Below are 108839 nucleotides of genomic sequence, written 5' to 3'. Positions count from 1 at the left end.
TCAACTTCCAGAGCATCATCTGGTTGTCCGAATACTGCGATACCCAAAAGGCTGGTGATCGCACCGACAGTATGACTTTGACCCAAACCGGGGTATATACCAGCCCAGTATCTGAATTAATCAAGGACCGTGGAATGATTCGTTCGGGGGCACGAGTTGGCAGAAACAATGTGTCTCATTTCAAACCCAACGGGAAAAATTAAGAAAGATGCATAATAGAGGGGCTTGAGGACGGCTTGATTTAATTGCTAAAGCCTCTGCAAAACAACACAAGTAAATACTTGGAAAGTGGTGTCCCCGAGAGGATTCGAACCTCCGGCCCTCAGATTCATACCAGCTACGACTTTCGCCGCCACCGCGAGCTTCGCGGCTTTGTGGTCTGGACTTTCTCTTTGCCATATCCTCAAAGGACTTAGGCACCACCCGTTAAGTCTCTGCACCTTCCCGAAAAGGATTTCGGGCTTGGCTCAGGATTACCAGTTTAAAGGCTTCCCTGAGTTTGAGCGGATTCATTAAGATGTTTCCAACCTTAATGCCCAATTTCTCTTTTAGGAATCTGATGCTCTATCCTGCTGAGCTACGGGGACACTTAGGGCAAAATAGCAAAAAACGATCCAAAAGCAAGTTACAAAAAAAGCAGGCCATACAGATAACTGTAAGCCTGCTGTGAAGTTGTCGGTGGGGGATTGGTGGCCTTTTTTAAATCAGTGACGAGCAAAGGCACTCATATTATTGTCTTCGTCAAAGAGAACGGTAACGTAACGGTCTTTCATGCCGCCTTGTTCCATCCCCGGTGAGCCCATCGGCATACCCGGGGCGGACAGGCCTTTGGCCTTGGGACGTTCTTTAAGCAGACGTTTTACATCATCTGCCGGGACATGGCCTTCAACGACATAACCGTCGATCATGGCGGTGTGGCAGGATTCCATCTGTTCAGGGACGCCCATCTCTTTTTTGATGGTGTCCATATCTTCGCGTTTAATTTCCGTGACAGTAAAACCATTGTCGCGCATATGTTCACTCCAGGCCGTACAACAGCCACAATAAGGCGACTTGTAGACCGTCACGTCGGTGGCGTGTGCGTGGGTGAACGCGGCGCTCATAAGAAAAACGCCGAGGATGGAAAAGAGTCTTAAGTACGTCATATGAATGTCCTTTCGTCGGATTGTCACAAGAAAACATTATAATTAAGACCGAATTGTGACTTTCGCGTTGCTGGAAGGTTGAAAAAATAGGTATAAATCGCCCCATGACAGAGATAACAACCCTACGCCCCGTTATTCTGGCCGGTGGATCGGGCACGCGCCTGCAACCGCTGTCCAGTGAAGAGCGACCAAAACAGTTCCTGCCTTTATTGGATGACGACAGCCCCTTTCAGGAGGCACTGGAACGCATTGATATAGCCGAGTGTTTACTCCCCTTGGTCATTGCAAATGTCCGGCTGAAAGACCTTGTTCTGGAACAAGCCGACGATATCGCCTTTGATCTGGAAGACCTATTATTGGAGGTCGAAGGCAAAAACACCTTGGCGGCCTGTCTAAGTGCCGCCCTTTGGGCACAGGCGCGCGGGGAAAATTATCCCTTATTGATTTGTCCCAGCGACCATTTTATCGGCGACGAAACCGCCTTTTCCCGCGCTGTAATCGATGCGGCAAGTGCGGCGCAAAATGGCTGGATCGTCACGTTTGGGGCCGTTGCGGACCGACCCGTCACACATTATGGCTATATCGAGGTCGGCACACGCCTGCATGCCGGTTATAGCGGACATAAGGTCGAACGTTTTGTTGAAAAACCCGATAAAGAAACAGCCCGTAATTTGCTCGCACAAGGGCGCTTTGTTTGGAATGCCGGTATATTTTGCGTCACACCGGAAACCTTGATCAAACTGGCCCAAACCCATTGCCCGGATGTGTTGCAAGCCTGCGAAGAAGCACTGGCACAAAATCAGGATGGCATTCTGGATTATGGCCCGTGTGCATCGCAATCCCTTGATGTCGCCATTCTGGAAAAAAACGATCAGTGCGCCGTGGTCTCCCTGTTGACATCATGGTCCGATCTGGGCACATGGCCCGGCATTTGGAAAGCCCTTCGCTTAATTGCCGATCAGTCAGAATAAACTTTAAACGCCTGTGTGGCATTGACCAAAGCGTGACGAATGCCGGGTTCCAAGGCACTATGCCCAGCATCAGGAACGATGATCAATTGAGAGTTCGGCCAACTGCGCGATAAGTGCTCAGCGGTAACAGGCGGACAAACCACATCGTATCGCCCCTGCACGATGATGCAGGGCAAATGGAGGATGCGGTGCAGCTTGTTTAAAAGATGATCTTTTTCCATAAAAAAGTCGTGCTGGAAATAGTGTGCTTCCATGCGGGCAAGGCACAAGGTGCTGTGCGGGTCCGGTTGTCCGGGGTTGTTAAACGGCAGGAGTGTCGCACAGGCTTCTTCATAAGACGACCACGAAAAGGCTGCGGGTAAATGAATATCAGGGTCGGAATGGTTTAATCGTCGCACGTAATTATTTAAAATATCCGTGCGTTCCTCTGTTGGTAGAAAATGGATGAATGCACGCGCGGCTTCGGGTTGGAAGGTCCCCATTTTATTGAGGAACCAATCGCCTTCATAATCTTGGCCCATGAAAACACCGCGCAGGATGAAACCTTTGCACCGGGCTGGATGGGCCACACCATAAGCCAGCGCCAAAGTACTGCCCCACGATCCACCAAACACAAACCAACTTTCGATTTTGAGCAAACGACGTAGTTTTTCCAAATCGGCCACCAGATGATCAGTGGTGTTATTTTCAATTGAGGCCGCCGGGACAGAACGACCGCAACCGCGTTGATCCAGTAAAACGATACGATAATGATCAGGGTCGAAAAAACGCCGATGCACCGGCGCGCATCCTGCCCCCGGCCCACCATGTAAAAACAAGATCGGTTGTCCGTCGGGGTTCCCGCATTCTTCCCAGTAAATCGAATGACCATCGCCAACATCCAGCATGCCGCTGTGATTGGGGGAAAGGGTGGGAAACAGGTTTGAACCGTGATGATTAAAAGGCATTATTTTTCTATTACTTCCAATTGGGCAGGATGTTCAGGCGCTATCATAGGACCGTTTTGTTGAAAAACCCAGCCTCGAATACGCACATCACGTTCCTTTAATGTGGGGAGGTCAAACCCGAATGCACGAAATTTTTTTTGCGCCTTTTTAGAAATCTTAATCGTGAAGTCTCTACGCCAGTTATTGCCAAAATTCAAATAGGTTGTGCCCTTAATCTCGGCAACATCTATAACGCGACCCTCTATAATGGCAAATTCATTCAGTGGAATGGTTTCTGACAGGGCCGAATAGGCTTGACGTGTTTCCAGCAAATAAAGATCGCGAACAAAGGCGGTTTCACCGGAATAGGGAAAGGGCGTTGCCTTGCCTTCACGCACCAGTTCACCTTGAACCCAGCGTCCGTCTTTTAAATACAAATGAGCAGGTTTTCGGCCATACCTGTCTGGCTTGTCCGATAGCAGGCGTACCCTGACCCGGTCGCCTTTTTTGACAAGATCGTTCAATCCTGTTGATTGCGAGTCAAAAAGCAGGCCAGCCAGACGGATATTACCGGATTTTTCAAGGGTGACATGAAAGGGTAATTGGATATCTTTAATCGTATCGGTTACGGATTGGGCGAATGCACCCTTGACCCAAAAGCCCGATAGCCCCACAAACAACAGAGTGGAAATAAGGTAAAGATAGCTTGGAATGAACCGCTTCACACTGCTTGCCATTATGATTACGTTGGGACTGCTGCTGGCATTGGGCCAAATGAGCCGTCTGGGATTATTGAATTGAAACAACAAGAAGAACATGACATGAGCCGCGCTTACACACAATTGGAAAAGAAATTTAAACGTGCAGAGGTTTTGGGCGAAGCCTCGGCAATGTTGCATTGGGATATGGCAGCCATGATGCCCAAAGGCGGCGCTGAAGCCCGCGCCGAACAACTGGCTTTACTGGCAACCTTGCGACATTCCATGATGACGGAACCCGCCTTGGCCGATTTGCTGAACGAGGCCGAGGTTGATAACGATTTGAATGATTGGCAAACGGCAAACCTTTATGAAATGCGCCGCACCCATACCCATGCAACAGCATTGGACGAAGATTTGGTCGAGGCCATGTCGCGTGCGACTTCAACTTGTGAAGGTATTTGGCGCGAAGCCCGCCCCGATGGTAATTTTGCCCGTGTCGTTCCGGCCTTGAAAGAAGTCTTAAATCTGTCGCGTCAATCCGCACAGGCCAAAGCGCAAAAGCTGGATTGCGGCCTTTACGATGCCCTGCTTGATCAATACGAACCCGGCGGGAAAGCCGCCGATATCGACCCGATCTTTGCCCGACTTGAAGAATTTTTACCTGACTTTCTTCAATCCGTTCTGGAAAAACAAAAAGGCAAGGCACCCATTCGCCCCACAGGCCCTTTTGCCATCGAAAAACAAGAAGCCCTAGGACGTAAATTTATGTCTGCCTTAGGCTTTGATTTTGATCATGGTCGTCTGGATGTCAGCGCCCATCCATTTTGCGGGGGTGTGCCCGATGATATCCGCCTCACAACCCGTTATGATGAAAATGATTTTACCTCTGCCATGATGGGTGTCCTGCATGAAACCGGGCATGCCCTTTATGAACGGGGATTGCCGAAAGAATGGCGTTATAACCCGGTTGGTGCGGCACGGGGCATGAGTATGCATGAAAGCCAGTCTTTGCTGGTGGAAATGCAGGTCTGCCGGTCCGATGCATTTTTACGTTATGCCGTCCCCCATATGTGCACTGCCTTTCAAGGACAAGGCGAAGCATGGAACCTTGAAAACTTTATCCGCCTGTATCGCGAAGTCAAACCCGGTTTTATTCGCGTCGATGCCGATGAGGTCACCTATCCTGCCCATGTGATTTTACGTTACAAGCTGGAACGCGCCTTAATCGAAGGCGATATGGAAATTGAAGATATCCCGGCCGCGTGGAATGCATCGATGGAAAAAATGCTTGGAATCCGGCCCGAAAGTGATCGTGACGGATGTATGCAGGATATTCACTGGTTTGACGGCGCATGGGGATATTTCCCGACCTATACTCTGGGCGCAATGACAGCCGCACAGATTTTTGACGCCGCCCAAAAAGCCTTGCCCAGTCTGGATGAAGATATTGCGCAAGGGCGTTTTACGCGACTGATGGATTGGCTTGGAAGCAACGTGCATGGACAGGGGTCAAAACTTTCTACACCAGAACTTTTAAAAAATGCGACAGGCAAGACCCTTGATCCTGAGGTGTTTATTACTCATCTTAAAAAGAGATATATGGATTGAGAAGAAAAAGACGGGCGAAGTAACCATGCATAAAAGAATCGTTGAAAAGAATTTAAAAACACTGGATGCGGAACGGGCCAACTATTTCAACGATGTGATTGGTTACCTCGAAGATATTGAAGAAACACAACGTTTTCCCAATCTCGTTTATTTAACGTTGAAGGACATTCTCGATATTGCCCCGACTTATATCGAGAAAAAGGCCTTTGCCTTGTTGTTGTTGAAGTTTGTAACTCATCATCGTCTGGATTTACAAAAAATCATCTACGACAAAGAATATCTCTATGACGAAAATGTTTTGCGCAAAGTAACAGGAAAGCTGATTGAGGCAATCGTAGACCAAACCATTCAGGGATATGAAGAAGGCCAGATTGATACAGGCGAAGCTGTAGTGCAGAAATACACCTATCCTTACCGCGCAATGGACCTTGTTGATATCGACGATGAAGACGAACTGGAACGCGCAAAAGAAGAAGAACGTCGCCGCCAAGCGGCCTATACAGGACCGGAAAGACGACGCCGATAAAGCGACGTTGACCCTTTTGATTTTCTCTATACCAAAGGTTGGTACAAGAGGGATGGAAAAATAAGTTTACCTTGCTCTGTGTTCGGTTCTATATTGAGGGCAAGTTATAGTATTTTCCAAGCCAAGAAAGCTTTTCATGGATATCATGGACACCTTACGATACGACCGCTGGATCGAAGACGCGCTGAAAAGTGTGGTGCGCAAAGCCCTGACCTATTGTCAGGAAAACGGCCTGCCGGGCGACCACCATTTTTATATTACTTTTGCCACCGATCATCCCGATGTGATCATGCCCGACAGCTTGCGTGATCAATATCCGGAAGAAATCACAATTGTGATTGAACACGAATATTGGGACCTGGAAGTGACGCAAGAGTACTTTGACGTGGTTTTGAGCTTCAGCGAAGTAAAAACACCGATCCACGTGCCGTTTGAGGCCGTTACAGGTTTTGCCGATCCGAGCGTGAAATTTGGATTACAGTTCAAGATGGAAATGCTTGATCCTGAAGATCTGGATGACGACGATGTGATGGATGATGATGACGAAGGCATGATGCAATCACAATCGGATGAAGAGAAGACATCCGATACCTCTGAAGAGGGCAAAGACAATGTGATTGCACTGGATGCCTTTCGCAATAAGAAATAGTTTTTTTCGGGCTGGATTCTTCCAGCCCCTTTTTTTGTTTCACAGACCTATTGAATGAGAAGATAGAGATGAGCGATTCCGTTTATTATGACATGTTCCCTGTGGGTGATGACACCACTCAATACCGCAAACTAACTTCGGATTTTGTATCCACGATCGAGGTGGACGGCAAAGAGGTATTGAAAGTTGACCCCGAAGCCATCCGTTTATTGACGAAAGAAGCGTTCAAGGAAATCTCTCATAAACTGCGCCCGGCCCATATGAAACAGGTTGCCAGCATTTTGGATGACCCCGAAGCATCTGATAATGACCGTTTTGTCGCCCTTGAAATGATCAAGAACGCAACCATTGCCGCCGATGGTATTCTGCCGCTTTGTCAAGATACCGGAACGGCGATCGTAATGGGCAAACGTGGGAAATATTGCTGGGTTGATGGGCAAGACGAAGAAGCCATTTCCCAAGGTGTTGCACAAGCCTATACCGACCTGAACCTGCGTTATTCGCAAGTCTCACCTGTCGATATGTATGAAGAAGTCAACACAGGCAATAACCTGCCGGCACAGATTGACCTTTATGCAATCGAAGGCAATGCCTATAAATTTATGTTTATGGCAAAAGGCGGCGGGTCGGCAAACAAGACCTATCTGTATCAACAGACCAAAGCCTTGTTAAACCCCGCCTCCCTGAAAGCATTTTTGGATGAAAAAATCCGCACATTAGGGACAGCGGCCTGCCCGCCCTACCACCTTGCCATCACCATTGGCGGGACATCAGCAGAAACCAACCTGAAAACAACCAAGCTGGCCTCTGCAAAATATCTGGATAACCTGCCGACAAGTGGCGGCGATAAAGGGCAAGCGTTCCGCGATGTGGAATTTGAACAGGAAGTCCTGAAAATGACACAGGACATGGGCATGGGGGCCCAGTTTGGTGGTAAATATTTCTGCCATGATGTTCGTGTCGTCCGCCTGCCACGTCATGGTGCAAGCTGCCCGGTTTCTATTGGTGTGTCTTGTTCCGCAGACCGTCAGTTGTTTGCAAAAATCACCAAAGATGGTGTCTTCATTGAACAGTTGTGCGATAATCCGGCAGATTATTTGCCTGTCGCTGATGCTGAAAGCGCACAGGAAGTGTCCATCGATTTGAATCAGCCTATGGCAAATATCCTGAAAACCCTGTCTGAATATCCGGTGAAAACCCGTGTGAAAATGACAGGCACCATGATTGTGGCGCGCGATATCGCCCATGCCAAGCTGAAAGAACTGCTGGATGCAGGCAAGGAATTGCCGCAGTATTTTAAAGATCACCCAGTTTATTATGCCGGTCCGGCCAAAACACCGGAAGGTTACGCATCAGGTTCCTTCGGCCCGACAACAGCCGGACGTATGGATGCTTATGTTGACCTGTTCCAAGCCAATGGCGGGTCCATGTTAATGGTCGCCAAAGGAAACCGTTCACAAGCTGTAACGGATGCTTGCAACAAGCATGGCGGCTTCTATCTGGGATCTATCGGTGGGGTTGCTGCGGAATTAACGCAAAAATCCATCAAGAAAATGGAATGTCTGGAATATCCTGAACTGGGTATGGAAGCCATTTGGAAAATCGAAGTTGAAGATTTCCCCGCCTTTATCATCGTGGATGACAAAGGCAACGATTTCTTCAAAGAATTCGTATAATTACAAAACAAAATGCCCCTGCGTAAAAACAGGGGCTTTTTTTCAAAGGCTCTCCGGCAATTATGCTGCGGGAGCCTTTATTTTATCTGCGGGTATTTTCCAGAATAAAGACACGAATTGCACTGGACAGGTTGCCTGTGCGTTCTTTGTCAATTTCGGTGATCAGCGCATTCATCGACATGTCGCGTTCATCCGCAAGGTCTTTCAACGCATCCCAAAACGCATTTTCCAACGATACACTGGTCCCGTGTCCCGCGATCGTTACCGATCTTTTTCGTAAAGAGAGTTTTTCAGTCATAAGTGGCACAGCCATTCCGCGATGTTCCCAGTAAATGTTAACCGCTTGTGCAGATTGCGTCATCATATTGTCGAAACTCCCCGTGAGAAAATTTAATTGTTTAGCTCTATTGGCTTTTTGTTTTTCTTATTTCTTTATTCTTATGCCTTTCCATTGCTTCGAACAAACGATAAGATTTCATTGATATGTTGAATTTAATTCATGTGAAACGATGCCCAGATCCCTTCCCCCTCTCCCCCAATTACGGTCTTTTGAAGCAGCCGCCCGACTTTTAAGCTTTAAACAAGCTGCGGAAGACCTGCATGTCACACCGTCTGCGGTCTCTCATGCAGTGCAAGCCTTGGAAGATTATCTTGGGGTGAAACTGTTTCATCGTATTGCAAAAGGCAAACGACACGACAAAGCTTTGCGATTAAGTGATGCGGGCAAGGCGCTTTTACCCAGCCTGACACGATCTTTTGATGAGATTGAAAAGGCGGTTGTCTCGGTTATGGCACAAGGGGCCGCCGATATTTTAACAGTCGCAACCGCGCCGATCTTTGCAAAATCATGGTTGATGCCGCGCTTGCATCGTTTTGTCAGTGCCTACCCCGATGTCAATATTCGGGTCAATTCAACCTTAAATCCGACCGAAAGCCTGTCCGGTCAATTTGATGTCGGATTGATGTACGGGCGCGGGGTGTGGCCCGGATTGGTCAGCGAAATGCTTTTCCCCGAAACAATGGTGCCTGTCTGCTCACCGGCGCTCATGCGCGACAGAAATCCCCTCACCTGCCCCCAAGACCTTGCGGGTCATACATTAATCCATAGTGAAGCACGCCTGACATCATGGTCCATGTGGTTGGACAATGCCGGTGTGGCAGGCATTAACCCGGCAAAAGGATTGCATTTCAACCGCGCGACCCTCGCCATTGCCGCAGCCATTAACGGATTGGGTGTCGCACTGGAAGGCAAAACCGCCGTCTTGGACGAATTACAAAGTGGGGAGTTGATTATCCCGTTCGAAGCCCCGGTCATGCCGGATCAACAAGACGGTTATTATCTCGCCTATCCCGAAGGACGCGGCGATATTGAAAAAGTCGTTCTCTTTCGAAAATGGGTGCAAGAAGAAGCAGCTATGCAAAATTGACGGAGCTATGCCCCAAAACCGTCACTTTACGTGCATTCAAAAGTATGAATATATTTTTAGAACGTATCAAATGAGGGGGCTCATGACTTTTTACAGAAAGCAGGATGGCGATACATCTGCTGCACAAGCTTGTACGTCAACACCAACAGGCGTGCCGGACTATTTGCGCGAAACCTACACTTGGGCCTATTTAAATCCAAAAACGGTGCCGTGGCTGAGTTCCGCACCCGTAGTGGCCGCCATTTTGTGGGGGAATGCATCGCGTTTGATCCGTAAAACGGTAGAAGAGATTGAACCGGGATCACGCGTCTTGCAAGCCGCCGCCGTTTATGGGCGTTTTTCAACCAAACTCGCCCATGCTGTCAGTGAAAACGGGCAACTCGATGTGATCGACATTGCCCCTATTCAAGTAGAAACGGCACGCAAACGGGTTGCAGGCATGAACCAAGCCAAAGTTATGATCGGGGATGCGTCTGTTGTACGATCAACCCCATATGATACGGTGGTTTGTTTCTTCTTGCTCCATGAAGTCCCGGAAGCCATGAAAAGTAAAATTGTTTCGGCTTTGCTCGCATCTACAAAGCCGGGGGGCAAAGTCGTGTTTGTCGATTATCACAAACCTTCCCCCCTTCATCCGTTAAAGCCCGTTATGAGCAAAATTTTTGATTGGCTGGAACCTTTTGCAAAAGGTTTGTGGCACAAGGAAATTGCAGAATATGCACCAGACAACAACGATGTTATCTGGCGCAAGGAAACCTTGTTTGGCGGTATGTATCAAAAAGTGGTTGCCGAACGCCGCAAGACTACTTGATTAAATGTTCCCATAACATCAAACCTGCGAAAAACAGCAGGAAAGCCCCGGTCGTCGCATTAACTGTTTTTTGAACACGCGGACGCGACAGCCATGCCTTAACCGCGTCTGCTGCCCAAGCAAGCGGAGCCTGCCATAAAACATTAATCAGGACCAAGACAAGCGCAAGGATGACCAATTGCAGGGTGACCTGCCCCTTTTCTGGATCAACAAAGTTCGGCAACAAAGCCAAAAACAGAATAATAACCTTCGGATTCAGCAAGTTGCACACCGTGGCGTCGATCATGGCCTTTTTCCACGTGATTTGCGGGCCTTGGCTGTCAAACTTCAGGGTTGTTCCCCGAAAGCCCTGAATGCCGATCCATGCCAGATAGGCCGCCCCAAACGTCGCCACCAGTTTAAACAAAATAGGACTGGAGGCAATGATGACAGAGATACCGAAAATAGCCAGCAAGGTATGACCAACCAACCCAATTTGCACGCCCAAAACCGTTGCAAACCCGACATTGCGCCCTGAATTCAACGCATAACGCAAAATAAGAACCGTGTCAGGACCGGGGGAAAGCACAATGGCCCCAGCCGTAAGCGCAAAGGCCAGCAAAGTTGCAGGATCAATCGGCATCACACATGTTCTTTCAACCAGTTTGCAATCGCATCAATGGCTTCCATCTGGTTTTCGCGCATGGTACGCCCGGATAAAACGCGAGGTTTGAGATCGTGATCCCCATCATCAGCCCAATGAAAATCAATTGTATCAGGCAAGCCATATTCGACAACCTCGTCCCACCAACCAAAACTGTCGCGTGCACCTTGGCAGATCAATGTTGGTGTTTTAAACGTCATCAGATGATCAATGCGCAGATGCTCTTTTTCCGACTTTCCCAAGGGATGAAACGGATAGCCGGTGACGCAGACGCCCTTAACCGGGGTACCTTCATCTTCTAATTCAGCGGCAACCATTGTCGCCATACGTCCCCCCAGTGATTTGCCACCGATGAACAGCTTTTCGCTACCGCCAAGGTCCGTTATGACCTCCCGCCAAGCCTTCAACAATTTGGGTGTGCGGTCCGGCGGGCGTTTCTTACCGGTTTCGCGGCGTTTTTGCATATAGGGAAATTCAAAACGAACAACGCGTATGTCACGTTCGCCCAAACCTTCCGCAACACGTTCCATGAACTTGCTATCCATTTGTGCACCGGCGCCGTGGGCATAAACAAACGTAATATCGGCATTTTCGGGGCCGTTGAACAAATAGTTCATGGTATTTTCCTTTTGAATTGTGTAAGGCCTTCGCCTAGAGTTTAGACAACATTAAGCTAACGCAAATAAAAAAGGATGCAAGCCATGCTCAACGCGATTGATGCAATTCGTATTTTTTCCGGTGATTTTGAAGAAACACGGGACTTTTTTGTCAATGCATTGGGGTTCGTCATTGGATTTGAAGGCGAAGGTGTCGCCGTTTACGATTTGGCAGGGACCAAATTGATTTTAGAAGAACTGGACCTGAGCGAGCCAGAAGCCGCCGGCATGGTTGGACGTTTTACCGGCATTTCTTTTGCTGTTGATGACATTGACACGGCTTATAAAGATTTGAAAGCCAAAGGGGTGCATTTTGAAGGAAAGCCGGAACGCGAAGAATGGGGCGGCGCACTGGCCCATTTCCGTGACCCGGCCAACAATGTCTTTACCCTGGTTCAATATCCCCAACAAAACTAATCACCAAGTCCGAATGTGGCGAGAAAGCCCGCACGACCAACGCTATCCTGCCCTGACATATAAAATTAGGAAGGATAAGAGATGGGACGTATGCGGGCTTTTGATTGGGGACTCCTTCTAACATTGTCCCTTTTGTGGGGCGGTTCATTCTTTTTTACCGAAATCGCCTTGCGTGAAATTACTCCCCTCGTCACCGTATGGGGACGTGTGGCTTTGGCTTGTATTATTCTTTGGATCATTCTTCGTTTTAGAAGCATCAAAGTCGGATGGGATCGGCGTCTCTGGGCCGCTTTTCTTGTTATGGGCTGCTTGAATAATGTCATTCCTTTCAGTCTTATTGTCTGGGGTCAGCAGGAAATCAGTGGTTCCCTTGCCTCTATTTTCAATGCAACAACACCTTTTTTCACCGTAATTCTGGCACAATTTCTAACGCAGGATGAACGTTTAACCCTGCCCAAAGCTATAGGGCTTCTGATCGGATTTTCTGGTGTCGTGATTATGGTCGGGATGGAAGCTCTGCATGGTTTGGCAAGCGCATTTTGGTCCCAAGCGGCTATTTTGTTGGCAGCAATTTCATATGGATGTGCCGCGATTTGGGGGCGACGATTTAAAGGGATTGATCCGATGGTGACCGCCACCGGGCAGGTCACGGCCTCAAGCCTGATTATGACACCTCTGGCCTTATGGTTTGGTTTTCCACAAGGCTATTTTATACCGTCCGGTGATGTTCTGGGGGCAATATTGGGGATTGCCTGTCTGTGTACAGTGGCGGCATATATATTGTACTTCAAAATATTGGAAACAAGCGGGGCCACCAATTTAATGCTGGTGACATTCCTTATCCCGCTGAGCGCAATTACATTGGGCAACGTTTTTTTACAGGAAACATTATCGACGGACCAAATCGCAGGAATGGTGTTAATCCTATTGGGATTGCTGATTATGGACGGACGAATGCTGCGCAGCATTCGTTTGAAAACAATGAGTTAAGTTTTGGCAATCGTGGCAAATTGTGCGCGAGTCAAACTTTGCAAATCTATGGGGCTGAGCTCTATTTCAAGTCCGCGCTTACCGGCACTGACAAAAATGGTGTCTTGTCCTTGTGCACTGTCATCAATGAGCGTTGGTAATGATTTTTTTTGACCCAACGGACTGACCCCACCCAAAACATACCCCGTCGTGGATTGCACTTTGCGCGCATCCGCCATAATCGCCTTTTTAGCTTTCAATGATTTCGCCGCAGCTTTTAAATCCAGCATAGCATTCACAGGAACAATGCAGACGGCCAACTGGTTTTGATCCGTGGCAACAACCAATGTTTTGAAAACCCGGTTCATCGCAATATTCATTTTCTCGGCAGCTTCTTCACCATAGGAAGGGGCACCGGGGTCATGTTCATATTGATGGATTTGAAACGTGATCTTTTTCTTTTTTGCCAAATCAATAGCGGGGGTCATGGAAATAAGCCAAGTTGTTGTCTCTGGTCAGGCCCATAAAATCCTACAGAGGAACGCACATGTCAAATACCATAAAAGATGTTTTGGGCGAATCAGTCTTTTCTAACTTAAATCTCCCCGACAGATCGAGTGCCATATTTAATACTTAGAGAGGAAAAAAAGCCATTTTCTTCGCAATAAAAATGCGCCGAATACTTCTTTTTTATAAAAATAAATCAAAGGAGTTGCGTTCAAATGTGGAACGGATATTCTTTTACCAGACTTAATTAACACTATAAAAAGCTTGGGCAAGAACCTGGGCAGACTTACGGCCTGAGGGGAAACGATGCAGTCGCCTGTGAAAAGATTGCCACAAAAACATAAAACAGTTGCGTTTGCACTCGTCTGTTTCTTGGTGTTTGTATTGTGCGCAAACATCCGCGCCCATGCAGATTTATCGTTTGAGAAATTTTCACAAAACCATAGTGCAATCATTTTGGTGATCGACCCCAAAAGCGGCACGATCATAGACGCCAATCCACCAGCCAGTACATTTTACGGTTACAGTCATGATGAATTTCTAACAATGGGGATTCAGGACATTAACGTCCTGACCAAGGAAGAAGTCACGCAGGAACGCTTGCGTGCCAAGAATGAACGGCGAAATTTCTTTATTTTTCGCCATCGTTTGAAAAACGGTGAGATCAAAACGGTTGAAGTTCTATCTAATCCGTATGAGTTGAACGGAAAAGATGTTCTAATTTCTGTCATACATGACATTTCGCGTCAACGTGAAATACAGGATGATCTGTGGCATTATCAAACCCAACTCGAACAGATGGTCGATCGCCAAACAAATAAGCTGATCGACTCCTTCCAGACACAAGTAACCTTGTTAGTCTGCGGTATTGTGGTCTTGCTGGTTATGATTGTGGCCTTGGGATGGGCTGTGAAACAACAAAATGCCGCTAAAAAGTTGGCCGAAGACAAACGCAAGCAATTGGATGAAATTATTTGGAGCACCAACGTCGGAACCTATGAATGGAACGTCCAAACCGGGGTCGTCCACATTAATGAGCGTTTTGCACAGATGTTGGGGTACTCCGTTGCAGAACTGGAACCTATCACCGTTGAAACGTGGCAAGAAAATACTCATCCCGAAGACCTGAAGGTTGCTCTCAACCTCATTGAAAAGACTTTTGAGCGGCATCTGGATTATTATGAAACCGAATTTCGCATGATCCACAAGAATGGCAGCTATATTTGGATACTCTCAAAAGGAAATGTGGTTGAATGGACACAAGACGGCTTACCGCTCCGTATGTCGGGCACGCACAATGACATTACCCAACGCAAAGAAATGGAAGCGGAACTGCGTGAAGCAACGCAAAGCGCAGAAGAGGCCAATCGTGCAAAAAGCGAATTTTTAGCAACCATGAGCCATGAGCTTCGAACGCCGATGATGGGGATACGCGGCATTCTGGAATTATTGCGAGGCAATGAGTTAATTGTTCGAGAGGAAGGTGAACTCCTAGATGATCTGGAAGAATCTTCCAACAATTTGATGGTGTTGTTGGATGACATTCTTGATTTATCAAAAATCGAAGCCGGAAAACTTCATTTGGATAAAGCGATATGTTCGCCGGCTGAGATTTTAAACAATGTCGCAGGACTGTTTCGTCCGGGCGCCGTCAAGAAAGGGATAGATATTAACAGTCATACTGGCCAGTTTACCGAGTATTGGTGTGAAGTCGATGAAATTCGCTTGCGCCAAATTGTCTCAAATCTGGTGAGTAATGCGGTTAAGTTCACAGAACAGGGCCAGATTGATATTTCAATGAATGTGGACAAAAAAGCAGGTGGAGATGACGATCTTAAAATTACCGTTCGCGATACCGGAATTGGCATAAACGAAGATTATCTCGGCATTATTTTTAATCGTTTTTCACAAGCAGATCAAAGCCTGTCCAAAAAATATGGTGGGACCGGGTTGGGACTCGCCATCTCCCATGAATTAAGCGAGATGATGGGGGGGGAGCTTAGCGTAGAAAGCAAAGTGAATGAAGGAACCACCTTTACTTTATATTTACCTGTGAAAACGGCTGCACAACCTCAAAGTTCCAAGCTTTTGAAAGATGGTGTTTTGCCACCGTTAAATATCTTGATGGCAGAAGACAACTTAATTAATCAAAAAGTGATTAGTTCGATGTTAAGCAAGAGCGGACATGCGGTTACGATTGCCAATAATGGACTGGAGGCGGTTGAATATGCCGCCAAAGAAGCTTTTGATCTGATTTTGATGGATATTCAAATGCCGGAAATGGACGGTATGGAAGCTTCTCGTGAAATTCGGCGCACAAGTGGTCCCAATTCACGTAAACCCATTGTGGCCTTTACAGCCGACGCGATTAAAGAACATCGTGAGGATTTTCTGAAATCCGGGATCGACGCCGTTGTCATCAAGCCTGTAAAATTTGATGTTCTCTGTTGCGAGATCGCAAAAGTTCTATAAAACTTGCGATCCATTACCCAGATAATGCGAGAGAAGTTCAATCGTCTTTTGCCGATGTCCATTACTGTTAAATGCCATATTCCAGACTATCTCGTAATGAATGAGAATCGGCTTAGCGTTATAAAAGAGAGGTTTGGCATGCAGAAACCCTTTTGGAATATGAGAGCGCGGTAAAATGCTTCCCGCCAGCCCGAGGTCAGCCCATTGCGCCACCACATCATAACTTAAGGCCTGGCCGGGATATCGACGAAACGTTATCCCCGCCTCGTCAAAGGCATCCTTGATAACGTCTGATAATCCACATCCGTCTGTTAAAATAATTGTCTGATTTTCCAAGGTCTGTATATCGACCATCTCTTCGCCCGGCGCAGGGATCAGGTCATGTTGCGGGGGCAGATACATCAGGGGTTCATGGAATAAGGACTTCCGATAGATTGAAGGTCTTGCCGACTGACGCGGTTGTAAGACAAGATCAATGGTGTCGTTTTGCAAACGCGCTGCCATATCATCCATAAAACATTGTTTTAAAAAGACATCAGACCAAAGTTCACTGTCTTTCAGGGCATGAATACAAGCGTTAAAATGAGGATGCGTGACAACAGGCGACATACCTATGCGAAGGATTTGCGTTCCCGGGTCAAGAAAACGAACAGCAGATTTTTCCAATTCATCTTTCGCTTCAAGAACCGCCTGAGCTAAGGGCAGAATATGTTGACCAAAGCGCGTCAGTTCAACTGAACGTGTTGTTCGTTTAAACAGCTTTCCCCCAAGCTGGCTTTCCAGTTGAGAAATCCCGTTGGAAAGCGTGGGTTGTGTCACGCAACAATGTTTGGATGCTTCTTTAAAAGAGCAATATTGAGCAAGAGAAACCATATATTTCAACTGATTCAGATTCATGCGCCGACCAACTAATAGCTAATAACTATATATTATATTTTTAATTAAAATTTATTTTAATAAAGGCTAACTCGTACAGTTGTTCCGTTCAATCGTTTATTTTATGGGACAGGAGATCGAGATGGAACTGCTCGGATATATGGCGACAGCCGTTATTTTAGGAGTCGGTGCAATTTTCCTCGTATCGGGAGAATTGTCTTTTATTTCCGGCTTTTCAAAAAGTGGGCGCTACATCCTTGCCTTTTTCTTGAGTTTTGGTGTCTTGGGTTTATCGGTCAAAACCGTCGCGCTTTTTTTACTGCAAAACAATCCTGTGTTGGACAGGGCTGTGATCCTCGGGCGTGAAATTGCAGATAATAAGCCCGCACAAGACGTCGCAGCCCGTGGTTTGGTATATGATAATCGCGGGCGACATTGGCGAACCCTCCCCCCGTTATCAGTTCAGGATAATCCCTTAATGGTCCAATTGGGGCAGCGTTTATTTTTTGATCGTCGTTTATCGCGTAATCAAACTGTATCATGTGCCTCATGTCACGATATTTCAAAGGGCGGCGATGATGCACGTTCCGTTTCTGTTGGTGTTGACGGCTTACACGGCAACCGCAATGCCCCGAGTGTCATCAATGCGGCTTATATGAAAAAACTCTTTTGGGATGGACGGGCAAAATCTTTGGAAGACCAAGCCGGAGGACCTTTAACAAACCCGGTAGAGATGGCCATTGCCAATAAGGAAGAAGTTGTCGAAATTGTTCAGGCAGACGCGAACTATCGCGATCTCTATCAACAGGTTTTCGGCACAAATAATCTTGAATTTGACTCAATCGCACGCGCCATTGCCGCCTTCGAACGCACACTTATATCCAATGATGCACCTTATGACCGCTTTGTGCGCGGGGATAAAAATGCCCTGAATATGCAGCAAATGAAAGGCATGATGCTGTTTGATCAACTTGGTTGTCGTAATTGCCATATGGACCCGCTTTTCAGTGTGGCGGGGATTGACCAGAAAAGCCCCTATCGTCCTTTTCCTCTATTTAAAGGATCACCTTATGTCAGCAAACATAAATTGGAAGAAGATAAAGGTCGCAACAAGAAAGGGGTTTGGCGCGTCCCCTCGTTGCGCAATGTCGAACATACAGCCCCCTATTTTCATAATGGTTCGGTCGATACCTTGGAAGAAGCCGTACGTGTCATGGCCACAGCACAATTGGGGTTAAAGATCGAAGACAAAAAAGAAGATGGACTGACAGTCTTATATGAAAAAGACGGCCCCGTCCTTTTGGCTCGCAGGAAAAGCCTGAATGAGGATGAAATTTCTCAAATTGTTTCTTTCTTGAAAAGTTTAAGCGGTACCCCATTGAATATATCCAATCCGTGGTCCCGAAAAATTGAAGCCGCATCTGCGATGTAAACCGGAGCAACCCTTTATGGATATCGCAAATCAGTTATCAACATCCGGGCGGGCGATTTTTACCAGCCGTCTGGTTCGTAGAAAGTTCGACCCTTCGCAACCTGTCTTAGATAAGGGCTCATCTGTATCAGGGGCCTATTTCGTATTGGAAGGGGCTTTGCGGGTATTTACCTTATCGCCGCAGGGTAAACAAATAACGCTTTATCGGATTCTTCCCGGTCAAACCTGCATACTGGCAATCAACAGCCTGTTTAACAGCTTTCTTTATCCGGCATGGGTGGAAGCCGAAGAAAAAACCGTTCTCGGGGTGTTACCCGGGGACATATACCGTCAATTGTTTCGGGGGGAGGCCATCGTTCAGGATATTACCATTAAAGCCTTATCCTCGACCGTTTTCGGATTGATGAGCGCATTGGAAAAACATCACAGCCAAACCATCAAGCAACGCCTAGCGCATTATTTATTGGTTCGCGTCGCCCCCGATGCAACCGTCTATACCACACAACAGGTTATTGCCGATGATTTGGGGTCAACACGGGAATTTGTTGCACGTATTTTGTCACACCTGACCCAGCAAGGGTTGGTTCAAACAGGGCGTAGAAAAATCCGAATTTTAGACCCTGAGGCCTTAAAAAAATTGTGCCAATATGATGAAGCGTAAAGAAGTTTTGCTTCTTGATCCTTGAACCGATAGTGTGTAGCTCTTGCGTCTCATAGGTGAATGAGACAAATAAGAGAGTCTTGGCAATTCAGAGAGATAAAAATGGCCGACTATACAACCAGACAACTTGAAGAAACGATTCGAATTTTAAACCTGATGAATGACGATCAAATCTTGAAACAAAAGGTTGATCACGCAGCACAGGCTTGCATTCATGCCCTTCAAAATTCTGGTAAAATTTTACTGGCCGGGAATGGCGGCAGTGCGGCGGATGCCCAACATATTGCGGGTGAATTGGTCAGCCGCTTTGCCTTTGACCGACCGGGTCTCGCTGCCATTGCATTAACGACAGACACATCCATTCTGACCGCAATCGGCAATGATTATGGATACGAGCGTTTGTTTGCCCGACAAGTAGAAGCTTTGGGCGTTCAAGGCGATGTCTTTATTGCCTATTCCACATCGGGTTCATCCCCCAATATTATCGCAGCACTTGAAGAAGCCAAGGCCCGTGACTTGACGACAATCGGCCTGACGGGAAATCGCAAAGGTACGATGTGTGATCTATGCGATATTTTACTGGAGGTCCCGTCAGCCGATACACCCAAAATTCAGGAAGGCCATTTATTACTGGGCCATACGATTTGTGGGTTGGTCGAAAATACTATTTTCGAAGCCCCTTGATTAAGAGCCAACACCCGTTTGCGTGAAGCTTTTTAGGATCGGTTGGTGGTATTTCCCCCAGTATGCTCCCCAACAGCAATCATGATCCATGTCAGGTTCCACCCGATAGAGAATTTGGGCACGGATCATTTTCTTCATTTTATTAATTTCATTGATGCTTAAGGCATTGGGGATAATTGTATCTTCCTGCGCCATCACATGAATTTGAGGAATTGTGGTAATCTTGGAATAGATAGTTCTTCCTGTATCCAACGATTGTCCCAAAGGAGTAATCCCATGATGGTTCGTCCAGCTTTTGTGATTGAGCAAACCGGCTAAAGAGACAATCCCCTTCACATCATTGCGTCGTGCAGCAACCAACATGGCAACCGTTGCCCCCCCGGACCCACCGACCAAAATGACATTGCGCCGGGCTTTCTGCTTCAAGGCCTTATCAATGGCCTCGTTCATATCTGCAATGACAACCTCATTAAAACGACCATCGGTCCATAATGCATATTGGCAATTTACGCCTTTTCCCTCGTTGATCACATATTGACAGGGCCGTGCAATATAGACAGCGTCAAATGTGGTATCCTGTAGGGCAACGGACAACATAAAAGGTTCCTGAGGGGTCGGGTCCGGCGCGATACGATTTATATCAATCCAGGCAGACCCATCACCTTCGATATAAACAATCAAAGGGAGATTCGTCGTAGAACGTTGTGGCGATCGATAGCTTTTAAGCGTGAAATGTGCCGTTTCAATATAAGTCGGGACCCACTGGCTTTGGCGGGTTAATTCGTAGGCTTTGTCATAGGCGCGATCGGTGTGGATATTCAAGCAGCCACCTAAAAACAAAACAAGCAAAAGGGCCATGCATTTCTGCATGACCCTTTTTACTTGATGACAAACTGTCATACTGCAAACTTACGCTTAGAATTTGAAGCGAACAGTTGCAGAAGCAGTTGTGCTTTCGAAGTTGTCGCGACCAACTTGGGTTTTAACATTCAAGCTACCGTCAACGGAGCCATCTTTAGAACCCACTCGCAGACCAAGGCCAAGGTCAAACGCATCAGCGTCATCGTTGATCTCGTCTTTGAAGTCACGCAGGTAATCTACGGAAGCAAACGGTGTCAGGTTCAACTTGCCAGAGTTAATGGCATAGCTGGCTTCAGCACCGATACGACCTTGGCTGGTTTTGCTTTGAGAAGCAGCAACAACGTTGCCGTTGCTTTCTACGAAGCCGTCAGTATCGCGGTCAGACCACAAGTAACCAACGCGACCAGTCAAACCGATGTTCTTGATTTGCTTGCTAGCAGACAATGTTGTTGCTGCGAACCAAGTTTTGGCATCGGTAGAAGCCGTTGTTGCACCATTTTGACGATCCTGGTCAACATCACCCCATGTGTGACCGAACATACCTGTCAGGTTCACATTATCAGTGATACGGATAAGAGCGTACGGTGCGAGAGTTGTAGATTTCTCTTCGTAAGTACCAGAGTTGAACGTGGTATCTACGTCAGTAGACGCATAACCGATGGATACACCAGCCATTAGCTTGTCAGTGAACCACTTATCGATACCAACGTTGAGAGCACCAACGTTACCATCGAAGTTTTCGTTCGCTTTATCACTTTCGATCCAAGTATAAGACAGGTTCGCCCAAACAGAAACTTTACGTGTTTCGTTACCAGCGCCATACCCGTGTTGCTTCGCAGAATCGAACAAGCTAACAGTTTGCTTGGTGTTACCACCTTCAAACTTAGTAGTCGGAGTAGGAGTGACACTAACGCCACCGCCACCAACAGCACCAGAGATGACACCAACAATGGCATCCAAGTGAGCCGACACGTTATTTACGTTAGCTACGGCAATTGATTTCGCAACAACCGGAGCAACCACTGATGAACCCGCTGCATTCGGACCGGACGAATACGTCTCGGCGGATGCTTGCGTTGAAACCAACGCAACGGCTGCACCAGCAATTAGAATTTTACATTTTGAGAACATGGTTAGTTCCATTCCCCTTGATTATAGATTTACTTCAATTGCAATTGAAGATTTCAAACTGACCCAGACTGCTTGCACACTGTGCCAGCTCTCAATCAATAGCTAATAGACTTTGATTTGGTGCGGTTTGCAACTAAAAAAAGAGAGAACTGAACCCTACGTGTAACGGTGTGGCATTTTAGCTACACTCACGGGGTTTAATGGCGCTCACCAAGACCTAAAAGCACAATTTTAAAGGTTTTCAGTGTGATTATTATGTCAAGCCAGACGGACCAATTCTGAATATACCAAGAATCGAGCTCTGCTCTTTTGGTAAAAGTCGTGTGGCTGCGTCCGTTGACTTGCCACAACCCCGTAATGCCCGGAATTGTACGTGTATAATTTTCAAAGTTTACACCATAACTTTTAATTTCACGCGCTAACAGAGGACGCGGACCGACCATACTCATATCTCCTTTTACAACGTTTAGGAGCTGAGGGAGTTCGTCGATCGAATATTTCCTTAAAAAATGTGCCCCTTTAATCAAGCGCGGGTCTCTGTCCAATTTGAAGTTATTTTTTTCATATTCTGCCCATGTGTCCGGTGCATTTCTTTTCCAACGCACAAGGGTTTGGTGGGCCCCAACTTCCATGGTACGAAGTTTCAGACAGGGAAAATTTTCTCCATTCAGACCTATCCGTTTTTGTCGAAAAAAAGCAGGTCCCTTGGACACCGAACAGATCCACATAGCCGCCAGAACAAGTATAGGCATCGTAAGTATGAGAAGAATGCTCGCCATTATCAGGTCGAAGATACGTTTTATTTTTTTATAAAACCAATTATCCAGCGCATTCTGCATACGCATCAACAGATAATGTTCGCCAAATATGGGCTCAATGTTGGAATGAAAAATTGGCAACTGGAAATAAGATGGCAAGAGCATAACCTGATGACCGTGACGTAAAGCTTCTACGGCAACTTCTTGCTGTTCGTGCTCTTTTTCTTTGGAAAAACAGATTAAAACTCTCAGGTTATGGCGGATTTTCAGGCGCCCAAAATCACGTAGATTGACCGTTTGATATTCGTTTTTGGGATTTAGATAGCTTTTGCCATTTGTTTTGAGAAACGATTCGGCCAAGTAATAGCCCGAAAATTGTTCATTTCGAATCAGGTTTTTAACGATATCCAGACCATTTAAATCACCAAAAAACAGAACAGGAAGTTTCCAGCATCTCATTCGTTTGAGAATCGCAATGCTGACATAGCGCCCAAAGAGGAGGATAAAAGGGGCCATTCCCCAGGTTAATGCCACCCAAAGCCGTGGAAAGGCTTTCTGTAAAAGATAAGCGGAGGCAAAATCGGCAACACCAACAATTAAGACCATTAAGAAGATCTCATTAAACAGCATAATCGGCATACGCCTACGCGTGTAATGCCCTTTTGCCGTAAAGACCAGCAACAAGATAAAGATAAAGGCGCCGTATAACCACAATCGTTCGACAAAAAGGCTAACATTCCATTCAAACAAAATCTCGGTATTAGGGTAATCAACAAACAGCCAGCGCATATAACGCGCCAGTAAAACAGAAGCGGTCAAAGATAAAAAATCAATACCGAGCGTAATGCAAAAAGCGATTGTCGTTTTTTTCCATACAGGTATCGCATTAATACGATCTTCTATTTTTTTGAGTTTGGCATTCATTGCATTTTGCTATGTTGTACGAGGGCTGTGTGTGCCGTTTTTAATTGTTGAATTAAACTATCCGGGATTTCCAAAAAACGTCTTAAGTCGTGTTTTTCGACAGCATCTACCATATTTTCAATAGCCTTGATACGCTTTTTGTTATCGGTGTTCGCGAGTTCCAGTTGTCCGATAAACCAAAGCGCAACCGGATTTTCATTTTCGTACTGATAGAGATCATTTAGAATAATGCTTGCCCACTCCCGCTCGGATTGTTGAGTTTGAGGCGAAACCGCATAAGTCAGATAGGGAATGAGAAGCTCACTGCGATGCGGTGCCGTTTCCAACAAGACCGATGCCGCATATGACCATTCAGAAAGAATAACGGATTTTAACGCCTGATATTCTTTTTCCGGGCGCTGAATATTCTGGAAATCAGACGCCAACAGGAGATATTCCATAATAAGGGCATTTCCGGGACTGGAGCGTAATTGCTGTTGCGCCCTTTCCACAAGATATTGAACCCAAAGGAAATCATCATATTCCAAACTTTGCCCCTCAACGGGTGCGGTAATATAACGATATCCCTCCCTTAAGGCGCGTTGGAAAGAAATATTCCCCCGTAAATGATCATCCGCAATTGTGTTGAAAGCTTTATCCTGACGCGCCAGAAAAACTTGTTTATCCAGATGCATGTTTTGCTGATACACCCAGATTGAGGCCCATATAAGGTTTACCGCAAAGATAATGCCTGCGGTTGCCTTTAGAATTTTAAGTTTCGCACCTGCTTTTTTGAAAGAAGCAGGCCCCAGCGTTGTCGCCATAATAAAAGCCAGCAACGGAATAACAGTTGCAAATTCAAACCAAAGCGAAGCAATCGCGATATAACTGGCAGCCGTGGCGACAACGATCGCTTTGTGTTGAACCGCTGCCTCTTTTATCCAGAAGATAAAGATAGCAAGATACAAAATGAGAGCGATCGGCCCACTGGAAAAAAGGATTTCATAAGGAATGGAATGGGTATGAACATAATCCCGCGAGAATGTATCCCATGTCGGATTGAGAAAGTCTTGCCCGGAAAAAACCAGATATTTCTGGATGGCAAAGAGGGAATGTCCAAAACCGTTACCAAAAATATATGTGAGCCATCCCCCATCATCAAAGGCATGAGTTGTAATGTTAAACATTAAACTGCGCGACCACAAAGAATAGAACAAGGTAAACTCGCCCAATTGATTTGCCTGATAGTCACGCCCAACCCACAGGATGAGGGCAAAAATTGATACCGGGATCACAACAATGGCAAGACTTGCCAGAAAAAGGACTGCTTTATTGATTTTTAGAGAGGCAAAACGCTGAACCAGAACCGTTATCAACCACCCGCCAAGCCCACAGACCAGCACAATGACAATTGCACCACGGTTGTCGCCTAGATATGCAACGACTATTCCCGCGATAAAACCCAAAAGAGTCGCAGCATTGCGAAGATTGGCTTTAGCCGTAATATTATAGGCCAAAAGATACATCAGGGCCGGAACCAGAACGGCAAAAACACCCAGATAATCCGGGAAAAAGAAAAGCTTATAAGGGGACCCAACCGGAAGCGGGTTAACAATTGCCCCGTAGCCAATCAGGACCAGCGCACCGACACTGGCAGCAATGGTTATGAAACGTTTTCCTTGAGCAAAATAACCGGCAATCAGAAAACCGGACAAAACAAAAAAAAGAGCCGCCCCTTCTGCGAGTTGCGGGCCACCCAACAGGCTTAATAAGGGATAAGGCGCAAAGATAGAAGAAAGCGTCGACCATAGTGCCAATGCAATAGATATCTGGATGGTGCGGGGTAACTGCATTTTGGGATATGAATATAAAAACCACGCATTCCACAACCAAGCCAGTCCCCCGAGAGCAAAAACACTCACAACCGTTGGCTCGGCATCTCGCCAGACACCGAAGCGAAAAACGGGCAATGCGGCAAAAGTTGAGATTGCGCCCAAGCACAATATCAGGCTAACTGATAGGTATCTAAATTTATCGGCAGTCATTTTCATTACATTTGATAAGATATTGATGCGCGGCAACAAGTTATTACATATTTTGGACCGTTACGTCCTCCCTTTATGTTTGTACATACTTTCCCTTGTATGGCGGAAGAAAAAATTTACCAAAAGTCCAAGAAAAATTGGAATATTGAAATTGGTTGCGATCGGGGACCTGACGCTGGCAACATCTTTGTTGCTGGATATGCGCAAAACATACCCGGATGCAGAACTTCACCTTTACTTGGGGGAAGACAATTCAGCGCTTGCCGATATGCTCCCCGTACATGATTTACATGTACGCGTTTTAAGCATTGGAAATCTGTTGGGAAATATTTTCAAGTTGCGCAAAGAACACTTTGACCTTTTTATCGATTTAGGGGACTGGACTCGTTATGAAGCCTTGCTCAGCGGCTTATCCGGAGCAAAACGGATTTTAGGGTTTGAGACACCGGGGCAAAACCGTCATTACCTTTATAGCGATTGCGTGATCCATGATGCCGCACTTCACCAGCTCGGCAACATTCAGAATCTGGCCCGCCTGGCCGGAGGAAAAGGTGATCAGGCTACGGCGTTATCCTGCCCTGATTTGAAAGATGTCCCTGTCGCTGTCGACCTAGAGCAACCCGTTGTCCTTTTGCACCCTTGGCCATCGGGTATTTATCGCGAGCTGAAAGAGTGGCCCCATGATCATTGGGCGCGTTTAAGTCAAAACTTGATAAAACAAGGTTATCAAGTTTATGTCAGCGCCGCCCCGAATGATAGGGATCGACAGAATCGTCTGTTTGAAGAATTTGAATTATACAAAATTCACGTCCATGATCTGTGTGGCAAACTGACGTTAGCGCAATTGGTTTGGCTTTTTTGTAAACATCCGAATTTAAAATTGGTCAGTGTCAATACGGGTATTATGCATATGGCCGCAACATGCGGTGTACGCACCATTGCCTTAAACGGGCCAACGAACCCCAAGCGTTGGGGGGCAGTTGGACCCAAAGTTACAAATATCGCGCCACCCGGTCATATCAAGTCTGGCTATCTAAACCTTGGTTTTGAATATCCCGAAGATAAAACACCGATTATGCAGCATATTGCCGTGTCCTCTGTTTTACGGGCGTTGGAGGACTAACCAAACCACATCACCGGCTTTTAAAGAAAAATCTGCCTGTGGTTTCAAATCGACAAAACCGTCAGAAGGTGCTTCCCCCTGATCGCTTAAGCGTTGTGCCTTGATTACCTGATACGCCCCATCGATCTCAACGGTGATGTTGTCAGGCGCGTTGCTGGCCTCTGCCAAACCAAACAGCATTTGCGCCCGCCCATGATCATCTTCCCACGCAAGCGCCGGTAACCAGATCGTCTGCCCTTTAATCATAAGTCGCAGCGCGTTGCGGCTTTCATTATATTTGGCAAATAACCACCACGGGGCACGTTTGGCCTTCAAATCGTCCGTCAATAAACCGCTTAATGTATCGCTGTCACAATAATAGAGGCTTTCTTCCAAATTCGGCCAACACGCTTTGGCCGCCGCATCGATGCGGGCATTTTCCAATTGCCATAAATAGGTCAAGGTTGTACCGGGTGAATATTGCGACCCGCGCCCGCCAAATTCATCAATATGGATGCGCTTGATTTTCAATGGGGTATAGCGTGGATTATCCATAAAGTGATGGCGAACATAAGCGACATTTTCAGGAATAGCCGAAATCCGTGTGTGGAGCGAATGCCAGGTTAAAACATCGACCTGAAGCTTTTCCTGCAAAGCGAAATCGAGGAAGTCTTGCAAATATTCTTTATCAAACTTGACAAATGAAGGCCCGGCAATCAGGGCTGTGTCACCTAATTCTTCACGAATGACATCATGGGCAATTTTCCAGGTTTCAAAATACTCTTGTCGGGAAAACCGCCAAAAATGTTTTAAATCCGGTTCGTTCCATATTTCCCAGATCCAGACTTTGTCTTTAAGCGCCCGGACAAGCCATCGAACATGGTTTTCCCATTCGACTTTCAGCGAAAAAGGCGGCTTCATCTTTTCACTAAATCCCCAGCTGTCGGCTAAAACAAACTGATACGGTGCTTTTCGATGTTGAAGACGCGCGATGAAATCTTCAGCCGTTCGCCCGGATCGCCAATAATCAAAACCGGCTTGGTCAATGACATCATCTGCGGGTTGCTGCCCATTGATCCCGTGAATAAGACCCATGACAAAAGACGGATTGGCCTGAGTTTGCGACGATAAATGCAACGTCAGTTGTTTGGGATAGTCCGGTGTATCGCCTTCTGCCGCACTAAAAAAAGACAGTCCGATCAAACAAATATAAATGATGAAAGAATAGGTTGGCTTCATAAATCCGTATTATCCATTTTTAGCATTTTAAAAAACGATTCTATTTTAAGAGTTTACGGCCTAGACACCACTGATAATACAGCTTATTCGTTTTATGATATAAAGGGCACTTAGCTTGAATTGTGTGATCATCATCACCGCAGCAGATTTATAATCTGTTATTGATAATTAATGTTGCGGAAGTCTTCCGTACACATTATTAAGCCCGTCCCATTTTCACAAAGGATATTGATATGAACAAAACCGATCTCGTCACTGCTGTTGCCACTGCGGCTGACCTTTCTAAAGCCGATGCGACACTTGCAACCGATGCTGTATTCGATGCCATTACAAATGCATTAAAAGATGGCGATACAGTGCAATTGGTCGGGTTTGGTTCTTTTGGTATTACAGAACGTGCTGCACGTGACGGCCGCAACCCGCGCACTGGCGAAACCATTAAAATTGCGGCTTCCAAACAGCCGAAATTCAAAGCAGGCAAAGGTCTTAAAGACCTCGTAAATGCGTAAATCCTAAGCCTTTAGGGGTGATCATATCACCCCTATTGCACTTCTCTTCAAAGGGTATCACTCACCAGTTTGATCCCTAAGGCCCCTAAAAGCCCGGCTGTTACACGGTCAATCGTTGTCTTGGCTTGCGCGTAGATTTTACGGGGTCCGCTGTTCGATAACAGGATGGCGACAACTGTGTACCAGACGAATTCCAGCAGAAAAATCATCGGAACCAATACAAGGTACAGCACCATGTCCGGTTCGCGGTTCATAAACGTCGCAAAGACACTGGCAAAAACAATGGCTGTTTTTGGATTGCTGATTTGCGTCAAGAAACCAAGAATCACACCCTTGGGCATCGGACGTTTCGCCTGTTGTCCCGTTTGAACCCGTACCTCGGATAAAGGGTTTTTCGCATTTACAAATATTTTGTATGCGAGATAGACAAGGTAACTCCCGCCCAAAACTTTAAATCCGACATAAAGCCGGGGCACAGTTTCAAAAATAACGTGCAAACCGCCCAAAGCCAGCACGGCAAAAACGGCACTGGCCAATCCGATCCCAAACGCAACCGCAACCCCTTTGCCCCGGGAACCACCCAAAGACGATTTAGCCAAAACGATAAAACTCGGCCCCGGGCTGATCGCACCGATCAACAACGTCCCAATAATCGGAAGAACGATAACCAAAAGATCCATCTCGTTTATTCCCTGTTCAACAAAGCCGTCAAAGTTCAAAACCTGATAGCAGATTTGGCAATAGGAAACCGCCCTGATTACTCCATTATTTAAGGGACACTTTCTTTTAATCACTTTCTTATTCTTATACCAAACCTTTTCAGTCAAGAAATAGAGTATACTTTAAATAGAATAATAACAATTATGATTACTATTAATTATAGAAACCAATATTAAAGTATGATATTTAAAACCCGTTTTCATACTTTAGTGCTTTTTTCGGAGTTCAACTACTTGCTTTCCAGTGATTGATGTAAGTTTAAATAACGGCTATTTGTTACGTCCGCTCAAAAACATACTGTTTCACTAGGTTATAATTATTTGAAGCGGTACTTCTTTCCTTCCCTTTTGGAATGATTGCCAAACAAGCAAGAAACGCACTTGTGTATGTCCGCAAAAGAAGATGCAGGGCCTATTCACTCGAAATGGCTTTGTCTTTTTGGATACCAAACATAAAGGAACGGAAATCATTTCTGTCGTTTTTTAGAAGTTTGACGTGGCGAAACAGGATAGCCTTTTTCAGGAAAGAATTCGCTTGAACCAAAACTTCACAGGAGGTGGTTTTCTTGTCTCTTTACAACTTAGGGAGTTTTGAATTTTGTACGAATTCATTCTACAAAAACGACATATGACTTCAGCAATTTTGCTTGTTGTCGGTGGATTATTGACTTTTGGCACACATGGTGTTCATGCCGCAGAAGACGGACACGCGAAATCGATGCAAGTCCCCAGTGGCCCAACCCCGGACATTCCCTTGGAACAACCTGGTTTAAAGCCGGGTGTCCCTGTCATGTCGCCACAGGAATTCGAAGAAGCCAAAACGATTTATTTTGAACGCTGTGCTGGCTGTCATGGCGTCTTGCGTAAAGGGGCGACAGGAAAACCTTTGACACCGGATATTACACGTGAATACGGATATGATTACCTGAAGCAATTCATTACTTACGGCTCACCCGGTGGCATGCCAAGCTGGGGGACATCCGGCATTCTGACAGAGAAGCAAATCGACCTGATGGCGCGTTACGTGATGCAGGACCCTGCAACACCGCCAGAATTTGGCCTTAAGGATATGAAGGCAACTTGGAAACTTCAAGTGCCCGTTGACAAGCGCCCGACCAAGAAGATGAACGATCTTGATCTGGATAATATCTTCTCAGTGACCTTACGTGACACAGGCGAGATTGCCTTAATTGATGGCAACACCCATAAAATCGTAACTTTGATTAAAACGGGCTATGCGGTTCATATCTCACGTATGTCGGCGTCTGGTCGTTACCTTATGGTCGTGGGTCGTGATGCCCGTGTGAATTTGATCGACTTGTGGATGGAAGTTCCCCAAAGTGTTGCTGAGATTAAAACAGGCATGGAAGCACGCTCTGTTGAGTCATCAAAATTTAAAGGTTGGGAAGACAAGTACGCAATTGCCGGCACCTATTGGCCGCCGCAATTCGTCATTATGGATGGCGCAACCTTGGAGCCGCTAAAAATTGTCGCCACCCGTGGCAATATAGTTGGCACCCAGGAATACCACCCCGAACCACGCGTTGCTGCCATTGTTTCCTCTCACTACCAACCCGAATTTGTTGTCAACGTCAAAGAGACGGGTAAAGTCCTGATGGTCGATTATTCCGATCTGAACAACCTGACAATCACATCTATTGATGCTGCACCGTTCTTGCATGATGGTGGCGTTGATTCCACCGGGCGTTATTTTATGGATGCCGCCAATGCTTCCAATAAAATTGCTGTTATTGATCTGAAAGAACGTAAACTGGCAAAACTGGTTGATGTAGGCACTACCCCTCACCCGGGACGTGGCGCAAACTTTGTCCACCCTAAATTCGGACCGGTTTGGGCGACCAGCCATTTGGGTGATGAAACCGTTTCCTTGATCGGGACGGACCCGGAAGGTCATCCTGAAAACGCTTGGAAAGTTGTTCAAACCCTCGAAGGCCAAGGCGGCGGTTCTCTCTTCATCAAAACCCACCCGAAATCGAAAAACTTATGGGTCGATACGCCATTAAACCCGGACGAAGACATGTCACAGTCTATCGCCGTATTTGACATCAACAATCTTGATAAAGAATACGAAGTCCTGCCGATTGGCAAATGGTCAGGTATCAAGGAAGGCGCGCGCCGCGTTGTTCAAGGCGAATACAATAAAGACGGCTCGGAAATCTGGTTCTCCGTATGGAATGCGAAAAATCAGGAATCTGCAATCGTTGTCGTTGATGACAAAACACGTAAACTGAAAACAGTCATTAAAGACAAACGCCTGATCACCCCAACAGGCAAATTCAACGTCTACAACACCCAACATGACGTCTATTAATATTTCTGTACACTAAGATAACAAGGCCAGCCCCGGAGTCACACTTCGCGGCTGGCCTTGTTGTTTCAGATGAACAAAATAGTTGAAATTATAGTTCAGAGAACAGTTAGCGAACTCATCCCCCAAAAAAGCTGTATAATCAACTTTTACACGTAAAATGACTTGCCCTCAAAAGGCATTTCACACGCTCTTCTTCATCCCTCTCCCCCACCTTGTTACAATTCGTTACACAAAGGGGCTTCCAAGACATTTCAGAGTTACATAATCTTGTTAAACATGCATTTATGGCATTCGATTAAACAGATTAAAAGTTTTGTGAACTGATGACGTCTTTAAAGACCTTTTTGCTCCTGAGCGGGTGTCTGGCCCTTAGCGCCTGTAATGCCGATCTTAATCGGCTGATAACACGTGACGCCATTGACGCCCCGGCCAATTGGCAGGAAGCGGTGCAAGTCGACCCCATTGATGAAAACTGGATCGATAGCTTCCAAAGTACAGAGCTTTCCAGCCTGATCGATCGCGCTTTGCAACATAATATCGAGTTAAAACAACTGGCTTATGATGTGCAAATCAAGGAACAGCAGTTGATCGCGGTCCAGAGTTCTTTTTTTCCAACACTGGATTTCAGCTTTTCACAAAAACGTTCTGGCCTGACAGAAGGCGGGAGTGCGACCAACGCTGCCTCCATTGGTCTTGATCTGGCTTATGAGCTGGATGTCTGGGGCAAAATGTCGGATAGCGAACGCGAAGCCAAGCTTGCCTTGATGTCTTCGCAAGCCACCTTTAAACAGGCCCGCCAACAATTGGCCGCTGACGTTGCAACCGCATGGCTGGATATTATCGAAGCAAAAAAACTGTTAAACCTTTATCTGCAACGTTTTGCCAACGCACAAGACAACCATACCATCATTGAAAGCGGTTATGAGAAAGGGTTGAACGAAGCCCTTGACGTCTATCTGGTACGCAACGAACTGGATGCGGAACAAGCCACGATTGAGCAACAAAAAACCGCTATTACCACCGCCATCCGAACCTTGGAACGTTATCTCGGGGAATATCCGAAAGGTTTGCGTGCCATTAACGACGATCTCCCGGTTTTAAACAGTCCGATGCGCACCGGACTCCCCAAGGATTTAATTGAGCGCAAAGCCTCCCTCAATGCAAGCTGGCGTGATTTACTGTCTGCAAATGCCGCCCTTGCCTATGCTCATAAATCCCGTTTACCCAGCCTGAAATTCACAGCCGACATCAAGGATTCAGCCACCCTTGCCAATCAATTGTTTAGCGGGGCCCCCTTTGCATGGTCTCTGTTGGGGAGTCTCACTGCACCTATTTTTGATGCGGGCAAGCTGGCGTCTGCCGAAGAAGTCGCACGTTTAGAACTACGTCAAGCCGAAGCACAATATCTCAGCGATGTTTTTGAGGCCTATAAAGAGGTCGAAAACGCCATTTCCGAAGAACTCAGCCTTGAAAAAAGATTTGAATCGACAAAATTTGCTGCAGAAAATGCAAAAATCGCCGCTGATCTTTCTTTCCAGCAATATCAACGCGGCCTTGTTGAATATACCACGGTTTTAGAATCACAGACCCGGTATTATGATGCTGAAGTCAATGCCATCAAAATTCAAAGCCAGTTGGCCGCCAACCGTATTCAGCTCCATCTGGCCTTAGGCGGAGACTTCGCCCCAGCGGAAACAGCAGTTGAGGAAGCCCGATGAAACACAAAAAACTTTTACAAATCGCCCTTCCTGTTGCCCTTGTTGTCTTCACCGCCCTGATTGTTGCGCTGATTATGAAAAATCCGCCGCAAGCCCAACACGGCAAACCAGCCGCAGCCGCCAAGATCCCCGTGCGCACCCAAGTTATTGAACGCGCGCCTTTTAACGTCACCATTGACAGTTACGGCACCGTTCGCCCGCGCACCGAAACCGTATTGAGTGCTCAGGTCTCCGGTCAGATTATTGATGTTAACGATAATTTTCGCGAAGGTGGTTTCTTTAAAAAAGGGGATATCCTGATCAAACTGGATGCCCGCGATTACCGCGCCAAGGTGAAGGTTGCAGAAGCTGATCTTATCCTTGCCAAACAGACCTTGTCTGAAGAAGCCGCCCATGCAGCCCAGGCCCGAGATGATTGGGCAAGACTGGGTAAAAAAGGCAAACCCAACGATCTGGTTTTACGCATTCCCCAACTGGAAGCCGCCAAGGCAAGCGTCCTGTCTGCCCAAGCCCAACTGGATATCGCCCGTCTTGATCTGGAGCGGACCGAGATTAAAGCCCCCTTTGATGGCCGCATTCTGACCAAATATGTCGATATGGGCCAAGTGGTCGCGAGCAATGCCCAACTGGCCGACATTTATGCCACCGATTATGTGGAAGTTCGCTTGCCAATCAAAAATAAAGACCTGCCCTTGATTGATTTGCCAACAGAAAATGTCCAAAACGACAATACAAACGGCCCAACCCCGGTCTTGCTTTATTCAGACTTGATTGGCAGTCAACAATGGCAAGGCAATCTGGTCAGAACCGAAGGGGCCATCGACAGCGACACACAGCAGCTTTATGCCATTGCCCAAATCGAATCCCCATTTAGCCAACAAGGCCCGCTGATTAAAATCGGACAATATGTCACGGCCAGCATCATCGGGGTCACCTTGCCCGACGCCATCAAAATCCCGACGAGTACGATCTATCAAGGCAGTTTCGTCTATATCGAAAAAGACGGATTGATTAATCGACGTGATATTAAAATTTTATGGCAAAATCAGGAAGATGCCCTCATCACCGCAGGTTTGGAACCGGGCGAAAACCTTGTGCTGACACCACTTGGCAATGTGACATCGGGCACAGCCGTCAAAGTCATACAGAGTAGCGATACTGCTGAGGGTAAACAGACATGATTACATGGTTTGCCAAAAACAGTGTTGCGGCTAATCTTTTGATGATCAGCATTCTGGTTGCCGGCCTGTTCAGCCTGAACACCAGCATCCCGCTGGAAGTTTTTCCGTCATTTGAAACCCATGTGGTTTCCGTTAGAGTTTCCCTGCCCGGTGCAACACCGCAGGATGTGGAAAAAAGCGTTACCATCCGTATTGAAGAAGCCGTGCAGGATCTGCAAGGTATTGATCAAATCCGCAGTACCTCTGGCGAAGGCAGCGCCGTCGTTTACATCGATATTGATGATAATTACGACCCGCAGACCTTGCTTGCCGATATCAAAAGCCGTGTCGATGCGGTCAATACCTTCCCGGGGGATGCCGAACGTCCGGTGATTTCATTGGCCCAACACACCCATGATGTCATTACCGTGACCCTTGCCAGTGATTACGACGAACATGAAACCCGCGAATACGCCCAAAATTTACGTGATGAAATGTTACGCCTTGATGGTGTAACCCAATTGGAACTGGACGGCATCCGCAATTACGAAATCACCATCAATGTCTCGCAAAACAGTTTACGCCAATATGGCCTGACACTGAGTGACATATCCAGTGCCATCGGCAAATCCAGCATTGATATTTCATCCGGAAATTTACGCACCTTGGGCGGTGATATTTTGCTGCGTTCTTCCGGGCAGGCTTACCGCAAAAACGACTTTGCAAAGATTGCGATCAAAACCAATAAAGACGGTTCTAAGCTGCTATTGGAAGACATTGCCCAGATCAACGACGGTTTTGAAGAAACCCCGGTTCGCACGCGTTTCAATGGTAAAAATGCCGTCTTTATCGAGGTGTACCGGATCGGGGATCAAAGCGCGATTGATGTTGCCGATAAGATCAAAACCTTCATTAAAGATCGTCAAGCCACCTTGCCGCAAGGTTATGAGCTAAGCTATTGGGACGATGATTCCGCCATTGTTAAAAACCGGATTTCAACCCTGACCAACAGTGCCTTACAAGGTGGTATTCTGGTACTGGCCCTTTTGACCCTCTTTTTGCGTCCCGCCATTGCGTTTTGGGTTTTTATCGGGATTCCGATCTCTTTCATGGGGGCGTTTTTGCTTATGCCGGTCTTCGGCGTAACCTTGAATATCTTAAGTCTATTCGGTTTTATTCTGGTTTTAGGGATCGTCGTGGATGACGCGATTGTCACCGGAGAAAATATCTATACTCACCTGAACCGGGCAGAATCCGGTGAAGATGCAGTGATCAATGGGACACTTGAGGTCGCAAAGCCCGTCACATTCGGTGTTTTAACCACTGTTGCCGCCTTTTTGCCCCTTGCCTTTATCGAAGGCATGCGCGGTCCGATGTTTAGCCAAATTCCGGCTGTCGTCATCCCGATTTTATTGTTTTCCCTGATTGAATCGAAGTTTGTACTTCCTTCCCACCTTAAACACATAAAACTAAGAACCGAAAAAACCAAAGCCAGCCGGTTTGAAAAATATCAACAAAAGTTTGCCGATGGTTTTGAACGTGCCATTTTAAAATATTATCGTCCGGTACTGAATGTCTGTTTAAACAACAAACTGACCACATTGCTGTCTTTTTTGTCGATCTTTTGTATCTTGATTGCACTGATCCTCAGCGGCTGGACCAAATTCACCTTTTTCCCACGTATCCCCAGTGAAACGGTACGTGTGACCTTGACCATGCCTGCCGGAACCCCGTTTGAAGTCACCAACCGTCATATTCTGACCCTGTCAAAAAATGCGGAAAAACTTCGTGAGAAATATCGTAACCCGGAAACAGGCGAGAGCTTTATCCTCAACATCCTGTCCGTTACCGGCGGGCGTGGCGGAACCAGCAACGAAGGCCGCGTGCGTTTTGAAATCACGCCGCCCGAACAACGCAGCGTGGAGATTTCATCGCAACAACTGGTCAATGAATGGCGCAAACTCAATGGGGATATCGCGGGGGCGGAAAGCCTTGCCTATCGTGCAGAATTCGGGCGCGGTGGGAACCCCATCGATATTCAACTGAGCGCCAATTCCCTGCAAACACTGCGTCAGGTCAGTGAAATCGTCAAAGACCATCTTGCAACCTACCCCACTGTATTTGACATTGCCGACACCCTTTCCGACGGCAAGGAAGAATTGCAGATTGAACTGACCGATCAGGGGAAAGCCATCGGCCTTACCCGTCAGGAAGTCGCCAGCCAAATCAGAAATGCCTATTATGGGACACAAGCCCAACGCATCCAGCGTGGGCGTGACGATGTGAAAGTTATGGTGCGCCTGCCATTGGAAGAACGTCGTTCCGTCGCAAATTTACAAAACCTGTTGATTAAAACAAGCAACGGCAACGAAATTCCATTGGCACAGGTCGCCAGCTTACAACCCGGAAAAGGACCATCCGCCATCAATCGGATCGACCGTTTTCGCACCGTAAACATCAGTGCTGACATCGAAAAGGGCAGTACCAATATGACAGTACTGACCACAAGCCTGCGCAGTTTCATGGATGAACTGGTCACACGTTACCCGGATGTCGGTTACAGTCTGGAAGGCGAAGCGCGCGAACAGCGGGAATCTTTCGGCTCCCTCGGCTGGTCCTTACTCGGGGTCTTATTCGCCATTTACGTCCTACTGGCTATTCCGTTTAAATCTTATGCCCAGCCCTTTATTGTTATGAGCGTTATTCCCTTCGGCCTTGTCGGTGCAGTCCTTGGTCACTGGATCATGGGAAGCAATCTGACTTTGCTCAGTCTCATGGGCATGCTGGCCCTGATCGGTGTCGTCGTAAATGATGCCCTTGTTCTTGTGGATTACATCAACCAGCAACGCGCACGCGGCATGAGCTTGCAACACGCCGTCCTCAACGCCGGAACAGCACGTTTTCGCCCGGTCATGCTGACCAGTCTGACCACTTTTATCGGTCTTGTCCCCTTATTGTTTGAAAAGTCCACACAAGCGCAATTCCTGATCCCAATGGCGATTTCGCTAGGGTTTGGCATATTGTTTGCGACCTTCATCACCCTAATTATGATCCCGGTGAACTATATATTGCTGGAAAATGCCCGTCGGTTCCTCAACCAACTCTATTCCCGTGATACAGAAGAAAGCAAAGCGCCTTCTATTTAATGAAGCATAACAAAAGTTTACTGATTTCGAATCCTAGCCGTTTTTATTTTCCAACGGCTCTTTCTCTCGTTTTCTGACAAAACACATGCTTTGATGGTCAGATAACAAAGTTTCTGTTTTTATTCAAATTGTCAGTAAAGATTTTTTCAGACGCTAGCATAAGTAGAACGACTGTCAATGAATGCGGAAGCAAACCTTCAGCCTTTGTCTGTAAGTAGTTAGAATACATATCTCATTCAGATCTTGTAAATCAATTTCAGATTGCCATCTGTTAAATAATTGCGGCTTACCTATATAAATCAGTACTAAAATTCATACTTTATGACTTAGTTTAGTATTGAAACATTTCTAAAAATACGTAATTTTACCGATAAGTTACCGCCGACTGAGAAACTTTTTATAATGACAACAATAAAGCGGAAAGTTTTTGTATGAACGATTGTTCCCATAATTCATCCCTGCACTGTGCTGTCTGTCGCGCAAGTAACGCGCACTTGCTGGAAGGGCAGCTTGATAATATTGTGGCAGAAAGCAATCTGAGAAAAAGATGCCTCGATTTTAAAAAAGGGGAACCTGTTTTTCTGGAAGGTGATTCTTGCGAAGGTGTCTATTGCCTAAAAAAAGGTGTTATCGCTATTCGCAAGTACGGCAGCGACGGAACATCTGCTGTTATGAAACTGATTTTTCCGGGGCAAAATTTTGGCTACCGTTCTGTTTTATTTGACAAACCACATAAGACATCAGCAGAGGCCCTGACGCCTGTTTCCCTCTGTATGCTCAGCAAATATGACGTTAAAATGGCCATTGATAAGAATCCAAAGGTTCGTCAAGACTTGATCAATCTGATTGAACAGGATCTAGGGGCAATGGAAGAAAAGTTGCTTTTAACTGTGACCAAGACCATTCGCAGCCGCTTTGCCTTTTTGCTTTTCACCATGTCTAAACATATCGATCCGACCGCAAATACGGTAACGTTCCATTTACCTGTCAGCAAGAAAGACCTCTCCAACATTACGGGGATCACGGTGGAGAGCCTGTCGCGACTTTTGAAAAAATTCAAGTCCCTCAACCTCATTGACGAAAAGAAAGGGCTTATTACCATTTTGGATCGTCAAGCCTTGCAGGAGATGATTCAGGAAGACTGAACCTGCTTTAAAAAGGACCATTGCATTGATATGTTAATATGCTACATTCCCCTAAGTGTAACATTATAACATGACAGATCAATGCCGCTTGTATATCGTTTTTTCCTGACCTGCCTCTTTTTTGCCTTGGCTCATACCACAGCCAAGGCCCATCCTCACTCGTGGATTGATTTGGAAACCAGCCTGATTTTTAACGATCAAGGCCATGTGATCGGCTTGTGGCAAGGCTGGTTATTTGATGATTTTTATTCTGCTTTCACACTTGAAGGCATGGTGCCCGACAAAAACGGTAAATATGATCAAAAAGCGCTCAATAGCCTTGCAGAAACCAACCTGAAAAACCTGTCGGAATACTCTTACTTCACCTTCATTCATAATGACGGGGAACAAGCTGCGTATCAACCCGTTCAGGATTATAAAACCTTCGTCGAAAATAATCGTTTATGGATGGAATTCAGCGTTATGCTGCAAGAACCGATTGATCCCAAAGCCCATAAAATCGATTACGCTGTCTATGACCCGACCTATTATGTCGAAATCCTCCACGCTGCCACAGGTGATCCGGTTCAGCTCAGCGGTAAGGGGGCGTTGGGATGCAGTTATCGTTTAAAAAACCCGGAGCCCCCCAAGGAAATGAGCCTGATGGCAGCAGCAATGGATAAATCAGAAAGCGCCGGTGACGGTATCGGTATTTATTTTGCCCAACATGTCGAAATCTCATGCCCATAATCCTCCTTTTTCTGGCTTGCCTGCTTTTTCGAGTTGACGCCTTTGCCAACGAGGCTGGCTACTGGTCAGAAATGATCTTCTACATTCGTACTCAGCAACAACTTTTCCATCGCGAAATGGCAGGGGCTATTCGCGCCATTCAGGATGGTGGGCTTCACGCCATCTGGGCAATGATCACCATCAGCTTCCTTTATGGCGTCTTTCATGCCGCAGGTCCGGGTCATGGCAAAGCTGTTATTGGCACCTATCTTCTCAGTCACGAAAGTAAATTGAAAAAAGGCATTGCCCTTTCTTTTGCGTCCGCTTTCATTCAAGGCTTAAGTGCAATTGTACTGGTTGAAGGGTTGGTGGGTATCATTGGCCTTTCCCGATCCGATGCAAAAGACGCTGTTCCCATGCTGGAAATGGTCAGTTTCGGCCTCATCGCCCTGATCGGGTTGGTCTTGGTGAAACGCGGGGGGCAAGCGTTATGGCGACTCAATCGCTCTCATCATCATCATGAACATGAACATGAACATGAGCATGAGCATGAGCATCACCATACACACGAACATCACCACCACCATAGTGACCATGTCTGCACGACCTGTGGTCACAGCCACGCCCCCGACCCTGCGCTTTTAACACCAAAAAGCAGTTTAAAAGACGTTCTCGCCATCATCTTTTCCGTTGGTATTCGCCCGTGCAGCGGTTCCGTCTTGATGTTGATTTTTGCTGAACTCATTGGCTTGAGGTTTGCCGGGATTGCCGCAGTTATGGCCATTTCGCTTGGGACGGCTATTACGGTCAGCAGCCTTGCCCTTCTCGCCATTTATTTTCGCAAAACAGCCCTCTACATTGCCGAACGCCAAAGTGGGGCCTTCATGCAAAACCTATCTCTTATTGCCGCTATCAGCGGGGGAGCATTTATCTTTGCCATTGGCCTGTCCTTGCTCTGGCAAGCCAGTCAGACGAGTCACCCGTTGTTTTAGAGTCAGGACGTATTCTGACAGTTGGCACAAAGACCGCGAATTTCAACGGTGGTGCTTTTGGTTTTAAATTGGCTGGCCTGTGCCCAATCCTGAAGCTGTGTCGAAATCACACTGTCACTAAATTCCGTCACCTGCCCACAGGCTTCGCATATGGCAAAAGCACAAAATCCACTGTGACAGTGATGATCCCCATGATTACATGCGATAAACGCATTCACGCTTTCCAGACGATGAACCAATTCCAGTTCAATCAATTTATCCAAAGCCCGATAAATTTGTAGCGGTGCACGCAAGCCATCTTCACGCAGGCTGTCCAATAACTCATAGGCACTTTGCGGCGTGCCGGATTTTTGCAGTCGCCCAAAAACAAGTTCCTGATTTTTTGTTAGTTTCATGTTTAAGAACCCCTTTGAGACGGCATAGATAAACTCAGGACAAACAATAGCATAGCCGCAACCACAACAGAAGGGCCGGACGGCGTATCGTAATGCAACGATAAAAACAATCCGCCCACAACAGCTGCCCCGCCGATCAATGAGGACAGCAAAGCCATCATTTCCGGAGAGGGGGCAAATCGGCGCGCCGTGGCGGCAGGGATAATCAATAATGACGTCACCAATAAAATACCGACAATTTTAATTGCAATTGCCACAACGGCCGCCATCAATAACATAAAAATCAACTTGCTGCGTTGTGGGTTCAACCCTTCAACCTCAGCTAGTTCTTCGCTGACGCTGGCGGCCAAAAGGGGGCGCCACGTCAATCCCAATACGGCAAGGATTACACAGCCCCCGCCATATATCAGGGCAATATCCCCTTTGGAAACAGCCAGAATATCGCCAAATAAATAGCCCATGAGGTCAAGACGCAACCACGCCATAAACGCAACCAAGACCAATCCAATCGCCAAAGTCGAATGTGATAAGATCCCCAGTAAGGCATCTGTCGGCAAGGTTTTCTTTTTCTGCAAAAACACCAGTAATAAAGACACAAGGGCGGCGATACCAAATACCCCCAGCGTCATTGAAATATCAAACAAAAAGGAAAGCGCCACCCCAAGAAGGGCGGAATGGGCCATTGTATCGCCAAAATAGGCCATACGGCGCCAAACGACAAAACACCCCAACGGCCCGACAATCAAGGCCAGGCCGACACCCGCGATTAAGGCACGTGTGAAAAAATCATCAAGCATGATCATGGCCTTCCTCTTCATTATGACAATGATCACTGACACTGCCATCCGCATGTAAAACCCGACCATCCGATAAATGCGTGTGATCATGGTGATGTCGATAAATCGCGATAGATTCAGCCGCGCGTGCGCCAAACAGGTCGCTATATTGTTTACTCGACATCACACTTTGCGGGGTGCCCGTACAACAGACATGACCGTTCAAACATAAAACACGGTCCGTTTTTGCCATCACGACGTGCAGGTCATGTGAAATTAACAAGATCCCGCATCCGGTATCATCGCGAAAACGCCCAATCAGATCATAAAGGGCGGCTTCACCTGCATAATCCACACCCTGAACCGGTTCATCCAAAACCAGTAAATTCGGTTTTCCAATGAAGGCACGGGCCAAAAGGGCACGCTGGAGTTCCCCGCCAGAAAGATGCTGTACCAAGTCATCAGTGCGCCCGTTTAATCCCACTTGATCCAGCGCGCCTTCAATTTGCGCCGCGCCGTAACGTGCCCCCAACGTCATCAACCGACGAACGGTTAAAGGCAAAGTCGCATCTACGGAAAATTTTTGCGGAACATAACCAATGCTCAGATCAGATTTACGTAGAGCGCGCCCTTCATCTACCTTTTCCAACCCAATCGCACATTTCACGGTCGTGCTTTTACCAGATCCATTGGGGCCAATTAACGTCACGATTTCACCGGGTTTGACATGCAAATCCACATTGCGGATCAACCAACGTCCCTGACGGTAAACGCCTGCGCCATCCAATGCAATCAGGTCTTGTTGCTGGGTATTCAAGGTAGATCACCTTCTGTTTTTTTCTGCTTGATCGGTCTTTTAGCATACGTTATATCATTACGTAAATATTGTTATAGTATAACATTTCAATTAGGACCTCCCCATGAAACGCCCCCTTTTTCTTACCACCGCCTTTGCCTTTGCGACTTTTTCCCTGCCCGCTTTTGCTTTGGACGTTGCCGTCACCATCAAACCACTACATTCCCTCGTTTCTGGTGTGATGTCCGGTGTTGGTGAACCAAGTCTGATTGTAAAAGGTGCCGGTTCGCCCCATGATTATCATTTACGTCCATCGGATGCCCAAAACCTGCAAAAGGCCGATGTTATTTTCTGGATCGGGGACGAGTTGGAAACATTCATGGAAAGTCCGTTAAAATCTTTGGGACAAAACGCCAAAGTCGTCGCAATGGAAGATGCCGCCGGTCTTCATATGATTAAAAACCATGAAGAAAACGACGAACATGAAGAAGAAGAACATCACGACCATGACGAAGATGGACACCACCACGGTGAAATGGATATGCATCTTTGGCTGGACCCCCAAAACGCCAAAGCAATGGTTGGAACCATTGCACAAACCTTGATCCGACACGACCCGCAACACAAAGCCCAATACCAAGCCAACGCCGAAAAGATGCATAACCGTCTGGACAAAATGTCACATGATATCGGACACAGACTGGAAAACATTCGCGATATCCCCTTTGTCGTCTTCCATGATGCCTATGCCCATTTTGAACATCGTTTTCATATAAATGTCGTTGCATCTGTCACCCTGTCCCCTGAAAAAATGCCCGGCGCCAAACATTTACAGGAGGTTCGCGAAACCATTCAGAAAAGCAAAGCTGTCTGCGTCTTCAGGGAACCTCAATTCCAGCCCAAACTGGTCAAAACCGTCATTGAAGGCAGCACCGCCAAAAGCGGTGTGCTTGATCCGATTGGGGCGACCCTCGACGAAGGACCGGATATGTATTTCAAACTGTTGGACAATATTGCGACTTCTCTTGAAAGTTGCCTGAAATCCTGATTTTACATTCGGTCTTTTGAACACGAGAATTTTTGTATAAGCTAGCGTCCCGCCCACAAACAGGACGCTGGCTTTTTTTATGACGACGCCTCCCGCTATCGAATTCAACAAATTGCCGCCCGAAGAAAAAGCACAACTGCTTTTCCAAAAGGCCGTGCGCCTGCATCAATCCAATAAGCTGGACGAAGCCCTTAAATATTACGCACAATGTACCCAATTGGATGCGACTTTTGCCGATGCCTATAACAATATGGCCGTGGCCTTGCGCAAATTGGGGCGGTTTAACGCTGCCCTGACCTGTTACAAACGATCGCTTGCCATACGTCCAGATCATGGGGCAACTTATTCCAATATGGGCAACGTCTTAAACGATCTCGACCGTTTAGAAGAAGCCCTTGGGGCGCATACCAAAGCCATCGAACTGATGCCGGATGAGCTTCTTTACCTTTATAACGCTGCCCTTGTCTTGCGCGATGCGGGCCAATGCACAAATGCCATTGCCCTCTTCAATAAAATTCTGAACATAGACCCTGATTATAAAAATTGCCGTTGGGATCGTGCCCTGACCTATCTTATGTCCGGTGATTTTAAAACCGGGTTTGCCGAATACGATGCTCGCTGGTCACTGGATCGAAGCCCACCGCGCACCTTTACACAACCACGTTGGACGGGAGAAGCCTTAACCGATTGCACCTTATTCATTCACCGCGAACAGGGCTTTGGTGACGCCATCCAGTTTGCCCGCCTGCTTCCCACCATTAAAGAAAAGTTCGGCGGCACCATTATTTTGGAAACACCGCCTGAACTCATGCGTCTGTTTGAACAAATGGACGCCGTTGATCAATTGATCCCGAGTGGACAGGTTCCTCCTGTCTTTGATTTCTGGGTTCCGTTGATGAGTTTGGGACATATCCTACATATTCGTGAAGATTGTATCCCCGGCACACCTCCTTATTTGCACAAACCAGACAAACATCCCCTTCATCTTCGCCCTGCCCCCAAAGGCGGCATGAACATCGGTATTGTATGGGCGGGCAGTCCAACCCATCAAAATGATCGCAGACGATCTGTTGCGCTGGATCTTTTTCTACCGCTGGCCAATGATACTGGCACGACGTTGATCAGCCTGCAAAAAGGACCCGCCTGCAAAGATTTGACAACCACCGGGGCCAATTGTGTGGTTCTTGATGCAGGCAAGGATTTGAAAGATTTTGCAGACAGTGCGGCCCTGATCGATCAATTGGACCTTGTTGTCACCGTTGATACCTCTGTTGCCCATTTGGCCGGGGCTATGGGCAAAGAAGTCTGGGTCTTGTTGCCATTTACACCCGATTGGCGCTGGATGTGGCACCGAACCGATAGCCCGTGGTATCCCGACATGCGCCTTTTTCGGCAAGATCATCCCGGTGATTGGGAAGATTGTTTCAGAAAACTTTACCGCGCACTGGATGAAAAACGTCTGCGCCTGATGCGTAATCAGTCTAACTAAAGCCGATCTGCAAACGCCATAAAAGCCCCGAGATGACCACAGGTTCCTGCAATCGGCCAACAGGGTAACTTGCAGTCACCAATCCACCTAATTTGAAAGACATATGTCCCTTTCTAACGGGAGATTGCATTTACAATTTCATTTTCTTGCATGATAATTTTCCCTTAAGAGAATTTCTGTATAATACAGAACGACTTGAAAGAGGTAAGACAAAGATGTCCGACGGCGGGACCATCAAAAAGTTTAAAAACGGCGATATCATTTTTAATGAAGGTGAGGCCAGTGGCGCTGCCTATGTCATCATTAAGGGTGCTGTTGAGCTGACCAAAAACAGCAAACACGGTGCTGTGCGTCTTGCCAACTTGAAATCCGGCGAACTGTTTGGTGAAATGGGCATCATTGACGCAAGCCCCCGCAGCGCCACAGCACGTGCCGTCGGTTCGGCGACACTTAAAGAGATACAACCTGAAAACCTGCTGAAGGGCATCCAAACCGATCCTGATCTTTCTTCCAAAGTCATGTCAAAACTGGTGGAACGTCTGCGCGCCGCCGATGAAATGTTAGCCAAAGCGGGTATTTCATCCAAAACAGCAGCGCCACCTGATCCGACAAAACCAGCAACGAGCCCGGCAAAGAAAAAGGGATTCTTTTCACGCTTATTCAGTGCCGACAAAGGACGCCAGGCCACGTTCGAAATTTTGCTGGCTGATTTTCACGATGACCCGGACAATCAAATTACGAGTGCGTTTTACGAAAGCCTGAAGACATTGGCCCAACGTTTGGGCGGCGCACATATTAGTATCCGCCGCACCGAATCGCCTTTTGCGCTGAATGATTTCAACGACAGTCCGATGGTTTGGGGACAGATGAAATCAACCGCGCAACGCTGGCTCAACGAACTGGATGGTGATCTGTTGGTGTGGGGGCAAGCGCGAAACAATGCGCAAACCGTTCACTTGCGACTGGCTCAGTTACACCCTTTGCGCCACGAGCGCGCCGGCAGCATATTGCCCTGTGATGGCATTGATATGCCCAGCGAGTTAGACGATATCCTGGCCCCCTATCTTTACGGTGTCGTTCTTGCCGCCTTGATCCCGTCCAATAAAACGCAACTTGAATGTATGGACAGTTTGCTGGAAAGCGCCTTAAACGATGCGCGCCCTGCCTTGCAAAAACGCATGCGCGAATTAAAAACACCGCAACAAGCCCGGTTTGAAACCGGACTAGCCAACCTGATGGCGTCTTGCGGGTATTTCACCAAAAAAACGGTCTATCTGAAAGAAGCCGAAGAAACCTATCTCAAGGTTTTACGCGCCATACGACGCGGGTCCGGCGATCTGTGGGAAGGGATTGTCCATCGCCACCTTGCCTATACGCAAAACAGCTGGTTTGAAATGGGCGGGGAGAAAAACCTGCTTGAGGCCTCTATCGAATCTTTGCGCGAAGCCAGTCGTGTCTTCGAAAAAAGCGCCTTTCCAACCGAATGGGCGGATCTACAAGCCATGATCGGGCAATTGCTTTATAAGAAAGATCAAATCGGTGATGACGATAACGCCCTTCAGGAATCGATCTCGGCTTATCAAAATGCTTTGCAGGTCTTTACAGCCTCCGCCACCCCGCAACGCTGGGGAGAAGCCAAACATCACCTGGCCCGCGCCCTGCAATTGCTGGGCAGTCAACGCGGCGATCTGGATATGATTGCCCGTTCTGCCGAGGCCTGCCGTGAAGCCCTTGCTGTGCGCAGCAAAACCCATACCCCCATGTTGTGGGCCGCAACGCAAAATAATTTGGGGTCTGCTCTGTTCATGCTCTGTCAAAAAACGAGAAAACCGGAAACCGCCGACGCGGCCGTCAAAGCCTTTCAGGCGGCGTTGGACGTTTATGAAGCCCGCAAAGCAACCAAACTGGCACAAGTCACCCAGAAAAATTTATCGCGCGCACAAGAAGTCGCCATTGACCTTGGCCCCTTGCTCGGAACACAAAACAGTACAGAAACGGAAAACTTCACACTGGAAGATTTCGATGACAGTGCTGAAACGGCGGCAGAAGAAAATTCGTTACGCGAAGAATAAGCGTAAAGACACGCAACTCCGCCCCGAAAGATGTTCCATTGCCAAAAAAGAACAAAGCCCCAAGGCGTTAACCTTGAGGCTTTGAAAATGGCGCGCCCAGAAGGAGTCGAACCTCCAACCGCCTGATTCGTAGTCAGGTACTCTATCCAGTTGAGCTATGGGCGCTTATTTTATTTACCGTCCCGGAAGAACCGTTGGGCAACCCCTTGTGGGGTGGCGCGGAAAGTAGCGATATGAAGGTCATCGGTCAAGAGGAAAAATGCACTTTTTTTCAAAAAAATTACATTCTGGATTAAATATCCTTAGGAGATTGCAAAAAAACACAAATACGCCCTTGTCGCCTATGGTTTATTTAGGGTAAGATTTGCCCGCATTTAACTGGGGGGAACCAAGGGCTTACCTCAGGGGAAATCAACAAATCATAGAGTTCGGTAGTATCCTCTGCCGAATTTGAGACTTAAAACAAAGGTAGCCGTACACTATGGTTCTTAAGTGGTCAAAGGCAGGGATTGTTGTAACAACGCTCGCGTTGTCTGCGTGCTCTTTTACAGAAGAGGCATTATGGCCTTCCCTGACAGGGGAAGACCCGGCAGAAAACACTGCTACGTCTGAACAAGCTGCGCAAGGTGACGCAGCTAGTCAATCAATTGCCAGCACGGGTCAGCCCGTCCTCGGTACAACGAATTTCGATCCGGCCCCTGTGACTCAGGGCGAAGCAACGGGCACGTTTGTTGGCAAAAAAGTCGTAAGCATGCGCGGTGAACTGGCACAGTTGATTGACCAGATCCGCGTCCACAACGGCGAATTGCAGGCATTACGTGGGAAAACGGTTCAGGATTCGCAACGTTATCACGGCACTGTCGCCGCCATTAACGCGCGTTTACAGGTCGGCACCACCCCCGGCAACCCGATCTTGGTTCAACAATTCAACAGTTCACTGAGCGATCTGGATCGTATCAGCAGCGACATTGCACAAATGAGTTCGCTGGCACAAAAAGTTGCCGAAGACTCAGCCATGTCGGCTTATATGCTGGAATCCGTTCAATCAGCGTTCGGTCTATCCGGTGCGGTTGATGAAGATCATCGTCAGTTGGCTATTTTGCAGGACGAGGTCAATCAGACCGTTGTCTTGATCGAACGCCTCCTCAAAGAAGTCACAGAGGATGTGCGGCGCCAAACCAATTATGTTGCTGCTGAACGCGCCAACCTGAACGCATTGGCCGCTGGCGTGAAAGCCGGTGAAATTTACGGTGCGTCCCTGTCCAACCGCATGAGCGGGACATCGACAGGCATTACATCCAGCATTACGCGTCCTAGCTTCCAACGCAGTGCGATGCCGACAAATCGTCGCCCGCTCGTTGTGATTCGCTTTGATCGCAATAAAGTCAACTATCAGCAAGCGCTGTACACAACCGTCAGTCAGGTTCTGGATCGTCGCCCCGATGCGACTTTCGATCTGGTTGCCATCACACCGCAACAAGCCGCGGTCGGGCAACAGGCACTGGGTTCCACACAAGCACGTCGTCAGGCCGAACAAGTTCTGCAAAGCCTGACTGAAATGGGCCTTCCGCCCAGCCGCGTTGCCTTGAGTGCCAGCACGAGCCGCACGGCACAGTCTAACGAAGTGCACCTCTACTTGCGCTGATACAATTGACCACACGCAAAAAAGCCGATCCGAATAAAAAAAGCGGGTCGGCTTTTTTATCTTCTTTGACTTGACCGATCGTTCAAGTTATTAGAAGGGGCATTTTACGTAGAAAATTGAAGGTAAGTCATGACCTCCTTGGAAGACGATATCGTTTCAGAAGTCGTATCTTGGGCTGAAGTCCATAAAGATACGCGCGCCCTTGCCCGCCAAATCCACAAAAAGGGCACATTCAAAGGCATTATCGCAATTACACGCGGCGGCCTGATCCCCGCAGCCATTATGGCCCGCGAGCTGGGGATTAAACTGATCGAAACCGTTTGTGTTGAGGCTTATCGCGACGATGCCGCAGAACTGAGCGGTTCCGTCAACGTGATGAAAGAAGCCAGCATGGCCGGTGACGGCGAAGGTTGGCTGATGATTGACGATCTGGTCGATACCGGGACAACCGCCAAAGCCGTGCGCGAGATGATGCCCAAGGCCTTCTTCGTCACCCTTTATGCTAAACCGGAAGGTCGCCCCTTGGTTGACAGCTTCGTTAAAGAAGTTGCGCAGGAAACATGGGTTTTCTTCCCTTGGGATACCCAACTGCAATACAGCAAACCGATCGGAACCGACAAAGGTTGATCGGACGTCCTTCGCCTGATGAACAAAAACCTCCACACGGTTGCCTCTGTGTGGAGGTTTTTATTGTATGCGCCATCAAAATGAACCTGCTATAGTTCTTATATGAAAATTGGCTTATTCCTTGTTACGCTTCTTGCGTCTTTTTCGGCATTTGCAAATCCCATTTTGCCTGATGGTTTTCGCCTGAACACCTTTGCCTATATTCCCGGTGCACGCACAATCGTCGGCGTCCCACAATTAGGCGTCGTCTTTGTCGGGACACGAGAATCAGCTATTTATGCGATTCTTGATGAAAACCGAGACGGCGAAGCTGAAGAGGTCCGCCTTCTCAGCAGCAACCTGACAGTCCCCAATGGATTGGCATGGAAAGACGGTTTTCTCTATGTCATCGAACAACACCGATTGATCCGCTATAAAATCGGCACCCGACTGCCCGAAAAGTTACCGAAACCCGAAGTCCTTTTTGATGAATTCCCGAACAAACGCCGACATGGTTGGCGTTACGGGGTCTTTGGACCGGATGGCGGCCTTTATGTCAGTATTGGTGTGCCTTGCAACATCTGCCGCCCCCGGGGAATGGAAGGCACTATTTTACGTTTTGATCCCGACACATGGGTCCCCGTCGTTTTTGCGCGCGGTATTCGTAACAGTGTTGGCTTGGCCTTTGATCCCGTCACACGCGATTTATTTTTTACTGATAACGGTGCCGACAATATGGGGGATGATATTCCCGCCGATGAATTGAACCGCGCACCGGTCGCAGGTTTGCATTTCGGTTATCCCTATTTCGGGGGTGGGCAATCCCGCGTCAGCGACTTTGTCGATGAAACACCACCGCTCAATCGCCCCCCGGTTCATGCCTTTCAGGCGCATATCGCCCCGTTGGGGATCGAATTTTATACAGGAACCCGTTTTCCCGAACGTTATACACGAGGGCTTTTCGTTGCCCAACATGGTTCATGGAATCGCAGCGCGCCCGTCGGCTACCGCATTTCCTTTCACCCCTTTGATAAACGCGGCAACATCTCAGATGAGGAAGTCTTTATTGGCGGCTTTCTTAACCAAGACAGTCATCCGGTTGCACGCCCTGTGGATCTTGAACAATGGGCCGATGGTCGTATGTTGATTTCAGATGATTATGAGGGAACTGTCTTTATTCTTGATTATGAAGAATAAGGGATAACGCCAATTACAGGCCCATGCGCCATCACTAATCCACCATAAAGAACAAGGGCAAGAAGCCAACGCCACCACCCAATACGCGGCCAGCCTTTCTTGACACGCGTTTGTAAATCCTGCCAGTTCTCAATCCCCATTTTATCTTGTCTTTTTTTATTCAGAGAAATCGGGCCATAAAGACTGAGCCCGCCCATCAAACCAAAAAAGAGAACAGAAGCCACATCCCCATTGGGCAAAATATGCACAAACGACCAAAGTGCAAAAGCCCAGAAAGCCGGATGTTTCGTCAATGCGACAATGCCCGGGTGGTCCGGATCAAAGTTTTTCCCACCGATCCCTAACGAAAACGGATTAGGCTGCGAAAATGTACAAATTAAAAGCAAGCACACCCAAAACATAACGAACAAAACGGTATGACGCATCCATTCGCTCATCATCCAAAGCTCAACATACGGGGCTTGTTGATAGCTGTAAATCAACCAGACAAACAAGGCCAGACTGATCACGCCATAAACAGACATGAAGGTCCGTTCCCCCATTTTTGCAACCACACTGTGACGCAAGGGGGCATAGGATGGAATGATATGTGCAGCCAAAAAGACCGCAATACTGAACAAAAGATCCGACATAATCTTTGCAAAGCTCCTTTCGGGTCGTTAGGCTAGGGATACTGATGTAGAATAAAGGAAATATTATGGCCAACAACGCTGAACTTGCTGCAAAACTTTTACGCGCGGCATCCAACTTCTTTCGCGCAATCGCCGATCAAAACCCGGAACTAAAAGAACAGATGTTGACCAATGCGGACGCCTGCGAATTAATTGCAGATCGCGTTGAAGTTGACCCTCTCGGCATACCCGCAGATGAAGCCGAAGGCCCCAACACGCCAGATCAGTTAAATTAATTTTTTGAACTGCCGCACGATTTCAGCATAAATATCGCGTTTGAACGGGACAATCAGGTCGACAATTTGCTGCAGTTCCACCCATTGCCAACGGGCAAATTCCGGGTGTTCTGTTTCAATATCAATATCACTGTCGCTTCCTTCAAAGGCAAACGCATACCAAATTTGCTTTTGCCCGCGATATTTGCCTTTCCAGACTTTACCGATCAAGTCATCCGGTAAATCATAAGTCAGCCACCCTTCGGTCCGCCCTAAAAAGCGGGCCTTATTGGTACCGATCTCTTCTTCAAGTTCGCGCAGGGCGGCTGTTTCGGGGTCTTCCCCTTTATCAATGCCACCTTGCGGCATTTGCCAGGCATCCGGCGTATCCAGCCGCTCTGCCACAAAAACCTTCCCGTCTGAATTGATCAGACAGATCCCGACACAGGGACGATAGGGTAAATCCTTTTTTTTCTTCTTACCGGCCATATCAGGATTTTTGCCTTCCTGCCAAGAAACTCATGGGTGTTAATTGCACGCCCTGGCCTTGCAAACTCCCGGCCCATGCCTTCAGAGTTTCCAAACTATTGGGCGTTGCACGCATCATGGCAACCGTCATCCCTTGATTTTTTGCAACCGCTGTCAATGTTTCAAGCTGTGCCCGTATCCGTGTCGGTGCCACATTGGTATCGACTTGGCTGTTGGCAATGGCACGGGGCAACTGCATCTGGTCTGCCATTTCCAACGAGACACTGCCTTGCGCCGTATGTGGGTCCATAAAGAATAAACCGCGGGCTTTCAATTCCCCCAATACCGGCGCCATCGCTTTGGCATCCCGCAAAAAACGTGTTCCAAATTCACCGACAAATCCGGTATAGCCTTGCGCCTGCCCCATAATCAGACTTAATAATTTCAGGTTCTCCGCCGGTTTTTTCGTCGTCATCATGGCCAAGGGGCCGGGATCATCAACCGGGAAGCTCTCCGCTTCCATCGGTAAATCCAACAAAACTTCATGGCCCATCGCACGGGCTTTTTCCACCCATTGCTTCACCCCACGTCCATAGGGGCTAAAGGCCAGCGTCGCATCCGCCGGTGCATGATCGATGACGGCTTGCGTTAAACTTTCACTCATGCCCAACCCTGTGATGACAAGGCCGATCATAGGTTTGCTGGGATCACCGCCAAAGGGACGGGCATATGTTTTCCACGATTCTCGGCCGTCTTCTGAAATAATCGGCAACAAACCTTCCTGTGTTTGTTCCAACAACTTCCCATCTACAGCTTGGGCGGCTCCTTGCGCAGCTTTTGGTGTTCCCAACCCAGCCACGGCCTGCGGCAAAACAGCCGGGATCATCACGCCGACCTCTCCCACGGCCGCTGTTGACAATGGGACATCCGGGTTTTCAGGGTTATATCCCCCCATATTCCCTCCCATAGAAGGGGCTGGACTTGATGGGGCTTCTGACAAAGCGGCCCCAGCTGTCAATTTACCGGTTGTGGTACCACCTGCGGTCAGTTTTGCACCACCCGTCACCCCCCCTGCCGTCAATTTTGTTTGTGGCGTCAGGCCGGATGTGGCCTGTTGTTGCAGGGCCAGACCAACCGCCACCCCTACTCCACCGGATTTTGCCGCCCCGGCCTCTGCCATTTCAGCATCATCACCATCGGACATAAAATACCATGCCCCACCGCCGATAGCCGACAGCCCCAAGACCGCCGCAACACCAACGATCGCCAGCTTCTTTTTATCTTTCAGCAGCTCTTTGAATTTGGATGATCCGCCGCCTTCATCATAATCGAAATCGTCTTCTAAATCGAAGTCATCATCGTCATAATCAGTGGGGGCGGGAACGCCGCTTTCCCCACTGGGCATATCATCGTCATCATCCAGATCAAAGTCGTCGAGGGTGTCGTCGGCCATGTCAGTTACTTTCCGTTATTCTTCCGTGGTACGCGGCATTTCAGAATAAAGGGCAATCCCGGCAATCAGATCCAGCGCACGGCTCAACTGATAATCTTCCGGTTTTTCTTCTGCCTTATCCTTACCGTTACGTTCGGCTTCAACTTTCTTTTGCCGCTCTTCTGCATTTTCATCGGTATTTTCAAGAGAGCCACGCAAATCTGCCTCGCGCGTTCCTACACCTGTGCCAATTTTTTCAATACGGGCGATTTCAACCTTGATATCGGGTTCGATCCCAACCGCCTGAATAGAACGTCCTGACGGCGTGTAATAACGGGCCGTTGTCAAACGCATCGCCCCATTTGTTCCCATCGGAATGATGGTTTGAACGGAGCCCTTCCCAAAAGAGCGTGTTCCTAAAATCAAGGCACGGGCATGATCCTGTAAAGCACCGGCAACAATTTCAGACGCAGACGCAGACCCACCGTTAATCAAAACCACAATCGGCAAACCATCGGCAATATCACCGGGACGTGCGTTAAAACGTTGAATATCTTCGACCCGACGAGAGCGCGTTGAAACGATTTCGCCTTGGTTCAAAAACGCATCTGAAACAGAAATCGCCTGATCCAGTAAGCCGCCTGGGTTGTTTCGTAAATCCAAAACAAGCCCTTTCAGTCGGTCGCCTTTTTCTTCGTTAAAAGCATCAACCGCTTTTTTCAGTCCCAGTTCGGTCTGCTCGGTAAAGCTTGTGATACGGATATAACCGACATCGCCTTCCAAATGGTGACGCACGGAAGGCACCTTGATCACAGCCCGCGTAACGGTCACATCAAACGGCTTTTCCCCGTTTCTGCGAATCGTCATCGTCATATCGGCACCAACCGGACCACGCATCTTATCAACGGCCTGATTAAGCGTTAATCCATTAACCGGTTGACCATCCAAATGACTGATCAAATCCCCCGCCTTGATACCCGCTTTAAAGGCAGGTGTTTCATCAATGGGGGAAATTACTTTGATCAATCCGCTTGGATCCATCGAAACCTGTATCCCTAGACCGCCAAACTGCCCTTTGGTTTGCACCTGCATGTCTTTAAAATGATCGGCATTTAAAAAGCTGGAATGTGGATCAAGTGAGCTCAGCATCCCTTGAATAGCGGCTTCTATGATTTCTTGGTCGGTTTTCTCTTCCACATAATCGGTGCGGACTTTTTCAAAAACATCACCGAACAAGTCGAGAAGCTGATAAGTCTTGCTCGGATCGTCTTTCTTGACCTCTTGGGCTCCAAGTTGGGTCGCCAACAAAAATGTGCCTAAGAAAGCGATCGTTGTGGAAAATCGAATGGTCATCCTTGCGCCTTTGCATTGCGTTGCCGGATCCACGGCAACGGATTGATCGGTGCGCCGTTTTTGCGCAGTTCAAAATAAAGAGGGTCATTATTGGATTTATCCGTAGACATCGCTCCAACAGGTTCACCTGCCAAAAGCCATTGCCCCACAGATACATCAATACGATCCATCCCTGTCAGTAGTGTATGATATCCAGCGCCATGATCAATGATTAACAGCTGCTTATACCCCCGAAAAGGGCCTGCAAATGCGATTTGACCGTCATAAGTGGCAACAACTTGCCCCCCGCGCCGGGTTTGGAAGCTAATTCCCTTGTGCTTTCCCCCCAGTTTTTCACGTTGTCCAAATTGCATAACAATTGCGCCGCTTGCCGGGCGTGTCAAATTTCCTTTGGATTTTGTGATCGGTTTTCCGCTGGGTGGTTTGCCTAAAACGATTTCAAGACCGTTATCGTCTTCCTCAGTTTGGGGCGTATCGGGTTTACGCGGTGGTGTCGCGGCCTTGATTTTGGCTTGGCGTTTTTTTTCACGCTCAATCTCAGTTAACAAATTGCGTAATGAATTTGCCTTTTCACTCAACTTCGCAATACGCTGCCCTGCCGTCTTACTATCCGCCAGATATTTCACGCTCAGGGCTTTTTTCTCTTCGATTAAAGCATTCAAGCGCCGACGTTCATCCTCAAGATCGCGATTGGCATAGCCTAATCGTTTTTTCTGATCTTCCAGCTTTTCACGTTTTTTCGCGTATCCTTCAACTTCTTGGCGCAAAGCCTCAGCCTGCGCTTGAATATGCGGCACAATTGAGCGTAACAAAATCGCACTACGCACCATATCAGCAGGCGGCTGCGGCAAGGCGATAATGGCTTCAGGCGGGTTCAACGCCATACGTTGCAACGCCATTAAGGTTTCCACAGACTGCCCATGACGTTCTTCCAGAACTTTACGGGCCTGTTTTTCTTCAAACGTAATTTCAGCCAATGCCTTTTCCAAACGCGTTACATTGGCTTCGCGCTGTTGAACAGATTGAGACAAGGCAATCAGTTCAGCGCGCAAGGCGGAGGCTTCTTTTTTAAGTTGTTCGGATTTCAGACGGAAATCCGTTTTATGTTGTTCGCTGGTTTTAATATCGCGTTCAATACGGCGCAATTCATCCTGCTGATCAGCTGCATCGACCATAATCGGCATTGCCCATAAGAACAACGCCGAACAGCCTGTTAAAATTGTGCGATATTTATTCCGCTGCACGAAGTCCTGCACCTTTGATTAAAGAAGTCCCCGTCATTTGTGCCGGTTGCGGCAATCCCATCAACTGCAATAAAGTCGGTGCCACATCAGACAATGCCCCTTCGGACAATTCTTTCACGTCACCCGGCGCATTGACTAATATCACAGGCACCGGATTTAGTGTATGTGCCGTATGCGGTTGCCCGCTTTTTTCGTCTTTCATCATTTCCGCATTGCCATGATCGGCTGTGACAAACATGGCTCCACCGGTTTTTTTGATAGCCGTTTCCAAACGGGCAAGGCAGTTATCAACCGTTTCTGCCGCCTTAATCGCTGCGTCCAAAACACCCGTATGACCGACCATGTCCCCATTGGCGTAATTCACAACAATCAAATCGTATTTTTCACTTTCAATGGCACCAACCAATTTATCGGTTAATTCAGGGGCTGACATTTCCGGCTGCAAATCATAGGTCGCAACTTTGGGTGACGGAACCAAGATACGATCTTCGCCTTCAAAGACCTGTTCTTCGCCGCCATTGAGGAAGAACGTCACATGCGCATATTTTTCCGTTTCGGCAATACGCAGTTGCTTCAAACCGGCCTCTGCAACCACTTGGCCTAAAATGTTTTGTAATTTTTCCGCCGGGAACAAGGCCGTCATAAACCCGTTATGATGAGTGGAATATTCCACCATGCCTGTTTTTTCCACCCAAGAAACAACCTTTTCACGCACAAAACCGTTAAAAGCCGGGTCTGCAAGCGCTGACAGGATTTCACGGGCACGATCGGCGCGGAAATTGGCCATCAACAAGGCATCGCCGTCTTCCATTCCGGCATAATCCCCGATAATGGTTGGTAGTACAAATTCGTCTGTTTCGTCTTTGGCATAAGATTGTGCAATCGCCTGATCGGCACTATCGGCTGTTTCACCGGTTGCACAAACCATTGCAACGTATGCTTTGGACACACGGTCCCAACGTTCGTCACGGTCCATCGCATAGAAACGCCCACTCACCGTAACAATTTTGACATTCGCACAATCGGCAATATCATTTTCAAATGTCGCCACATAGTCACGCGCACTGCTGGGTGGGGTATCGCGCCCATCCAAAAAGGCGTGAATACGCACGGCAATACCCTGTGCATCCAACGTCTTGGCAAGCGCCACCATATGATCTTGTGAAGAATGCACCCCACCCGGCGAGAGCAATCCCATCATATGACAAACGCCGCCACTTTTTTTCAAAGCAAGGGCGAGGTCTTTCATGGCATCGGTTTCACCCAATGAATTTTCGGCCACTGCCTTGTCAATGCGGGGTAGATTTTGCATCACAATACGGCCGGCCCCCAAATTCATATGACCGACTTCTGAATTCCCCATTTGACCACTGGGCAGGCCGACATTTTCCGCCGAAGCATTCAAACGTGTTGTCGGGCATTCCCGATAAAGGCGGTCCCACGTTGGTGTGTTTGCCAGCGCAATCGCATTGTCGTTCTGTTCGCTACGCTCTCCCCAGCCATCCAAAATACAAAGAACGGTCGGGCGGGGTGTCAAGGTCTGGGTCATTGTTGGTCTTCAAGTCTGAATTAAAAGAAACAGGGGGTGTAATTTATGTGGGTCGCCCCCGCAAAAAAGCCAGAAAAAACGGCTTTTATACGAGAGGCGACCCACAAGAATTCATTTCAAATCGAAACCTTACGAAACTTAACGCCCGGCGGCTTCGATTTCTTTCAAGCTTTTTTCAGCACGAAACGCTTTTTCAATCGAGTCTTGCGCACGTGTTACCATATTTTTCAAGGTATCTACAAAGCCACGCATATCGTTGGCAACGTTTGTAAAAGTATCTTCGTACTGACCAGCCGTTGCCGCCTCAATCGCCATGTTGGTCGCAATTGAGTTCGACTGGGAAACAACTTCGGCAATGCGTTTGGCCTGATCATTCAGATACTTCACACCACCATTGTCATCATTGAATTTTTGCAGGGCATAAGCGACGCCGTCCATTTCAGCAGCGCTTTGTTCCTCATCATATGCGTATTCTTCTGTCGCATATTCCGCACCGTCTTCATATTCTTCATAAGATGCATCTGACGGGTCCGCACTATATTCAACAGTCTGATTGTCTGTCGCATCCGCTTCGTCTTCTTCAAATGCTTCAATCTTTTTCATTTCAAGATTGATTTGCTCAAGACGGTTCACCAACTCACGGGTATATTGGGTCAACGCACGAATAGACACACCATAGGTGCCGGCACGACCAGCGGCCAATTCTGCGTTCAACGACAAGATACGCATGTCTTCTGCGACATCACCCAAGCCTTGAAATGCCTCAAACGTATTACGGCATTGTTGGAAAAGTTCATGCTGATAGTGCGACACCTGACGGTCTGGCGCATCCAACGTATATGAGCTTAATGAGTCTTGCATTTTTATCGCTATGCCCCTTATTGCTGAAAGTCGTTTCTCAATTTATAGGGATTATGCCTCGTTTCGTCAAAACCGCAAATGTCTTTATTGCACAAAAGTGAATAAAGTGACGAAAAAGAAGGAAAAAAAGGAAAGAACACAAATCCCGGACGCGCGATCTCAGCCCGTAACCACACATTTGCGCTAAATTACAAAATCAGTCCCGATGATAAGGATGACCGGATAGAATCGCATCGGCGCGAAACAATTGTTCAGCCAACATTGGGCGCACCAGCATATGGGGCCATGTCATCGCCCCAAAACTGATCAACAAGTCCGCACGTTGGCGCACCGTTTCATCCAGACCGTCCGCCCCACCGATAATAAAGGTAATATCACCAACGCCACGATCCTGCCATTGACCAATTTTACCGGCAAAATCACGGCTACTCATGGTCTTGCCCCGTTCATCCAGCGCGACAACCACCGCCCCGTTTGGAACCCCATTTAACAACAGGTCGGCTTCAGCCTGTTTCAGCTCAGGTCCCGACAATTTTTTGCGCACATCCAGTTCTTTGAGAACCGGGGCAGGTCGCATGCGCGCACAATAGGTATCAAAGAGGTCTTTTTCAGGCCCCTTCTTCCACTTGCCCATCGCAAGGATATGGCAACGTGCCTGCATGATACTTAACCGATATGTTCGGAATTTTCTTCGCTGGTTCCGCTTTCCGGCATGGACACATTCCACATCTTTTCAAGATTGTAGAACTCGCGGACTTCCGGGCGGAAAAGATGAACAATCACATCGAATGCGTCAATCACGACCCAATCGCCTTGTTCTTTACCTTCGGCAAACAGACCTTTCAGACCTTCTGCCTTCAGCTTTTCCATCAAATGTTCCGCCATCGCGACAACTTGACGCTGGGATGTACCGGACGCAATAACAAGGTGATCGGCAATGCTGGATTTCCCCGCCAAATCGATGGTAACGATATCTTTCGCCTTGTCGTCATCAAGTGAGGTGACAGCCATTTCCAAAATTTCCTTGGAAGTCATCTGGCCGTTTTGTTTGCGTGCTATGGTCCTAGTCCTTCATTTGTTTTCGAATCTCGCTCGCTGATATCGGCATCCCGCGAATGGGCAAAAAAACCCAAGCCGGTGGCTTTTTACGTTTTAAAACAGAGGCTTTGTGATCAGACAATCTGTAATGCGTAAAACGTTGTGCCGCCAGCGACGACAGCGCCCTTAAAGCATAGGACGGACGGTGAAAAATGGCAATCCCGCAGGTACCAAAGATTTTCTGCCAATCCTTCCAGCGATGAAAGCTCGCCAGATTATCGGCACCCATAATCCAGACAAAACGAATATTGGGATAACGTCGCTTCAATGCTTCAAGCGTGTCGGCGGTATAGCGGGTGTTGAGTTGCGTTTCAAGTGTTGTAATCTGAATCCGCGAATTACGCACCACTTTTTGCGCCGAAGCGACCCTTTGGGCAAGCGGTGCCATCCCTTTTGTCGGCTTTAGCGGATTTTGCGGACTGACCAGCCACCAGACATGATCCAGTTTCAATTTACGCAAGGCCAACTCTGAAATATAGACATGACCGGAGTGGGCCGGATTAAACGACCCACCCAACAGGCCAACTGTCATTTTCGTTTGCGGTCCAAAAGACGGAAGTGCCATTGCCAATATTTACGGACGGCACTGACCGTCACCGCGCACCTTATATTTAAAACTGGTGAGCTGTTCGACGCCAACCGGGCCACGCGCATGCATTTTACCCGTGGAAATGCCGATTTCCGCCCCCATGCCGAATTCCCCACCATCGGCAAATTGTGTGGAGGCATTAAGGACACAAATCGCACTATCCACCCGATTGAGGAAATTTTCCGCCGTTGCACCGTCTTCGGTAATGATGCAATCGGTATGGTGCGATCCATAGGTATTGATATGGTTGACCGCTTCGTTCACATCGTCCACGACCTTAATGGAAAGAATGGCATCAAGATATTCTGCGCCCCAGTCTTCTTCAGTTGCAGGGGTGATCCGGCTATCCACGGCGCAAGCTTCCGCATCACCGCGCAATTGACAGCCTGCATCAATCAAATCGTTTACAATCGCACCAAGATGGCTATCGACCACTGCACGGTTGACCAACAAGGTTTCTGTCGCCCCGCAAATTCCAGTGCGACGCATTTTACCGTTTACAACAACCTTGCGCGCTTTCTCCAGATCGGCAGCTTCATCCACATAAATATGACAAATCCCGTCAAGATGTTTGAACAAGGGAATTTTTGATTCCCGTGTGATACGTTCAATCAATCCCTTGCCACCACGCGGTACAATCACGTCGATGACATCAGACATGGTCAACATTTCACCAACGGCGGCACGGTCTGTTGTCGGGATCATTTGAATACAGGTTTTGGGCAAGCCTGCTTGATCAAGGGCTTCAACCAGACCATCCATAATCGCATGGCTGGAATGAAAACTTTCAGATCCACCGCGCAAAATCGCCACATTGCCCGACTTCAACGACAAAGCACCGGCATCTGCCGTTACGTTGGGACGGGATTCGTAAATGATACCGATCACCCCTAAAGGTACGCGCACGCGCGCGATATTTAAACCGTTGGGGCGGTCCCATTCAGACATGACTTCGCCAACCGGATCGGGCAATTGGGCAATGGCTTCCAACCCTTTTGCCATCGCTTCGATCCGGGCATCATCTAACATCAGGCGATCCAGCAAAGAACTGCTTAAGCCCTTTTGCTCCCCGGCGGCCATATCCTTAGCATTGGCCTGCTTGATCTTGTCCGTATGGCTACGCAAAAGCGCTGCTGCTTTTAACAGCGCATCATTTTTTTGCTCAGTTGGCGCAACAGACAGTTCCAAAGCGGCCGCTTTTGCATTTTGGCCGAGGTCTGTCATCATCGCCTTGATATCTTGAGCTTCTTGCGCTGTCATTGCACTAAATCCTTCAGGTTAAATAAAACGCTCTCTTTATATATAGTTGATATAGAAGAACGTCGAATTTCAATTGGGGTGCTAAAATAAGCATTTCCAATCGTGCTGGCAACCTGTATCACAAGCTTATGAGCACACAGACATATACATATAATTGGAATGCTGACCGCTGGCAGGTTTTTTTACTAGCAGGCTGTCAAGCCATGATGATGAGCGGGTCCAGCCTGATTATGACGCTGACCGCCCTGACCGGGACCTATCTGGCGAAAGATCCGGCAATGGCAACCCTCCCCCTTGCCATCCAATTTGTCGGTATGATGTGTGCAACGATCCCTGCCTCCCTTTTAATGGGGAAAATTGGTCGAAAAGCCGGTTTCTCCGTCGGGTTTTGCATCGGTGTCAGTGCCGCCTTGCTGGCCACATGGGGGATTTTTGAAAATTCCTACTGGATCTTTGCGGCAGGCAGTTTCGGGCTTGGCATCACCAATGCCTTCAGTCAGTACCTGCGTTTTGCTGCCACCGAAGTGGTCGATGCCCCGCACCGCCCCCAAGCGATTTCCTATGTAATGGCAGGCGGCATTATTGCGGCCTTCTTAGGGCCGTGGCTTGCTTCCCAAACACGCGATTACTTCGAACCGATTTTATTTGCAGGCGGCTTTGCCTCCCTCGTCGGGTTGTATCTGTTGGCAATTTCTATTGTCCTGTTTGTTAAATTTCGGGACCCCGGCACCCATGATGAAACGCACGGCCCAGCCCGTGCATTAAAAGAAATTGCCCGACAGCCCGCCTTTATCACCGCAGTTCTTTCCGGGGCCATCGGTTATGGTGTGATGAGCTTTGTCATGACGGCAACCCCGTTGGCGATGGTGGCCTGCGGTTTTGAATTTGACGATGCTGCCTTTGTTATCCAATGGCACGTGGTCGGCATGTTTCTGCCCAGCTTTTTCACCGGGAAACTGATCTCCCGTTTTGGCGTTCTCAATATCATCAGTATCGGGGCAATCCTCAACCTTGCCTGTATGGTATTGGCACTCAGCGGGATTGACCTGATGAACTTCTGGTTCGGTCTCGTCGCCTTGGGCGTCGGCTGGAACTTTATGTTCGTGGGTGGTTCCAGCCTTCTCACACAATGCTATCGCCCAACTGAACGCGCCAAGGTTCAGGCGATGAACGATTTCATTGTCTTTGGTACAGTCGCCGCGGCCAGTTTCTCCAGCGGTGCCATTCAAAATGCATGGGGCTGGGACTGGGTCAACATTTCCATTGCGGCCCCCATCCTGATCTCGTTATTTGCCGTTATCTGGCTTGGGGTTTTACGCAAACGTGAAACGGCTACGGTCTGATTTGCACAACCACCTTGCCGGTCGATTTGCGTGACAGTAAAGCTTCGTAAGCTTCTTTCACCTGATCCAGATTAAAAGTTAAGGAAACATGCGATTTTAAGCTGCCGTCTTCGATCCAGTCCATCAATTCAGCAAAAGATGCCCGTAAGGCATCTGGATCAAGACTGCGATACGCCCCCCAGTGATAGCCAATACAAGTGATATTTTTCACCATCATAATATTGGCTGGGATTTGCGGGATATCCCCACTGGCAAATCCGACCACCAAAATTCGCCCGTCCTGCCGTGTCGAACGCAAGGTTTCGGTGAACAGATCCCCCCCGACTGGATCATAGGCCACATGCGCGCCAAGACCGCCCGTCAGTCCCTTAATCTTTTCACGCACACCGCCTTCGCGGTAGTCAATCAAATGATCTGCGCCATGTTCTTTACAAATGGCCAGTTTTTCCGGCCCGCCTGCTGTGGCAATCACCGTTGCCCCAACCCGTTTGCCGATTTCCACCGCGGTTAGGCCAACACCGCCAGCAGCCCCATGCACAACCAGCGTTTCGCCCGCCTTTAAGCCGGCTTTCATCACCAACCCATGATGCGATGTGCCATAGGCAACCGGGACCGCTGCCGCCGTGGTAAAATCCAGATTATCGGCAATCGGGTAAACATCTGATGCTGTTGCCAGAGCATATTCGGCAAACCCACCCCAATCCAGCACGGCCATCACCCGTTGACCGACTTTACAGTTTTCTACATCTGCACCAATTGCCTCCACCACACCAGCGCATTCCAGTCCGGGGGAAAACGGCAACGGTGGTTTGACCTGATACTTGCCTTTTACAATAAGACTATCTGCAAAATTCAAAGCGCTCGCTTGCACACGAATTAAGACCTGCCCGGCCCCCGGTTCAGGAATAGCAATATCGACAATTTCAAGAGACTGATATCCATCCAATGACGTACACAGGGCGGCTTTCATGTAAGAACTCCTTGATCAATGTGGGCGAGCGCGATAGGTAGAGAACACTTTTGTAGCAAGCTTTGAGTTCTGGAGAAAGACACTATGCGCGGATATTTCGGCATTGGCATTCACGGCGTCAACAAACCGTTCAACGTCGGCAATCTGTTTCGTACCGCCCATGCCTTTGGCGCAAGCTTTGTCTATACGGTCGATGCCCAATATACCAAACGCAAAGGCAACAAGGCCGACACCTCCAAATCGCTGGAACACACCCCGTTTTATGCGTTCCCCACGTTGGAAGATATGCTCTTGCCCAAAGGTTGCCAATTGGTCGGGGTGGAACTGACCGAAGATGCTATTGAACTGCCGAGTTTTCGCCACCCCACCCAAGCGGCTTATATATTAGGCCCCGAACGATCCAACTTGCCACAAAGTACGATTGATCGTTGCGACCATATCATCAAAATTCCAATGAAATTCTGCGTCAATGTCGGGGTTGCCGGTGCACTTGTTATGTATGACCGGGTTCAAAGCATGGGACGTTTCGCCCCACGTCCGGTGCGCGCAGGTGGCCCGACCGAAGAATTGCCCACACAGACCAGTCACGGCAGTCCGATTTTTCGCAAAGGCTCCCCCTTTGAAGAAAGCCCACCGGGTGTGCCTGAGAAGTGGGACGAGTGACCTATAAGTTGCATATAACTTTAGAACAATTTTCATTCTCAAATCGTTCTTTCATTGTGCATTGCAACGAATCCACGACATAAATACGCATTCCAATACCGATTTTGTTCGCTCTCCCATCGAAATTGCCCGATTTTGCCTCTCAGCGGTCATACCACTAGCCTCTGAACCCCTATATTTTCCTTAATTTTAACCGAAATGCGTGGCGGCGATTGACTTCGGTCCTTTGGAGGGGTAAACCCAAAATGTTTTTCAGCATCCCTCTTTTTCATGGTTAAAGGAACCGCTCCATGACAACGGGAAATCGGCCCTTATCGCCGCACCTACAAGTTTATAAACTGCCGCTCGCCGGCAAAATGTCAATTACACACCGGATGACAGGGATTATTATGTCCCTTGGTCTGGTCTTTTTCACTTATTGGATTGTCGCAGCCGCGTACGGTCCAGAAGCTTTCGCAACGGCACAAGCCCTGATGACGTCCTGGTTTGGAATGATCATTGTCTTCGGCTGGACTGCGTGCCTGTTTTATCACCTCGTAAACGGGATCCGTCACCTGCGTTGGGACACGGTTCGTGGACTTGAAAAAGAAGATCTCGTGGCTTCTGGCCGCGTGACCATCGGTCTCGCCGTTATTCTGACGGTGGCCTTCTGGATTTTTGCAGCGCTGTGAGGATGAACGAATGAAAATGCAAAGCTACTTGGGTCAGGCTCGCAGCCTCGGCTCTACAAAGAACGGCGTCCATCACTGGTGGCATCAACGCTTAACGGCGATTGCCCTGGTGCCGCTGGCTCTTTGGTTCGTCTTCTCTCTCATTGGCCTCGCCGATGCCGATTATGCCGCCTACAAGGACTGGCTCGGTGATCACGGCAACGTTGTTTTCCTCTGCCTGTTCATCTTCACGATGTTCTATCACGCAGTTCTCGGCCTTCAGGTCGTGATTGAAGACTACGTATCCTGTGAAGCCAAGAAGGTTTTCCTTCTGGTGTTTATCAAACTGATCGCAGCACTGATGGGCTTTGCGTCCATTACAGCAGTTCTGCGCGTTGCCTTTGGAGGCTAATGAACCATGGCTCATGCCTACGAAATTATCGAACACGAATATGACGTGGTCGTACTGGGTGCCGGTGGTGCAGGTTTGCGCGCGACGCTCGGTATGGCAGCTACAGGCCTGAAAACGGCTTGTGTAACTAAAGTTTTCCCGACACGTTCTCACACTGTGGCGGCTCAAGGTGGCGTTGGCGCTGCACTGGGCAACATGGCAGAGGACAAATGGCAATGGCATATGTACGATACCGTCAAGGGCTCCGACTGGCTTGGTGACCAAGACGCGATTGAATATATGTGTCGCAACGCCATTCCGGCTGTACAGGAACTGGAACATTTTGGTGTGCCGTTCTCACGTACCGAAGAAGGTAAAATCTACCAGCGCCCGTTCGGTGGACATATGTCCAACTACGGCGAAGCGCCGGTTCAACGTGCTTGTGCCGCAGCTGACCGTACAGGTCACGCCATTTTGCACACACTTTATTCCCAGTGTCTGAAACACGATGCCACATTCTTTGTTGAATATATCGGTATCGACCTGTTGATGGACGAAGACGGCACCTGCCGTGGCTTGCTTGCTTGGGATCTGGATACAGGCAAACTGCACCGTTTCCGCGCCCACAAAGTTGTGTTGGCGACAGGCGGTTATGGTCGTGCGTTCTTCTCTTGTACATCTGCCCACACCTGCACAGGTGACGGTAACGGTATGGCCGCACGTGCCGGCATTCCGCTGCAAGATCACGAATTCGTACAATTCCACCCGACGGGTATCTATGGCTCCGGCTGTTTGATCACCGAAGGCGCGCGTGGCGAAGGTGGTTACCTCACCAACTCTGAAGGTGAGCGTTTCATGCCGAACTACGCACCAACAGCGAAAGACCTTGCCTCACGTGACGTTGTTTCACGTTCTATGGCAATGGAAATTCGTGAAGGCCGCGGTGTTGGTAAAGAAAACGACCATATTTATCTCCATCTGGAACACCTCCCGGCGGAAGAACTGTGGAAACGCCTTCCGGGCATTACCGAAACAGCGAAAATCTTTGCCGGTGTGGACGCAACCAAAGAACCGATCCCGGTTCTGCCGACCGTTCACTACAACATGGGCGGTATTCCGACCAACTATCACGGCGAAGTTATCCGTCCGACCAAAGACGACCCGGATGCGGTCTGCGAAGGTTTGATGGCAATCGGTGAATGTGCATCCGCGTCCGTACACGGGGCCAACCGTCTGGGTACGAACTCCCTGCTGGATATCGTTGTCTTCGGTCGCGCTGCTGCGCTGCGTTGTTCTGAAACGATGAAAGCTGGCCAACCGCACAAAGCACTGTCGGAAGACGTGACAGACAACATCATCAAACGTTTTGATGGCCTGCGCAATGCAAACGGGGAGCATAAAACAGCTGACGTTCGCCTTGAAATGCAAAAAGTCATGCAAGGTCACGCGGCAGTCTTCCGGACTTCAGAAGTTCTGGCTGAGGGTGTTGAGAAACTGTTTGAAACATCCAAAAAGATGGAAAGCCTGAAGGTCACCGACCGTTCTATGGTTTGGAACTCCGACCTTGTGGAAACGCTTGAGCTTGAAAACCTGATGGCCTGTGCGAAAGCAACCATTGTTTCAGCCGATGCGCGTAAGGAATCACGTGGGGCACATGCCCACGAAGACTTCCCGAACCGTGACGATGAAGAATGGATGAAGCACACATTGGCTTACGTCAAGGAAGACGGCTCCATTGAGCTCGACTACCGTCCGGTCCACACATGGACATTAACGGACGAAGTCGAATATATCGTACCTAAAGAACGTGTTTACTAAGGGGAGCTTGGAAAATGGCTGAATTTTCTCTACCCGCCAATTCGGTGGTTAAAGAAGGCAAAACCTTCAAAGCTCCTGCCGGGGCAAAGAACGTTAAGAAGTTCAAAATCTATCGCTACGATCCTGATTCAGGTGAAAACCCGCGTCTGGATACGTTCGAGATTGATCTCGATGATTGCGGCCCGATGATTTTGGATGCGCTGATCAAAATCAAAAATGAAATTGATACAACGCTGACATTCCGCCGTTCTTGTCGCGAAGGGATCTGCGGATCCTGTGCAATGAACATTGATGGGACAAACACACTGGCGTGTTTGAAACCGATTGCCGATGTGAAAGGCGATTGTGCGATTTATCCGTTGCCGCACATGCCGGTCATCAAAGACTTGGTACCGGATCTGAACATGCCTTACGCTCAGTTGCGTTCTGTCGAACCTTGGATGCAAGCCGACACACCGGCCCCTGCCAATCAGGAACGTCTGCAATCAATTGAAGAACGTGAAAAGCTGGACGGTTTGTGGGAATGCATTTTGTGCTTCTCTTGTCAGACCTCCTGCCCGAGTTATTGGTGGAACGGTGATCGTTACCTCGGCCCGGCTGTTCTTCTGCAAGCCTACCGTTGGATCGCAGATAGCCGTGACGAAGCAACCGGTAAACGTTTGGATGATCTGAATGATCCATTTAAAGTTTATCGTTGTCACACGATCATGAACTGCACCAACACTTGCCCGAAAGGTTTGAACCCGGGTAAGGCGATTGCAGAAATCAAAAAATTGCAATTCGAACGCCAATAAGGCATTGATGCAAATTTCAAAAAGGCCGATGAGGGTTTCCTTCATCGGCCTTTTTTTATGCCCAGTTTCGCCTTTTACGCACATTTATAAATATAATAATAACCATTTTATCGCTAAGTATAACCACTTAAAGCAAAGGGATTCATTGCATAAATCTTATATTTATGAGACTTTCCGCACAAACAAACAAAAGGGGGGATCCAACATGTCATTTTTCACAAAGAAAACCGACAGTCGAGATATCGAGGTCGAGGCACAGACATCTGAGACCACTGCGCAGGTAGAACATTGCGAATTTTCATTGGCAATGCAGCAGGTGGAAGCCATTCTGGAACGGAACTACAAAGATGTACCGGAAGGCAAAGACGAGCTTACAAATAAGCTTAAAGTTTTAGCGCAAGAAAACGAACGCCGCGCTGAGGTGAATTTATCGCGTTCCGTTGGTCTGTCCATTTCCAATAACTCAACTGTTATTTCTGTTGCCCATTCTGCCCGCAGCCTTGGCCAACTCAATCATATTGCCCAGTCTTTAGCCTCGGCAATGGAAGAAATGTCCGCATCTATTCACGAAATTTCAGAAAACACACATAACAGTTCCGATGAAGCCAACCATCTTCAGGAAATTGTGCAGCAAAGCATGCAAGGCTCACAAGAAGCCATTGATGCCATCAATACGATCTCTTATTCCGTGACAGAAGCTGTCGAGAAATTACAAGATCTGGCTGATGCCTCAAGCAAAATCGGTGAAGTTGTCGGCTTGATTAACAATATCGCCAGCCAGACAAACCTGCTAGCCCTTAATGCCACAATCGAAGCTGCACGCGCGGGTGAAGCCGGCAAAGGTTTTGCCGTTGTCGCATCCGAAGTCAAAAACCTTGCCAATCAAACGGAACGCGCCACCAGCGATATCAATGATCGCATCGAACTTCTGCGCAATGAAATGGAAAGCATCACCAAATCCATGTCCGAAGGAGCCGAGGCAGTCGAAAACGGTCAACAAATCATCACATCCACGCTGAAAAGTATGGAAGAAATTGATCGCGGCGTTACACGCGTCACGTCCGACATGCAGGAAATTGCCTCTGTTTTGCAACAACAACAAGGGGTAACACAGGAAACCTCAGCGCATGCGACAACCATTTCAGATATGTCATCTGAAAACCTGAGAGCCAATTCTACCGTTCTTGATGAAATGGATGAAACCGAAAGATTGATTGGAGATCAAATGGAAGCCTTGATGCGTCACGACTTCCCGTCCCGCGATCTCATCCGGGCCAAGGCTGATCATATGATCTGGCGCAAAAAACTGGCCGATATGCTGGTTGGTCGTGCCAAACTGGACCCGAACGAGTTATCTGATCATCAACATTGTCGTCTGGGCAAATGGTACTTTGGCGATCAGGACGATGCAGTGAAAGCGCACCCGGCCTTCACAGCTATTGACGGGCCACACGAACAAGTTCATGCCTTGGGGATTGCTGCGGCGCGGGCCTATAACGACCATAAACTGGATGAAGCAATCTCGCTGGTTGAACAAGTCGAAGAACCATCGCGCCTAGTCCAGAAATACTTGGACGAGCTTATTGCATTTGTCGGACAAAACCAGTAATTACGTTTTATAGAAATATCAACCTAAAATGGGCGCGTCATTGTACAGCCCATTTTAGGCGTCTGTTAATCGGTTGTTTACACCTTTACGACATACTGGCTACAGATACGAAATTTATCAGAAAGTCTGTCACATGTTTCTAAAACCTAAAAAAGCCATTGTGAAACGTAACCGCCTTATTCAAGGGGATTTGATCGGTCAAGGTTCTTTGGATCTACGCGGGAATGTCGAAGGGTCCATCGAAGTTGATACCCTTGTGATTGGGCGCAGAGCCACTTTAACAGGGAATGTTATTGCAGAAACCGTTCGCATCCTCGGTCACGTCAAAGGTTCTATCCACGCACGTCGTGTGATCGTTGAAAAAGGCGCACATGTAGAAGGTGAGCTCTCTTACGAACAACTCTCTGTCGCACCGCATGCCGATGTTGCTGCCAAACTCACGCCGCGCCCGCTTCTGAAGCTTTGGCAGGAACGCCAACCGATTGAAGAAGTCTTACACGGTTTAACCTTAGCTGCCTAATCGCTGATTTAAGGCCGACTTTCGAAATATTTCTTATGCGCTGGATTTTGTCCGGCGCATTTTTTCTTGTATGAGGGAAAATCCCAGCAAATAGATCGTGGCTGCCCCAAAGGATACGAGAGTCCCAAACCCTAATCCCAGATCGACAAGGTACAACGCATAAACCACACCAAAAGTGATCATCGCCCCTAAACCACTGGGAAAATGTTTAATAACGGTTAGAACCGGAGCCGGACCATACGTAAAATGGACAATAACAATCATCGGTAAAACCGTTGACGGAAACCCCGCAAGTACACCAGCCATCTCAGGGCCAAGGGAATGAGCCAAACCCGTAATGGAAAGCACAACAAAGCACGCCGTCGCCGCACGAATGGCCGTTACCCAGAAACTTAGTCTGACCGCTTTCGTAATTTTCATTTCCGCAAAATGGCGAAACATAAAAATGCATAAGATCACAACAATAGTAATAAAACCCAAGGCAATCGGTAAGGTGAAATCGACCCAACTTAAAGGGATCCCCACGGCCAAAAACGCCGCCACCGCACAGAACGTCGGCAAAACAAATCCGCTATTGGGTCGCAACGTCAAAATCAAACCATAGGCCGCAAAAACGCATAAGTTTGCGGTTAAACCTGCCAAGGTATGAATGGCACTATTTGCCGCAAAAACCGTGCCTTCTTCATAACCGATGAAAATAAGAACAATCGCGGTTCCCAATGGATATCCGCCCAACAACCCAGCCCAGCGCGGGCTGACCCGCTCCGCCACGATGGATAATCCCAAAACGATAGAAATCGTTACAAAGGTTTTAATTAGAATTAATGTCATAAGGCCGCGAGAATAGCGCCTTCATGTTGCAACAGCCATTCTTTTCTGCTCAACCCACCTGCATATCCTGTCAAGCTGCCATCAGAGCCGATCACCCGATGACAGGGATAAATAATGGAAAGCGGGTTCAATGCATTTGCACGAGCCACTGCGCGCACAGCCTTTTCATTACCGATCTCAATTGCCAATTGGCGATAGCTCCAGGTTTCACCCGTGGGAATTTCACAGAGTTTATCCCAGACCTGACGCTGAAAATCTGTTCCACCCTGCACACAAGAAATTTTGCGCAAAGCATCATATTCACCGACAAAATAAGCTTCGAATGCAAAACGGATAACATCGGATCTGGCTTGCTTTAACTCAACAGTCCCAAATCGTTTTGTTAACAATTTCTGCTGACGATCCCCCTGATCCGGAAAATCCAAATGATACAAGCGATCCATTTCATCAAAAACAATGGAAATCTCACCACAGGGACTGTCAAATTGATCACCATAAAGAACCGTCATGTCAGAACCTTCCATAAATGCAGCGCACCATAGGCCCGCCAAGGCCGCAGATTGTCAAAAAACTGTTCCATATCCTTTTTCCCGGCAGGTTGATCCAGTTTTTCCAAAGCCCGAACCAGACCGAGATCGGCAACCGGATAAATATCAGGTTCCCCGAAAGCCCGCATAACAATGTAATGGGCCGTCCACGGACCAATGCCGGGTAGATCACAGAGGTCCTTTAGCAATTTTTCCACCCCATTTGTACAATCCAGTGCAGACCAACTGGCTGCTAGTTTTTTCAAGGTGGTAATCCGTCGCCCGGTCAGCCCCAACCCATCCAGATCGGTATTTTCTATATCCGATGGTGTGGGGAACACTGTTTTCCCCACCCGTTCCACAACCCGATTGCAAATCGTGCGTGCCCCTTTGACACTGATTTGTTGTCCTATGACAGCACGCACGGCAATCTCAAACCCATCCCACGCACCGGGCACACGCAACCCCGGCGTTGTCCTCACTAAATCACGCAACACCTTTTGGCGTGATAAGTCTGCATTGATAATTGCGGGGTCTGCATCCAGATCAAACACACGTCGGATTTTTTGCGATAAAGGCCGTAAATGCTGGACATCTACACCACTGATATGAGCTTTCAGCCGGTTGCGTTGATCATCATGCGTGATGCGCACCGTTGCAATCTGCTCCGCCATCGCAATGCGTCGCTGATAGCCATTTTCTGTCACCTGTTCAACCGCATCAATCGCACGGCTTTCAAAAAAGGCAAGCAACCCCGCCCAATCAAAGGGAGGGCGATAATTGAAATGAAGGGTGAAAGAGTCACACGGATTTGCCTTTTCATTTTCCTTACTTTTCTTGCGTTCAAAGGAAGGCGCAAAACCAAAGGTCTTTTTATAAGCATCGTTAAAACGGCGTAAACTGTTGAACCCGGCTGCCAGCGCAATATCCATCACGGACGCATCGGTTTGTGCCAACAGTTTTTTAGCAAACATCAAGCGCCGCGTCAGGGCAATCTGCTTGGGCGAGGCCCCCAAATGTGTCTGGAATAGTCGGCGTAAATGACGTTCCCCAACCCCCAAACGATTGCATAGGCTCTCCAAGGATTGTCCTTCATCCAGTGCCCCGTCTTCAATCAGGCTCAAGGCCCGTTTTACGGTCGCTTCGGTCCCGATCCACGCCGGACTTGCCGGGGCACTTTCGGGGCGACAACGTAGACAAGGGCGAAAACCGGCTTGAAGGGCCGCACTGGCAGAAGCAAAAAACGTACAATTTTCAGGCTTGGGCGTCGAAGCCGGGCAGACCGGACGACAGAAAATTCCCGTAGAGGAAACCCCGGTAAAAAATCGGCCGTCAAATCGGGCATCACGGCTTTTTAGCGCCTGATAGCATATGTCATGTTCAAGTTTCATAAATGTAGTTTACACGATCATTTGCCAAAAACTCGCCATTTTCGGACATTAATGTTTTCCTCAAGGACAAGGTTGGGCTTGCCCCGACTTAAACGTTCCCATACAAATAAGAAAATAAACCGAAACGAGGCTCCATTCGCTCATGCTTGCCTATATCATTCGACGCTTATTGCTGATCGTTCCGACACTCTTCGGCATTATGGTGTTGAACTTCGTCATCATTCAGGCCGCCCCCGGCGGACCGGTCGAACAAATGCTGGCGCAAATTCAAGGCGAAGCGGTCGATGCCACCGCACGAGTGTCCGGTACCGGCAGTGGCGAGATCAAAGGGGGCGCCCCCAATATCGGTGCCAACGGTGACAGCCAATATCGTGGTGCGCAGGGAGTTCCACCGGAATTAATTGCCCAACTAGAAAAACAATTCGGTTTTGACAAACCCGCCCATGAACGTTTTTTACAGATGCTTGGCAACTATGTCCGTTTTGATTTCGGCAACAGTTTTTACAGCGACCAAAGCGTCGTCGATCTGGTCTTGCAAAAAATGCCGGTCTCCATCTCGTTGGGGATCTGGTCAACCCTGCTGATTTATCTGATTTCTATTCCCTTAGGCATTAAAAAGGCCGTGCGCGATGGATCGCGTTTCGATATCTGGACCAGCGGAGCTGTTATTCTGGGCAATGCAATTCCCAGCTTTCTCTTTGCGATTTTCCTGATGGTGGTCTTTGCCGGTGGGCGCTATCTCGACTGGTTCCCCATTCGCGGCCTGACGTCGGATAATTGGGCAGAATTGTCCACATGGCGACAAATCACAGATTATTTCTGGCATATTGCTCTGCCCGTCCTTTCTATGGTGGTTGGCGGATTTGCAAGTCTCACCATGTTGACCAAGAATTCCTTTCTGGAAGAGATTAACAAGCAATACGTCGTCACCGCCCGTGCCAAAGGCTTAACAGAGAACCGTGTTCTTTATAAACATGTGTTTCGCAATGCCATGCTGATTGTCATTGCGGGTTTTCCAGCAACTTTTATCGGGGTGTTTTTTACCGGATCCCTGCTGACCGAAATTATTTTCTCCCTTGATGGGCTTGGCCTGTTGGGATTTGAGGCCGCCATTAACCGCGATTATCCGGTGGTATTCGGTACACTTTACTTCTTCACATTGGTTGGGCTGGTGCTGAACCTGATCGGGGATATCCTATATCACGTCGTTGATCCCCGCGTTGATTTCGAGGCGAGGTAACAAGATTATGAGCCCGATCAACCAACGCCGCTGGCAGAATTTCAAAACCAACAAACGGGGTTATTGGTCCCTGTGGATTTTTCTGTTCCTCTTTGTCTTTTCCCTGTTTGCCGAACTGATTGCCAACGATAAGCCGCTTTTGATTTCCTACGAAGGGGAGCTTTACACCCCATTCTTGAAAGAATATCCAGAAACCACATTCGGCGGCTTTTTTGAAACCGAGGCCGAATACCGGGACCCCGAAGTTCAAGCCCTGATCACAGATACCGGGGGATGGATTATCTGGCCGGTGGTGCGCTACAGTTACGACAGTATCAACTATGCCCTGACCGTGCCCACCCCTGCCCCACCCAGTGCGGACAACTGGTTGGGTACGGATGATCAGGGACGCGATGTCGTGGCGCGGATTATTTACGGATTTCGGATTTCGGTTCTGTTTGGGTTGGGCTTAACCATCCTCAGTTCCATCATCGGCATTGCCGCCGGGGCCATTCAAGGATATTTCGCAGGCCTTATTGATCTGATCGGCCAACGGGTGATCGAAATTTGGTCCGGCCTGCCAACTCTGTACCTGTTGATCATCCTTGCCAGTTTTGTTGAACCAAACGTCTGGTGGCTATTGGGGATTATGCTGCTGTTTTCATGGATTGCGCTTGTCTCGCTGGTACGTGCCGAATTTCTGCGCGCGCGTAATTTTGATTTTGTCCGCGCAGCCAAAGCCTTGGGCGTCAGCGACCACACCATCATTATCCGCCACGTGCTTCCCAATGCGATGGTCGCGACCTTTACCTTTTTACCCTTCATTCTGAACGGGTCCATTACAACCCTGACCGCGTTGGATTTCCTTGGGTTTGGTCTGCCCCCGGGCAGCGCCTCGTTGGGGGAGTTGCTAAATCAGGGCAAGAACAACCTGCAAGCCCCGTGGCTGGGACTAAGTGCGTTTTTCGTTCTCTCCCTCATGCTGTCTTTGCTGATTTTTATTGGCGAGGCTGTGCGAGATGCCTTTGACCCAAGGAAGACATTTCAATGAGCGCCCCTTTACTCGACATTAAAGACCTGCATGTTTGCTTTGGCGAAGATGCGGCGGTGCGCGGTGTTTCCTTCCATCTGGAAAAAGGGGAAACGCTGGCTTTGGTTGGGGAGTCTGGGTCCGGTAAATCCGTCAGCGCCTTATCCATTCTGCAACTGCTGCCATATCCCCGCGCCCACCATCCAAAGGGGTCAATCAAACTGAATGGTGAGGAATTACTAGGCTGCAAAGAACACATCATTCGCGGCATTCGCGGCAACCGTATTGCCATGATTTTTCAGGAACCCTTGACCTCGCTTAATCCGCTGCATTCCATTGAACGCCAGATTTCCGAAGTTCTCTTTGTCCATAAAATGATGACCAAGCGCCAAGCACGCGCCCGAGTCATTGAACTGCTAAAACTCGTCGGTCTGGAAAATGCCACCAGCGAAGACCGCCTCAAGGCCCTGCCCCATCAATTCAGCGGTGGGCAACAACAACGCATTATGATCGCGATGGCCTTGGCGAACGAGCCTGACATTCTGATTGCAGATGAACCGACAACCGCCCTTGATGTCACCGTTCAGGCACAAATTTTAAAACTTCTCAAAGAATTGCAGACAAAACTGGGCATGGCCATTTTAATGATCACCCATGATCTTGGCATCGTGCGCCATGTCGCTGATCGGGTCTGTGTGATGAATGACGGTGAAATCGTTGAAAGTGGCGATTGTCGCCAAATTTTCGACGCCCCCACACACCCGTACACCCAGAAACTTCTGGCAGCTGAACCGACAGGCAAACCGGCGGATACCATTAATGATAAAGAAATTTTACGCGTTGAAGATTTCAAGGTCTGGTATCCCATCAAACGCGGCATCATCAAACGCACCGTTGATCATGTGAAAGCCGTCGACGGTATCACGCTTACGGTTCGACAAGGTGAAACGCTTGGCGTTGTCGGGGAATCAGGATCCGGCAAATCGACATTGGGCCGTGCCATTTTGCGCCTTGAAGACAGCGATGGCACCTTGATCTTTGATAATCAAAACCTACAAACCCTACCGGCGAAAGACCTACGGCCCTTACGCAAGGAAATGCAAATGGTTTTTCAGGACCCGTTCGGGTCCATGTCCCCGCGCATGAGCGTCCAGCAAATTGTCGAAGAAGGCCTGCTTGTTCACGGATTAGGCGGCACCCGTTCAGAACGCCGTGAACTCGTCGGGGATGTGCTGGAAGAAGTCGGCCTGAAACGCAGTGCACAAGACCGTTACCCCCATGAATTCAGCGGGGGGCAACGCCAGCGTATCGCCATTGCCCGCGCCATCGTCTTGCGTCCACGCCTGATCATTCTGGATGAACCCACCAGCGCACTGGATATGTCAGTTCAAGCACAAATTGTCGAATTGTTACGCGACCTGCAAGCCAAATATAATCTGGCTTATATCTTTATCAGCCATGATTTAAAAGTTGTGCGTGCCATGAGCCATAAAGTCCTTGTCATGCAAAACGGTCAAGTCGTCGAACAAGGTTTGCGCGACGATATTTTCGATGCACCACAAACGTCTTATACCAAGGCCTTGATGGCGGCAGCCCTTGAAAACAAGGCCGATGAAAACGGTGTGGTTTCCCTCTAAACGAAAATCATATTCCCTTCATAAAAGAGTCTTTGAAAGCGCGTATTTTGCGACTCTCAAAATTAAAAAACGGGAGGTTCATATGTGGTTATATCGCGGAAATATTCAAAAGACTGTTGCCATGATGCCAATGGCAGGGTTTGGCGCCATCAAGGCGTTTGAGCCACAACGTTGGATTTGCAGTTGTTCGAAATACGTTTACGATCCGGCCCAAATGGATGGGATCGCCTTTGAAGAACTGGGCAAAAAATGGAAATGCCCTTCTTGCGGTGCCAAGAAAAAAGCCTTTCGCAAAACCAATAAATACCCCCTATCCTGATCCTTTGAAATGCGCGAAATTCAGGTTGCAAGCTTCGGGGATTATCACGACGCCCTGTCACAATACCAATGGTTTGAACGCTGGATGTTTCGTGGACAATGCGAGGCCGACTGGCCCTTGATCCCTAAGATCGGGCGCAAAAAATATAAACATGCATTAAAATACGAACGTGCTTTTTTCCGCGCATGGAAACGTCAGGCCGTGGCCTATTTTTCCCGCGACAATATTGATGACTGGGACTACCTTGCCCTTGCCCAGCATCACGGATTAGCGACCCGATTGCTGGATTGGACCCGCAATCCACTGGTGGCCCTGTTCTTTGCCGTACATGGACAATATGACACCGATGGTGTGGTTTATGTCTTCAAACCCAAACATCATTATGTGCAGGATGAATCCCCTCACCCGCTAAAAGTGGACAAGACGGGTTATTTTACCCCACATTCTTTTTCTGAACGCATCGTGCAGCAACGCGGCGTTTTCACCGTTCATGGCAAGCCGGATAAAAAATTAAATGAAAAAGATGGGGAGTTGCATCAATACATCATCCCCAAACAGATCAAACAACGTCTATCCAAAGACTTGAACAATTACGGCATCAACATGATGACCTTGTTCCCCGGTCTGGATGGCCTGTCTGATTTCATGAATTGGCAAGCCGCCATTTTACATGAATTTGAAGAATGATACCGGCTCAATCGCTCCAATATTCCCGCGCACTGATTTGATCAGCAACACAGATTTGCCCGCGATAACGATCAATCGCACCGCCATTTAAATCTTTCACCATCCAAGCTTCACGATATTGCGATGGGATGGGCTGCGGCGTTGCAAACCCTTGGCCGCCCGCATCTGTCACAAAGCCCACACGCGGATAATACGCCGGATCCCCCAACACAAAAACCAGTTCCACCCCCATACCTGCAAGCTGGCGAAAACCTTCTTTCATCAAACGTTGGCCAATCCCTTTATATTGGCGATCCGGGTGCACCGCCAAGGGGGCCAGCAACATGGCGGAAACGTCGCTTGCCTCCACGCACGCCTTGGTAAACAAAATATGCCCCAGAATCTCCTCGTCCTCTTCCATTATCAAGGATAAAAGCGGATGTGCTGTTTCATCATCTAGCAGATTTTCCACAAGGATTGCTTCGTCCTCTTCCTCAAAGGCGAGGCGATGAATATCCAGCACCGCAGGCATGTCTTTTTGCGTCGTAATTCTGATCATAATTTGTCTTCCTATAAGGTCTGTTCTATAAGACAGGGATTGTTAAGGAATGGAAGTAAAAAATGCATCTTTTGGCCGCCACACCGGGCGCTGTCTCTGACGGGTCCGAAGCGATTGATCTGGGACAGACACCGGGCGACATTGTCGTTCTATCGGCGGCTGACACCGAACTCGCCTGTTTGGCGTTGGCACAAAACCGCTTGCATGACCACGACAACAGTATTCCCAGCCTGCGCCTCGCGTCCTTGCTGCATATGGGGCACAATATGTCGGTGGATTTGTATGTGGATGATATCATCCAACATGCCAAACTGGTCATCGTACGCTTGTTGGGCGGCAAAAGTTATTGGGAATATGGCGTGGATGAAATCACGCGCATCTGTGCAGAAAAAAACATCCCGTTGGCCTTGTTACCCGGTGATGACCAACCGGATGCGGAATTGGCCAACTTGTCCACACTGGATCAAGAAAACACGCACCGCCTGTGGCAATATTGCGTCCACGGCGGCATTGAAAACGCGGTTGAGTTTTTAAATTTCAGCCATCACCTGTTGGGACTAAGCCGTGACTGGGCCGAACCCGCCCCGTTATTGCGTGCCGGGATCTATTGGCCCGGCCAGAGTACCCTCAGCCTCAACGACCTGCGCAACAATCATTGGACAGACGGGCGACCCGTTGCCGCCATTACTTTTTATCGCGCCCTGATGCAGGCTGGCAATACAGCCGTTATTGATGGTTTGATTGAGGCCTTGCAAGCCCAAGGATTAAACCCGCTGCCCCTTTATGCCGCCAGTCTAAAAGATGAAATTGCCGGTGCACAGATCGAAGACCTGCTGGCACAAAGCCATACATCGGTGATTTTAAACGGCACAGGCTTTGCCCTGTCCAAACCCAATGCCAAACGCACAAAAACACCTTTTGATGTCGCTGATTGCGCCGTCCTGCAAGTCGTCTTCGCCGGCAGCAACGAAGACAGCTGGCGCGAGGGCACCCACGGGTTAAGTGCACGCGATATCGCCATGAACGTGGCCTTGCCTGAGGTTGACGGTCGTATTTTAGCACGCGCCGTTTCGTTTAAAGGACTGGCCCAACGCGACGAGTTGACCCAATGTGATATAGTCAGTTACAAACCTGTGCCGGATCGTTTGGCATTTACGGCAGAACTTGCGGCAAATTGGGCCAAACTGAAAACCACGCCCGCCAATATGCGTAAAATTGCCCTTGTCCTTGCCAACTATCCCAACAAAGACGGGCGCATGGGCAACGGGGTCGGACTGGATACACCGGCCGGGTCCCTGAATGTTTTAAAGGCAATGGCCAAAAACGGATACCGCGTGGACGATATCCCGACAGACGGCAATGACCTGATCGCGCGTCTGCAAGCAGGCGTTACCAACGATTTCACCCAGATCGACAATCGCGATATTTGCGAAACGCTGCGCCTATCTGATTATCAAATTTTCTTTTCCAGCCTTCCGCAATCTGTTCAACAGGCGGTTCTGGACCGATGGGGTCCGGCTGAAAAAGATCCGTTTTTCCGCCCCGGTGAACTGGATTGTGGGCAATTCCTGCTTCCGGCTTATCGCTGCGGTAATGTGGCCGTTTGCCTGCAACCCGCACGGGGTTACAATATCGATCCGGTGGAAAGTTATCACAGCCCCGATCTGGTACCGCCCCATAACTATCTGGCCTTTTATGCATGGCTACGTTTTGAATTTCGCAGTCATGCCATTGTTCATATGGGCAAGCACGGCAATATGGAATGGTTGCCCGGCAAAGCCGTTGCCTTGTCTGAAAATTGTTTCCCCGAAGCTGTCTTCGGCCCCAGCGTGCATCTTTATCCCTTCATCATTAATGATCCCGGTGAAGGCACACAGGCCAAACGCCGTGCCCAAGCCGTCATCATTGATCATTTAACCCCACCTTTGACACGGGCGGAAAGTTACGGACCTTTGCGCGATTTAGAATTACTGGTAGATGAATATTACGAAGCTGCCGGTGTAGACCCACGCCGCCTGAAGGTTTTGAAAAAAGAAATCCTCGCTCTGTCTCGCAGTACCGGGCTGGATATCGATTGTGGCATTGATCGCGACGATGACGATGAAACTGCACTTGGCAAACTCGATAACCATTTATGTGAGCTTAAAGAAATGCAAATCCGTGACGGTTTGCATATCTTTGGGGAAAGCCCGACGGATCGTTTACTCAACGACTTGTTGGTCGCGCTTGTGCGTGTGCCGCGTGACAAGGGCGAAGGGCGTGATGCCTCCCTCATTCGCGCGATTGCCGATGATCTGGAACTGGCTTTCGATCCGCTCAATTGTGAAATGGCGGCGACGTGGACAGGACCAAAACCCGATATACTGAACAGCGCAGACCATTGGCGCACCTGTGGGGATACAGTTGAACGGCTGGAAACCATCGCCTCTCAACTTATCAGCAATGACCTGCCCTGCCCAACCGAATGGCCCCGGACACAAGCTGTCCTTGCCTATATGGAAGATACAGTGCGCCCCGCAGTCATGGCCTGTGGTGATGCGGAAATCGATGGTATTCTGCGGGGTCTTGACGGGCGTTTTGTTTTGCCTGGTCCCAGTGGCGCACCGACGCGCGGACGACCGGAAATCCTGCCGACCGGAAAGAATTTTTATTCCGTCGATACTCGTACCGTACCTACACCAGCCGCCTGGACGCTGGGCTGGAAATCCGCAAGTTTAATGATTGAACGATACATGCAGGATCACGGTGATTGGCCGCGCACAATGGCCCTGACCGCATGGGGGACATCCAACATGCGCACTGGCGGGGATGATATTGCCCAAGGTCTTGCGCTAATGGGTGTCCAACCGCAATGGGACCCGGTTTCACGTCGTGTCACCGGGTTTGAAGTCATGCCGCAAACCGTGCTTGGTCGGCCCCGCGTGGATGTGACCTTGCGGGTGTCCGGTTTTTTCCGTGACGCCTTCCCCGGTTTGATTGACCTATTTGACAGTGCGGTACGTGCGGTTGCGGCCCAAGATGAACCTGAAGACCTCAACCCGTTGGCTGCTCGCGTCAAACAGGAAAAGGCTGATATGATCGCCAAGGGTGCCAGCCAAGAAGACGCCGACCTGCAATCCGGTTTTCGCGTTTTTGGTTCCAAACCCGGGGCCTACGGCGCAGGTTTGCAAGCCTTGATCGATGAAAAAGGTTGGGATACAGCCGACGATCTTGCACGGGCCTATGTCGCATGGGGGGGATACGCCTATGGTCAAGGCAGCGGCGGGAAAAGTGCTCACGGTTTGTTTGAAGAACGCCTGTCAAAGGTCGAAGCCGTTGTGCAAAATCAGGATAACCGCGAACACGACCTGCTGGACAGTGACGATTATTACCAGTTTGAAGGTGGCATGACGGCCGCTATTCGTACGCTCAAGGGCGGCGAAGCCCCAACCGTCTACCACAATGACCATTCCCGCCCCGAAACCCCGCGCATCCGTACCTTGGAAGAAGAAGTTTCCCGTGTGGTGCGTGCCCGTGTCGTTAACCCCAAATGGATTGATGGCGTAAAACGTCATGGCTACAAAGGGGCGTTTGAAATGGCGGCGACGCTGGATTACATGTTCGCTTTTGCAGCGACGGCCCAATGTGTGCGTGATCATCATTTCGATGCGGTTTTTGAGGCCTTCATCATGGATGAAGACACTTTTGTATTCTTAAAAGCAAACAACCCGGCGGCCTTAAAGGAAATGCTGGAACGTTTTCAGGAAGCACAAGATCGTGACCTGTGGAAACCACGTTCTAATTCCGCACGCTTTATGATCGGTGATTTGCTGGATAGCCTTAACACGTAGACCCATAAAAAAAAGCCTCGCTTTTCAGCAAAGCGAGGCTTTTAATCTTTTTTAGAAGCTGTTGACCGCCGGGCCACTGGCCGGATTACCGATCATTGTCAGAAATTCCTTACGAGTCGCAATGTTATTTCTGAAGGCCCCCAACATCCGCGAGGTCACCATCGTCACCCCCGGCTTATAAACACCGCGGGTGGTCATACATTGGTGTTGCGCTTCAATCACAATTGCCACGCCCAATGGATCCAGCACATCCTGAATGACATTGGCAACTTGCGCCGTCATCTTTTCCTGAATTTGCAGGCGTTTTGCATAGACCTCGATAATACGGGCGAGTTTGGAAATGCCGACGACACGTTTTTTCGGCATATAGGCAATATGCGCCTTGCCCAAAATCGGCACCATGTGATGTTCGCAATGGGATTCGAAACGAATGTCGCGCAAAACGACCATTTCGTCATAACCGTCCGTTTCTTCAAACGTACGTTTTAGAATCTCTTCCGGGTCTTGATCATATCCGGCAAAAAATTCTTCGTAGGAACGCACCACACGGTCCGGTGTACCGACCAGACCTTCACGGGTCGGATCATCCCCCGCCCATTTGATTAAGGTGCGAACCGCTTCTTCGGCTTCTTCCCGGCTGGGTTTTGCGTCGATGACGTTCAATTCAGGTTTGTTGCTCACGAGACATTCCTTTCATCTGGACATTCACTGTAGAGCTTATCGTGTGAAATCTATCATTTGAATTACAATACCCGACAAGAATAATCAACTATTCTTTTTGGTATTGTTCTAAACTGAACGTCATCCTGTATTTTAACGCAAGAAACGCAAGCGAATGGTTCCCGCAATATCGGTCAACGCCTGACGCACGCCTTGGCCTTCGACAATATCAGCGTCCACATCGACCACAACATAACCAAACTCACCATCTGTTTGCAGATATTGCCCGGTGATATTGAAGCCATGTTCGCTCATAATTTCGGCGATACGTGCCATGACACCCGGTTTATTTTCATGGATATGCATGAAACGCGTACCGGACCCTTTTACAGGCAAGGAAACTTCCATGAAGTTCACCGCCCCGAAGGTGGAGCCATCATCGGAATATTTAACAAGCTTTTCGGCAACTTCCGTCCCGATATTGGCCTGTGCTTCCTGTGTAGACCCACCGATATGCGGCGTTAGAATGACGTTGGACAGGCCACGCAGTTCAGAAACGAATTCATCATCGGCCCCTTTCGGTTCAACAGGGAAGACATCAACGGCCGCCCCGGCGAGATGATCACTTTTCAACGCATCTGCCAAAGCCGGAATATCAACAACAGTACCGCGTGCCGCGTTGATGAAATGCGCCCCTTTTTTCATTTCACCAAATTCGCGTGCACCCATCATGTTGCGTGTTTCCGGTGTATCGGGCACATGCAGGCTCACGACATCGGACATTTGCAGCAATTGATCCAGTGTTTCAACAGGTGCCGCATTCCCCAAGGGAAGCTTGTTGACAATATCAAAATAGATCACTTTAAAGCCAAGGGCTTCTGCCAAAATGGACAATTGGCTGCCGATATGGCCGTAACCGACAATCCCCAATGTCTTGCCGCGCACCTCAAAAGACCCTGTCGCAGATTTGATCCAGCCCCCTTCATGGCAACTGGTATTTTTCGCAGGAATGCCGCGCATCAACATAATTGCTTCTGCCAAAACCAGTTCCGCCACAGAACGGGTGTTGGAATAAGGGGCGTTAAAGACTGGAACCCCTTTGGACAAGGTGCTGCGCAGATCAACCTGATTGGTACCGATACAGAAACACCCCACCGAAAACAGTTTTTCTGCACATTCAATAACTTCCTCAGTCAATTGCGTGCGCGAACGAATACCAACGATGTGAGCGTCCTTAATTTTTTCCTTCAGGACCTCTTCATCCAAAGCTTTTTTGTGAAACTCGATATTGCTGTAACCGGCATTTTCAAAAACACGAATGGCATTTTCATGGACGCCTTCCAACAACAAAATACGAATTTTATCTTTGGCCAAAGACAGATTGCTCAACGGACTTCTCCTGTTTCAAGGGGGTGATATAGGCGCTAAGTTTTAAGTGGTCTGACCCGTTAAAACAATATTTTTTGCGCTGCATCAACTGCTTTTCCGCTTTCAACCTTCACATTTGCCTGTGAAAGCAAGGTTTCCAGCGTTGATAAACAAAGCAAAATATTACGTGGCGTTGCACTTTGCCCCATCAGACCGATCCGCCATATCTTACCCGCGAATGCGCCCAATCCAGCCCCGATTTCAAGACCATAGCGTTCCAATGCCTGTTTGCGCAACGCAACATCATCGACACCATCTGGGATTTTAACCGCATTTAATTGTGGCAAACGGTACATCTCATCGACTGCAAATTCCAGCCCCATTGCCTCCAGTCCGGCTTTCAGGCCCAAATGCATTTTGGCATGACGATGCCATGCATTTTCCAAACCTTCTTCCCGCAACATCACCAAAGATTCGTGTAAAGCATAAAGCGCATTGACCGGGGCCGTATGATGATAAGCCCGTGTTGTCCCCTCGCCCCAATAGCCCATAATCAAATTCAAATCAAGGAACCAGCTTTGTACCTTTGCGCTACGGTTGCGGATTTTATCCAGCGCCCGTTCGCTGAAGGTCACGGGCGACAAGCCCGGAACACAGGACAAACATTTTTGTGTGCCCGCATAAACCGCATCCGCCCCCCAGTCATCGACCAGCACAGGCACCCCTGCAAGGGCCGTAACCGCATCCACAATGCTTAAGGCGCCATACCTTGTTGCAAGCTTACACAGAATCAGCGGATCGGTATGGACCCCGGTAGAGGTTTCCGCCTGTACAAACGCAACGATTTTTGTATCCGGGTTGGCTTTCAGTGCATCTTCTACTTTATGGGCATCAACCGGGCATCCCCAGTCATCTTCGACCACAATCGCAACGCCACCACAACGTTCGACATTTTCTTTCATGCGCAGGCCGAACACGCCGTTGATACAGACAATCACCTTGTCCCCGGCTTCTACCAAATTAGCAAAACAACATTCCATTCCGGCAGAACCCGGTGCAGAAATCGGAAACGTCAGGGCATTATCTGTATGAAATGCATATTGCAGCAGGCTTTTAACTTCGTCCATCATGCCAATAAAAGCCGGATCCAAATGCCCGACCGTGGGACGCGCCATTGCCGCCAGAACACGTGGGTGAACATCACTTGGCCCCGGCCCCATTAGTGTACGTAACGGCGGATTGAAAGAAGAAATTGTCATAGCGGCCTCACTATCTGCTGATCGAGTTGCATCAACATATGCATATTTTCACGCCATGAATAGACGAAAAACGCCATTTTAGACTTGACCCCGTGCCCAATCTCGCTACCTTCGCGCCATGCGGATATTCAGACATTATGAGGACTTGCCGCCCGAGGTCAAAGGGGGCGCAGTCGCCATCGGTAACTTTGACGGTGTACACCTGGGACACAGGGAAGTGATTGGCGAGGCCGGATGGATCGCCAAGGCCCACCGGATTCCGTGGGTTGTCCTGACGTTTGAGCCCCACCCGCGCATGGTTTTCATGCCAGATCAGGCCCCATTTCGCATTACCCCGTTTCGTATCAAAACCCGCCATATCGAAGAGCTGGAGGTCGACCATCTCGTGACCTTGCAATTTGACATGGATTTCGCCAAAAAATCGGCAGAAGACTTCATCAAGGAGGTGCTGGTCGATGGACTGCAAGCCCGCCATGTGGTCAGCGGCTATAATTTTTATTTTGGGACACATCGTCGCGGCAACCCGGATATGCTGTTGCAGGAAGGCCAGAAACACGGCTATGGGTTTACCTGTGTGAACCCGGTCAGTGATGCGGGCGGCGTGGCTTATTCCTCCACACGGGTACGTGACTACCTGACAACAGGCGGCCCCCGCCAAGCTTGGGATGTACTGGGTCGTCCCTTCGAAATTGAAGGTCGTGTGATCAAGGGCGATCAACGCGGACGCACAATCGGCTTTCCGACCTGTAATATCGAATTACATGATTATCTGACACCGGCCTTAGGCGTTTATGCCATTCGCGCCGGTATCGATCATGGCACTCATACTGTCTGGCATGACGGCGTTGCCAATATCGGCAAACGACCAACGTTTGATAAACGCGACATCCTGCTGGAAGCCCACCTTTTTGACTTCGACGGCGACCTTTATGGCAAGCATGTGCGCGTTGCCTTGGTCGAATTTATTCGCCATGAACAGAAGTTCTCCGGCCTTGACGAAATCAAGGCACAGATTGCAAAAGATTGCATCCAGGCCAAAGACATATTAAAGAAGACCGAACCTTTTTAAATCTCAAGCGAGCAGACCATGACTGTGGATTATAAATCAACTGTATTTCTTCCCAAAACCGACTTCCCGATGCGTGCCGGCCTTGCCCAGAAAGAGCCGCAAATTCTGGCGAAGTGGGAAGAGATTGGTCTTTACGAAAAATTGCGCGAAGATGCCAAAGGCCGCGAGCCTTTCGTGCTGCATGACGGCCCTCCGTACGCCAACGGTCATCTGCACATCGGTCACGCGCTGAACAAGATTTTAAAAGATATCATCGTTCGTTCCCAACAAATGATGGGCAAAAACGCCAATTACGTACCGGGCTGGGATTGCCACGGTCTGCCAATCGAATGGAAAATCGAAGAAAAATATCGCAAGAAAAAGAAAGATAAGGATCAGGTTCCTGTTCTGGAATTTCGCGAAGAATGCCGCCAGTTTGCCAAAGAATGGATCAACATTCAGCGTGAAGAGTTTAAACGCCTTGGCCTCGTCGGCAACTGGGAAGATCCGTATCTGACCATGACCAACCGTGCCGAAGCCATCATTGCCAAAGAACTTTGTCGCTTTTTGATGAACGGCAGCCTTTATAAAGGGGCAAAACCGGTCATGTGGTCCCCTGTGGAAAAAACAGCCCTAGCCGAAGCCGAGGTTGAATATTTCGATCACGAATCCACAACAATTCACGTCCGTTTCAAGGTTGAAGAAACCAAACTGGATGCGATAAAGGATGCCACAATCGTTATCTGGACGACAACCCCGTGGACCATGCCAGGCAACCGGGCGATCTCTTACGGCAATGATATCGATTATGCCGTCTATGAAGTCCTTGATGTCCATGATGGTTCTCTCGCCCGTGTCGGTGAAAAAATCTGTCTGGCCGATGCCTTGGCCGCCGAGGTTATGGGCGAAGCCAAAGTTGCGGACTTCAAACAAATTGCCCAGTTCAAAGGAAAAGAACTGGAAGGCACCATTTGTTCGCACCCTTGGCGTGGTCGCGATTATGATTTTGACGTGCCTTGTATCGCCGGTGATCATGTCACAACCGAGGCCGGGACAGGCTTTGTCCATACCGCCCCCGGTCACGGTCAGGAAGACTGGGAAGTCTCCATGCAATATGGCATTGCCGTGCCCGATACGGTCGGCCCGGATGGCTGTTATTATGACCATGTGCCGATCTTTGCCGGTGAACATGTCTATAAAGTCGCCCCGCATGTACTGGAGCAACTAACCGAAGTGGGCTCTCTGCTGGCCTCTGGTAAAATCACGCACAGCTATCCCTGTTCATGGCGCTCCAAAGCAAAACTTATTTTCCGCAACACACCACAGTGGTTTATCTCGATGGAGACCAACGGCTTGCGTGAAAAAGCGTTAAAAGCCATTGATGAAACCCGTTTTGTCCCTGCCGCAGGCCGTAACCGTCTGGGCGGCATGATCAAGGATCGTCCCGACTGGTGTGTCTCGCGTCAACGGGCATGGGGTGTGCCGATCACCGTCTTTGTCGATAAGAAAACGGGTGAGCCACTTCGTGATCAAAATGTCGTGGACCGCATCATCAAAGCTTTCGAAGAAGAAGGTGCAGACGCATGGTATTCACGCGAGCCGCAAGAATTCCTCGGTAATGAATATAGCGCCGATGATTTTGAACAAGTCACAGATATTCTTGATGTTTGGTTCGATTCTGGTTCCACACACGCCTTTGTTCTGGAAGACCGGGATGATTTGACCTGGCCGGCCTCACTTTATCTGGAAGGGTCCGACCAGCACCGGGGCTGGTTCCATTCATCCTTGCTGGAATCTTGTGGAACGCGGGGTCGCGCGCCCTATGACGCCGTTCTCACACACGGTTTCGTGTTGGATGAAAAAGGTTACAAAATGTCCAAGTCCTTGGGCAATGTGACCTCCCCACAAGATGTCAACAATCAGTACGGCGCCGATATTTTGCGCCTGTGGGTGGTTTCTGCCGATACAGCGGATGATTTGCGCATCGGCCCGGAAATCATCAAACAACAATCCGATGTGTATCGCCGTTTGCGCAACACCCTGCGTTACTTGCTGGGTAATCTGGACGGTTTCACTGACGCTGAAAAACTGCCCATTGAAGAAATGCCGGAATTGGAACGTTGGGTTCTGCATCGTTTGTTCACATTGGATAAACAGTTGCGCAAGGCCTGTAACGATTTTGTCTTCCACAAAGCCTTTGCCGAATTGCATCACTTCTGTGCAGTTGAACTGTCCGCCTTCTATTTCGATATCCGCAAAGATGCGGTTTATTGTGATGGAGCAGACAGTGTTCGCCGCCGCGCTGCCCGCACGGTTCTGGACATTCTGTTCAACACACTGAGCGCATGGTTTGCACCCTTCATGGTCTTTACAACGGAAGAAGCTTGGACCAGCCGTTTTGGTGAAGATGCAGACAGCGTTCACCTGCGCCAGTTCCCGGAAATTCCCGCCAATTGGCAAGATGACGCCTTGGCCGCCAAATGGGCCAAAGTCCGTGATTTGCGCAAAGTGGTCACCGGTGCACTGGAATTAAAACGCAAAGAAAAAGTCATCGGTGCTTCTTTACAGGCCGCCCCGGACGTTTACGCCCCGGCAGAATATGTCGAGGCCATGAACGGGATCGACCTTGCCGAACTTTCGATTACGTCTGCGGCACAATTGCATGAAGGTGATGTGCCAAGCGATGCCTTCATCATGGAAGATATCAAAGGGATCGGCGTTGTCTTTAAAGAAGCCGAAGGTGGTAAATGCGAACGTTGCTGGCAAATCCTGCCGGAAGTCAGCGACGAAGGCGGCATCTGCAAACGTTGCGAAGACGCAATTGCCTAAGACCTAATATTGCGTGGCCTTGTATGTTGAACTACATCAAGGCCACTTTTATGCAATCGATCAGATTTTGTCCGCATGCGCGGTTTTGACAGGATAACATGAACCGGATTTTCCAAACCAAGCCCTACCTTGCGGGTCTTTTCGTCTCACTGCTTGTTCTATGCATCGATCAATGGAGTAAGTTTGTCATTGTCTACGATGTCATGGTCCGCCCCCATGTGATCGAAGTCACCTCGTTTTTCAATATCGTCATGGCATGGAATCGAGGCGTCAGTTTCGGTATGTTCGGTTGGGATTCCTCGGTTAAGGTTTATATTTTGATGGCCATGGCCTTTGGTGCAGCAATCGGCTTGACCATTTGGATGGTGCGCGAAAGCCGGATTCGCTTTGCCTTACCATGCGGAGCCATCATCGGTGGTGCCTTGGGCAACGGTATTGATCGCCTGCATTGGGGGGCGGTTGCCGACTTTCTTGATTTTCATATAGCAGGCTATCACTGGCCTGCTTTCAATGTTGCAGACATCGGCATCACCTGTGGAGCAACATTTTTGATTTTAGATAGCTTGTTTAGCAAGACAGATTCATCTAAAACAAATGAGTGTGAATAGTTGGACAGTAAAACGGCGATGAAAATGTCAGTACTCAACTTAAAAAATATGATGGTTTTAGCAATTGCAGTCGCAAGTCTGAGTGCCTGTGGTGATGCTAAAAAAATGATGGGTCTGGAAAAGACGGCGCCGGATGAATTTGCCGTTTATTCGCGTGCCCCACTAAGTTTGCCGCCGGATTATTCACTCAAGCCACCGAAACCGGGAGCTGATCGCCCACAGGCCGAAGATGAAACTCTTAAGGCCCAACGTGCTTTGACGGGTCGTGATGTCAATACACCCCGTACCAACGAAAACGGTTATGCCAATATGACACCGGGTCTGGAAGCGTTATTGCAACAAACCGGCGCAACAGGTGTCGATCCGACCATCCGTCAAAAGATTGACCGCGAAACAAGCGCCTTTGTCGAAGAATCAAAACATTTTACAGACGAAATTATGTTCTGGAAAAATAAAGAAGCCTTCGGCACCAAAGTCGATGCAGCCAAAGAAGCTCAACGTATTCGTGAGGCACAGGCTTTGGGTAAAACTGTCGACGGTCAAGGCGCCGTTGTGATTGAACGCAAAGACCAAGCCATCCTCGAAGGTTTATTTAATTAAGTAAACGACGCGATAAGTCTGCCCTTGTTTGAACAAGGTTTCAGGCTAAATCCTTAAAGACTCGATTGGTTTTATTATTGCCATCCGTTTGAAGCGGGTGGCTCCCTATTGATTGTTTGAGGTAAACGTGCGTTTTCTTATTGCTGCATTGATCGGCCTGCTTGTTTCCTTTCCGCTACAGGCCCGCGTTTTTAATCCGCAAAGCTTTACACTGAAAAACGGGATGCAGGTGGTCCTGATCCCCAATACCCGCGTCCCTGTTGTAAAACACATGGTTTGGTATCGCGTTGGTTCGGCTGATGAACCGGCAGGTAAGTCCGGCATTGCTCATTTTTTTGAACATTTGATGTTTAAGGGAACTCCCAGCATCCCTGCGGGTGAGTTTTCAAAAATCGTTGCCAAAAACGGCGGACGCGACAACGCCTTTACCTCGTATGATTATACCGCCTATTTTCAAACCGTGGCCAAAGATCGCCTCGAACTGGTTATGAAAATGGAAGCCGATCGTATGACGCACTTGACCCTGACCAAAGAGGTCATTGAACCGGAGCGTCTCGTCATCTTGGAAGAACGTCGCCAGCGTACCGATAACGACCCCGGTGCACAATTGCGCGAACAAATTGACACCGTTCAATATATGAACCATCCCTACCGCATTCCTGTGATCGGCTGGGCACACGAGATTGAGAATCTCAGCCTCAAAGACCTGCGAGATTTCTACAAAAAATGGTATGCGCCCAACAACGCTGTTTTGGTCGTTGAGGGCGATGTCACTATGGAAGAACTGCGCCCTCTGGCTGAAAAATATTACGGTGTTATCCCACGCGGGCCCGACATAATCCGCCAACGCCCGAGCGAGCCCCCCGCCCATGCAGATCGCCGTGTGATAAAAAAAGACCCGCGTGTGCGTCAAGCCAGCCTGCAACGCAGTTACCTTGCCCCCAGCTATGGCGATGATAAAACAGATACAAAGGCACCTTATGCCTTGCAAATTCTCGAACAAATTATGAGCGGCTCAGCCACTAGTCGCCTCTATCAATCCTTGGTCGTGGACCAGAAACTCGCGGTGTCTGCGGGTATGTCCTATTCCCCAAACCGTCTGGATGTGTCCGAACTGACCTTCTGGGCCAGTCCACAACAGGGGGTGTCCCTCGATAAACTGGAAAAAGCCCTGATCAAGGAAATCGACTTGCTGATTGAAAAAGGCGTCGCACAGGATGAAGTCCTGCGTGCCCAAAAATCCCTCATCAACGATGCGGTATTTGCCCGTGACAATCTGGGGACGGGTGCACAGGTACTTGGTTCCTCCCTCGCCATCGGTATGACAACCGACAAAACCGAAAATTGGCCCGACGATATCAAATCCATCTCACGTGATGACGTCAATCGGGCTTTGCGCAGCGTACTGGAAAACAAACACACCGTAACCGGCATTTTGATGGCGGCTGAGAAGGGAGCGAAACAATGATCCGATTTATTTTCTTTGCCGTCACAATCTTGCTAAGCTTGCCCGCATATGCCTTGGCCCCCGTCCAAAAAGTCATATCAGAAAACGGCATTGAGGCCTGGCTGATCGAAGACCATACCAATCCCATCGTTTCCCTGCATTTCGGCTTTCAAGGCGGCAGTGCACTAGACCCTGTTGGAAAAGAAGGATTGGCCCGTCTGGCTTCTGCAACGATGGATGAAGGCGCCGGAGAATGGAATTCACAAAGTTTTCAGGCTCGATTAAATGATCTGTCCATAACGTTACGGTTTGAAGCCAGCATGGATCGTTTTGGCGGTCACGTCCTGACTTTGCGGGAAAACCTGGAACCCGCCCTTGAGATGTTAAATCAGGCCTTGCTTGCTCCACGTTTTGAAAAAGACGCTGTTGAACGTATTCGTGCGCAAATTCTGGCAGAGCTGCGCCAACGCGAAGAAGACCCCAATACCATTGCGGCCCTGACCTTATATCGATCTATTTTTGCCGATCACCCCTATGCACGTGGATCAAAAGGAACCATTGAGGGGGTGCAAAACATCACCCAAGCCGACTTACATGATTTTGTGCAAACCCGCCTCAGCCGCCATGATTTAAAGATCGGGGTTTCCGGTGATATCACAGCAACCGAATTAGAAAAATTACTGGATAAAACCTTCGCCGCCCTGCCTGAAAAAACAGAAAACCGCCCGGTTTCTGATGCGGTTCTGCATTTGGACAATGAACTGAGCGTCGTTCAAAAACCCGTCCCCCAAAGCAGTCTTCTGTTCGTACAGGAAGGGATTGAACGCCATGACAAGGATTTCTACGCAGCCTATGTTCTGAATTATATTTTAGGCGGCGGTGGTTTTTCCTCTCGCCTGACTGAAGAAGTTCGTGAAAAACGCGGACTTGTCTATTCCGTCTACAGTTATTTGGCAGGCTATCAGCATGCCAATCTGTGGGTTGTTGGTGCGGGTACCCAGAATGCGCGGGTGAAAGAAACATTGGATGTTGTGCGCGCTGAATGGGCAAAAGCCGCCACACAAGGTGTCAGCGCCGAAGAAGTGCAGGATGCCAAAACGTTTTTAACCGGCTCCTTTGCCCTGCGATTTAATTCCAGTGATAATATTGCGGCAATTCTTCTCGGGATGCAGATGGATAAACTGCCCATCGATTTTCTAGAGAAACGTAATAAACAAGTGGAAGCCGTGACCCTTGAAGACGTCAACCGAGTTGCAAAAACCCTGCTGACACCGGACAAATTAAAAGCCGTTGTTGTTGGTCAACCCGAAGGCCTTTAACAAAAAAAGCCCGCTGTTATTTATGAACAGCGGGCTTTTTTTCGAATAAACGATCTTATTTTTTATATTTTTCGACGAACTGGTCGTAAGCTTCCAATGTTTGCGCGCCATAGATCATGGACGGGCCACCGCCCATATAAACCGCCATCCCGACAGTCTCTGCCACTTCTTCACGGGTTGCCCCATGACGCAAAGCAGCCTTGACATGAAACGCAATACAACCATCACAACGCGTAGTAATGGCAATCGCAATAGCCAGCAATTCTTTGGTTTTCGGGTCGAGAACACTATCTGCACTCGCTTTTTCAGCCAGTTGTGTGAATGCATTCATCGTATCCGGAATCGCTGTACGCAACGTTTTAATCGCGCCTGTCAAATCCTTGGCGATATCGGGATAATTTTTACCCATGATCTATAACTCCATCCGTTTTTAATTTTAGATTATACTAATATTATGATTGTTTGAGAAAATCAACGACAAGATCGTTATCGCAAAGAAATCGCAGCCTCGGATTCATAGATCCGCCCCCCGTTTTCATCTGCGCGAACCAGCTTGATATAACCGTAATAGGTTCCTTCTTCCCAATAAAGGGCAGGGCGGCGTACCCCGGCATGCAAAGTACGATAGGACTGATCCTTTTCAATAACATTGCTGTAATTCAGGATTTCAACGCCTCCCGGCCCTTTGATCACATACGTCAGACGATCCCCCTTTTTCACATGCAGGAAACGTCCCCATAAAAATAACCGCGGCGAACGTACGGACAGGGTTTCATCATCATAAAGCCCTTCGACCAACCCATCATATTTCGGTTGTGACGCAGAAAACCCCATATCAAAAATATCAACCGAACGATAGGGCAGCTGATCCATTACACTTTTTGGCCAAAGGGCCTCATCACCTGCGCGACAAGCATCCTTGCGCGCAATCCCGACAAACGGATCAACGATTGCGCCGCGGCGTTTACCAGCCTTGGGATCGGCGTATTCGACTTTAAAATGGAGGTGAGGAAACATCGCACGACCCGAATTCCCGACAAAGCCAAGGATATCACCTTGTTTCACCACATCACCTTTTTTCACCCGCACGCTGTTTTTGCGCATATGGCAATATTGGGTAAACCAGCCTCCGCCATGATCAATGCGAACCCCGTTTCCGCATTCTTTATTTGCGATTTGTTCTTTCGGCAATTTGCGAAAATCAATATCTTTCATGCGATCGCGAATACCGACAACCACACCATCCAGCGCGGAACGAACAAGGACGCCCCCTTGCATGTCGCGGAAATTGCGGATCATAAAATCCGTGCCCTTGTGCCCATTATAGGTCTGTTCCCCACAGGCATAATCCTTGGATGTGTCATCACGGGCATGGTCGACATAATTTGCAATCCAGCAATTCCAGCCGATTTCGCATTCCACGGGCAGAATCATCTTGGCAGGCGGCTTGATTTCCTCCGCATAAAGCGGGCCGATCAAGAACAAAAACGTGCTGAGGAATATATAAATTTTTCTGGCTGACATGATGGGGCGCATTATGAAACATTCTTTTCATTGAAGAAAAGGGGGAATTTTCACTTTAGGGCTTTTTTAGTTCCGTATATAGTGCAGCGCACAAGTTATAAATCAAATATAGGGAATGGAAACCATGGAAGAGCTTTACGGCTACTCATACGATGAAATCGATGTCGGCATGACCGATGTTTTCTCTAAAACAGTTACAGAAGCCGACATTATGGCTTATGCAGGGGTTTCCGGCGATACCAACCCGGTGCATCTGAACGAGGAATTTGCCGCGCAAACCATGTTCAAGGCCCGAATCGCACATGGCATGCTCAGCTCCGGCTTTATCTCAGCCGTCTTCGGCACAAAACTGCCTGGTCCGGGCTGTATTTACATTGCACAAAACCTGAAATTCAAGGCCCCTGTCAAAATTGGCGATACGGTCGTTGCCCGCGTCACCGCCCTCGAAAAAGACGATGCCAAGAAAATGATCAAATTCGAAACTGTCTGTACCGTTGGAGACACCGCCGTTATTACAGGCGATGCCACCATTATGATCCCGGATCGCGGTTAATCGGTCGGTTTGATGAAATCTCGTTTTTCATTTTTGGTCGGGGCCTGTTTCACGCTTATCGCGTGCGACGGTCCCACCGCCGCCGAAAACCAGACGGTAAACCCGTGGGTTAAAGCTGCACAAAACGGTGTGGAATTTCGCGGTACCGGCAACGAACCGCCGTGGATTGTCGAACTTTCTGCCGGTAAAATGGTCTTGCTCACAGGGTATGACAAAAACCGCACAGAACAGCCCTATGTGGTCAATGGCCTGTCTTATTATACACAGGATTATACCGTCACCAAAGGCCTTGGCCCCTGCCATGACAGTATGAGCGGCGAAGAGTTTAAATTCAGCGTGACCATTCAGTCCGAGCATGAAACGTTAAAAGGCTGCGGACGCGATTTGCGTTAACCTTTGCTGCGAAGTGGGCTATTGCGCCGCCCTTTGCCACTGTGTGTCGTCACAAACTTTTGCGTTTTGTGTTTTCGCCCAGTGCGTACACCTTCCCCGCCTTTATTGCCGGTGCCTTTTGGCTGCCAACTGGGGACAAGGTGCTTTTTGCCGTTCCCGATCAAATCAGCACGCCCCATATTCTTCAAAGCTTCGCGCAACAGGGGCCAATTTTCCGCATCATGGTAGCGCAAGAACGCCTTATGCAAGCGCCGTTGCTTCAACCCTTTGGCGGTATAAACCCGTTCGCCCCCTTCCCGGCGCACCGGTTTCATGGGGTTTCGTTCAGAATAATACATCGCTGTTGATAACGACATCGGTGTCGGTGTAAAGGCCTGCACCTGATCGGCGCGATAGCCATTGCGTTTCAGCCACAAGGCCAAATGCATCATATCTTCATCTGAACAACCGGGGTGTGCCGCAATAAAATAGGGGATAAGGTAAAGTTCTTTCCCTGCTTTTTTTGCTGCCATATCAAACATTTGTTTGAATTTATCATAAGACCCGATCCCCGGTTTCATCATTTTGGACAACGGGGCGTCTTCGGTATGTTCCGGTGCAATTTTCAGATAACCGCCGACATGATGGGTGACCAGTTCCTTGACGTAGGATGGGCTTTTCACCGCCAAATCGTAACGTAAACCCGATTGGATGGAGATTTTCTTCACTCCGCGCAGGTCCCGCGCTTTTCGATAAAGTTCGGTCAGACTATCGTGATTGGTATTCAGGTTTTTACAGATACTCGGGTAAACACAGGATAAGCGACGACAGCTTGCTTGAATCTCGTCATCTTTACAGGCCAAGCGATACATATTGGCCGTCGGCCCACCCAGATCGGAAACCTGCCCTTTAAAATCGGGCATCTTATCGCGCATATCCTCAATTTCCTGCAAAATCGATTCGTGACTGCGGTTTTGAACAATACGGCCTTCATGTTCCGTAATGGAACAGAAAGAACAACCGCCGAAACAGCCGCGCATAATATTGACGGAAAATTTGATCATCTCCCACGCCGGAATACGTGCGTCCCCATACACAGGGTGCGGACTGCGGGCATAGGGTTGACCAAAGACCCAATCCATTTCCTTGGTGCTTAAGGGCAGAGGCGGCGGCGTAATCCAGACATCGCGTTCACCATGTGCCTGCACAATCGGACGCGCATTATTCGGGTTGCTTTCCACATGCAACACGCGAGAGGCCTGCGCGTAAACTTCCTGATCGTCACGCACCGTTTCAAAAGACGGGATGCGTACAACGATTTTTTCGTTTTCATGCTTATCACGCGGGGCCGTGTCATCGATAGACGTCATATCGATTTCCTGCCAATCCGCCATCATGGATGCATCGCGCATCAAGGCACAACCGCGTACGTCGAACATGGTTTTCGGATCATCCCCTTTGGCGATACGATGGGCAACCTCGATCAAGGCGCGTTCCGCATTCCCATACAACAGGATATCCGCTTTGCTATCGACCAGAACAGATCGACGGACCTTGTCCGACCAGTAATCAAAATGGGCAATACGGCGCAAAGATGCCTCAATCCCGCCAATCACAATCGGCACTTTTTTATAAGCTTCGCGTACCCGTTGGGAATAGACGATCACCGCACGGTCCGGGCGTTTCCCGCCTTCATCGTTCGGGGTGTAGCTGTCATTGGAGCGAATGCGACGGTCTGCCGTATAACGGTTGACCAGACTGTCCATATTGCCCGCAGTCACGCCGAAAAACAGGTTTGGCTTCCCCAAGACCTTAAACGGGTCCGGTCCCTGCCAATCGGGCTGAGCAATAATACCGACGCGAAAGCCCTGTGCCTCCAACGTGCGCCCAATGACCGCCATGCCAAAACTGGGATGATCGATATAGGCATCCCCGGTCACCAGAATAATGTCGCAACTGTCCCAGCCCAAAAGATCCATTTCTTCGCGCGACATAGGCAAAAACGGGGCCGTACCAAAACGGTGCGCCCAGTATTTGCGATAACTCATCAGCTCTTTTGGTGTTTCACGAACAGGTGTATCGGGCATGGTTCAAACGCTTTTGTTCACAGGTAAGGGAATTCGCAGTCTTCTAACGCGAATGGTTCCAGACTTCCAGATAAATCCGACTAATCCCCTCGGTTTTCAAGAGGGGGGTGTTAAAAAAGTCTCAGGCGCCGCGCATATTTCCCCATGCAAGCACATGAAGCTGCGGCAAAACACAGGCTGATTGCCAACGATCACTGGCAACTTTTTCCGCCAACCAGCGCAGACGATCCAGTACACCGGGAATATCAGCAGGCGCATCGCTATCGACCATATGGTTTCCGGCTTGTAGATAAAGTGGTAATTGCGGATAACGGTTTTGTACCTTTTGAGCAAAGGCATAATCAGCATCGTCAAAGATCACAACCTTCATGCTCGCTTGCTTATAAAGCCCAACGAGATCGACACAAGCGTCCAAAACATCCCAATCGGTTTTTACCCCGGCTGATGGACCTTTCGGGCTGAGCGTCAATTGATCCAGTTTTTTAAACCAGTCTCGCACCAGACTGCCCTGAGTTTCCATCGCAAACTGGTATCCCTTGGAATGACCCAGATCGATCAGGTCTTCCAACGGTTGCATGGCCGGATTGCCCCCGGACAAGGTCACATGCATCGGCGTTTGATCGCTCAAACGTTCAATTTCCGCCATGACCTCTTCGGTTGTCATTTTCTGCCATTGATCACTATGTTTGGGATCAACCGCATACATGGTATCGCACCAACGACACCGATAATCACATCCGCCTGTGCGTACAAACAGGGTCGGGCGTCCCATCATGGCCCCTTCGCCCTGAATGGTCGGGCCGAAAATTTCACAGATATTCAGCTTTCTGCTCATGGTCGGTACTCCGCCCATGTTTTTGGCGTTTCGCTGATGCGCACGGCAACAACTTCCGACCAGCGCGCATGCGACCAGTCATAAAGGTGTTTCGCCATCAATTCTGCGGTCGTGTTATTTTCCCCCAGAACATCGTTCAAATGGCGATGATCCAGTTCGTCATCAATATAATTCTTCAAATCGGAAAGTTCACGATAATCGCGCACAAAGCCCACACTGTTTAATGTGTCCGATTGCAAAACGACTTCGCAAATATAATTATGCCCATGCAGACGCGAACAGGGATGATCCGCTGCCAAACCATGTAATTGGTGGGAGGCGGAAAAATGGAATTGTTTGGAAATGGTAAACATGATTTTTACGCCTTGTTTGCCTGATAGTCTGCACGTGCCTTGATCCAAAAATCGGGATCGGCGTATTCGGTTGGGTCTTCGACACCCGCAAGATGGAAGGCTTCGCGCCGTTCCACGCAGGTACCGCAACGCCCGCAATGTACCTCGCCCCCTTTATAACAGGACCATGTGTCTTCATAAGGCACATTCAGTTTGACGCCTTCGCTGACAATCCCATCCTTTGGAATGTGCACGAACGGGGCATAAAGCTGCACATTTGCGTATCCATCCAAGGCTTGTGCCTGCATGGCATTGAAACTGTCGATAAAACCGGGGCGACAATCGGGATAGATAAAATGATCCCCACCATGAACGGCTGTTGCAACACAATCACAATTTTGTGCCGCCGCCGCGCCAAAGGCAATCGTCAACATAATGGCATTCCGGTTGGGGACAACGGTACTGCGCATGGTTTCTTCGGCATAATGACCGTCAGGGACAGCCACATCATCGGTTAAGGCAGACCCTGTTAACAAGGCCCCGATGGTGGTGATATCGACGATATCGTGGGCAACACCCAGTTTTTGCGCACACAAGGCGGCATAGGCGGTTTCTTTCTTATGGCGTTGACCATAATCGAAAGAGATCAGACGTTTCAGGTCACTTTCTGCTGCCATTTTATAGGCAAGCGTGACGGAATCGAGACCGCCTGAACAAATCACAATTGATTTCATTTCAGTTATCCTTGTTTTCTCCGGGTAGGCTGCGACCGGGATGAGCACCATTGCTCACGCGAAATGAGGGCGCTTTATTTCATACTCCACACAGAATTTCAAGGAAGGATATGGAGAACGGATTTTGTGAAATATCTGTTGAATTGCCCTTTAAAGCAGATAGATTCATAAGAGATTGTTTTCGCGCATAAATATTCGAGGTCGGACCATGTCGCAATTTGCTTTCCATATCCGCCCCGGCGGTGATCACCAGCCGATCGAGCTTGAAGAGCTGACAAAGGCGCCCTTACAAGATGGATTCCTTTGGGTTAATCTGGACCCGCAAGATGAAGCCTGTCCCTATCTTCTCAAGAAACTTGTTGAAATTGACAATGCGACATCCGAGGCCCTGTTCAACAACAGCTTACGCCCACGACTGGAACTAAACGAAGACGATATTTATCTATCTGTGCGCGGTGTCAATCTGCGCGAAACAGATTGCCCCGAAGATATGGTTAATCTGCGCATTCTCCTCACCCCTCATGCCCTTTTAACCTTTCACACCCGTGATTTGGTATCGGTGGCGACTTTAAAAAGCCAAATTGACAAGAAGCAAGCCTTTTCAAGCCAAAGCAGCCTTCTTGCCCGCCTGATTTCGCTGATGATTGAATTAATCGGTAATGAAATCGAAGATATCGCGGATCTTGTCACAAAAATGGAAGAACAATCCCTCAGTGATAACCTGGATGGATTGCAGGATGATTTATCTCCTGTTCGACGCAGCTTGCTGGGGTTTCAAAAACATTTACAGCCGCAGGCCAATATCCTGCATCGACTGTGTGAAACAGACAGCAAGTGGATCAAAAAACGCGAACGCACCCAACTTAAAAACCTTGCAGAAAAACTAAGTACACAAGTCGGTGAACTGGACCATTTGCGCCAACGCACAACCGTCTTACAAGAAGAGATTAAAAGTGTACAAACCGAAGAAATGAACAACACCATGTATCGGTTGACCATTGTCGCCACCCTGATGTTGCCTCTCAGCCTGTTTGCCGGCCTGATGGGGGCCAATGTCGGTGGTATGCCCTTTGCCGAAAGTCCCTATGGTTTTTTAATCCTCTGCCTGATTTCATTGGGAATGGGGCTTGGCGTCTATCTCGCCCTTAAGAAGTTGAAATGGATTTAAAATGTCTGAGTTAATCCAACAATTATCCGGCAACCAAATCATAGCTTCCCTCGTCTTCATGGCGGCGATGCTGGCGGTACGTTTTGTCTCTAACAGTTGGCTGAACAGCCGCTCGAAAATGGAGATCGAAGACCGACGAAGGATCAAATCCAATATTAAAAACGGCTTATTTCTTGTTGTTTTAATCGCATTGATTTTCATCTGGGCCCCAGCCTTACGCACCTTTGCCCTGTCCTTAACCGCCTTTGCCGTTGCCATCATTTTGGCCACCAAAGAACTGATCCTATGTATCAGCGGCTATATCCTGAAATCGACCAGCGGCTTAATCCGTGTCGGTGACTGGATCGAAATTGGCGATTTACGCGGGGAAGTCGTCGATCAAAACATTATGACCACATCCTTGGAAGAATTGGGTCATGGTCATAAAAAATATGAATATAGTGGACGTACCGTTCTTGTTCCCAACAGCTTGTTTTTATCAACAACCGTCAAGAATGAACGGTTCAACAAGCGTTATACTTATCACAACTTCAACATTGTTCTGCATCCTGAAATCCCCCTCGGCCCGATCCGGGATAAATTATTGAACATCCTGACAGAGGAAACAGAACAATACGCCGAAGTTGCCAAACGATACAAAGCCTTGATTGAAAAGCGCGCCGATATTCCGCTTCCCGATGCCTTCATTGACAGCCGGATCAGTTTTTTGGACGACACCCACGTCCGATTGACTTTTATCTGTTTTGTCCCGGTTGCCGAAGCAAGCCAAATTGAAAATAAAATAAAAACGATTGCCAGCGCAGAGATTGCCGACTGGTATGCCCGAAAGGCAGGTTAAACGATGCATATGGACCCCGCCCTTCCCCTCTTTTTAACAATCCTGCTTTTTCTGCTGGGGATATCGTTGGTTGGTGTCTTGATTAAGCAGCCCGTGATTATTGCCTATCTGATCACAGGCATTGCCGTCGGTCCTGCAGGATTTGCCCTGATCAGCGACCCGGACATGTTGGCCCGCATGGGGGCCGTCGGTGTGGTCCTGTTGCTTTTTTTCATCGGTATGGAAGTTTCCCCCACCAAAATTAAATCCAACCTCTGGCTGGCAGGTTTGGGAACACTTGTTCAAATCTCCCTCACCGTTTTAATCGTTGTCGGGATCGGCAAACTGTTCGGTTGGCCCTTAAACCGCAGCATCCTGTTAGGCTTCGTTGTGGCCCTCAGCAGTACGGCCGTCATCCTGAAATTGTTGGAAGACTGGGGCGAGTTGCAATCCAAAACCGGGCAAGATGTGCTGGCAATTTTGCTGGCACAAGATATCGCCGTTGTCCCGATGGTTTTGATTATCGGATACCTTGCCGGAACAAGCGAGGGCGGTAACAGTCATTTGTTATTGCAAGGAACCGGGGCAATTTTACTGGTTGGTTTTGCCATCTATATTGTGACACGCAAGAAAATCAACCTGCCCTTTGGGGATTTAATCCGACGCAATCACGAACTTCAGGTGCTTAGTGCCCTGTTCATCTGTTTCGGTTTGGCCCTGATTTCCGGCTTATTCGATCTGTCCACGGCCTTGGGCGCTTTCGTGGGCGGCATGTTGATCCATGCCACACGCGATACAAACTGGGTGGAACGCAGCCTTATGGGTTTCAAGGTGATTTTTATCGCCCTCTTTTTCGTGTCCATCGGTTTGCTGGTTGATCTCACCTTCTTTTTGGACAACGCCGGAACGGTCTTGGGTTTGGCTTTCCTCGCCCTTTTGCTCAATACCGTCTTAAATACTTTAATCCTGAAATTATTTAAACGCACCTGGGAAGAAAGCCTTTATGGCGGGGCATTGCTGGCTCAAATCGGGGAATTCAGCTTCGTCTTGGGGGAACTTGGTTTCAAAAGCGGTGTGATTACGTCTTATGGTCATCAACTGATTACGTTGATCATCGCCTGTACCCTGCTGGTCAGCCCGGGCTGGATTATTTTATGCAAAAAATTCTGCACAAAATACCTGACGCCCCTGGATGAACGTCAGGCTTTAATCGAACGTGAACGTCAATACGCCGCCCAAAATGCAGAAAAGGGAGAAATTATTCCCCCTCCTCCGGTCCCGACTAACGAGACAAAATATTGAAATGATCCGCGTTCAGGGCTGACAATTCAATCTCTTCACTGGCAACGGGATGACGTAGATCGTAGACACCGTTCATCAAACGTTTGCGCATCTTGGTCCCATCGGAATGTTCCGGGATCATGACCAAAACATCGCTGCATTCATCATAGCCACTTTGTCTTAAAAGGTGTGTCATCGCATCATTGTCAAACTGCACCTCGGCCCCAATTTGTGTTGCACCCGATTGCAGGGCTACGATTTCGGCCCAATTCAACAGGCTTTCGCCGATCCCCTGCATACGCAGTCGTGGATGAACACACAAGGCATTGATGGTTGCCGTTTTCATATTGGGCGTAAACACCGTCAAGACATAACCAATCGGTTGGTCGTTCAGCTTCGCCACAATGCAATGGGCAATCTGAGACAGGAAATATCGTTTCAATAACTTGCGATAGGTTTTTTTCTTGCCAAAGCACAAGTCCTCCAGCAACAGCAAATCTGCCAAATCGTCGGTTGTTGCATTTTGATACTGGATATGAACGATTTTGTTCATTTCTTTCTTTCCTTATAGAACATATTTAGTGACGGCATCCTGATCGGAACGAATGGATATCTGCTGCGTTTCCGTTTTAGGCAAACCTGCTGGATCATCAGACAAATCACCGATATTCAAGGCCTGTTTCAGGGTGACATTTTCCGCTTCCAGTCGGTCCAAGCGCTTCAAGATATCAAAGACGCTAAAGGATAAACTGTTGAATTCATGTGATAAATGCGCCAGTTGGCTTTGCAGCACACGGACTTCGCTGTTTTGGGTTTCTGTGCGGCGAAAACAAACCAAAGTCGCCGCCAGACTTTGTACATTGAACCGTCCGGTTCCAAGGGCACCGCGCTCTTGCAACAGGGGATGAATTTCTTCATCCGCCCAGACATTACGAAGCGCAATCGGCAACATGCTGAAAATTTCGGTATCGCTGAGACTAACACACAAGCGCGTCCACATAGACAAATCAGCGTAACTTTGCCCTGCTTTGAATTTAGGATTGTTGCGAATGCAATCCCCAAGGGCTTGTGTAAATTTATTCGTTTTCACAATCGATGACATTTCGACACCTGTTGATTTGTGGGCGTGAACGGCGAATTCCTGCGCCGTTCACTTTTCACAAAGGTTGCCGTAAACCGATATTAGTTTTCGACAACCAGTTTGCCTTCACTGATAATCACAGTGGCAGCTTCGTTGACTGAAATCGGCTCTTGCTCAGAACCGGATAATTGGACGCTGCATGCATCACAAAAACCTTGCAGTTCTGATTTTGCCTCGACCGGCACTTCCATATCACCATCAACAATGACAGTGTAGGACATGTCGTCTTCGTTGATTAAATCTGCTGCATGTGCATGAACAGCCCCAAAGATCATTGCAACGCCAAGGGCCAGAACAGATAAACCAGTCTTCATTTTTTTCTCCATTTAACGCGCCCACCAACTGGGCTGTAATCTCATATAGAGCCGGATATACACATTTGAAAAGCGAATAATATTTATGCTTAAATTCGATTTTTTCGAACTTATGAAAACCTTATAAACTTCGCTGCAAACGCCACGCATCCGCCCCGTCCCCATAATAAACGGGCAGATCGTCAATCTTGAGAAACCCAAATTTTTGATAAAGTGCAACCGTATCCGGATCATTTTTGCGCACTTCCAAACGCAAACGCCGATAGCCTTTTTGTGCCACATCAAACATGACTTTTTCAATCAAGCCGCTGGCCAAACCTTTGCCCCGATGAGACGGCAAAACAGCCAACGAATGAAGCCGGGCGGGTCGGTCATTGGGCGGGCAAAGACACAAAGCATAGCCCACAACCTGTTCATCCACGCAGGCAACAAAGACAGCATTTCTTATCCCGCGTAAATGATAACGTAACTGGCGGCGCGACAAACGATCGCTAAAAAAACAGCTTTCTTCAATATCCTGCAAGGCATCAAGATCGGACAACCAGGCGCGCCGAAATATTGCTTCCATGACCTTATCGCCCCCGCGTTTCCAAACGGCGCAAGAATTCCGCCATGATTTGCATATATAGTTCATCCCCCAGATAGGCATCTTCAATCTTATGATCAATGTTGGGGTTGTCGTTCACTTCCATCACGTAAGCCTTGCCATCGGCATACTTCAAATCCACACCGTACAAACCATCCCCAACCACTTTGGCGGCCTTCAGGGCAGCATCCAAGACGGGTTTGGGCACCTCGAAAGTCGGCAGGGTTTCAAAATCACCAGAAAAATAACGTCGCGATTCGTGATTATAAATTTGCCAATGGTTGCGCGCCATATAGTACCGACAGGCAAAAATCGCTCGACCATTCAAGACACCGATGCGCCAGTCATATTCCGTAAACAGAAACTCCTGCGCCAGCACCAAGGCGTTATCCTGAAACAACAACGTCAATTTTTCATGCAATTGTTCCCGGCATCCAACCTTGAACACCCCCAACGAAAAGGACCCTTCCGGCATTTTTAAAATCAACGGATAGGATAATTGGCGTTCAATATCCATCAGTGTTTCTTCGCTTTGATCACTGACAACCAAAGTCTTAAGACTCGGCACGCCATTATAATTAAAGGCGTCGTGCAAGAACACCTTATTACAACAGCGCAGGATGGAAGCTGAATCATCCATAACGATCAGCCCTGCAGCCTCTGCCTTATTAACCAAACGATAGGTATGATGATCAATCGCGGTTGCTTCGCGCACGAACAAGGCATCATATTGATCAATATTTTGTAACTCAGTGACCTGCAACGTCTGCGCATTGATCCCCAGTTTTGCTGCTGCCTTTACAAAACGGGTAATCGCTTGGCGGTTGCTCGGCGGCACCTTTTCTTCCGGGTCGATCAGAATCGCCATGTCCCATCGCAAACGCTTGCCTTTCGCACCACCGCGCCATACGATTTGGGTGAAGGCATGCAAAGCTTGCAGGAAATCTTCTCGTTGATCTACTGTCAGGACGGATGGCGATTCGCGTTTTAAGGTAAACCCAAGTTTGCCATGCTCACGATACAGCGTCACCTTTAAGACAGGGGCCGGAAATTGTTGAAACAGCTTTCCGGCCAAACGCGCAATGCGTTTATCTGCGCAGACACCGAAAAAGATAAAATGTTCCTGACGTTCCTTTAAGCTTTCCAGATCGGATACGTCATTTTCCGCCAACCAATAGCTTTCGGCTTCCGCATGACGGTTGCGCAATGCATTTATTGTTTTCACACTTGGTAACACACGATGGCAACGGGCCTCTGCCAACAAAGAACAGTAATATCCTTTGCTGAGATAATTTTCCGTATCACACAGATTAATAATACGTGTTTTGGGCTCGTTTAATTTCGGATAATCGTGCAGATATTTCTCAAAGCTAATCAAAGTTGCGGCGGTTTCAAAAGGCCAGTCCGCGCTGTCTTCCACAACAATCAATGTTTGCTGCATGAATACGGTTCTCTCATATAAACGAAGATTATCTTCAGTTTTCAAAATAAAAAGGAGGCAATATCCTGCTTTATGCCTCCTCTACGCTTTTGAAAAGCGAATAATATCTTAGTTTAAATTTGAAAAAATCGAACTAAATGCAAACCCTATTCTTCTTCAAGACTCGCGACATGATGCAAGCCTTCCAAGGCTTTTTCAAAACGGGTGCTATCATCATTTTCCATAAAGACGGAATAAACAGCACGCGCAAAAACCGGGGCTTTTTCGATCAGTTCCAGACGCCCGTCTTCTAAAAAGGGGCGCACCATACGCATGGGCAGGTAGGCAGACCCCCCATTGGTCAACAAATATTGTAAAGCCAACGGGCCATAGTTGGTAGTCACCGGTGCCATATCACGTGCGGGAAATTCACAGGCATGGTCCATTTTATATTCCGGTCCCCAATCAACAAAAATATAATCCTTGTCACTGGGGCCAAAAGCGCGCGTGCTGTCTGAAACCAGCACGAGGCGTTCTTCCATCAATTTTTCAACAACCAAGCCACTGCGATTTTGCGGGGTATAGGTAATGACCAGATCCAACAAGCCATTGACCAATTGCTGCATCAACCATTCAGAAGAACCGACATCGGCCAAAATCGCATAATCCGGCACCGCTTTTTTAATCCACGGCAACCATTTCACCATTAGGCGTTCCCATAAGGTAAACTGAACGCCGACACTTAAGCGCGCTTCAAAGGCGGTTGGCAAGGCAACTTCTTGCCGGGCCTGTTCCCATGTTTGAACGATTTTTTCCGCAAACGGACGAAACTGTGCGCCCGCTGGGGTCAATGTCGTGCCGGATTTTGTGCGAATAAACAGGGTTTGTCCCAACAAGTCTTCCAACTGTTTAATGCGTGTGCTGATCGTTGATTGCGTGACATACAACTGATCGGCAGCTTTGGCAAAATTGCCCAGCTCGATAATTGCCAGAAATGTTTTCGCTAAGGTAATGTCCATCCGACGCCCGCGCTCCTACGCTCAGCCCCGTTCGTCAGGCCGCATCCGTTTTTACAGCAGGCAAGACATCCTGTTTGGGTTTTGCGGCGGCTTCCATTTGTGTGATTTTTTGCTGAAGACGTGCGATTTCCTGCTCGGCATATTCCGTGTCTTTTTTGCGGCTGATGGCAATAACGCGCCATTTGGCAACAGACAACCACGTCAACAATGCCCCAAAGAAAAACCCAAACGCCAATGTGCCGAGACTCAGTAAATAAAGCGGAATATCCTGAGAAAAAGGCAGCGGCCAAAAATCAACCGCAATCGGTCCCCGGTTGGACACCGCAAAAATAACCACAACCAGCGCAAAGGGTATAAAAAGCAGCCAAGACAGGATTTTCATCACACATAACTTTCAAAAAACGCGAACGCACGCCAACTCCAAGCAAAGACGTCAACGTATTCGCCTGTCATACACTGAGGTACATACGCAAGGAAAGTGAAATCAGCCGTTCAGGCGTTCTCTCAATTTCTTTCCGGTCTTGAAGTATGGGACGGCCTTTTCGCCAACATCCACAGACTCGCCAGTGCGCGGGTTACGACCAACGCGTGAGCCACGTGTTTTGACGGAAAATGCGCCGAAACCGCGTAACTCGACCCGGTCACCCGTTGCCAACGCAGACGTAATTTCATCAAAAATGGTCGAAACAATTCGTTCCACGTCACGCTGGAAAAGGTGGGGGTTTGCTTCTGCCAAACGCGCAATCAGTTCCGATTTGGTCATTGGCACCTGCTCCTTATTTAAAATCGACCCGACGGTGGGCCTCCAATAGGCTTATTGCTTTTATTAAGGGTGCCAGACGGAAACCAAACCGTCAAGTCTAAGCCCTTCTGGAATCAACGTTTTATCAAAAAAACTTCCAAAAATTCGACTTTGTGTCTCCTGCCAAAAAGTTTCTTCGCCATATAAAGCGTCAAAAATCTCCAGATCTTTCGCCAATTTCTTCTGTTCAACCAACCAGCGGATTGCCGTTGCCTCGTTGCCAATTTCATCAATCAGACCAACTGTCTTTGCCTGTCGTCCCGTAAATATACGCCCATCGGCCAAGATTCTGGCTTTATCAATCGCCAAACCGCGGCGTTCAACCACCATGCCCAAAAACATCTGGTACATATCCATGATCACATCCTGCGTGACCTTTTCGGCTTCGGGTGTCAAATCTTCCATCGGATTCGGCGTGGCCTTCAAGGGCGAACTTTTAATCATCACCGGCTTGATACCGAGTTTCCCCATCAGTTCTTTCACATTGGCCGATTGCATCAAAACACCGATGGAACCGGTTAACGTCCCTTCGCGCGCCACGATATGATCACTGGCCAACGCCGTCATATAAGCAGCAGAGGCCGCAACCTCCCCCATCACGGCGACCACGGGTTTTTTCGCAGCCAGTGCCCGCAAGTTTTTATAAAGGGCTTCGCCACCGACAACCGTTCCACCGGGGCTGTTGATGCGTACAATAACCGCCTTCACCCGATCATCGCGGGCAAGTTCGCCAATCAAGTCATCGCGTTCCACATCGTCACTGATGATGCCATCCACCCAAAGACGTGCAATATGATCGCCATGTGACAACATATCAAAACGTGCTGCCAAGGCTAAAACCACACCACAAAGCGCAAGAATGCCTATGCCTTGCCAAATCCGCAATCGGCGTTTCAGGCGTATCCGGTCCAGCAACCAATCCGAAGAAAATGTCATCAATACCCGCTTTCTCATTCACTC

Annotated in this window: 106 protein-coding genes and 1 tRNA gene; 55 read left to right on the top strand and 52 right to left on the bottom strand. The window is 48.5% G+C overall.

All coding sequences use genetic code 11. The features are described 5' to 3' along the window. Nucleotides 1-203, top strand: a 203-nt coding sequence (locus tag ACN0VA_RS15155) for a hypothetical protein (protein WP_417821964.1), incomplete at its 5' end; no start/stop codon positions are given. Nucleotides 204-704: 501 nt separating this feature from the next. Here the strand turns inward: ACN0VA_RS15155 and ACN0VA_RS15150 are convergent. Further along, nucleotides 705-1145 carry a DUF411 domain-containing protein gene (locus tag ACN0VA_RS15150; protein ID WP_417821963.1) on the bottom strand — a complete coding sequence of 147 codons (441 nt, stop codon included), beginning with the start codon at nucleotides 1143-1145 and terminating at the stop codon, nucleotides 705-707. A gap of 104 nt (nucleotides 1146-1249) precedes the next feature. Here ACN0VA_RS15150 and ACN0VA_RS15145 point away from each other — a divergent pair, with 104 nt between their 5' ends. Next, on the top strand, nucleotides 1250-2116 hold the full coding sequence (locus ACN0VA_RS15145; RefSeq protein ID WP_417821962.1) for a mannose-1-phosphate guanylyltransferase: 867 nt from the start codon (nucleotides 1250-1252) through the stop codon (nucleotides 2114-2116). Here ACN0VA_RS15145 and pip read toward each other — a convergent pair. Together pip and ACN0VA_RS15135 are read right to left on the bottom strand one after the other, a co-directional pair. Beyond that, nucleotides 2104-3063 carry a prolyl aminopeptidase gene (pip, locus tag ACN0VA_RS15140; protein WP_417821961.1) on the bottom strand — a complete coding sequence of 320 codons (960 nt, stop codon included), beginning with the start codon at nucleotides 3061-3063 and terminating at the stop codon, nucleotides 2104-2106. The genes ACN0VA_RS15145 and pip overlap by 13 nt on opposite strands. Further along, nucleotides 3063-3767: a thermonuclease family protein gene (locus tag ACN0VA_RS15135; protein ID WP_417821960.1), complete on the bottom strand. Its 705-nt coding sequence runs from the start codon at nucleotides 3765-3767 to the stop codon at nucleotides 3063-3065. The genes pip and ACN0VA_RS15135 overlap by 1 nt, the downstream gene beginning before the upstream one ends. 96 nt (nucleotides 3768-3863) lie before the next feature. Between ACN0VA_RS15135 and ACN0VA_RS15130 the strand changes: the two genes are divergently transcribed. The 4 genes from ACN0VA_RS15130 to ACN0VA_RS15115 all read left to right on the top strand — a co-directional run bounded on the left by ACN0VA_RS15130 (nucleotide 3864) and on the right by ACN0VA_RS15115 (nucleotide 8202). Beyond that, the gene (locus ACN0VA_RS15130) at nucleotides 3864-5351 is read left to right on the top strand and encodes a carboxypeptidase M32 (RefSeq protein WP_417821966.1); all 1488 of its coding nucleotides are present in this window, start codon (nucleotides 3864-3866) and stop codon (nucleotides 5349-5351) included. 25 nt (nucleotides 5352-5376) lie between these two features. Further along, nucleotides 5377-5877: a hypothetical protein gene (locus tag ACN0VA_RS15125; protein ID WP_417821959.1), complete on the top strand. Its 501-nt coding sequence runs from the start codon at nucleotides 5377-5379 to the stop codon at nucleotides 5875-5877. A 136-nt stretch (nucleotides 5878-6013) separates the two neighbouring features. Then, nucleotides 6014-6526 carry an SspB family protein gene (locus tag ACN0VA_RS15120; protein ID WP_417821958.1) on the top strand — a complete coding sequence of 171 codons (513 nt, stop codon included), beginning with the start codon at nucleotides 6014-6016 and terminating at the stop codon, nucleotides 6524-6526. Nucleotides 6527-6594: 68 nt separating this feature from the next. After that, the gene (locus tag ACN0VA_RS15115; protein WP_417821957.1) at nucleotides 6595-8202 is read left to right on the top strand and encodes a fumarate hydratase; all 1608 of its coding nucleotides are present in this window, start codon (nucleotides 6595-6597) and stop codon (nucleotides 8200-8202) included. Between the two features lie 82 nt (nucleotides 8203-8284). Here the strand turns inward: ACN0VA_RS15115 and ACN0VA_RS15110 are convergent, their stop codons facing one another. Beyond that, complete coding sequence (locus ACN0VA_RS15110; RefSeq protein WP_308419091.1) at nucleotides 8285-8566, bottom strand: ribbon-helix-helix domain-containing protein; 282 nt, start codon at nucleotides 8564-8566, stop codon at nucleotides 8285-8287. 145 nt (nucleotides 8567-8711) lie between these two features. Between ACN0VA_RS15110 and gcvA the strand changes: the two genes are divergently transcribed. Together gcvA and rquA are read left to right on the top strand one after the other, a co-directional pair. Next, the gene (gcvA, locus tag ACN0VA_RS15105) at nucleotides 8712-9629 is read left to right on the top strand and encodes a transcriptional regulator GcvA (protein ID WP_417821956.1); all 918 of its coding nucleotides are present in this window, start codon (nucleotides 8712-8714) and stop codon (nucleotides 9627-9629) included. 82 nt (nucleotides 9630-9711) lie between these two features. Then, nucleotides 9712-10440: a rhodoquinone biosynthesis methyltransferase RquA gene (gene rquA / locus ACN0VA_RS15100; RefSeq protein ID WP_417821955.1), complete on the top strand. Its 729-nt coding sequence runs from the start codon at nucleotides 9712-9714 to the stop codon at nucleotides 10438-10440. Here rquA and ACN0VA_RS15095 read toward each other — a convergent pair. Beyond that, complete coding sequence (locus ACN0VA_RS15095; protein ID WP_188663702.1) at nucleotides 10433-11062, bottom strand: LysE family translocator; 630 nt, start codon at nucleotides 11060-11062, stop codon at nucleotides 10433-10435. The two genes, rquA and ACN0VA_RS15095, sit on opposite strands and share 8 nt — an antisense overlap. Beyond that, nucleotides 11062-11700, bottom strand: a complete 639-nt coding sequence (locus tag ACN0VA_RS15090) for an alpha/beta family hydrolase (RefSeq protein WP_417821954.1) — start codon at nucleotides 11698-11700, stop codon at nucleotides 11062-11064. Before ACN0VA_RS15090 ends, ACN0VA_RS15095 begins: the two co-directional genes overlap by 1 nt. 84 nt (nucleotides 11701-11784) lie before the next feature. Between ACN0VA_RS15090 and ACN0VA_RS15085 the strand changes: the two genes are divergently transcribed. Both ACN0VA_RS15085 and ACN0VA_RS15080 read left to right on the top strand, forming a co-directional pair. Continuing rightward, on the top strand, nucleotides 11785-12156 hold the full coding sequence (locus tag ACN0VA_RS15085) for a VOC family protein (RefSeq protein ID WP_188663706.1): 372 nt from the start codon (nucleotides 11785-11787) through the stop codon (nucleotides 12154-12156). 81 nt (nucleotides 12157-12237) lie between these two features. Continuing rightward, nucleotides 12238-13146, top strand: coding sequence for a DMT family transporter (locus ACN0VA_RS15080; RefSeq protein ID WP_417821953.1), 909 nt, complete (start codon nucleotides 12238-12240; stop codon nucleotides 13144-13146). Here the strand turns inward: ACN0VA_RS15080 and ybaK are convergent. After that, nucleotides 13143-13613, bottom strand: coding sequence for a Cys-tRNA(Pro) deacylase (gene ybaK / locus ACN0VA_RS15075; RefSeq protein ID WP_417821952.1), 471 nt, complete (start codon nucleotides 13611-13613; stop codon nucleotides 13143-13145). The genes ACN0VA_RS15080 and ybaK overlap by 4 nt on opposite strands. Nucleotides 13614-13938: 325 nt before the next feature. Here ybaK and ACN0VA_RS15070 point away from each other — a divergent pair, with 325 nt between their 5' ends. Then, nucleotides 13939-16104 (top strand): ATP-binding protein, encoded by a 2166-nt coding sequence (locus ACN0VA_RS15070; protein ID WP_417821951.1) that lies wholly within the window; start codon nucleotides 13939-13941, stop codon nucleotides 16102-16104. Here the strand turns inward: ACN0VA_RS15070 and ACN0VA_RS15065 are convergent. Continuing rightward, complete coding sequence (locus ACN0VA_RS15065; RefSeq protein WP_417821950.1) at nucleotides 16099-17001, bottom strand: LysR family transcriptional regulator; 903 nt, start codon at nucleotides 16999-17001, stop codon at nucleotides 16099-16101. The genes ACN0VA_RS15070 and ACN0VA_RS15065 overlap by 6 nt on opposite strands. Before the next feature lie 121 nt (nucleotides 17002-17122). On the opposite strand from ACN0VA_RS15065, the gene ACN0VA_RS15060 reads away from it, so the two are divergent. From ACN0VA_RS15060 to ACN0VA_RS15050, 3 genes are all read left to right on the top strand, one after another. Next, nucleotides 17123-18412: a cytochrome c peroxidase gene (locus tag ACN0VA_RS15060; protein ID WP_417821949.1), complete on the top strand. Its 1290-nt coding sequence runs from the start codon at nucleotides 17123-17125 to the stop codon at nucleotides 18410-18412. Between the two features lie 16 nt (nucleotides 18413-18428). Then, nucleotides 18429-19073 carry a Crp/Fnr family transcriptional regulator gene (locus tag ACN0VA_RS15055; protein ID WP_417821948.1) on the top strand — a complete coding sequence of 215 codons (645 nt, stop codon included), beginning with the start codon at nucleotides 18429-18431 and terminating at the stop codon, nucleotides 19071-19073. 102 nt (nucleotides 19074-19175) lie between these two features. Then, nucleotides 19176-19757: a D-sedoheptulose 7-phosphate isomerase gene (locus tag ACN0VA_RS15050; protein ID WP_417821947.1), complete on the top strand. Its 582-nt coding sequence runs from the start codon at nucleotides 19176-19178 to the stop codon at nucleotides 19755-19757. Here ACN0VA_RS15050 and ACN0VA_RS15045 read toward each other — a convergent pair whose 3' ends face one another. From ACN0VA_RS15045 to ACN0VA_RS15030, 4 genes are all read right to left on the bottom strand, one after another. Then, a complete protein-coding gene (locus ACN0VA_RS15045; protein WP_417821946.1) occupies nucleotides 19758-20615 on the bottom strand; it encodes a hypothetical protein in 858 nt (285 codons plus the stop codon). Between the two features lie 57 nt (nucleotides 20616-20672). Then, nucleotides 20673-21761 (bottom strand): autotransporter outer membrane beta-barrel domain-containing protein, encoded by a 1089-nt coding sequence (locus ACN0VA_RS15040; RefSeq protein WP_417821945.1) that lies wholly within the window; start codon nucleotides 21759-21761, stop codon nucleotides 20673-20675. Nucleotides 21762-21946: 185 nt separating this feature from the next. Next, nucleotides 21947-23431, bottom strand: a complete 1485-nt coding sequence (locus ACN0VA_RS15035; RefSeq protein ID WP_417821944.1) for an exopolysaccharide biosynthesis polyprenyl glycosylphosphotransferase — start codon at nucleotides 23429-23431, stop codon at nucleotides 21947-21949. Then, complete coding sequence (locus ACN0VA_RS15030; protein ID WP_417821943.1) at nucleotides 23428-25455, bottom strand: hypothetical protein; 2028 nt, start codon at nucleotides 25453-25455, stop codon at nucleotides 23428-23430. The genes ACN0VA_RS15035 and ACN0VA_RS15030 overlap by 4 nt, the downstream gene beginning before the upstream one ends. 151 nt (nucleotides 25456-25606) lie before the next feature. On the opposite strand from ACN0VA_RS15030, the gene ACN0VA_RS15025 reads away from it, so the two are divergent. Next, nucleotides 25607-26578 carry a glycosyltransferase family 9 protein gene (locus ACN0VA_RS15025; RefSeq protein WP_417821942.1) on the top strand — a complete coding sequence of 324 codons (972 nt, stop codon included), beginning with the start codon at nucleotides 25607-25609 and terminating at the stop codon, nucleotides 26576-26578. Here ACN0VA_RS15025 and ACN0VA_RS15020 read toward each other — a convergent pair. Then, nucleotides 26558-27796, bottom strand: a complete 1239-nt coding sequence (locus ACN0VA_RS15020; RefSeq protein ID WP_417821941.1) for a GH39 family glycosyl hydrolase — start codon at nucleotides 27794-27796, stop codon at nucleotides 26558-26560. The genes ACN0VA_RS15025 and ACN0VA_RS15020 overlap by 21 nt on opposite strands. A 233-nt stretch (nucleotides 27797-28029) precedes the next feature. Here ACN0VA_RS15020 and ACN0VA_RS15015 point away from each other — a divergent pair, with 233 nt between their 5' ends. Beyond that, nucleotides 28030-28305 (top strand): HU family DNA-binding protein, encoded by a 276-nt coding sequence (locus tag ACN0VA_RS15015; RefSeq protein WP_417821940.1) that lies wholly within the window; start codon nucleotides 28030-28032, stop codon nucleotides 28303-28305. A 47-nt stretch (nucleotides 28306-28352) separates the two neighbouring features. Here ACN0VA_RS15015 and ACN0VA_RS15010 read toward each other — a convergent pair whose 3' ends face one another. Then, nucleotides 28353-28985, bottom strand: a complete 633-nt coding sequence (locus tag ACN0VA_RS15010) for a LysE family translocator (protein WP_417821939.1) — start codon at nucleotides 28983-28985, stop codon at nucleotides 28353-28355. A 667-nt stretch (nucleotides 28986-29652) separates the two neighbouring features. Here ACN0VA_RS15010 and ACN0VA_RS15005 point away from each other — a divergent pair. The 7 genes from ACN0VA_RS15005 to ACN0VA_RS14975 all read left to right on the top strand — a co-directional run bounded on the left by ACN0VA_RS15005 (nucleotide 29653) and on the right by ACN0VA_RS14975 (nucleotide 40225). Beyond that, a complete protein-coding gene (locus ACN0VA_RS15005) occupies nucleotides 29653-31356 on the top strand; it encodes a cytochrome D1 domain-containing protein (protein ID WP_417821938.1) in 1704 nt (567 codons plus the stop codon). 323 nt (nucleotides 31357-31679) lie between these two features. Beyond that, nucleotides 31680-33074, top strand: coding sequence for an efflux transporter outer membrane subunit (locus ACN0VA_RS15000; RefSeq protein ID WP_417821937.1), 1395 nt, complete (start codon nucleotides 31680-31682; stop codon nucleotides 33072-33074). After that, the gene (locus ACN0VA_RS14995) at nucleotides 33071-34255 is read left to right on the top strand and encodes an efflux RND transporter periplasmic adaptor subunit (protein WP_417821936.1); all 1185 of its coding nucleotides are present in this window, start codon (nucleotides 33071-33073) and stop codon (nucleotides 34253-34255) included. The genes ACN0VA_RS15000 and ACN0VA_RS14995 overlap by 4 nt, the downstream gene beginning before the upstream one ends. Continuing rightward, nucleotides 34252-37380 carry an efflux RND transporter permease subunit gene (locus ACN0VA_RS14990; protein ID WP_417821935.1) on the top strand — a complete coding sequence of 1043 codons (3129 nt, stop codon included), beginning with the start codon at nucleotides 34252-34254 and terminating at the stop codon, nucleotides 37378-37380. Before ACN0VA_RS14995 ends, ACN0VA_RS14990 begins: the two co-directional genes overlap by 4 nt. Nucleotides 37381-37811: 431 nt before the next feature. Next, entirely contained in the window at nucleotides 37812-38525 is a 714-nt protein-coding gene (locus ACN0VA_RS14985) for a Crp/Fnr family transcriptional regulator (protein WP_417821934.1), read from the top strand. An 81-nt stretch (nucleotides 38526-38606) separates the two neighbouring features. Beyond that, the gene (locus tag ACN0VA_RS14980) at nucleotides 38607-39254 is read left to right on the top strand and encodes a DUF1007 family protein (protein ID WP_417821933.1); all 648 of its coding nucleotides are present in this window, start codon (nucleotides 38607-38609) and stop codon (nucleotides 39252-39254) included. Continuing rightward, nucleotides 39245-40225 carry a nickel/cobalt transporter gene (locus ACN0VA_RS14975; protein ID WP_417821932.1) on the top strand — a complete coding sequence of 327 codons (981 nt, stop codon included), beginning with the start codon at nucleotides 39245-39247 and terminating at the stop codon, nucleotides 40223-40225. Before ACN0VA_RS14980 ends, ACN0VA_RS14975 begins: the two co-directional genes overlap by 10 nt. A 2-nt stretch (nucleotides 40226-40227) precedes the next feature. Here the strand turns inward: ACN0VA_RS14975 and ACN0VA_RS14970 are convergent, their stop codons facing one another. From ACN0VA_RS14970 to ACN0VA_RS14960, 3 genes are read right to left on the bottom strand one after another with little or no spacing between them, the layout of a single operon-like run. Further along, nucleotides 40228-40620, bottom strand: coding sequence for a Fur family transcriptional regulator (locus tag ACN0VA_RS14970; protein ID WP_417821931.1), 393 nt, complete (start codon nucleotides 40618-40620; stop codon nucleotides 40228-40230). 2 nt (nucleotides 40621-40622) lie between these two features. Next, nucleotides 40623-41417, bottom strand: coding sequence for a zinc ABC transporter permease subunit ZnuB (gene znuB, locus ACN0VA_RS14965; protein ID WP_417821930.1), 795 nt, complete (start codon nucleotides 41415-41417; stop codon nucleotides 40623-40625). Then, nucleotides 41410-42213, bottom strand: coding sequence for an ATP-binding cassette domain-containing protein (locus ACN0VA_RS14960; protein WP_417821929.1), 804 nt, complete (start codon nucleotides 42211-42213; stop codon nucleotides 41410-41412). Before ACN0VA_RS14960 ends, znuB begins: the two co-directional genes overlap by 8 nt. A gap of 103 nt (nucleotides 42214-42316) precedes the next feature. Here ACN0VA_RS14960 and znuA point away from each other — a divergent pair, with 103 nt between their 5' ends. The 3 genes from znuA (at nucleotide 42317) to ACN0VA_RS14945 (ending at nucleotide 46801) form a co-directional block, all read left to right on the top strand. Then, complete coding sequence (znuA, locus tag ACN0VA_RS14955) at nucleotides 42317-43240, top strand: zinc ABC transporter substrate-binding protein ZnuA (protein WP_417821928.1); 924 nt, start codon at nucleotides 42317-42319, stop codon at nucleotides 43238-43240. Nucleotides 43241-43319: 79 nt separating this feature from the next. Continuing rightward, a complete protein-coding gene (locus ACN0VA_RS14950; RefSeq protein ID WP_417821927.1) occupies nucleotides 43320-44729 on the top strand; it encodes a tetratricopeptide repeat protein in 1410 nt (469 codons plus the stop codon). Nucleotides 44730-44944: 215 nt separating this feature from the next. Beyond that, a complete protein-coding gene (locus tag ACN0VA_RS14945) occupies nucleotides 44945-46801 on the top strand; it encodes a cyclic nucleotide-binding domain-containing protein (RefSeq protein WP_417821926.1) in 1857 nt (618 codons plus the stop codon). A gap of 88 nt (nucleotides 46802-46889) precedes the next feature. Here ACN0VA_RS14945 and ACN0VA_RS14940 read toward each other — a convergent pair. Continuing rightward, nucleotides 46890-46966: transfer RNA gene (locus tag ACN0VA_RS14940), tRNA-Arg, on the bottom strand. A gap of 316 nt (nucleotides 46967-47282) precedes the next feature. Here ACN0VA_RS14940 and ACN0VA_RS14935 point away from each other — a divergent pair. The 3 genes from ACN0VA_RS14935 (at nucleotide 47283) to ACN0VA_RS14925 (ending at nucleotide 50249) form a co-directional block, all read left to right on the top strand. Continuing rightward, nucleotides 47283-48446 (top strand): hypothetical protein, encoded by a 1164-nt coding sequence (locus tag ACN0VA_RS14935; protein ID WP_417821925.1) that lies wholly within the window; start codon nucleotides 47283-47285, stop codon nucleotides 48444-48446. 129 nt (nucleotides 48447-48575) lie between these two features. Continuing rightward, nucleotides 48576-49073: a xanthine phosphoribosyltransferase gene (gpt, locus tag ACN0VA_RS14930; protein WP_417821924.1), complete on the top strand. Its 498-nt coding sequence runs from the start codon at nucleotides 48576-48578 to the stop codon at nucleotides 49071-49073. Between the two features lie 102 nt (nucleotides 49074-49175). Next, nucleotides 49176-50249, top strand: coding sequence for a PQQ-dependent sugar dehydrogenase (locus tag ACN0VA_RS14925; RefSeq protein ID WP_417821923.1), 1074 nt, complete (start codon nucleotides 49176-49178; stop codon nucleotides 50247-50249). On the opposite strand, the gene ACN0VA_RS14920 is transcribed toward ACN0VA_RS14925, so the two are convergent. Further along, nucleotides 50237-50881, bottom strand: coding sequence for an NnrU family protein (locus ACN0VA_RS14920; protein ID WP_417821922.1), 645 nt, complete (start codon nucleotides 50879-50881; stop codon nucleotides 50237-50239). The genes ACN0VA_RS14925 and ACN0VA_RS14920 overlap by 13 nt on opposite strands. Before the next feature lie 65 nt (nucleotides 50882-50946). Here ACN0VA_RS14920 and ACN0VA_RS14915 point away from each other — a divergent pair, with 65 nt between their 5' ends. Continuing rightward, entirely contained in the window at nucleotides 50947-51156 is a 210-nt protein-coding gene (locus ACN0VA_RS14915) for a hypothetical protein (protein ID WP_417821921.1), read from the top strand. On the opposite strand, the gene ACN0VA_RS14910 is transcribed toward ACN0VA_RS14915, so the two are convergent. The 10 genes from ACN0VA_RS14910 to ACN0VA_RS14865 form a co-directional block, all read right to left on the bottom strand. Next, the gene (locus tag ACN0VA_RS14910) at nucleotides 51148-51624 is read right to left on the bottom strand and encodes an RNA pyrophosphohydrolase (protein WP_417821920.1); all 477 of its coding nucleotides are present in this window, start codon (nucleotides 51622-51624) and stop codon (nucleotides 51148-51150) included. The two genes, ACN0VA_RS14915 and ACN0VA_RS14910, sit on opposite strands and share 9 nt — an antisense overlap. 1 nt (nucleotide 51625) lies before the next feature. After that, nucleotides 51626-53056 (bottom strand): divergent polysaccharide deacetylase family protein, encoded by a 1431-nt coding sequence (locus ACN0VA_RS14905; protein ID WP_417821919.1) that lies wholly within the window; start codon nucleotides 53054-53056, stop codon nucleotides 51626-51628. Between the two features lie 15 nt (nucleotides 53057-53071). After that, nucleotides 53072-54388, bottom strand: coding sequence for a S41 family peptidase (locus ACN0VA_RS14900; RefSeq protein ID WP_417821918.1), 1317 nt, complete (start codon nucleotides 54386-54388; stop codon nucleotides 53072-53074). Then, a complete protein-coding gene (locus tag ACN0VA_RS14895) occupies nucleotides 54385-55632 on the bottom strand; it encodes a murein hydrolase activator EnvC family protein (protein ID WP_417821917.1) in 1248 nt (415 codons plus the stop codon). The genes ACN0VA_RS14900 and ACN0VA_RS14895 overlap by 4 nt, the downstream gene beginning before the upstream one ends. Then, nucleotides 55619-57181 carry a 2,3-bisphosphoglycerate-independent phosphoglycerate mutase gene (gpmI, locus tag ACN0VA_RS14890; RefSeq protein ID WP_417821916.1) on the bottom strand — a complete coding sequence of 521 codons (1563 nt, stop codon included), beginning with the start codon at nucleotides 57179-57181 and terminating at the stop codon, nucleotides 55619-55621. Before gpmI ends, ACN0VA_RS14895 begins: the two co-directional genes overlap by 14 nt. Before the next feature lie 138 nt (nucleotides 57182-57319). Then, a complete protein-coding gene (locus tag ACN0VA_RS14885) occupies nucleotides 57320-58042 on the bottom strand; it encodes a chemotaxis protein (protein WP_417821915.1) in 723 nt (240 codons plus the stop codon). A 196-nt stretch (nucleotides 58043-58238) separates the two neighbouring features. Next, nucleotides 58239-58703 carry a 23S rRNA (pseudouridine(1915)-N(3))-methyltransferase RlmH gene (rlmH, locus tag ACN0VA_RS14880; RefSeq protein WP_417821914.1) on the bottom strand — a complete coding sequence of 155 codons (465 nt, stop codon included), beginning with the start codon at nucleotides 58701-58703 and terminating at the stop codon, nucleotides 58239-58241. Nucleotides 58704-58708: 5 nt separating this feature from the next. Beyond that, nucleotides 58709-59053, bottom strand: a complete 345-nt coding sequence (gene rsfS / locus ACN0VA_RS14875) for a ribosome silencing factor (protein ID WP_417821913.1) — start codon at nucleotides 59051-59053, stop codon at nucleotides 58709-58711. Between the two features lie 52 nt (nucleotides 59054-59105). Further along, nucleotides 59106-59705 carry a nicotinate-nucleotide adenylyltransferase gene (locus ACN0VA_RS14870; RefSeq protein WP_417821912.1) on the bottom strand — a complete coding sequence of 200 codons (600 nt, stop codon included), beginning with the start codon at nucleotides 59703-59705 and terminating at the stop codon, nucleotides 59106-59108. Nucleotides 59706-59714: 9 nt separating this feature from the next. After that, nucleotides 59715-60989 (bottom strand): glutamate-5-semialdehyde dehydrogenase, encoded by a 1275-nt coding sequence (locus ACN0VA_RS14865; RefSeq protein ID WP_417821911.1) that lies wholly within the window; start codon nucleotides 60987-60989, stop codon nucleotides 59715-59717. A gap of 128 nt (nucleotides 60990-61117) precedes the next feature. Between ACN0VA_RS14865 and ACN0VA_RS14860 the strand changes: the two genes are divergently transcribed. Beyond that, nucleotides 61118-62332, top strand: a complete 1215-nt coding sequence (locus ACN0VA_RS14860; RefSeq protein WP_417821910.1) for an MFS transporter — start codon at nucleotides 61118-61120, stop codon at nucleotides 62330-62332. On the opposite strand, the gene ACN0VA_RS14855 is transcribed toward ACN0VA_RS14860, so the two are convergent. Continuing rightward, on the bottom strand, nucleotides 62322-63302 hold the full coding sequence (locus ACN0VA_RS14855) for an NADPH:quinone oxidoreductase family protein (RefSeq protein WP_417821909.1): 981 nt from the start codon (nucleotides 63300-63302) through the stop codon (nucleotides 62322-62324). The genes ACN0VA_RS14860 and ACN0VA_RS14855 overlap by 11 nt on opposite strands. Before the next feature lie 84 nt (nucleotides 63303-63386). Here ACN0VA_RS14855 and ACN0VA_RS14850 point away from each other — a divergent pair, with 84 nt between their 5' ends. The 7 genes from ACN0VA_RS14850 to ACN0VA_RS14820 all read left to right on the top strand — a co-directional run bounded on the left by ACN0VA_RS14850 (nucleotide 63387) and on the right by ACN0VA_RS14820 (nucleotide 69747). Beyond that, a complete protein-coding gene (locus tag ACN0VA_RS14850; RefSeq protein WP_188663788.1) occupies nucleotides 63387-63965 on the top strand; it encodes an RNA methyltransferase in 579 nt (192 codons plus the stop codon). A gap of 290 nt (nucleotides 63966-64255) precedes the next feature. After that, nucleotides 64256-64636, top strand: a complete 381-nt coding sequence (gene sdhC, locus ACN0VA_RS14845) for a succinate dehydrogenase, cytochrome b556 subunit (protein WP_417821908.1) — start codon at nucleotides 64256-64258, stop codon at nucleotides 64634-64636. Nucleotides 64637-64646: 10 nt separating this feature from the next. Continuing rightward, complete coding sequence (gene sdhD / locus ACN0VA_RS14840) at nucleotides 64647-65027, top strand: succinate dehydrogenase, hydrophobic membrane anchor protein (protein WP_417821907.1); 381 nt, start codon at nucleotides 64647-64649, stop codon at nucleotides 65025-65027. Between the two features lie 6 nt (nucleotides 65028-65033). Next, nucleotides 65034-66824, top strand: a complete 1791-nt coding sequence (gene sdhA, locus ACN0VA_RS14835) for a succinate dehydrogenase flavoprotein subunit (protein ID WP_417821906.1) — start codon at nucleotides 65034-65036, stop codon at nucleotides 66822-66824. A 14-nt stretch (nucleotides 66825-66838) separates the two neighbouring features. After that, the gene (locus ACN0VA_RS14830; RefSeq protein ID WP_188663796.1) at nucleotides 66839-67618 is read left to right on the top strand and encodes a succinate dehydrogenase iron-sulfur subunit; all 780 of its coding nucleotides are present in this window, start codon (nucleotides 66839-66841) and stop codon (nucleotides 67616-67618) included. Nucleotides 67619-67823: 205 nt separating this feature from the next. Next, a complete protein-coding gene (locus ACN0VA_RS14825) occupies nucleotides 67824-69227 on the top strand; it encodes a methyl-accepting chemotaxis protein (protein WP_417821905.1) in 1404 nt (467 codons plus the stop codon). 133 nt (nucleotides 69228-69360) lie between these two features. Next, nucleotides 69361-69747 carry a polymer-forming cytoskeletal protein gene (locus tag ACN0VA_RS14820; RefSeq protein WP_417821904.1) on the top strand — a complete coding sequence of 129 codons (387 nt, stop codon included), beginning with the start codon at nucleotides 69361-69363 and terminating at the stop codon, nucleotides 69745-69747. 33 nt (nucleotides 69748-69780) lie between these two features. On the opposite strand, the gene ACN0VA_RS14815 is transcribed toward ACN0VA_RS14820, so the two are convergent. Genes ACN0VA_RS14815 through ACN0VA_RS14805 form a run of 3 tightly spaced genes read right to left on the bottom strand, consistent with a single transcriptional unit; the run spans nucleotide 69781 to nucleotide 72496 of the window. Further along, on the bottom strand, nucleotides 69781-70578 hold the full coding sequence (locus ACN0VA_RS14815; RefSeq protein ID WP_417821903.1) for a hypothetical protein: 798 nt from the start codon (nucleotides 70576-70578) through the stop codon (nucleotides 69781-69783). Further along, nucleotides 70575-71102, bottom strand: a complete 528-nt coding sequence (locus tag ACN0VA_RS14810; RefSeq protein ID WP_417821902.1) for a methylated-DNA--[protein]-cysteine S-methyltransferase — start codon at nucleotides 71100-71102, stop codon at nucleotides 70575-70577. The genes ACN0VA_RS14815 and ACN0VA_RS14810 overlap by 4 nt, the downstream gene beginning before the upstream one ends. Then, the gene (locus ACN0VA_RS14805) at nucleotides 71084-72496 is read right to left on the bottom strand and encodes an AlkA N-terminal domain-containing protein (protein ID WP_417821901.1); all 1413 of its coding nucleotides are present in this window, start codon (nucleotides 72494-72496) and stop codon (nucleotides 71084-71086) included. The genes ACN0VA_RS14810 and ACN0VA_RS14805 overlap by 19 nt, the downstream gene beginning before the upstream one ends. A gap of 142 nt (nucleotides 72497-72638) precedes the next feature. Between ACN0VA_RS14805 and ACN0VA_RS14800 the strand changes: the two genes are divergently transcribed. From ACN0VA_RS14800 to ACN0VA_RS14780, 5 genes are all read left to right on the top strand, one after another. After that, nucleotides 72639-73736, top strand: a complete 1098-nt coding sequence (locus ACN0VA_RS14800) for a microcin C ABC transporter permease YejB (protein ID WP_417821900.1) — start codon at nucleotides 72639-72641, stop codon at nucleotides 73734-73736. Between the two features lie 7 nt (nucleotides 73737-73743). Next, complete coding sequence (locus ACN0VA_RS14795; RefSeq protein WP_417821899.1) at nucleotides 73744-74766, top strand: ABC transporter permease; 1023 nt, start codon at nucleotides 73744-73746, stop codon at nucleotides 74764-74766. Beyond that, entirely contained in the window at nucleotides 74763-76382 is a 1620-nt protein-coding gene (locus ACN0VA_RS14790) for an ABC transporter ATP-binding protein (protein WP_417821898.1), read from the top strand. The genes ACN0VA_RS14795 and ACN0VA_RS14790 overlap by 4 nt, the downstream gene beginning before the upstream one ends. A gap of 82 nt (nucleotides 76383-76464) precedes the next feature. Next, nucleotides 76465-76701: a rubredoxin gene (locus ACN0VA_RS14785; protein ID WP_417821897.1), complete on the top strand. Its 237-nt coding sequence runs from the start codon at nucleotides 76465-76467 to the stop codon at nucleotides 76699-76701. Between the two features lie 9 nt (nucleotides 76702-76710). Beyond that, nucleotides 76711-77388, top strand: coding sequence for an FRG domain-containing protein (locus ACN0VA_RS14780; RefSeq protein WP_417821896.1), 678 nt, complete (start codon nucleotides 76711-76713; stop codon nucleotides 77386-77388). A 7-nt stretch (nucleotides 77389-77395) separates the two neighbouring features. Here the strand turns inward: ACN0VA_RS14780 and ACN0VA_RS14775 are convergent, their stop codons facing one another. Then, a complete protein-coding gene (locus tag ACN0VA_RS14775; protein WP_417821895.1) occupies nucleotides 77396-77926 on the bottom strand; it encodes a GNAT family N-acetyltransferase in 531 nt (176 codons plus the stop codon). Nucleotides 77927-77988: 62 nt separating this feature from the next. Between ACN0VA_RS14775 and cobN the strand changes: the two genes are divergently transcribed. Further along, complete coding sequence (gene cobN, locus ACN0VA_RS14770; protein WP_417821894.1) at nucleotides 77989-81756, top strand: cobaltochelatase subunit CobN; 3768 nt, start codon at nucleotides 77989-77991, stop codon at nucleotides 81754-81756. A 51-nt stretch (nucleotides 81757-81807) separates the two neighbouring features. Here the strand turns inward: cobN and folE are convergent, their stop codons facing one another. The 3 genes from folE to ACN0VA_RS14755 all read right to left on the bottom strand — a co-directional run bounded on the left by folE (nucleotide 81808) and on the right by ACN0VA_RS14755 (nucleotide 85043). After that, nucleotides 81808-82437: a GTP cyclohydrolase I FolE gene (folE, locus tag ACN0VA_RS14765; RefSeq protein WP_417821893.1), complete on the bottom strand. Its 630-nt coding sequence runs from the start codon at nucleotides 82435-82437 to the stop codon at nucleotides 81808-81810. Between the two features lie 132 nt (nucleotides 82438-82569). Then, nucleotides 82570-83805, bottom strand: coding sequence for a phosphoglycerate dehydrogenase (serA, locus tag ACN0VA_RS14760; protein WP_417821892.1), 1236 nt, complete (start codon nucleotides 83803-83805; stop codon nucleotides 82570-82572). 59 nt (nucleotides 83806-83864) lie between these two features. Beyond that, entirely contained in the window at nucleotides 83865-85043 is a 1179-nt protein-coding gene (locus ACN0VA_RS14755; RefSeq protein WP_417821891.1) for a pyridoxal-phosphate-dependent aminotransferase family protein, read from the bottom strand. A 118-nt stretch (nucleotides 85044-85161) separates the two neighbouring features. Between ACN0VA_RS14755 and ACN0VA_RS14750 the strand changes: the two genes are divergently transcribed. The 6 genes from ACN0VA_RS14750 to ACN0VA_RS14725 all read left to right on the top strand — a co-directional run bounded on the left by ACN0VA_RS14750 (nucleotide 85162) and on the right by ACN0VA_RS14725 (nucleotide 92894). Continuing rightward, on the top strand, nucleotides 85162-86112 hold the full coding sequence (locus ACN0VA_RS14750) for a bifunctional riboflavin kinase/FAD synthetase (RefSeq protein ID WP_417821890.1): 951 nt from the start codon (nucleotides 85162-85164) through the stop codon (nucleotides 86110-86112). Between the two features lie 18 nt (nucleotides 86113-86130). Continuing rightward, a complete protein-coding gene (gene ileS / locus ACN0VA_RS14745) occupies nucleotides 86131-88920 on the top strand; it encodes an isoleucine--tRNA ligase (RefSeq protein ID WP_417821889.1) in 2790 nt (929 codons plus the stop codon). 98 nt (nucleotides 88921-89018) lie between these two features. Continuing rightward, nucleotides 89019-89528, top strand: a complete 510-nt coding sequence (lspA, locus tag ACN0VA_RS14740; protein ID WP_417821888.1) for a signal peptidase II — start codon at nucleotides 89019-89021, stop codon at nucleotides 89526-89528. A gap of 24 nt (nucleotides 89529-89552) precedes the next feature. Further along, on the top strand, nucleotides 89553-90128 hold the full coding sequence (locus ACN0VA_RS14735) for a DUF3035 domain-containing protein (protein ID WP_417821887.1): 576 nt from the start codon (nucleotides 89553-89555) through the stop codon (nucleotides 90126-90128). 127 nt (nucleotides 90129-90255) lie between these two features. Then, nucleotides 90256-91596, top strand: coding sequence for a M16 family metallopeptidase (locus ACN0VA_RS14730; protein WP_417821886.1), 1341 nt, complete (start codon nucleotides 90256-90258; stop codon nucleotides 91594-91596). Next, nucleotides 91593-92894: a M16 family metallopeptidase gene (locus tag ACN0VA_RS14725; RefSeq protein ID WP_417821885.1), complete on the top strand. Its 1302-nt coding sequence runs from the start codon at nucleotides 91593-91595 to the stop codon at nucleotides 92892-92894. Before ACN0VA_RS14730 ends, ACN0VA_RS14725 begins: the two co-directional genes overlap by 4 nt. 55 nt (nucleotides 92895-92949) lie before the next feature. Here the strand turns inward: ACN0VA_RS14725 and ACN0VA_RS14720 are convergent, their stop codons facing one another. Together ACN0VA_RS14720 and ACN0VA_RS14715 are read right to left on the bottom strand one after the other, a co-directional pair. After that, nucleotides 92950-93303, bottom strand: a complete 354-nt coding sequence (locus ACN0VA_RS14720; protein ID WP_417821884.1) for a carboxymuconolactone decarboxylase family protein — start codon at nucleotides 93301-93303, stop codon at nucleotides 92950-92952. 77 nt (nucleotides 93304-93380) lie between these two features. Continuing rightward, nucleotides 93381-94418, bottom strand: a complete 1038-nt coding sequence (locus ACN0VA_RS14715) for a M23 family metallopeptidase (RefSeq protein ID WP_417821883.1) — start codon at nucleotides 94416-94418, stop codon at nucleotides 93381-93383. A gap of 124 nt (nucleotides 94419-94542) precedes the next feature. On the opposite strand from ACN0VA_RS14715, the gene ACN0VA_RS14710 reads away from it, so the two are divergent. Together ACN0VA_RS14710 and ACN0VA_RS14705 are read left to right on the top strand one after the other, a co-directional pair. Then, the gene (locus ACN0VA_RS14710) at nucleotides 94543-94971 is read left to right on the top strand and encodes a MaoC family dehydratase (RefSeq protein WP_417821882.1); all 429 of its coding nucleotides are present in this window, start codon (nucleotides 94543-94545) and stop codon (nucleotides 94969-94971) included. A gap of 12 nt (nucleotides 94972-94983) precedes the next feature. Further along, on the top strand, nucleotides 94984-95364 hold the full coding sequence (locus ACN0VA_RS14705) for a hypothetical protein (RefSeq protein ID WP_417821881.1): 381 nt from the start codon (nucleotides 94984-94986) through the stop codon (nucleotides 95362-95364). Here the strand turns inward: ACN0VA_RS14705 and ACN0VA_RS14700 are convergent. The 4 genes from ACN0VA_RS14700 to queC all read right to left on the bottom strand — a co-directional run bounded on the left by ACN0VA_RS14700 (nucleotide 95361) and on the right by queC (nucleotide 99331). Continuing rightward, nucleotides 95361-97391, bottom strand: coding sequence for a YgiQ family radical SAM protein (locus tag ACN0VA_RS14700; protein WP_417821965.1), 2031 nt, complete (start codon nucleotides 97389-97391; stop codon nucleotides 95361-95363). The genes ACN0VA_RS14705 and ACN0VA_RS14700 overlap by 4 nt on opposite strands. Before the next feature lie 160 nt (nucleotides 97392-97551). Beyond that, nucleotides 97552-98265 (bottom strand): 7-carboxy-7-deazaguanine synthase QueE, encoded by a 714-nt coding sequence (queE, locus tag ACN0VA_RS14695; protein ID WP_417821880.1) that lies wholly within the window; start codon nucleotides 98263-98265, stop codon nucleotides 97552-97554. Continuing rightward, a complete protein-coding gene (locus ACN0VA_RS14690) occupies nucleotides 98262-98618 on the bottom strand; it encodes a 6-pyruvoyl trahydropterin synthase family protein (RefSeq protein WP_188663105.1) in 357 nt (118 codons plus the stop codon). Before ACN0VA_RS14690 ends, queE begins: the two co-directional genes overlap by 4 nt. Nucleotides 98619-98623: 5 nt before the next feature. Beyond that, on the bottom strand, nucleotides 98624-99331 hold the full coding sequence (queC, locus tag ACN0VA_RS14685; RefSeq protein ID WP_417821879.1) for a 7-cyano-7-deazaguanine synthase QueC: 708 nt from the start codon (nucleotides 99329-99331) through the stop codon (nucleotides 98624-98626). A 208-nt stretch (nucleotides 99332-99539) separates the two neighbouring features. Between queC and ACN0VA_RS14680 the strand changes: the two genes are divergently transcribed. Genes ACN0VA_RS14680 through ACN0VA_RS14670 form a run of 3 tightly spaced genes read left to right on the top strand, consistent with a single transcriptional unit; the run spans nucleotide 99540 to nucleotide 102618 of the window. After that, complete coding sequence (locus tag ACN0VA_RS14680; protein ID WP_417821878.1) at nucleotides 99540-100499, top strand: CorA family divalent cation transporter; 960 nt, start codon at nucleotides 99540-99542, stop codon at nucleotides 100497-100499. Between the two features lies 1 nt (nucleotide 100500). After that, on the top strand, nucleotides 100501-101337 hold the full coding sequence (locus tag ACN0VA_RS14675; protein ID WP_417821877.1) for a mechanosensitive ion channel family protein: 837 nt from the start codon (nucleotides 100501-100503) through the stop codon (nucleotides 101335-101337). A gap of 3 nt (nucleotides 101338-101340) precedes the next feature. Next, nucleotides 101341-102618 carry a cation:proton antiporter gene (locus tag ACN0VA_RS14670; protein ID WP_417821876.1) on the top strand — a complete coding sequence of 426 codons (1278 nt, stop codon included), beginning with the start codon at nucleotides 101341-101343 and terminating at the stop codon, nucleotides 102616-102618. Here the strand turns inward: ACN0VA_RS14670 and ACN0VA_RS14665 are convergent. From ACN0VA_RS14665 to sppA, 9 genes are all read right to left on the bottom strand, one after another. After that, nucleotides 102599-103150 carry a GNAT family N-acetyltransferase gene (locus tag ACN0VA_RS14665; protein WP_417821875.1) on the bottom strand — a complete coding sequence of 184 codons (552 nt, stop codon included), beginning with the start codon at nucleotides 103148-103150 and terminating at the stop codon, nucleotides 102599-102601. The two genes, ACN0VA_RS14670 and ACN0VA_RS14665, sit on opposite strands and share 20 nt — an antisense overlap. A 12-nt stretch (nucleotides 103151-103162) precedes the next feature. Beyond that, complete coding sequence (locus tag ACN0VA_RS14660) at nucleotides 103163-103699, bottom strand: hypothetical protein (RefSeq protein WP_417821874.1); 537 nt, start codon at nucleotides 103697-103699, stop codon at nucleotides 103163-103165. An 80-nt stretch (nucleotides 103700-103779) separates the two neighbouring features. After that, nucleotides 103780-104052 (bottom strand): hypothetical protein, encoded by a 273-nt coding sequence (locus ACN0VA_RS14655; RefSeq protein ID WP_417821873.1) that lies wholly within the window; start codon nucleotides 104050-104052, stop codon nucleotides 103780-103782. Nucleotides 104053-104173: 121 nt separating this feature from the next. After that, on the bottom strand, nucleotides 104174-104620 hold the full coding sequence (locus tag ACN0VA_RS14650; protein ID WP_417821872.1) for a GNAT family N-acetyltransferase: 447 nt from the start codon (nucleotides 104618-104620) through the stop codon (nucleotides 104174-104176). A 4-nt stretch (nucleotides 104621-104624) separates the two neighbouring features. Beyond that, complete coding sequence (locus tag ACN0VA_RS14645; protein ID WP_417821871.1) at nucleotides 104625-106079, bottom strand: RimK family protein; 1455 nt, start codon at nucleotides 106077-106079, stop codon at nucleotides 104625-104627. Between the two features lie 146 nt (nucleotides 106080-106225). Then, a complete protein-coding gene (locus ACN0VA_RS14640) occupies nucleotides 106226-107077 on the bottom strand; it encodes a LysR family transcriptional regulator (protein WP_188663080.1) in 852 nt (283 codons plus the stop codon). 34 nt (nucleotides 107078-107111) lie between these two features. After that, nucleotides 107112-107459: a lipopolysaccharide assembly protein LapA domain-containing protein gene (locus tag ACN0VA_RS14635; protein ID WP_417821870.1), complete on the bottom strand. Its 348-nt coding sequence runs from the start codon at nucleotides 107457-107459 to the stop codon at nucleotides 107112-107114. A 102-nt stretch (nucleotides 107460-107561) separates the two neighbouring features. Then, nucleotides 107562-107840, bottom strand: coding sequence for an integration host factor subunit beta (gene ihfB / locus ACN0VA_RS14630; protein ID WP_417821869.1), 279 nt, complete (start codon nucleotides 107838-107840; stop codon nucleotides 107562-107564). A 63-nt stretch (nucleotides 107841-107903) separates the two neighbouring features. Continuing rightward, nucleotides 107904-108815 carry a signal peptide peptidase SppA gene (gene sppA, locus ACN0VA_RS14625; protein ID WP_417821868.1) on the bottom strand — a complete coding sequence of 304 codons (912 nt, stop codon included), beginning with the start codon at nucleotides 108813-108815 and terminating at the stop codon, nucleotides 107904-107906. Nucleotides 108816-108839 lie beyond the last annotated feature (24 nt).

The organism is Terasakiella sp., from assembly GCF_048267425.1.
GTDB lineage: Bacteria > Pseudomonadota > Alphaproteobacteria > Rhodospirillales > Terasakiellaceae > Terasakiella.
Note: the sequence above shows the minus strand (reverse complement) of the source record. Positions and strands in the feature narration are given on the sequence as shown.

What these genes read in the sequence shown, in the direction of transcription:
- ACN0VA_RS15150 (WP_417821963.1), bottom strand. Translation starts at nt 1,145, where the DNA reads ATGACGTACTTAAGACTCTTTTCCATCCTCGGCGTTTTTCTTATGAGC.
- ACN0VA_RS15145 (WP_417821962.1), top strand. Translation starts at nt 1,250, where the DNA reads ATGACAGAGATAACAACCCTACGCCCCGTTATTCTGGCCGGTGGATCG.
- pip (WP_417821961.1), bottom strand. Translation starts at nt 3,063, where the DNA reads ATGCCTTTTAATCATCACGGTTCAAACCTGTTTCCCACCCTTTCCCCC.
- ACN0VA_RS15130 (WP_417821966.1), top strand. Translation starts at nt 3,864, where the DNA reads ATGAGCCGCGCTTACACACAATTGGAAAAGAAATTTAAACGTGCAGAG.
- ACN0VA_RS15125 (WP_417821959.1), top strand. Translation starts at nt 5,377, where the DNA reads ATGCATAAAAGAATCGTTGAAAAGAATTTAAAAACACTGGATGCGGAA.
- ACN0VA_RS15120 (WP_417821958.1), top strand. Translation starts at nt 6,014, where the DNA reads ATGGATATCATGGACACCTTACGATACGACCGCTGGATCGAAGACGCG.
- ACN0VA_RS15115 (WP_417821957.1), top strand. Translation starts at nt 6,595, where the DNA reads ATGAGCGATTCCGTTTATTATGACATGTTCCCTGTGGGTGATGACACC.
- ACN0VA_RS15110 (WP_308419091.1), bottom strand. Translation starts at nt 8,566, where the DNA reads ATGATGACGCAATCTGCACAAGCGGTTAACATTTACTGGGAACATCGC.
- gcvA (WP_417821956.1), top strand. Translation starts at nt 8,712, where the DNA reads ATGCCCAGATCCCTTCCCCCTCTCCCCCAATTACGGTCTTTTGAAGCA.
- rquA (WP_417821955.1), top strand. Translation starts at nt 9,712, where the DNA reads ATGACTTTTTACAGAAAGCAGGATGGCGATACATCTGCTGCACAAGCT.
- ACN0VA_RS15095 (WP_188663702.1), bottom strand. Translation starts at nt 11,062, where the DNA reads ATGCCGATTGATCCTGCAACTTTGCTGGCCTTTGCGCTTACGGCTGGG.
- ACN0VA_RS15090 (WP_417821954.1), bottom strand. Translation starts at nt 11,700, where the DNA reads ATGAACTATTTGTTCAACGGCCCCGAAAATGCCGATATTACGTTTGTT.
- ACN0VA_RS15085 (WP_188663706.1), top strand. Translation starts at nt 11,785, where the DNA reads ATGCTCAACGCGATTGATGCAATTCGTATTTTTTCCGGTGATTTTGAA.
- ACN0VA_RS15080 (WP_417821953.1), top strand. Translation starts at nt 12,238, where the DNA reads ATGGGACGTATGCGGGCTTTTGATTGGGGACTCCTTCTAACATTGTCC.
- ybaK (WP_417821952.1), bottom strand. Translation starts at nt 13,613, where the DNA reads ATGACCCCCGCTATTGATTTGGCAAAAAAGAAAAAGATCACGTTTCAA.
- ACN0VA_RS15070 (WP_417821951.1), top strand. Translation starts at nt 13,939, where the DNA reads ATGCAGTCGCCTGTGAAAAGATTGCCACAAAAACATAAAACAGTTGCG.
- ACN0VA_RS15065 (WP_417821950.1), bottom strand. Translation starts at nt 17,001, where the DNA reads ATGAATCTGAATCAGTTGAAATATATGGTTTCTCTTGCTCAATATTGC.
- ACN0VA_RS15060 (WP_417821949.1), top strand. Translation starts at nt 17,123, where the DNA reads ATGGAACTGCTCGGATATATGGCGACAGCCGTTATTTTAGGAGTCGGT.
- ACN0VA_RS15055 (WP_417821948.1), top strand. Translation starts at nt 18,429, where the DNA reads ATGGATATCGCAAATCAGTTATCAACATCCGGGCGGGCGATTTTTACC.
- ACN0VA_RS15050 (WP_417821947.1), top strand. Translation starts at nt 19,176, where the DNA reads ATGGCCGACTATACAACCAGACAACTTGAAGAAACGATTCGAATTTTA.
- ACN0VA_RS15045 (WP_417821946.1), bottom strand. Translation starts at nt 20,615, where the DNA reads ATGGCCCTTTTGCTTGTTTTGTTTTTAGGTGGCTGCTTGAATATCCAC.
- ACN0VA_RS15040 (WP_417821945.1), bottom strand. Translation starts at nt 21,761, where the DNA reads ATGGAACTAACCATGTTCTCAAAATGTAAAATTCTAATTGCTGGTGCA.
- ACN0VA_RS15035 (WP_417821944.1), bottom strand. Translation starts at nt 23,431, where the DNA reads ATGAATGCCAAACTCAAAAAAATAGAAGATCGTATTAATGCGATACCT.
- ACN0VA_RS15030 (WP_417821943.1), bottom strand. Translation starts at nt 25,455, where the DNA reads ATGACTGCCGATAAATTTAGATACCTATCAGTTAGCCTGATATTGTGC.
- ACN0VA_RS15020 (WP_417821941.1), bottom strand. Translation starts at nt 27,796, where the DNA reads ATGAAGCCAACCTATTCTTTCATCATTTATATTTGTTTGATCGGACTG.
- ACN0VA_RS15015 (WP_417821940.1), top strand. Translation starts at nt 28,030, where the DNA reads ATGAACAAAACCGATCTCGTCACTGCTGTTGCCACTGCGGCTGACCTT.
- ACN0VA_RS15010 (WP_417821939.1), bottom strand. Translation starts at nt 28,985, where the DNA reads ATGGATCTTTTGGTTATCGTTCTTCCGATTATTGGGACGTTGTTGATC.
- ACN0VA_RS15005 (WP_417821938.1), top strand. Translation starts at nt 29,653, where the DNA reads ATGACTTCAGCAATTTTGCTTGTTGTCGGTGGATTATTGACTTTTGGC.
- ACN0VA_RS15000 (WP_417821937.1), top strand. Translation starts at nt 31,680, where the DNA reads ATGACGTCTTTAAAGACCTTTTTGCTCCTGAGCGGGTGTCTGGCCCTT.
- ACN0VA_RS14995 (WP_417821936.1), top strand. Translation starts at nt 33,071, where the DNA reads ATGAAACACAAAAAACTTTTACAAATCGCCCTTCCTGTTGCCCTTGTT.
- ACN0VA_RS14990 (WP_417821935.1), top strand. Translation starts at nt 34,252, where the DNA reads ATGATTACATGGTTTGCCAAAAACAGTGTTGCGGCTAATCTTTTGATG.
- ACN0VA_RS14985 (WP_417821934.1), top strand. Translation starts at nt 37,812, where the DNA reads ATGAACGATTGTTCCCATAATTCATCCCTGCACTGTGCTGTCTGTCGC.
- ACN0VA_RS14980 (WP_417821933.1), top strand. Translation starts at nt 38,607, where the DNA reads ATGCCGCTTGTATATCGTTTTTTCCTGACCTGCCTCTTTTTTGCCTTG.
- ACN0VA_RS14975 (WP_417821932.1), top strand. Translation starts at nt 39,245, where the DNA reads ATGCCCATAATCCTCCTTTTTCTGGCTTGCCTGCTTTTTCGAGTTGAC.
- ACN0VA_RS14970 (WP_417821931.1), bottom strand. Translation starts at nt 40,620, where the DNA reads ATGAAACTAACAAAAAATCAGGAACTTGTTTTTGGGCGACTGCAAAAA.
- znuB (WP_417821930.1), bottom strand. Translation starts at nt 41,417, where the DNA reads ATGCTTGATGATTTTTTCACACGTGCCTTAATCGCGGGTGTCGGCCTG.
- znuA (WP_417821928.1), top strand. Translation starts at nt 42,317, where the DNA reads ATGAAACGCCCCCTTTTTCTTACCACCGCCTTTGCCTTTGCGACTTTT.
- ACN0VA_RS14950 (WP_417821927.1), top strand. Translation starts at nt 43,320, where the DNA reads ATGACGACGCCTCCCGCTATCGAATTCAACAAATTGCCGCCCGAAGAA.
- ACN0VA_RS14945 (WP_417821926.1), top strand. Translation starts at nt 44,945, where the DNA reads ATGTCCGACGGCGGGACCATCAAAAAGTTTAAAAACGGCGATATCATT.
- ACN0VA_RS14935 (WP_417821925.1), top strand. Translation starts at nt 47,283, where the DNA reads ATGGTTCTTAAGTGGTCAAAGGCAGGGATTGTTGTAACAACGCTCGCG.
- gpt (WP_417821924.1), top strand. Translation starts at nt 48,576, where the DNA reads ATGACCTCCTTGGAAGACGATATCGTTTCAGAAGTCGTATCTTGGGCT.
- ACN0VA_RS14925 (WP_417821923.1), top strand. Translation starts at nt 49,176, where the DNA reads ATGAAAATTGGCTTATTCCTTGTTACGCTTCTTGCGTCTTTTTCGGCA.
- ACN0VA_RS14920 (WP_417821922.1), bottom strand. Translation starts at nt 50,881, where the DNA reads ATGTCGGATCTTTTGTTCAGTATTGCGGTCTTTTTGGCTGCACATATC.
- ACN0VA_RS14915 (WP_417821921.1), top strand. Translation starts at nt 50,947, where the DNA reads ATGGCCAACAACGCTGAACTTGCTGCAAAACTTTTACGCGCGGCATCC.
- ACN0VA_RS14910 (WP_417821920.1), bottom strand. Translation starts at nt 51,624, where the DNA reads ATGGCCGGTAAGAAGAAAAAAAAGGATTTACCCTATCGTCCCTGTGTC.
- ACN0VA_RS14905 (WP_417821919.1), bottom strand. Translation starts at nt 53,056, where the DNA reads ATGGCCGACGACACCCTCGACGACTTTGATCTGGATGATGACGATGAT.
- ACN0VA_RS14900 (WP_417821918.1), bottom strand. Translation starts at nt 54,388, where the DNA reads ATGACCATTCGATTTTCCACAACGATCGCTTTCTTAGGCACATTTTTG.
- gpmI (WP_417821916.1), bottom strand. Translation starts at nt 57,181, where the DNA reads ATGACCCAGACCTTGACACCCCGCCCGACCGTTCTTTGTATTTTGGAT.
- ACN0VA_RS14885 (WP_417821915.1), bottom strand. Translation starts at nt 58,042, where the DNA reads ATGCAAGACTCATTAAGCTCATATACGTTGGATGCGCCAGACCGTCAG.
- rlmH (WP_417821914.1), bottom strand. Translation starts at nt 58,703, where the DNA reads ATGCAGGCACGTTGCCATATCCTTGCGATGGGCAAGTGGAAGAAGGGG.
- rsfS (WP_417821913.1), bottom strand. Translation starts at nt 59,053, where the DNA reads ATGGCTGTCACCTCACTTGATGACGACAAGGCGAAAGATATCGTTACC.
- ACN0VA_RS14870 (WP_417821912.1), bottom strand. Translation starts at nt 59,705, where the DNA reads ATGGCACTTCCGTCTTTTGGACCGCAAACGAAAATGACAGTTGGCCTG.
- ACN0VA_RS14865 (WP_417821911.1), bottom strand. Translation starts at nt 60,989, where the DNA reads ATGACAGCGCAAGAAGCTCAAGATATCAAGGCGATGATGACAGACCTC.
- ACN0VA_RS14860 (WP_417821910.1), top strand. Translation starts at nt 61,118, where the DNA reads ATGAGCACACAGACATATACATATAATTGGAATGCTGACCGCTGGCAG.
- ACN0VA_RS14855 (WP_417821909.1), bottom strand. Translation starts at nt 63,302, where the DNA reads ATGAAAGCCGCCCTGTGTACGTCATTGGATGGATATCAGTCTCTTGAA.
- ACN0VA_RS14850 (WP_188663788.1), top strand. Translation starts at nt 63,387, where the DNA reads ATGCGCGGATATTTCGGCATTGGCATTCACGGCGTCAACAAACCGTTC.
- sdhC (WP_417821908.1), top strand. Translation starts at nt 64,256, where the DNA reads ATGACAACGGGAAATCGGCCCTTATCGCCGCACCTACAAGTTTATAAA.
- sdhD (WP_417821907.1), top strand. Translation starts at nt 64,647, where the DNA reads ATGAAAATGCAAAGCTACTTGGGTCAGGCTCGCAGCCTCGGCTCTACA.
- sdhA (WP_417821906.1), top strand. Translation starts at nt 65,034, where the DNA reads ATGGCTCATGCCTACGAAATTATCGAACACGAATATGACGTGGTCGTA.
- ACN0VA_RS14830 (WP_188663796.1), top strand. Translation starts at nt 66,839, where the DNA reads ATGGCTGAATTTTCTCTACCCGCCAATTCGGTGGTTAAAGAAGGCAAA.
- ACN0VA_RS14825 (WP_417821905.1), top strand. Translation starts at nt 67,824, where the DNA reads ATGTCATTTTTCACAAAGAAAACCGACAGTCGAGATATCGAGGTCGAG.
- ACN0VA_RS14820 (WP_417821904.1), top strand. Translation starts at nt 69,361, where the DNA reads ATGTTTCTAAAACCTAAAAAAGCCATTGTGAAACGTAACCGCCTTATT.
- ACN0VA_RS14815 (WP_417821903.1), bottom strand. Translation starts at nt 70,578, where the DNA reads ATGACATTAATTCTAATTAAAACCTTTGTAACGATTTCTATCGTTTTG.
- ACN0VA_RS14810 (WP_417821902.1), bottom strand. Translation starts at nt 71,102, where the DNA reads ATGGAAGGTTCTGACATGACGGTTCTTTATGGTGATCAATTTGACAGT.
- ACN0VA_RS14805 (WP_417821901.1), bottom strand. Translation starts at nt 72,496, where the DNA reads ATGAAACTTGAACATGACATATGCTATCAGGCGCTAAAAAGCCGTGAT.
- ACN0VA_RS14800 (WP_417821900.1), top strand. Translation starts at nt 72,639, where the DNA reads ATGCTTGCCTATATCATTCGACGCTTATTGCTGATCGTTCCGACACTC.
- ACN0VA_RS14795 (WP_417821899.1), top strand. Translation starts at nt 73,744, where the DNA reads ATGAGCCCGATCAACCAACGCCGCTGGCAGAATTTCAAAACCAACAAA.
- ACN0VA_RS14790 (WP_417821898.1), top strand. Translation starts at nt 74,763, where the DNA reads ATGAGCGCCCCTTTACTCGACATTAAAGACCTGCATGTTTGCTTTGGC.
- ACN0VA_RS14785 (WP_417821897.1), top strand. Translation starts at nt 76,465, where the DNA reads ATGTGGTTATATCGCGGAAATATTCAAAAGACTGTTGCCATGATGCCA.
- ACN0VA_RS14780 (WP_417821896.1), top strand. Translation starts at nt 76,711, where the DNA reads ATGCGCGAAATTCAGGTTGCAAGCTTCGGGGATTATCACGACGCCCTG.
- ACN0VA_RS14775 (WP_417821895.1), bottom strand. Translation starts at nt 77,926, where the DNA reads ATGATCAGAATTACGACGCAAAAAGACATGCCTGCGGTGCTGGATATT.
- cobN (WP_417821894.1), top strand. Translation starts at nt 77,989, where the DNA reads ATGCATCTTTTGGCCGCCACACCGGGCGCTGTCTCTGACGGGTCCGAA.
- ACN0VA_RS14755 (WP_417821891.1), bottom strand. Translation starts at nt 85,043, where the DNA reads ATGACAATTTCTTCTTTCAATCCGCCGTTACGTACACTAATGGGGCCG.
- ACN0VA_RS14750 (WP_417821890.1), top strand. Translation starts at nt 85,162, where the DNA reads ATGCGGATATTCAGACATTATGAGGACTTGCCGCCCGAGGTCAAAGGG.
- ileS (WP_417821889.1), top strand. Translation starts at nt 86,131, where the DNA reads ATGACTGTGGATTATAAATCAACTGTATTTCTTCCCAAAACCGACTTC.
- lspA (WP_417821888.1), top strand. Translation starts at nt 89,019, where the DNA reads ATGAACCGGATTTTCCAAACCAAGCCCTACCTTGCGGGTCTTTTCGTC.
- ACN0VA_RS14735 (WP_417821887.1), top strand. Translation starts at nt 89,553, where the DNA reads ATGTCAGTACTCAACTTAAAAAATATGATGGTTTTAGCAATTGCAGTC.
- ACN0VA_RS14725 (WP_417821885.1), top strand. Translation starts at nt 91,593, where the DNA reads ATGATCCGATTTATTTTCTTTGCCGTCACAATCTTGCTAAGCTTGCCC.
- ACN0VA_RS14720 (WP_417821884.1), bottom strand. Translation starts at nt 93,303, where the DNA reads ATGGGTAAAAATTATCCCGATATCGCCAAGGATTTGACAGGCGCGATT.
- ACN0VA_RS14715 (WP_417821883.1), bottom strand. Translation starts at nt 94,418, where the DNA reads ATGTCAGCCAGAAAAATTTATATATTCCTCAGCACGTTTTTGTTCTTG.
- ACN0VA_RS14710 (WP_417821882.1), top strand. Translation starts at nt 94,543, where the DNA reads ATGGAAGAGCTTTACGGCTACTCATACGATGAAATCGATGTCGGCATG.
- ACN0VA_RS14705 (WP_417821881.1), top strand. Translation starts at nt 94,984, where the DNA reads ATGAAATCTCGTTTTTCATTTTTGGTCGGGGCCTGTTTCACGCTTATC.
- ACN0VA_RS14700 (WP_417821965.1), bottom strand. Translation starts at nt 97,391, where the DNA reads ATGAGTTATCGCAAATACTGGGCGCACCGTTTTGGTACGGCCCCGTTT.
- queE (WP_417821880.1), bottom strand. Translation starts at nt 98,265, where the DNA reads ATGAGCAGAAAGCTGAATATCTGTGAAATTTTCGGCCCGACCATTCAG.
- ACN0VA_RS14690 (WP_188663105.1), bottom strand. Translation starts at nt 98,618, where the DNA reads ATGTTTACCATTTCCAAACAATTCCATTTTTCCGCCTCCCACCAATTA.
- queC (WP_417821879.1), bottom strand. Translation starts at nt 99,331, where the DNA reads ATGAAATCAATTGTGATTTGTTCAGGCGGTCTCGATTCCGTCACGCTT.
- ACN0VA_RS14680 (WP_417821878.1), top strand. Translation starts at nt 99,540, where the DNA reads ATGTCGCAATTTGCTTTCCATATCCGCCCCGGCGGTGATCACCAGCCG.
- ACN0VA_RS14675 (WP_417821877.1), top strand. Translation starts at nt 100,501, where the DNA reads ATGTCTGAGTTAATCCAACAATTATCCGGCAACCAAATCATAGCTTCC.
- ACN0VA_RS14670 (WP_417821876.1), top strand. Translation starts at nt 101,341, where the DNA reads ATGCATATGGACCCCGCCCTTCCCCTCTTTTTAACAATCCTGCTTTTT.
- ACN0VA_RS14665 (WP_417821875.1), bottom strand. Translation starts at nt 103,150, where the DNA reads ATGAACAAAATCGTTCATATCCAGTATCAAAATGCAACAACCGACGAT.
- ACN0VA_RS14660 (WP_417821874.1), bottom strand. Translation starts at nt 103,699, where the DNA reads ATGTCATCGATTGTGAAAACGAATAAATTTACACAAGCCCTTGGGGAT.
- ACN0VA_RS14655 (WP_417821873.1), bottom strand. Translation starts at nt 104,052, where the DNA reads ATGAAGACTGGTTTATCTGTTCTGGCCCTTGGCGTTGCAATGATCTTT.
- ACN0VA_RS14650 (WP_417821872.1), bottom strand. Translation starts at nt 104,620, where the DNA reads ATGGAAGCAATATTTCGGCGCGCCTGGTTGTCCGATCTTGATGCCTTG.
- ACN0VA_RS14645 (WP_417821871.1), bottom strand. Translation starts at nt 106,079, where the DNA reads ATGCAGCAAACATTGATTGTTGTGGAAGACAGCGCGGACTGGCCTTTT.
- ACN0VA_RS14640 (WP_188663080.1), bottom strand. Translation starts at nt 107,077, where the DNA reads ATGGACATTACCTTAGCGAAAACATTTCTGGCAATTATCGAGCTGGGC.
- ACN0VA_RS14635 (WP_417821870.1), bottom strand. Translation starts at nt 107,459, where the DNA reads ATGAAAATCCTGTCTTGGCTGCTTTTTATACCCTTTGCGCTGGTTGTG.
- ihfB (WP_417821869.1), bottom strand. Translation starts at nt 107,840, where the DNA reads ATGACCAAATCGGAACTGATTGCGCGTTTGGCAGAAGCAAACCCCCAC.
- sppA (WP_417821868.1), bottom strand. Translation starts at nt 108,815, where the DNA reads ATGACATTTTCTTCGGATTGGTTGCTGGACCGGATACGCCTGAAACGC.